At 60.3% G+C, this 93296-nt stretch carries 89 protein-coding genes, 6 tRNA genes and 2 pseudogenes; 40 read left to right on the top strand and 57 right to left on the bottom strand.

Going from position 1 to position 93296, the window contains the following annotated elements:
• The 6 genes and pseudogenes from AB5Y90_RS05480 to AB5Y90_RS05455 all read right to left on the bottom strand — a co-directional run.
• Positions 1-137, bottom strand: a pseudogene (locus AB5Y90_RS05480) (IS5/IS1182 family transposase); the annotation flags it as partial.
• 410 nt (positions 138-547) lie between these two features.
• The gene (locus tag AB5Y90_RS05475) at positions 548-805 is read right to left on the bottom strand and encodes a hypothetical protein (RefSeq protein ID WP_017779600.1); all 258 of its coding nucleotides are present in this window, start codon (positions 803-805) and stop codon (positions 548-550) included.
• Positions 798-1208, bottom strand: coding sequence for a hypothetical protein (locus AB5Y90_RS05470; RefSeq protein ID WP_257124512.1), 411 nt, complete (start codon positions 1206-1208; stop codon positions 798-800). Before AB5Y90_RS05470 ends, AB5Y90_RS05475 begins: the two co-directional genes overlap by 8 nt.
• Before the next feature lie 9 nt (positions 1209-1217).
• Positions 1218-1643 carry a DUF2787 domain-containing protein gene (locus AB5Y90_RS05465; protein ID WP_257124513.1) on the bottom strand — a complete coding sequence of 142 codons (426 nt, stop codon included), beginning with the start codon at positions 1641-1643 and terminating at the stop codon, positions 1218-1220.
• A gap of 19 nt (positions 1644-1662) precedes the next feature.
• Entirely contained in the window at positions 1663-2010 is a 348-nt protein-coding gene (locus AB5Y90_RS05460; protein WP_011705009.1) for a YkvA family protein, read from the bottom strand.
• Positions 2011-2093: 83 nt separating this feature from the next.
• Entirely contained in the window at positions 2094-2453 is a 360-nt protein-coding gene (locus tag AB5Y90_RS05455) for a hypothetical protein (protein WP_368166639.1), read from the bottom strand.
• Positions 2454-2512: 59 nt separating this feature from the next.
• Between AB5Y90_RS05455 and AB5Y90_RS05450 the strand changes: the two genes are divergently transcribed.
• On the top strand, positions 2513-3727 hold the full coding sequence (locus AB5Y90_RS05450; protein WP_368166640.1) for an IS256 family transposase: 1215 nt from the start codon (positions 2513-2515) through the stop codon (positions 3725-3727).
• A gap of 22 nt (positions 3728-3749) precedes the next feature.
• Here AB5Y90_RS05450 and AB5Y90_RS05445 read toward each other — a convergent pair whose 3' ends face one another.
• Together AB5Y90_RS05445 and AB5Y90_RS05440 are read right to left on the bottom strand one after the other, a co-directional pair.
• The gene (locus AB5Y90_RS05445) at positions 3750-3878 is read right to left on the bottom strand and encodes a hypothetical protein (RefSeq protein WP_368166638.1); all 129 of its coding nucleotides are present in this window, start codon (positions 3876-3878) and stop codon (positions 3750-3752) included.
• Positions 3879-3890: 12 nt separating this feature from the next.
• On the bottom strand, positions 3891-4214 hold the full coding sequence (locus AB5Y90_RS05440) for a hypothetical protein (RefSeq protein ID WP_011705011.1): 324 nt from the start codon (positions 4212-4214) through the stop codon (positions 3891-3893).
• A gap of 246 nt (positions 4215-4460) precedes the next feature.
• Here AB5Y90_RS05440 and AB5Y90_RS05435 point away from each other — a divergent pair, with 246 nt between their 5' ends.
• Positions 4461-4811: a helix-turn-helix domain-containing protein gene (locus AB5Y90_RS05435; protein WP_025202117.1), complete on the top strand. Its 351-nt coding sequence runs from the start codon at positions 4461-4463 to the stop codon at positions 4809-4811.
• Between the two features lie 260 nt (positions 4812-5071).
• On the opposite strand, the gene AB5Y90_RS05430 is transcribed toward AB5Y90_RS05435, so the two are convergent.
• The 10 genes from AB5Y90_RS05430 to lolB form a co-directional block, all read right to left on the bottom strand.
• Complete coding sequence (locus AB5Y90_RS05430; protein WP_368166637.1) at positions 5072-5803, bottom strand: hypothetical protein; 732 nt, start codon at positions 5801-5803, stop codon at positions 5072-5074.
• Positions 5800-6789: a YqaJ viral recombinase family protein gene (locus AB5Y90_RS05425; protein WP_368166636.1), complete on the bottom strand. Its 990-nt coding sequence runs from the start codon at positions 6787-6789 to the stop codon at positions 5800-5802. The genes AB5Y90_RS05430 and AB5Y90_RS05425 overlap by 4 nt, the downstream gene beginning before the upstream one ends.
• Before the next feature lie 94 nt (positions 6790-6883).
• Entirely contained in the window at positions 6884-7834 is a 951-nt protein-coding gene (locus AB5Y90_RS05420; protein WP_257124516.1) for a DUF932 domain-containing protein, read from the bottom strand.
• 333 nt (positions 7835-8167) lie between these two features.
• Positions 8168-9259, bottom strand: coding sequence for a redox-regulated ATPase YchF (gene ychF / locus AB5Y90_RS05415; protein ID WP_005334961.1), 1092 nt, complete (start codon positions 9257-9259; stop codon positions 8168-8170).
• A gap of 116 nt (positions 9260-9375) precedes the next feature.
• Positions 9376-9972 (bottom strand): aminoacyl-tRNA hydrolase, encoded by a 597-nt coding sequence (pth, locus tag AB5Y90_RS05410; RefSeq protein WP_058059203.1) that lies wholly within the window; start codon positions 9970-9972, stop codon positions 9376-9378.
• A gap of 218 nt (positions 9973-10190) precedes the next feature.
• Positions 10191-12179 (bottom strand): bifunctional UDP-sugar hydrolase/5'-nucleotidase, encoded by a 1989-nt coding sequence (locus AB5Y90_RS05405; protein ID WP_257124517.1) that lies wholly within the window; start codon positions 12177-12179, stop codon positions 10191-10193.
• A gap of 116 nt (positions 12180-12295) precedes the next feature.
• On the bottom strand, positions 12296-13243 hold the full coding sequence (locus AB5Y90_RS05400; RefSeq protein WP_005343846.1) for a ribose-phosphate pyrophosphokinase: 948 nt from the start codon (positions 13241-13243) through the stop codon (positions 12296-12298).
• 195 nt (positions 13244-13438) lie between these two features.
• Positions 13439-13513 (bottom strand) — tRNA-Gln (locus tag AB5Y90_RS05395).
• A gap of 1 nt (position 13514) precedes the next feature.
• The gene (gene ispE / locus AB5Y90_RS05390; protein WP_257124518.1) at positions 13515-14363 is read right to left on the bottom strand and encodes a 4-(cytidine 5'-diphospho)-2-C-methyl-D-erythritol kinase; all 849 of its coding nucleotides are present in this window, start codon (positions 14361-14363) and stop codon (positions 13515-13517) included.
• Positions 14363-14941, bottom strand: a complete 579-nt coding sequence (lolB, locus tag AB5Y90_RS05385; RefSeq protein WP_005353907.1) for a lipoprotein insertase outer membrane protein LolB — start codon at positions 14939-14941, stop codon at positions 14363-14365. The genes ispE and lolB overlap by 1 nt, the downstream gene beginning before the upstream one ends.
• Positions 14942-15067: 126 nt before the next feature.
• Between lolB and hemA the strand changes: the two genes are divergently transcribed.
• The 6 genes from hemA (at position 15068) to kdsA (ending at position 20585) form a co-directional block, all read left to right on the top strand.
• Entirely contained in the window at positions 15068-16327 is a 1260-nt protein-coding gene (gene hemA / locus AB5Y90_RS05380) for a glutamyl-tRNA reductase (RefSeq protein WP_005362209.1), read from the top strand.
• A gap of 51 nt (positions 16328-16378) precedes the next feature.
• Positions 16379-17467 (top strand): peptide chain release factor 1, encoded by a 1089-nt coding sequence (prfA, locus tag AB5Y90_RS05375; RefSeq protein ID WP_005353897.1) that lies wholly within the window; start codon positions 16379-16381, stop codon positions 17465-17467.
• A gap of 61 nt (positions 17468-17528) precedes the next feature.
• Positions 17529-18380 (top strand): peptide chain release factor N(5)-glutamine methyltransferase, encoded by an 852-nt coding sequence (prmC, locus tag AB5Y90_RS05370; protein WP_257124519.1) that lies wholly within the window; start codon positions 17529-17531, stop codon positions 18378-18380.
• A 56-nt stretch (positions 18381-18436) separates the two neighbouring features.
• The gene (locus AB5Y90_RS05365) at positions 18437-18820 is read left to right on the top strand and encodes a SirB2 family protein (RefSeq protein ID WP_005334939.1); all 384 of its coding nucleotides are present in this window, start codon (positions 18437-18439) and stop codon (positions 18818-18820) included.
• A 12-nt stretch (positions 18821-18832) separates the two neighbouring features.
• Entirely contained in the window at positions 18833-19633 is an 801-nt protein-coding gene (locus AB5Y90_RS05360; RefSeq protein ID WP_005362204.1) for a SirB1 family protein, read from the top strand.
• 97 nt (positions 19634-19730) lie between these two features.
• Positions 19731-20585 carry a 3-deoxy-8-phosphooctulonate synthase gene (gene kdsA, locus AB5Y90_RS05355; protein ID WP_257124520.1) on the top strand — a complete coding sequence of 285 codons (855 nt, stop codon included), beginning with the start codon at positions 19731-19733 and terminating at the stop codon, positions 20583-20585.
• Positions 20586-20729: 144 nt separating this feature from the next.
• Here the strand turns inward: kdsA and grcA are convergent, their stop codons facing one another.
• Positions 20730-21110, bottom strand: a complete 381-nt coding sequence (gene grcA / locus AB5Y90_RS05350; RefSeq protein WP_005334936.1) for an autonomous glycyl radical cofactor GrcA — start codon at positions 21108-21110, stop codon at positions 20730-20732.
• A 368-nt stretch (positions 21111-21478) separates the two neighbouring features.
• Between grcA and AB5Y90_RS05345 the strand changes: the two genes are divergently transcribed.
• The 3 genes from AB5Y90_RS05345 to AB5Y90_RS05335 all read left to right on the top strand — a co-directional run bounded on the left by AB5Y90_RS05345 (position 21479) and on the right by AB5Y90_RS05335 (position 23588).
• Positions 21479-22219, top strand: a complete 741-nt coding sequence (locus tag AB5Y90_RS05345; RefSeq protein WP_257124521.1) for an ABC transporter substrate-binding protein — start codon at positions 21479-21481, stop codon at positions 22217-22219.
• A 69-nt stretch (positions 22220-22288) separates the two neighbouring features.
• Complete coding sequence (gene ung, locus AB5Y90_RS05340; protein WP_005353881.1) at positions 22289-22966, top strand: uracil-DNA glycosylase; 678 nt, start codon at positions 22289-22291, stop codon at positions 22964-22966.
• 70 nt (positions 22967-23036) lie between these two features.
• A complete protein-coding gene (locus AB5Y90_RS05335; protein ID WP_005362195.1) occupies positions 23037-23588 on the top strand; it encodes a hemerythrin domain-containing protein in 552 nt (183 codons plus the stop codon).
• Positions 23589-23756: 168 nt separating this feature from the next.
• Here the strand turns inward: AB5Y90_RS05335 and AB5Y90_RS05330 are convergent, their stop codons facing one another.
• From AB5Y90_RS05330 to AB5Y90_RS05320, 3 genes are all read right to left on the bottom strand, one after another.
• Positions 23757-24557 carry an AraC family transcriptional regulator gene (locus AB5Y90_RS05330; RefSeq protein ID WP_019445688.1) on the bottom strand — a complete coding sequence of 267 codons (801 nt, stop codon included), beginning with the start codon at positions 24555-24557 and terminating at the stop codon, positions 23757-23759.
• 11 nt (positions 24558-24568) lie between these two features.
• Entirely contained in the window at positions 24569-25105 is a 537-nt protein-coding gene (locus AB5Y90_RS05325) for a YbhB/YbcL family Raf kinase inhibitor-like protein (RefSeq protein WP_368166635.1), read from the bottom strand.
• A gap of 197 nt (positions 25106-25302) precedes the next feature.
• On the bottom strand, positions 25303-26559 hold the full coding sequence (locus AB5Y90_RS05320) for an adenylosuccinate synthetase (RefSeq protein WP_005347796.1): 1257 nt from the start codon (positions 26557-26559) through the stop codon (positions 25303-25305).
• A 170-nt stretch (positions 26560-26729) separates the two neighbouring features.
• Here AB5Y90_RS05320 and AB5Y90_RS05315 point away from each other — a divergent pair, with 170 nt between their 5' ends.
• The gene (locus tag AB5Y90_RS05315; protein ID WP_257124522.1) at positions 26730-27644 is read left to right on the top strand and encodes a LysR family transcriptional regulator; all 915 of its coding nucleotides are present in this window, start codon (positions 26730-26732) and stop codon (positions 27642-27644) included.
• Between the two features lie 104 nt (positions 27645-27748).
• Here AB5Y90_RS05315 and AB5Y90_RS05310 read toward each other — a convergent pair whose 3' ends face one another.
• Together AB5Y90_RS05310 and AB5Y90_RS05305 are read right to left on the bottom strand one after the other, a co-directional pair.
• Entirely contained in the window at positions 27749-29173 is a 1425-nt protein-coding gene (locus tag AB5Y90_RS05310; RefSeq protein ID WP_257124523.1) for a TAXI family TRAP transporter solute-binding subunit, read from the bottom strand.
• 81 nt (positions 29174-29254) lie between these two features.
• On the bottom strand, positions 29255-30400 hold the full coding sequence (locus tag AB5Y90_RS05305; protein WP_257124524.1) for a MalY/PatB family protein: 1146 nt from the start codon (positions 30398-30400) through the stop codon (positions 29255-29257).
• Positions 30401-30581: 181 nt separating this feature from the next.
• On the opposite strand from AB5Y90_RS05305, the gene AB5Y90_RS05300 reads away from it, so the two are divergent.
• The gene (locus tag AB5Y90_RS05300) at positions 30582-31754 is read left to right on the top strand and encodes an MFS transporter (protein ID WP_257124525.1); all 1173 of its coding nucleotides are present in this window, start codon (positions 30582-30584) and stop codon (positions 31752-31754) included.
• A gap of 13 nt (positions 31755-31767) precedes the next feature.
• Here AB5Y90_RS05300 and AB5Y90_RS05295 read toward each other — a convergent pair whose 3' ends face one another.
• Positions 31768-32682, bottom strand: coding sequence for a LysR family transcriptional regulator (locus AB5Y90_RS05295; RefSeq protein WP_257124526.1), 915 nt, complete (start codon positions 32680-32682; stop codon positions 31768-31770).
• A gap of 132 nt (positions 32683-32814) precedes the next feature.
• Positions 32815-33570, bottom strand: coding sequence for a YciK family oxidoreductase (locus tag AB5Y90_RS05290; RefSeq protein ID WP_005334909.1), 756 nt, complete (start codon positions 33568-33570; stop codon positions 32815-32817).
• Between the two features lie 222 nt (positions 33571-33792).
• Between AB5Y90_RS05290 and sohB the strand changes: the two genes are divergently transcribed.
• Both sohB and AB5Y90_RS05280 read left to right on the top strand, forming a co-directional pair.
• Positions 33793-34800, top strand: coding sequence for a protease SohB (gene sohB / locus AB5Y90_RS05285; RefSeq protein ID WP_139438835.1), 1008 nt, complete (start codon positions 33793-33795; stop codon positions 34798-34800).
• Positions 34801-35000: 200 nt separating this feature from the next.
• A complete protein-coding gene (locus AB5Y90_RS05280) occupies positions 35001-36224 on the top strand; it encodes an MFS transporter (RefSeq protein ID WP_307896365.1) in 1224 nt (407 codons plus the stop codon).
• A gap of 34 nt (positions 36225-36258) precedes the next feature.
• On the opposite strand, the gene AB5Y90_RS05275 is transcribed toward AB5Y90_RS05280, so the two are convergent.
• Both AB5Y90_RS05275 and AB5Y90_RS05270 read right to left on the bottom strand, forming a co-directional pair.
• Complete coding sequence (locus tag AB5Y90_RS05275; RefSeq protein WP_257124528.1) at positions 36259-37320, bottom strand: GGDEF domain-containing protein; 1062 nt, start codon at positions 37318-37320, stop codon at positions 36259-36261.
• 175 nt (positions 37321-37495) lie between these two features.
• Positions 37496-37849 (bottom strand): DsrE/DsrF/TusD sulfur relay family protein, encoded by a 354-nt coding sequence (locus tag AB5Y90_RS05270; RefSeq protein WP_257124529.1) that lies wholly within the window; start codon positions 37847-37849, stop codon positions 37496-37498.
• 158 nt (positions 37850-38007) lie between these two features.
• Between AB5Y90_RS05270 and AB5Y90_RS05265 the strand changes: the two genes are divergently transcribed.
• Entirely contained in the window at positions 38008-38400 is a 393-nt protein-coding gene (locus AB5Y90_RS05265; RefSeq protein ID WP_005334898.1) for a DUF1090 domain-containing protein, read from the top strand.
• A gap of 57 nt (positions 38401-38457) precedes the next feature.
• Here AB5Y90_RS05265 and AB5Y90_RS05260 read toward each other — a convergent pair whose 3' ends face one another.
• The 7 genes from AB5Y90_RS05260 to astB form a co-directional block, all read right to left on the bottom strand.
• Positions 38458-38706, bottom strand: a complete 249-nt coding sequence (locus AB5Y90_RS05260; protein ID WP_075114823.1) for a YfhL family 4Fe-4S dicluster ferredoxin — start codon at positions 38704-38706, stop codon at positions 38458-38460.
• Between the two features lies 1 nt (position 38707).
• The gene (gene yegQ, locus AB5Y90_RS05255) at positions 38708-40069 is read right to left on the bottom strand and encodes a tRNA 5-hydroxyuridine modification protein YegQ (RefSeq protein ID WP_106842767.1); all 1362 of its coding nucleotides are present in this window, start codon (positions 40067-40069) and stop codon (positions 38708-38710) included.
• A gap of 277 nt (positions 40070-40346) precedes the next feature.
• Positions 40347-40637, bottom strand: a complete 291-nt coding sequence (locus tag AB5Y90_RS05250) for a hypothetical protein (protein WP_040069073.1) — start codon at positions 40635-40637, stop codon at positions 40347-40349.
• A 142-nt stretch (positions 40638-40779) separates the two neighbouring features.
• Positions 40780-40864, bottom strand: a tRNA-Tyr gene (locus AB5Y90_RS05245).
• A gap of 44 nt (positions 40865-40908) precedes the next feature.
• Positions 40909-40993: transfer RNA gene (locus AB5Y90_RS05240), tRNA-Tyr, on the bottom strand.
• A gap of 39 nt (positions 40994-41032) precedes the next feature.
• Positions 41033-41117: transfer RNA gene (locus AB5Y90_RS05235), tRNA-Tyr, on the bottom strand.
• Positions 41118-41358: 241 nt separating this feature from the next.
• The gene (astB, locus tag AB5Y90_RS05230) at positions 41359-42696 is read right to left on the bottom strand and encodes an N-succinylarginine dihydrolase (RefSeq protein WP_257124540.1); all 1338 of its coding nucleotides are present in this window, start codon (positions 42694-42696) and stop codon (positions 41359-41361) included.
• Between the two features lie 355 nt (positions 42697-43051).
• On the opposite strand from astB, the gene topA reads away from it, so the two are divergent.
• Positions 43052-45673 (top strand): type I DNA topoisomerase, encoded by a 2622-nt coding sequence (gene topA, locus AB5Y90_RS05225; protein ID WP_005362158.1) that lies wholly within the window; start codon positions 43052-43054, stop codon positions 45671-45673.
• A gap of 108 nt (positions 45674-45781) precedes the next feature.
• Complete coding sequence (locus AB5Y90_RS05220; RefSeq protein ID WP_005334891.1) at positions 45782-45946, top strand: hypothetical protein; 165 nt, start codon at positions 45782-45784, stop codon at positions 45944-45946.
• 16 nt (positions 45947-45962) lie between these two features.
• Here AB5Y90_RS05220 and AB5Y90_RS05215 read toward each other — a convergent pair whose 3' ends face one another.
• The 11 genes from AB5Y90_RS05215 to AB5Y90_RS05165 form a co-directional block, all read right to left on the bottom strand.
• The gene (locus AB5Y90_RS05215) at positions 45963-46319 is read right to left on the bottom strand and encodes an MGMT family protein (RefSeq protein ID WP_139460466.1); all 357 of its coding nucleotides are present in this window, start codon (positions 46317-46319) and stop codon (positions 45963-45965) included.
• A 66-nt stretch (positions 46320-46385) separates the two neighbouring features.
• Positions 46386-47939 carry a PAS domain-containing methyl-accepting chemotaxis protein gene (locus AB5Y90_RS05210; protein WP_257124541.1) on the bottom strand — a complete coding sequence of 518 codons (1554 nt, stop codon included), beginning with the start codon at positions 47937-47939 and terminating at the stop codon, positions 46386-46388.
• Positions 47940-48151: 212 nt separating this feature from the next.
• Positions 48152-50017 carry a beta-N-acetylhexosaminidase gene (locus tag AB5Y90_RS05205; protein ID WP_368166634.1) on the bottom strand — a complete coding sequence of 622 codons (1866 nt, stop codon included), beginning with the start codon at positions 50015-50017 and terminating at the stop codon, positions 48152-48154.
• Entirely contained in the window at positions 50002-50874 is an 873-nt protein-coding gene (locus AB5Y90_RS05200; RefSeq protein WP_257124543.1) for a BadF/BadG/BcrA/BcrD ATPase family protein, read from the bottom strand. Before AB5Y90_RS05200 ends, AB5Y90_RS05205 begins: the two co-directional genes overlap by 16 nt.
• Complete coding sequence (locus AB5Y90_RS05195; RefSeq protein WP_257124971.1) at positions 50867-52588, bottom strand: glycoside hydrolase family 9 protein; 1722 nt, start codon at positions 52586-52588, stop codon at positions 50867-50869. Before AB5Y90_RS05195 ends, AB5Y90_RS05200 begins: the two co-directional genes overlap by 8 nt.
• Before the next feature lie 114 nt (positions 52589-52702).
• Positions 52703-53695, bottom strand: a complete 993-nt coding sequence (locus AB5Y90_RS05190; protein WP_005353824.1) for an ABC transporter ATP-binding protein — start codon at positions 53693-53695, stop codon at positions 52703-52705.
• An 11-nt stretch (positions 53696-53706) separates the two neighbouring features.
• Positions 53707-54726 carry an ABC transporter ATP-binding protein gene (locus AB5Y90_RS05185; protein WP_019446723.1) on the bottom strand — a complete coding sequence of 340 codons (1020 nt, stop codon included), beginning with the start codon at positions 54724-54726 and terminating at the stop codon, positions 53707-53709.
• The gene (locus AB5Y90_RS05180) at positions 54723-55643 is read right to left on the bottom strand and encodes an ABC transporter permease (protein ID WP_257124544.1); all 921 of its coding nucleotides are present in this window, start codon (positions 55641-55643) and stop codon (positions 54723-54725) included. The genes AB5Y90_RS05185 and AB5Y90_RS05180 overlap by 4 nt, the downstream gene beginning before the upstream one ends.
• Position 55644: 1 nt before the next feature.
• A complete protein-coding gene (locus AB5Y90_RS05175; protein WP_005334871.1) occupies positions 55645-56628 on the bottom strand; it encodes an ABC transporter permease in 984 nt (327 codons plus the stop codon).
• Positions 56629-56746: 118 nt separating this feature from the next.
• Entirely contained in the window at positions 56747-58432 is a 1686-nt protein-coding gene (locus AB5Y90_RS05170) for an ABC transporter substrate-binding protein (RefSeq protein WP_005353816.1), read from the bottom strand.
• 415 nt (positions 58433-58847) lie between these two features.
• On the bottom strand, positions 58848-62285 hold the full coding sequence (locus AB5Y90_RS05165; protein ID WP_257124545.1) for an ATP-binding protein: 3438 nt from the start codon (positions 62283-62285) through the stop codon (positions 58848-58850).
• A 249-nt stretch (positions 62286-62534) separates the two neighbouring features.
• Between AB5Y90_RS05165 and AB5Y90_RS05160 the strand changes: the two genes are divergently transcribed.
• A tRNA-Gly gene (locus tag AB5Y90_RS05160) sits at positions 62535-62610 on the top strand.
• Between the two features lie 57 nt (positions 62611-62667).
• Positions 62668-62741, top strand: a tRNA-Cys gene (locus AB5Y90_RS05155).
• Positions 62742-62793: 52 nt separating this feature from the next.
• On the opposite strand, the gene AB5Y90_RS05150 is transcribed toward AB5Y90_RS05155, so the two are convergent.
• On the bottom strand, positions 62794-63087 hold the full coding sequence (locus AB5Y90_RS05150; protein ID WP_005347702.1) for a hypothetical protein: 294 nt from the start codon (positions 63085-63087) through the stop codon (positions 62794-62796).
• Between the two features lie 212 nt (positions 63088-63299).
• Here AB5Y90_RS05150 and AB5Y90_RS05145 point away from each other — a divergent pair, with 212 nt between their 5' ends.
• The 8 genes from AB5Y90_RS05145 to AB5Y90_RS05110 all read left to right on the top strand — a co-directional run bounded on the left by AB5Y90_RS05145 (position 63300) and on the right by AB5Y90_RS05110 (position 69008).
• Positions 63300-63500 (top strand): YbfA family protein, encoded by a 201-nt coding sequence (locus tag AB5Y90_RS05145; protein WP_005334863.1) that lies wholly within the window; start codon positions 63300-63302, stop codon positions 63498-63500.
• Positions 63501-63933: 433 nt separating this feature from the next.
• Entirely contained in the window at positions 63934-64197 is a 264-nt protein-coding gene (locus tag AB5Y90_RS05140) for a DUF2282 domain-containing protein (RefSeq protein ID WP_005334862.1), read from the top strand.
• 72 nt (positions 64198-64269) lie between these two features.
• A complete protein-coding gene (locus tag AB5Y90_RS05135) occupies positions 64270-65118 on the top strand; it encodes a DUF692 domain-containing protein (RefSeq protein ID WP_257124546.1) in 849 nt (282 codons plus the stop codon).
• A complete protein-coding gene (locus AB5Y90_RS05130) occupies positions 65111-65863 on the top strand; it encodes a DNA-binding domain-containing protein (protein WP_257124547.1) in 753 nt (250 codons plus the stop codon). Before AB5Y90_RS05135 ends, AB5Y90_RS05130 begins: the two co-directional genes overlap by 8 nt.
• The gene (locus tag AB5Y90_RS05125) at positions 65860-66303 is read left to right on the top strand and encodes a DoxX family protein (RefSeq protein ID WP_257124548.1); all 444 of its coding nucleotides are present in this window, start codon (positions 65860-65862) and stop codon (positions 66301-66303) included. The genes AB5Y90_RS05130 and AB5Y90_RS05125 overlap by 4 nt, the downstream gene beginning before the upstream one ends.
• Positions 66304-66400: 97 nt before the next feature.
• Positions 66401-66880 (top strand): GNAT family N-acetyltransferase, encoded by a 480-nt coding sequence (locus AB5Y90_RS05120; protein ID WP_257124549.1) that lies wholly within the window; start codon positions 66401-66403, stop codon positions 66878-66880.
• A gap of 91 nt (positions 66881-66971) precedes the next feature.
• On the top strand, positions 66972-68273 hold the full coding sequence (locus tag AB5Y90_RS05115) for a methyl-accepting chemotaxis protein (RefSeq protein ID WP_306459274.1): 1302 nt from the start codon (positions 66972-66974) through the stop codon (positions 68271-68273).
• A 180-nt stretch (positions 68274-68453) separates the two neighbouring features.
• The gene (locus AB5Y90_RS05110; protein ID WP_005353791.1) at positions 68454-69008 is read left to right on the top strand and encodes a DUF3332 domain-containing protein; all 555 of its coding nucleotides are present in this window, start codon (positions 68454-68456) and stop codon (positions 69006-69008) included.
• A gap of 58 nt (positions 69009-69066) precedes the next feature.
• Here the strand turns inward: AB5Y90_RS05110 and AB5Y90_RS05105 are convergent, their stop codons facing one another.
• The 6 genes from AB5Y90_RS05105 to AB5Y90_RS05080 form a co-directional block, all read right to left on the bottom strand.
• Entirely contained in the window at positions 69067-70125 is a 1059-nt protein-coding gene (locus tag AB5Y90_RS05105) for an FUSC family protein (RefSeq protein WP_042054492.1), read from the bottom strand.
• Positions 70126-70187: 62 nt separating this feature from the next.
• Complete coding sequence (locus tag AB5Y90_RS05100; protein WP_257124551.1) at positions 70188-71951, bottom strand: bifunctional molybdopterin-guanine dinucleotide biosynthesis adaptor protein MobB/molybdopterin molybdotransferase MoeA; 1764 nt, start codon at positions 71949-71951, stop codon at positions 70188-70190.
• Complete coding sequence (gene mobA / locus AB5Y90_RS05095) at positions 71948-72592, bottom strand: molybdenum cofactor guanylyltransferase MobA (RefSeq protein ID WP_257124552.1); 645 nt, start codon at positions 72590-72592, stop codon at positions 71948-71950. The genes AB5Y90_RS05100 and mobA overlap by 4 nt, the downstream gene beginning before the upstream one ends.
• Positions 72564-73259, bottom strand: a complete 696-nt coding sequence (locus tag AB5Y90_RS05090) for an energy-coupling factor ABC transporter ATP-binding protein (protein ID WP_005362120.1) — start codon at positions 73257-73259, stop codon at positions 72564-72566. The genes mobA and AB5Y90_RS05090 overlap by 29 nt, the downstream gene beginning before the upstream one ends.
• A gap of 34 nt (positions 73260-73293) precedes the next feature.
• Positions 73294-73995 (bottom strand): ABC transporter permease, encoded by a 702-nt coding sequence (locus AB5Y90_RS05085; protein ID WP_005347674.1) that lies wholly within the window; start codon positions 73993-73995, stop codon positions 73294-73296.
• Between the two features lie 64 nt (positions 73996-74059).
• The gene (locus AB5Y90_RS05080) at positions 74060-74890 is read right to left on the bottom strand and encodes a substrate-binding domain-containing protein (RefSeq protein WP_005353779.1); all 831 of its coding nucleotides are present in this window, start codon (positions 74888-74890) and stop codon (positions 74060-74062) included.
• A 255-nt stretch (positions 74891-75145) separates the two neighbouring features.
• Between AB5Y90_RS05080 and AB5Y90_RS05075 the strand changes: the two genes are divergently transcribed.
• Complete coding sequence (locus AB5Y90_RS05075) at positions 75146-76501, top strand: sigma-54 dependent transcriptional regulator (protein WP_005362118.1); 1356 nt, start codon at positions 75146-75148, stop codon at positions 76499-76501.
• A 25-nt stretch (positions 76502-76526) separates the two neighbouring features.
• Positions 76527-78629 carry a cache domain-containing protein gene (locus AB5Y90_RS05070; RefSeq protein ID WP_257124553.1) on the top strand — a complete coding sequence of 701 codons (2103 nt, stop codon included), beginning with the start codon at positions 76527-76529 and terminating at the stop codon, positions 78627-78629.
• Between the two features lie 80 nt (positions 78630-78709).
• Here AB5Y90_RS05070 and AB5Y90_RS05065 read toward each other — a convergent pair whose 3' ends face one another.
• Both AB5Y90_RS05065 and AB5Y90_RS05060 read right to left on the bottom strand, forming a co-directional pair.
• Complete coding sequence (locus tag AB5Y90_RS05065) at positions 78710-79576, bottom strand: helix-turn-helix transcriptional regulator (protein WP_005312265.1); 867 nt, start codon at positions 79574-79576, stop codon at positions 78710-78712.
• 15 nt (positions 79577-79591) lie between these two features.
• Positions 79592-80449 (bottom strand): formate dehydrogenase accessory sulfurtransferase FdhD, encoded by an 858-nt coding sequence (locus AB5Y90_RS05060; protein ID WP_368166633.1) that lies wholly within the window; start codon positions 80447-80449, stop codon positions 79592-79594.
• A gap of 702 nt (positions 80450-81151) precedes the next feature.
• On the opposite strand from AB5Y90_RS05060, the gene AB5Y90_RS05055 reads away from it, so the two are divergent.
• The 9 genes from AB5Y90_RS05055 to AB5Y90_RS05015 all read left to right on the top strand — a co-directional run bounded on the left by AB5Y90_RS05055 (position 81152) and on the right by AB5Y90_RS05015 (position 90210).
• Positions 81152-81730, top strand: a complete 579-nt coding sequence (locus AB5Y90_RS05055; RefSeq protein ID WP_201943357.1) for a DUF3305 domain-containing protein — start codon at positions 81152-81154, stop codon at positions 81728-81730.
• On the top strand, positions 81723-82316 hold the full coding sequence (locus AB5Y90_RS05050; protein ID WP_201943355.1) for a DUF3306 domain-containing protein: 594 nt from the start codon (positions 81723-81725) through the stop codon (positions 82314-82316). The genes AB5Y90_RS05055 and AB5Y90_RS05050 overlap by 8 nt, the downstream gene beginning before the upstream one ends.
• A 103-nt stretch (positions 82317-82419) precedes the next feature.
• Positions 82420-84159 (top strand): 4Fe-4S binding protein, encoded by a 1740-nt coding sequence (locus AB5Y90_RS05045; RefSeq protein ID WP_368166632.1) that lies wholly within the window; start codon positions 82420-82422, stop codon positions 84157-84159.
• A gap of 10 nt (positions 84160-84169) precedes the next feature.
• Positions 84170-84787 carry a molecular chaperone gene (locus AB5Y90_RS05040; RefSeq protein ID WP_201933156.1) on the top strand — a complete coding sequence of 206 codons (618 nt, stop codon included), beginning with the start codon at positions 84170-84172 and terminating at the stop codon, positions 84785-84787.
• A 117-nt stretch (positions 84788-84904) separates the two neighbouring features.
• The gene (locus AB5Y90_RS05035) at positions 84905-85108 is read left to right on the top strand and encodes a transcriptional initiation protein Tat (protein WP_005303194.1); all 204 of its coding nucleotides are present in this window, start codon (positions 84905-84907) and stop codon (positions 85106-85108) included.
• 23 nt (positions 85109-85131) lie between these two features.
• Positions 85132-88008: a formate dehydrogenase subunit alpha gene (locus AB5Y90_RS05030; protein ID WP_368166631.1), complete on the top strand. Its 2877-nt coding sequence runs from the start codon at positions 85132-85134 to the stop codon at positions 88006-88008.
• A gap of 4 nt (positions 88009-88012) precedes the next feature.
• Complete coding sequence (gene fdh3B, locus AB5Y90_RS05025) at positions 88013-88672, top strand: formate dehydrogenase FDH3 subunit beta (protein ID WP_005353752.1); 660 nt, start codon at positions 88013-88015, stop codon at positions 88670-88672.
• Positions 88669-89640 carry a formate dehydrogenase subunit gamma gene (locus AB5Y90_RS05020; RefSeq protein ID WP_005353740.1) on the top strand — a complete coding sequence of 324 codons (972 nt, stop codon included), beginning with the start codon at positions 88669-88671 and terminating at the stop codon, positions 89638-89640. The genes fdh3B and AB5Y90_RS05020 overlap by 4 nt, the downstream gene beginning before the upstream one ends.
• Positions 89641-89799: 159 nt before the next feature.
• Positions 89800-90210, top strand: coding sequence for a DNA breaking-rejoining protein (locus AB5Y90_RS05015; RefSeq protein WP_279461776.1), 411 nt, complete (start codon positions 89800-89802; stop codon positions 90208-90210).
• A gap of 87 nt (positions 90211-90297) precedes the next feature.
• Here AB5Y90_RS05015 and AB5Y90_RS05010 read toward each other — a convergent pair whose 3' ends face one another.
• Positions 90298-91161 carry a substrate-binding periplasmic protein gene (locus tag AB5Y90_RS05010; RefSeq protein WP_368166630.1) on the bottom strand — a complete coding sequence of 288 codons (864 nt, stop codon included), beginning with the start codon at positions 91159-91161 and terminating at the stop codon, positions 90298-90300.
• A gap of 175 nt (positions 91162-91336) precedes the next feature.
• On the opposite strand from AB5Y90_RS05010, the gene AB5Y90_RS05005 reads away from it, so the two are divergent.
• Positions 91337-93052 (top strand): NAD-dependent malic enzyme, encoded by a 1716-nt coding sequence (locus AB5Y90_RS05005; protein ID WP_058055721.1) that lies wholly within the window; start codon positions 91337-91339, stop codon positions 93050-93052.
• A gap of 74 nt (positions 93053-93126) precedes the next feature.
• Here the strand turns inward: AB5Y90_RS05005 and AB5Y90_RS05000 are convergent.
• Positions 93127-93296, bottom strand: a pseudogene (locus AB5Y90_RS05000) (IS1595 family transposase); the annotation flags it as partial.

The raw sequence follows: 93296 nt of genomic DNA, 5'->3' as shown, positions 1-93296 counted from the left end.
GGGTAAAACGGCTCGATGACTTCCACCATGTTTTGCCATGGTAGAATCTGCTCCATGCGGGACAAGAAAATCTCTTTTCTGGTCTGACGGCGCTTACTGCTGAATTCACTGTCGGCGAAGGTGAGCTGATGACTCATGATGAACCCTTTTTCATGGCTCCAGATGACAAACATGATCTCATATCAGGGACTTGTTCGCACCTTCCTTAACTTATACTTTAATATGTTTAATCCGTAATGAAGGCGAAAAAGGGTTATGACCTCTATCGCACTTACAATTCCTACTGTAACAAATATTCATCGATAATAACCGTACTCTTTGCCTATGTCTGGAGATCAGTCTGGCTGGCGATCGTCAACAGCCCATCTTCGTTAACCAGCGCGGTGAGGAGATAGGTGCCGGGGGTCTCCCCGGCGATCAGTTTGTGATGCAACATGATTAGGCTCCATACGCCATCGCCCCACCGCGTTGGATGCAGCAGGGTAGGCGAGCTATTTGGTTAATGGGTTACTGAATGGGGTGTGATCGCAGGCTTGGTTGGCAGTGTTCAGGCCGCCAAGGTGTGCGGGGTGTAGTCGTGCAACGGAACGTGGTAACTGGTCGCCAGCAGGGTGCCGAACTGGATTAGCCAGCGGTGATCCGGGTGGTCGCACAGCCATTGTGCCAGGGCGTCGCCCCGTTCGTTTTCATAGCGCAGGTAGAGGGCATAACCGTTCACCGGCTGGCCTTGGTCATGCACCACTTCAATTTGGCCATTGTGCTCAAGGTAAGCCTCCAGCTCGATAGCGATCACGGCGTTAATCATCTTCGGTCTCCTTGTCAGGGATGGGGTCACTCTCCACGGCATAGCCGCGATGGATGCAGATGCGTTGCAGGTCAGCCAAGAAGCTTGCCAGCACGCGGGGTTGCTCGGTGAGCGGCACCGGCCCTGCTTGGCAATGCCAGAAGCAATTGCGTTTGGGGTCGATGCAGATCTCATCTCTCGGCTGGCTCATGGTGTGCCAGTCCTCAGCATTAGTGAGAGAGAGCAGTTGCCACTGCACGCCAGACCAACGCACTTGTAAGGTGACTGTGCGGGCTGGTGGGCTATCCGGTGTCAGGTGCAGCAGCCAACGCTGACCACTGCGAGTGGGGGTTAGCTTGGCGCTGGTGGCGACTTGTCCCAGCCACTGGCGTGAGTAGTGGGAGAGCGCTAATTCTTGGATCATCGTGACCTCCTAATCTCCTGCGACCGTGACGCTGAAGCATTCCAACCGGCAGTAGGCAATGAAGTTGCTTTGCCAGATGTCGAACAATTCCCGCGCTTCGGCCAGCCGCAGCGGTCCCCAGCCCAACATGGTGTGTTCCCCATCGAGGAAGTTGAAATCGAGCTCCTTGCCGAGCTCCGTATCTTGGCCCTGCCCCTGGTAGCTGAAGTCGGTGACGTAATCGAACAGCCAGCCATCGAGCCCACGGATCAGGCGGATCTCGACTGGGTGCACACCACCTTGTTCGACGCTGTAGCCGGGGTTACGAAAGTTGAAGGTCAGTTGGGTTAAGCGATCGATATTGAGCTCGGTTTTAGCGACTTCCTGGTCGAGCAGAACCAGCAATGCTTGGGCTACGGGCAGGGCAAAGCCGCCCCGGAAAAAGGGAATAGTCATGATGTACTCCTTGTAGGGGTTAATCTTGGCCGAACAGATCGCGCATTTTTCTGGCCGCACGGGCACGGATCTGGGTGTCAATAAAGGCGGTAATACTGGCGAGTGCCGCACTTAGCACCGCGATGTCATCGGTGAGCCCCATAGGCAGCACATCCGGGATCGCATCGATGGGCGAGATAAAGTAGGCCAACGCGCTGTAGATCAGCAGCTTGGCCCAGAGCGGCAGGTCATCCTTCTGGCTGGTGTAGTAGAGCAACAGGCAGGTTTCAATAAAGGGCCGACCGGCACGCTTGGCAAAGGCGCAGAGCTTGCGCCAAAAGCCTTGCTGGTCGAACGGCTCGCATTCGGGAGGAATACAGGGGGGCATAGTGTGTCTCCTTCACAGGTGGGTGAATGGCAGAAATGAAAAGAGGAGGCAAATGCCTCCTCTTGGATGGGAATGGGTGTGAACTATTGGTCCCACATCAAGCAGTCAAACTCGGGGGTATTGGTGGCGGGCAGTACAGCGGCGACCTCTTTGGTTGGCAGTGCGAGTTGCTTGCCGTCAGCCGTCAAAATGCGGATCGACTTGGCCTTGCGTAGCTTGTCCCACATGTCGAAGAAATTGTTCTCACCGACACGGGACTCGGTCTCATAGGGCGCATCGTATTGGCTGCCATCGACGATGATGGTGAAAGCTTGCCCAGCATAAGAGCCGTACTCCTTGCCCTGCACGGTAGCCGTCATGCTGACCTTGCGGGTGTCATTACAGGCGATATAGAGGTTGTTTTGCTCGTTGACCACCGCCGTGTATTGAGCCTGTAAATCCAATTGTGTAACCGCCCACGAATAAGTAACTTTTTCAAAAGGATACCTTCGTGGGTAAGCAAATGGACCAAGACACACTCAAAGCACTGGCCGCTGAGCTGGCCAAAGACATCAAGTCTGAAAAAGATCTCGGCACCCTCACCCAACAGCTGATCAAGCTCACCGTCGAGACCGCGCTCAATGCCGAGATGGACGAACATCTGGGCTACGAGAAACACGCCCCACAAGGCCGCGGGACCGGCAACAATCGCAATGGCTATTCCGCCAAACGCCTAAAAGGGCAGCACGGAGAGGTCACTATCCAGGCGCCTCGTGACCGTAACTCGTCCTTCGAACCTCAGTTCGTCCGCAAGGGCCAGTCCCGCCTGACCCAGATGGACGACCAGATCCTCGCCCTCTACGCCAAGGGCTTGAGCACGCGGGATATCGTTGACGCATTCAAAGAGATGTATGACGCCGACATCTCGGCGGGGCTGGTATCGAAGGTGACCGAACGTGTCATCGAGCAGGTCCACGAATGGCAAAACCGGCCGCTGGATCCGCTCTATCCCATCGTTTATCTGGACTGCATTGTGCTGAAGATCCGCGCGAACCAGAGGGTGATCAACAAGTCGCTCTATCTGGCACTGGGCATCAATATGGAGGGGCACAAGGAGCTGCTGGGCCTGTGGCTGGCCGAGACCGAAGGGGCAAAGTTCTGGCTGTCGGTCCTGACCGAGCTGAAGAATCGCGGCTTGGAAGACATCCTGATTGCGTGTGTGGACGGTCTCAAGGGCTTCCCTGATGCGATTGCTGTGGAGTATCCCCAGACCAAGGTGCAACTGTGTATCGTCCACATGGTGCGCAACTCGCTGCGCTATGTCTCCTGGAAGGACTACAAAGCGGTGACGGCGGATCTGAAGCAGATCTACCAGTCTGCGACGGAACGTGAGGCTCAGCAGGCGCTGGCGGCCTTCGGCGAGCGCTGGGATAGCCAGTACCCGCAGATAACGCGCTCCTGGCAGGGCAACTGGGATAATCTGATCACACTGTTCGAGTATCCCCCCGCCATCCGGAAGGTGATCTACACCACCAATGCTATCGAGTCGCTGAACAGCGTGCTGCGCAAGGCGACCAAGCAAAGGAAGCTTTTCCCGACCGACGACTCGGCGCTAAAAGTGGCGTACCTCGCGATACAGCAGGCTTCAAAGAAATGGACCATGCCAATCCAGAATTGGAAGCTTGCCCTGAATCGCTTTATTATCGAGTTCGGTGATCGTCTGAACGGTCACCTGTAATGGAGTGGGCAGTTACACAGAATTATTTACAGGCTCCCGTGTATTCGCTGGTCCCCTGTCCCCAGCCACTGCTCCAGCGTCCGGCCTCGCCATAGGCCAAGGCGTTGTTGCATAGCAGGATGGCCGTCAACGTGATCCAACATTTGTTCATGGTTAACTCTCCTTATCCAACGTAGTAACCCAACACATTTTGTAAAAAGCCACCTGCCGCGATGTAGCCCACCACGCCCCCGATGAGCTGGGGACCAACTTTCCAAAACAGCTTCTTCTTGAACATCTCCTGTGCGCCGTCAGCAAACAGCATGTTTGGTTGGGTGAAGCGGCGGAACAATTCCCCTCCCATCAGGCCAAGTGAGGTAAACAGAGAGCCAAAGACAAAGTGCCAGATATGGCCCCAGAACCCGAGCTGCGGGGAGCTACCGGTCCAGAGTGAGTAAATGGTGATGACGAGAAAAAAGAGGGTGGCAATAACGGGATAACGAGCCATGTACTTTTCCTTATGTAACAGAGTAATAGTAACAATGGCAGTCGCCCTAACCGCTCGCGTAAAAGCGCTTTACCCGAGATGGGAGGGGATGCCACAAACGAGGATTGATGTTTGTTGTCGGTGAGTCGGTCAGCGTAGCGATCATCGATTTACGGCCAATTACAACCAACTTAGTTGATACTCGCCTTTTTGAGTCCTTGTCGTCAATGAGTCCATGGTCAACCATACAGGTTGGCTGGAGGAACCATGACAGATATCAACCTTGAGCTGTTAGCCAAGAGCGTTGGCAAGGCGATTAGCCACAAGCGCACTCAAGCCGGATTCACGCAAGAGCAGGTGGCTGAACACCTCAGTATCGGGATGGAAGCCGTCTCTCGAATGGAGCGAGGAATTGTGGTGCCGACCGTGGTGCGGCTGGCGGAGCTCGCTCAACTGTTCGGCTGTGAGCTGGCGGATTTCCTGCGCGAAACCAGTAACCGCCCGACCGAGCAGGGCATTGTGCTGAGCCAGCAACTGGCCCGGCTTGATGATGCTGACCGAACTCTGTTGCTGGAAACGGTAGAGCGGTTGGTGGAGCGGTTGGCGCGTCCCCGCTGATCATCCACCATTCACTGGGGAGGGGATGGGTCCCCTTTCCCCAATTTGTTGGTGAGCGGACTCCTTCTTGGTTGTGGCCTCTGCGGTGTTCTGGTTGCTTGGCTTTGCGGTGCGGCATGCGAAGTAGTCGCCTCCACACCAGTGTTACCATTCGCCGTCTCGTCGCTGTTGGTTTCGGGATAGAACTCCTCCAACAGCATCGGCACCTCCTCATCTATATCTTCAAACTGGCCGTTACGCAGCAACTCGCGAGCAGCCTGCTACATCTGCTCGATTGCCAAGCCTGCTTCTTGGTCACGCTGGGCCGCCTCCTGTGCCAGCCTGACTGCCTCAGTCAGGTTGGTTTCTTCCCGCAAGGTTAAATCCACGTAGTAGACCGGTGTGCGGTAGGACTGGGTGGTGCTCTTGGCTCGCAACCGCAGGGTGAGCGGCAGATAGCGGGTATGGCCCCCGCTCACTGCCTCCAGGTACTTCAGTCGCGCCGCCAGGGTGCGTACCGAGTTGTAGCCGGTGGTGCGGAAGATAAAGCTACCCAACTCATCCCCTTGCCCCTCCACAAACAGGTTCAGTCGTCCGTACAGCTTGCAACCCTGTTGGCCTGCAAAGGCGCAGCGCTCAGGTCCAGGGCAGCTGACCTCCTCCATGCCTTGTGCCCCTACACGTCTTGCCACCTCCCCATTCCCGACACAGAGCGGCCTGCCGGTTTGCCGGTCAAACGCGCTGTATTCCGCCCGTAGATTCAAGTCGCTATCGTTGAACAGCACCCGCACCGGAATGGCGCGGATCTTGGTCTGCTCCTGCCCTTGGTTATTCTTTTGCGATGAGTAGTGTTGATGCAGGGGATGGAGTAACCATCCCCCTTTTTGTTGTACCTGGGTGGTGAGGGTGAAGCTGTCGTCCTTCTCCGGTACCCATTTATCCTGTTTTTGCACCAGCTTGCCGATGCAGATCCGCCCGATCACGGGCGGGGTGATCGCCAGTCCTTTGATCATGGAGTTTGCCTCAAGGGTTGAATGGTGAAACGGCGCACGCCGGGCACCGGTTTGACGTAACGGGTGAGCAGGTCGGGATGATCCTGACCGAGCTTATCCAGATCCGGCGCCAGCCGGTCTTTGCTGCGCTTCCAGGTGATCTTGCCATCGGCAAACAGCCCGGCTGTCGCTTCACCCAAGGTGGCTTGCAGCCGCTGCTTGAGCTGCGACTCCTGCAGCTCGACAGCTTCCTTCTGCTGACGCAATCGCAGCAGCTCCCCAAACAGCTGGTTGAACTCGGGAGAATCGGAGAGATCTACCGTCTGGCCATCGTCACGCGGAAACAGCCAGCTCAGGGCATTGGCGGCATCATTGGAGCCGTCAGGCTCGGGCTGCTGGTCTTGTTGCACCATCTGCCAGAACTGCGCTTCCCGCTCGGTGAGATCCTGGATCTTCTCTTCGTCACGCTCGATGCGGTAAATCCGAAAATCCTGGCCGCCGATCAGCACTGCCACCTCAGCCCAGGCATGGCCGGTAACCGCCAATTGATGCAGTACCTGACACTGATAAGCCACCGGCACTCCTTCCTCCCACTGGGGAGCGCTGTGATAGCTGGCGGTCTTGATCTCCAGAATGCCCGGCCCATCGGGATGGCCGACTACCTCCCGATCGAGGTTGGTGAGCATGAAAGGATGCTCGGGGTGTTGCAGTACCGCATTGACCCGTCGAACCTTGTAGCCAGTGCGTTTGGCATAGACCTGCGCCAACACCGGCTCCAGCTCAATGCCCCACAGCACCGCGTCCTTGTGGGAGATATCCTCTGGCTCCTTGCGACCGGTCTTTTCCAGCCACAGGCTTAGCGGGCATTTGTAGGGGGATAGCCCCACTGCCACGGCCGCATCGGAAGATCCAATACCGAGTTTGCGGATAGCAAGCCACTGCTCGCGGGTTAATTGGGTAGTGGAGGCCAGCCGCAGGGCTTGGCCATATTTGGCTTTTGATTTCATGACTATTCCTTGTTGACGGCATAAATGACTACGCCCGGATTGGCTTGCGCCAGTCCGGGTGAGGTCGTTATGCGGTTTGAATAGGGAAGAGGAATTACTGCAGCAGGGTAAGGGCTTGGTTCAGGGCTTGGGATTTGAGTTGGGCTCCCTGACCGAACCAGGCGGAATCGAGTCGATGGTCCTGACTGCGAGCACGGCGGTGGTGATCGACATATTCCGTGACAGCATTAACCAGCCCCCAGGCGGTATTGCGGGAGCTGACAAGTTCTGAGCCCATGCCTGCGCCCTGATAGAGCTCATGCAGCCGTTGTACCGGCTTGGTGAGAATGATGTTCTCCTCATCCAGCGGTTGCGCCAACAGGTCGCTGAAAAAGCGCAGCGCCTCTTCGGGGGACACGGGCCGTTGTGCCAGCGCCTTGGTCTGTGCCTTGAACTCATCCCAATGAGAGAGCCCGAGCCCAAGCGACTCTTTGACTGCAGCGGCATCGAACTGAGTGGAGTGGGGCACCTTGATGGCTCCGGTAGCACCGCGCAGTGCCATCTGCAGGGTGTTATTGCAGACCACCCGCAGCGAGGTGAACTGCGCCGTGGTGCAGAGTGTGCCGTCGCAACTGGTCGCCAGCAGCAGATAGGACTTTACCAAGTCATTGCCTTTGAGTTTGAGGTCCTGACCGGTTTTAGCCAGTGCCCACAGCTTGCGGCCGCCTTTGAGCGAGCCTGCTGTTTCCAGCTCAAAGCCACCGGCTTCCACTAGGTCTTGATAGAAGTGCAGCACCTCGTGAGGCTGTACCACGTTGTAGCGGCTTGAGACCACCGACAGAGGGGTGAGGGTATCGGAGCGATACAGCACCTTGCTATCGCTGTAGGGACGGATATGCAGTGCATCGGAGGCGACGTTAAACATCACGTCGCTCTGCTCGATGGTCCAATCCATCCCGGCTGCCTTCAGCCAGATATCGAGAGATTGTTGCGGGGGCAAGACATTGCCAAGGCCATGCCAAGGGGTTTGGCCGGTGTAGGCCATGGTGTCGATCATGTGAGCCATATCTCCTCCAGGAATAGTGAAATGCAGACATTCAGCCTGCTAACTCATGGGGGTGATATAGGTTTGAAAGTTTATTGAATAGGATTCTTTTCGATAGTGTTTCGTATTTGGTGTGAAGTGCGTTCTTTTGGGTTCGGAGTATGGAAGAAATTGATAAGGCATTTGGAGGGGGAGCATAGGGATGGAGAAAGGCCCATCTGACAACAGATGGGCCTTTTTATGAGAGCAATGATTTAACCTAGCACTGCGCAGTGTGTACGCAAATGTGTACTCGGTTCATTTATTGCTGCACCAATAATACACAAGCATTTGATTTGTAAGAAAAAAATTTAATTACACGTTGAACAGGAAGTTCATGATATCGCCATCTTTGACGATGTAATCTTTCCCTTCAGCGCGCATCTTGCCCGCTTCCTTGGCGCCTTGCTCACCCTTGTAGTTGATAAAGTCTTCAAAGGCGATGGTTTGGGCGCGAATAAAGCCTTTTTCAAAGTCAGTGTGGATCTTGCCAGCCGCTTGCGGGGCAGTGGCACCGACCGGAATAGTCCAGGCGCGTACCTCTTTCACACCGGCGGTGAAGTAGGTTTGCAGGTTGAGCAGCTGGTAGCCGGAGCGGATAACGCGGTTCAGGCCCGGCTCTTCGATGCCAAGGTCAGCCATGAACTCTGCGCGATCTTCGTCGTCCAGTTCGGCGATGTCGGCTTCGATGGCGCAGCAGACCACGACCACGACAGCGTTCTCGGCGGCAGCGATTTCACGCACCTTGTCCAGATAGGGGTTGTTCTCGAAGCCATCTTCCGCCACGTTGGCGATATACATGGTGGGTTTCAGGGTCAGGAAGTTGAGGTGGCTCACGGCGGCCAGCTCTTCCTTATCCAGCTTCATGCCGCGGATCATCTGGCCGTTTTCCAGCGCGACCTTGATCTTCTCCAGGGTTTCGACTTCCAGCTTGGCATCCTTGTCGCCGCCTTTGGCGCGCTTGGACTGACGGTGAATGGCGCGCTCGCAGGCGTCCAGATCCGACAGGGCCAGCTCGGTGTTGATCACTTCGATATCGTCAGCGGGAGAGACCTTGCCGGCAACGTGAATGATGTTCTCGTCATCGAAGCAGCGCACTACGTGGCCGATCGCTTCGGTTTCACGGATGTTAGCCAGGAACTGGTTACCCAGACCTTCACCCTTGGAGGCACCGGCAACCAGACCGGCGATGTCGACGAATTCCATGGTGGTCGGCACAACGCGCTGCGGATTGATGATGGCCGCCAGCTGATCGAGGCGGGGATCCGGCATCGGCACCACACCTGTGTTCGGCTCGATGGTGCAGAACGGGAAGTTGGCGGCTTCGATACCGGCCTTGGTCAGCGCGTTGAACAGGGTGGATTTGCCTACATTGGGCAGGCCCACGATACCGCATTTAAAACCCATGGATTGTTACCTTACTTGATGGATGCTGTTGGGGGTCGCCCGCAGGCGGCCCATGTCATGCTTGTTCTGGTCGTTGCTCATGTACCGGCACAATGCCCGTACAGGGTCAAACCGACCTAACCCTTTTCCGCCTTGAAGCTGTGCAAGCGATTCATGGCCTTGGTCATGTCTTGTTTGAACAGGATGTCGGTGGCGCGCAGAGACTCGTCCAGCGCGGCGTCGATCAGGTTCTGTTCACTGCTGGGGGCCTTGGTCAGGACGAAGCCCGCCACCTGCTCTTTGCTGCCGGGATGGCCGATCCCGAGACGCAGCCGGAAGAAGTTATTGTTGTTGCCCATCTTGGCGATGATGTCCTTGAGGCCGTTATGGCCACCATGACCACCACCCTGCTTGAACTTGGCAATGCCTGGTGGCAGATCCAGTTCGTCATGGGCCACCAGAATCGCTTCCGGCTCAATCTGATAAAAACGCGCCAGTGCGGCCACCGCCTTGCCAGAGAGGTTCATATAGGTGTTCGGGATGAGCAGCCGCACATCCTGCCCCTCGACCAGGATGCGGGCAGTATGACCGAAGAACTTGGGTTCTTCACGCAGGCTGACATTGTGCCAGCGGGCCAGTTGCTCCACATACCAGGCGCCCGCATTGTGGCGGGTCTTGGCATATTCCGGGCCGGGGTTGCCCAGTCCGACGATCAGTTTGATTTCGCTTGTCACGCTTGATGTCTTCACTCGCAGCTGCCGTGGGCACACTACCCAGGGCAATAGGACGCAATATTCTAGCCGCCGAGTGGCGATCACTCAACCAATGCGCATGTTATGGCGGGATTTGCAGCATTATTGCGGCCAATGGGTGGCTAACGGTGGGCAAACGGGCCTCTTGCAAGAGGCCCGTTTCAGCTTACCGATGGATTGTGCCCGGTTGACTACCGTCGTTATTTGGCACGCAGCAAGGTGACGGTCTCTTCATCCAGTGCGGTCAGGGTGGGACGGGCATCGCGCACATACTCCACGAAAGACGCTGCATCGGTGCCACAATCCACGCCGCTGGCCTTGCAATCGAGGGCCTGGTCCGGGGCATAGACGGCGCTCAGCAGTTCGCCGTTTTGTGCCACTTTCAACACCGGGAAGGCGGTCAACTTGCCATTGACGCTGGCGATATCGACCCGCTCGCTCTTCTGACGCTGGGCATTGGCCAGTGCCTGCCAGCCATCGTTGCCGTTGGCGCTGTAGGCGTTCATCACCACCCGATAGCGCTGGCTATCCACCAGATCCTGCCACTCGCCGTTTGCGGTCTTGCGCTGCAATTGGGTCAGGGTGCCCGCCTTGCCTGCGTCGGTCTCCTGGAAGGTGTAACGCAGGTGGCCGCCATAGGGGAACTTGCCAGCATGGGCGCTGGCGGGCAGGGTCGCGGTGATGGTTTCGGTCAGCAGGGCACGCACCTCGGCGCCAGTCAGGGTCAGCACCGCGAGCTGGTTCTTGAATGGCAACAGGGTGAGGGAGCTGTCTCCCTCACGCCATTCGCCGGCCGGCAGTTCGGCGCGCACGCCACCCACCGCCACCAGAGCGAAGTCGACCGGGCCGCCGGTCAGGGCTTGCACTGCTGGGGTATTGGCCCAGTAGAACTCCCCTTCGGCAACCAGCGGCGCTACATCTGAGCCGTGGCTGTCGCTGCCGTTGTCGCCGGGGCGACGGGCATTTTGCAGCTGCTCGGGGATGGTGCCGATCACCGGGCCGTAGGCTTTCTCCAGCGCCGGTTTGTAGTGGCTGTCGATGATGCCGCGCAGGCGTGGATCTTCATCCACGGTCACCAGATTTGGCTGGTTGTCGACAAACTGGTTCGCCTCTTTGCTGCGGGCGTCGTCGAGCGCTTGCTTGCGCGCCGCATCGGCGAAGAAGTCGCGGCTGGCCAGCAGGCTGTTGTGGCCCTGGCAGTCGGTCACCTGACCCTGGCTGTCAAAGGTCACCTGTGCCAGACCGATGGCCTGGGCGTAGGAGCCTGCCTGCACCACGCAGGTTTTGCCGATGCCATCCGGATTGGTCACCAGCTTGGCGTAATCGCCGGTCTTGCCCCAGCCAATGTTGCGAAAATCGCCGAGCAGGCTGTGGGAGTGGCCACCGACGATGGCATCGAGGCCGTTTACCTTGGCGGCCAGCGCCAGATCCCGCTCGTTGCCGATGTGGGTGAGCGCCACGATCTGGTGGATCCCCTTGGCTTGCAGCATGTCGACCGTGGCCTGAGCCGAGGCGACCTCCTTGCCAAAGCGCAGTTTGCCGACGTTGGGGGCGATATTGCCCATGTCTTCCAGCACCAGACCGATGACGGCGACCAGCTGTTTGCCTTGCGGCAGGTTGTCGAGATCGGTGACCGGGCTCTTCTGGTTGCCGTCAAAGGCGTAGACCACGAAGGGCTTGAGGTTGTCAGCCTTGCTGAGGGCCGGATCGGCCTTGGTGTCGAGGTTGGCGGCCAGGACCGGGAAGTTGACCCCCTCGATGAAGCGGGCCAGCTTCTGGTTATCCAGATCGAACTCGTGGTTGCCAAGGGCCATGGCATCGAGGCCGAACTGGCTCAGCAACTCGGCGTTGGCCATCCCCTCGTTGAGTTTGAAGTAGCCGCTGCCCTGCCAAGCATCGCCGCCGTGCAGCAGCAGCAAGGCGTGGTTCTGGGCCAGCGCATCGGCCTGATAGGCTTTCGCCATGGTCAGCAGGCGCGGATAACCGCCAAAGCGGGTATAGAGGGTGTCCGTCTCCCCCTGCTGGGCAAAAATCTGCCCTTTGATCTCGGCATTGACCGGATCAAACTGGGAGTGGGTGTCGTTCATGTGAGCCAGGGTCAGCACGAAGGGCGGGTTTTCTTTGACGGGCTGACAGGCGAACAGGGCGCAGGTGAGGGTCGCGAGCAGGAGGGGACGCAAGCAATTCATGGGTAAATCCTTAAGCCTGCCGGGGGCAGGGTCGTACCAGATAGCAGAAAGTTGGAAAGAGAAGGTCCAGAAAGACGAAAACCGCCTGATGGCGGTTTTCGTTATTGCTGAATCTATCAATGCTCAAACATGGCAGAGATGGACTCTTCGTTGCTGATGCGACGAATGGCTTCGGCCAGTACAGTTGACAGCGTCAGCTGCTTGACCTTGCCGACCGCTTTCATCTCCGCAGTGAGCGGGATGGAGTCGGTGATGATCAGTTCATCGATCACTGAGTTCTTGATGTTCTCGACGGCGGAACCGGAGAAGACCGGGTGAGTGGCGTAAGCGAATACACGCTTGGCACCGCGCTCTTTCAGGGCCTCTGCGGCTTTGCACAGGGTGCCGCCGGTGTCGATCATGTCATCAACGATGATGCAGTCGCGGCCGGCAACGTCACCGATCAGGTGCATGACCTGGGAGACGTTCGGGCGGGGACGGCGCTTGTCGATGATGGCGATGTCAGTGTCATCCAGCAGCTTGGCGATGGCGCGGGCACGCACGACGCCACCGATGTCCGGGGAGACAACGACAGGAGACTCGAGGTTCTTGGACTTCATGTCTTCCAGCAGCACCGGGCTACCGAACACGTTGTCTACCGGAACGTCGAAGAAACCTTGAATTTGCTCGGCATGCAGGTCAACGGTCAGCACGCGATCCACACCGACGCTGGAGAGGAAGTCAGCGACAACCTTGGCGGTGATGGGTACACGGGCGGAGCGGACGCGGCGGTCCTGACGGGCATAACCAAAGTAGGGGATAACGGCAGTGATACGGCCAGCTGAAGCACGACGCAGAGCATCCACCATGACGATCAATTCCATCAAATTGTCGTTGGTCGGGGCACAGGTGGATTGAATGATGAAGATATCGCCACCACGTACATTCTCATTGATCTGTACGCTGATCTCGCCGTCGCTAAAGCGACCTACGGCAGCATTGCCGAGTTTGATAAACAGGCGATCTGCGATCTTCTGGGCTAGTTCCGGCGTTGCGTTACCAGCAAACAGCTTCATGTCAGGCACGGTTTGAAACCTCGGGGTTGCATCCAGTATGTGGGGGAGTCTGAAATCAGACCCTATCGTTTTGGGGCAAACGATTTATCAAGATAACGTACAAGGTGTCTGCTGCCCAATGAATGTGATGATACCGGTAACCCGAATCCGTGGCCGAGTGCAAAACCGGCCACGTTAATCATCATCAATACCGTTCGGTAAAATTGGCTGGGGTACTAGGATTCGAACCTAGGAATGGCGAGATCAAAACCCGCTGCCTTACCGCTTGGCGATACCCCAATCATTTGAACTGTTGCAATGTGGAGAAGAGAGGTGATATGTTCTCGCCCTTGGCGACAAACCCATCAAGTCCCTTCGGCACGCAGGCCAACACTTCCCGAGCAGTCACTTCGTCTTCAAATTGAGCAAAGACGCAGGCTCCTGTGCCCGTCATTCTTGACGGCGCGTATTCTAGCAACCAGCCGAGCGCATTGGCAACCTCGGGGTGGCGCTTTTTCACCAGTGATTCGCAATCGTTTTTCCACTCGCCTTCCAGCAGGTTGTCCAGCGCCATTTTAGGCGTGGCTCTCGGCAGGTCCGGATCCTGGAATACGGCCGCGGTCGCTACATGGCAATCGGGCTTGAGCACCAGATACCAGGCATCGGGCAGTTCGACCGGTTGCAGCCGCTCGCCCACCCCTTCGGCAAAGGCCGCCCGGCCACGGACAAAGACCGGCACATCGGCCCCCAGCTGGACGCCAAGCGCTGCCAGTTCATCTTCACTCAAACCCGCTTGCCAGAGGTGGTTAAGCGCCACCAGCGTGGTTGCTGCATCGGACGAACCGCCGCCAATACCGCCCCCCATGGGAAGCACTTTCTCTAGTCGGATATGGGCACCTTGCGGGCTCGGCAGGGTTGCCTGCAGCAGGCGTGCCGCCCGAATAATCAGATTCTGCTCATCCGGCACCCCGGGAATAGCCGGCGTCAGGGTGAGTGTGTCGCTATTTGATATCACCTCAAACTCGAGCCAGTCGCTGTGGTTGAGGAAGATAAACAGGGTCTGCAGCTCGTGATAGCCATCGGGACGACGGCCATTGACGTGTAAAAACAGGTTGAGTTTGGCCGGTGCCGGCCAGCGTGTGGAAGCCATTAACGTGCAAGAGTCCATTGGTTGATCTGAAGCTTGAGGCGGCTGTTCTGGCCGGTCATGGTCAGCTGGTGTGGCAGGCGGTAGCCATCCTGATCCCGATAATCGCCATAGACGATCTGCCACTGGCCGTCGCGCACGCTGGCCAGACTGCTGTCGGGGTTGAGTTCAAACTCCGCCTGACCCGGCAGCCCCTTGATCCATTCTGGCAATCCCGCAACCGGAATATTCCAGCCGGTCAGTTGATAGATGAGCGCTTCGGCATCCTGGCTCTGGTGGCGATTGCCGTCGCTGTCGAGCAGGGTGATCTCGCCTTTGCTGCGGGAGAGCTCCAGAATGCTGGTGCCGATCAGGCTGGTGAGGTTGAGGCGATAATCCTCCCCATCCTGCTGCCAGTTGAGACGGGCGCTGCCCTTTTGCTGGGGGGTGATGATGGCCATCTTGCCGGATAGCTGCCAGTGGGTCAGTTGCTCGAGACGGGTCCGCTCCTGGTTCCAGTTCACCTGGTCACGCTGGGGCTGGGTGGTGGCACAACCGGCCAGCAACAGCAGGCAGGTGAGGGTAAAAATACGTAGCAGCAAGGGACGGCTCCAGAGAGAGGAATTTGCCACAGTATACGGGGCGGCCGTATTGCTTTTAAAGACTTACCCTTTCTCGTACAATTGGCAGCCTTTGCACCCAGCGTATGAAATGATCGTCGCCCACTCATGAGTTTGCTTGCCCTCGGAATCAACCACAACACCGCCAGTGTCGCCTTGCGGGAACGGGTCGCCTTTGGCCCGGACTGCATCGATCGCGCCTTGCGTGAGCTGGTGAGCCAACCCGGTGTCAGCGAGGCGGTGATCGTCTCCACCTGCAACCGGACCGAACTCTATTGCAATCTGGAGGAGGAGCGGCAGGAGCAAGTGCTGCGCTGGCTGCAGCAGTTCCATGGGCTGGACGCGGCCGAACTGGTCACTGCCATCTATCAGCATCACGATGAAGAGGCGGTGCGCCACCTGATGCGGGTGGCGTGCGGGCTCGACTCGCTGGTGTTGGGGGAGCCGCAGATCCTGGGGCAGATCAAGCAATCCTACGCTCATGCCCAGCAGGCGGAGTCGGTGAAGGGGGCGCTGGAGCGGCTGTTCCAGAAATCCTTCTCGGTGGCGAAAAGAGTGCGCACAGATACCGAGATTGGCGCCAGTGCCGTGTCGGTGGCCTTTGCCGCCGTCAGTCTGGGTCGGCGGATCTTCTCCGATCTCTCCCAGACCAAGGTATTGCTGGTCGGGGCGGGGGAGACCATCGAACTGGTGGCCCGTCATCTGCGCGAGCAGAACGTCACCAAGATGATGGTGGCCAACCGCACCCTGCAGCGTGCCCAGACCCTGGCGGCCGAATTCGGTGCCCAGGTGATGACGCTCGAAGAGATCCCCGACTATCTGCACGAGGCGGATATTGTCATCAGCTCGACCGCCAGCCCACTGCCCATCATCGGCAAGGGGATGGTGGAGCGCGCGCTGAAGGCCCGCCGCTTCAAACCCATGTTTCTGGTGGATATTGCCGTGCCGCGCGACATCGAAGCCGAAGTCGATGAGCTCTCCGATGCCTATCTCTACACGGTGGATGATTTGCAGGGGATCATCGAGCAGAACCTCGAAACCCGTAAACGGGCTGCCGCACAGGCGGAAGTGATCGTGCAGGAAGAGCGCGACGAGTTTATGGGCTGGTATCGCGGCCAGAGCTCGGTCGACCTCATTCGCGATTACCGCCATCAGTCACAGCAAGTGGCTGATGAAGAGTTGCAACGGGCCCTGCTGGCATTGGCGCAGGGCGAGAGTGCCGAACAGGCGCTCAAGGCGATGGCCCATCGCCTCACCAACAAATTGATCCACGCGCCGACCCAGGCGTTGCGCCAGGCTGCCTCCCAGGGGGATCAGAGCGAGCTCTCCCGCTTGCGGCAGGCGCTGGGGTTGTCACAAGAGCCATAATTTTCGGGCAAACTGCCGGTTGTCCCGTCCTCCATTGAGAATGCAAGAGTTATGAATCCGTCACTGATCAGAAAGCTGGAAGGCCTCATCGAGCGCCACGAAGAAGTACAGGCCATGCTCGGCGAGCCAGACGTGGTCTCGGATCAGGATCGCTACCGCGCCCTGACCCGCGAATATGCCCAGCTGGAAGATATCGTTCACGCCTTCCAGCGTTACCGTCAGGCGCAGGATGATCTGGAGACCACCCAGATGATGCTGGAGGAGGACGATGCTGACCTGCGCGAGATGGCGCAGGAGGAGCTGCCGCTCGCCAAGGCCAATCTGGAGGCGCTGGAGCAGGAGCTGCAACTGATGTTGCTGCCCAAGGATCCCAAGGATGACAATAACTGCTATCTGGAGATCCGCGCCGGTGCCGGTGGCGACGAGGCGGCCATCTTTGCCGGTGACCTGTTCCGCATGTATTCACGGTTTGCCGAGCGTCAGGGCTGGCGCGTCTCCATCGTCAGCTGCAATGACGGTGAGTACGGTGGCTACAAGGAGGTGATCGCCAAGATCGACGGCGAGCGCGTCTATGGCCGCCTCAAGTTTGAATCCGGTGGTCACCGGGTACAGCGGGTACCGGAGACCGAATCTCAGGGGCGGGTGCACACCTCCGCCTGTACCGTCGCCGTGTTGCCGGAAGTGCCGGAAGCCGAGCAGATCGAGATCAACCCTTCCGACTTGAAGATCGATACCTTCCGCGCCTCCGGTGCCGGTGGTCAGCACGTCAACAAGACCGACTCGGCCATCCGCATCACCCACCTGCCGACCGGTCTGGTGGTGGAGTGTCAGGACGAGCGCTCCCAGCACAAGAACCGCGCCAAGGCGATGTCGGTGCTCTCAGCCCGCCTGCAAGCGGCCGAGGATGAGCGCCACCGCGCTGCCGAGCAGAGCACCCGCCGCAATCTGGTGGGCTCCGGTGATCGCTCCGAGCGCATTCGTACCTACAACTACCCGCAGGGTCGCCTCTCCGAGCATCGCATCAACCTGACCCTCTATCGCCTCTCCGAAATTTTGGAAGGGGATCTGGACTGCGTCATCACCCCGTTGGTGCAAGAGTATCAGGCCGATCAGCTCGCCTCGCTGGCCGAGAACAACTGATGCAAATGGTGATCCGGCAAGCTCGCATTAAGTGTTCTGCCCATAAGGTGGAGTGGCACTGATGCAGATCCAGCAGGCCCGCGCCCATATCATGACCGTGCTGGCTGGGGGAGAATCCCCCCGCGCCGACGCCGATGTACTGCTCTGCCATCTGCTCGGGTGTCGTCGCAGCTATCTGATGACCTGGCCCGAGCGTGAGCTGGATGCCGCCCAGCAGGGCACTCTGCAGGGGTGGCTGGCTCGTCGTCTCAACGGCGAACCCATCGCCCATCTCGTTGGCGAGCGGGAGTTTTGGTCGCTGCCGCTGAAAGTGAGCCCGGCGACCCTGATCCCGCGCCCCGATACCGAGGTGCTGGTCGAGCAGGCGCTGACCAGAATCCCGCAAGGTCCTTGCGTCGTGCTGGATCTCGGCACCGGCACCGGCGCCATCGCGCTGGCGCTCAAGTCCGAGCGGCCCGAAATCGATGTGTGGGCGGTGGATCGGATGGCGGATGCTGCGGCGCTGGCTCGCGAGAACAGCGCCGCGCTGGGGTTACCCATCGAGGTGCGCGATGGCAGCTGGTTCGAGCCCCTTGGCGAGCCGGATCGCGACGAAACGCCACGTTTTGCGGTGATTGTCTCCAATCCCCCCTATATTGATGGCGCCGATCCCCATCTCGAGCAGGGTGACGTGCGCTTTGAGCCCCGCTCGGCGCTGGTTGCCGATGACGCCGGGCTGGCTGATATCCGCCACATCGTGGCCCATGCCCCCGCTTATCTGTTGGCCGATGGCTGGTTGCTGCTGGAGCATGGCTGGGATCAGGGGGAGGCGGTGCGTCAGTTGCTGCGCGATGGCGGTTACCGCGAGGTAGCCACGGTGCGCGATTACGGGGATAACGACAGGGTGACGCTGGGCCTCTGCCCGCTGCGCTGACAGCCCCTTACTGTTACACGGCGGGTTGCCTGTGCGCCCCCATGCAAGGATTGAATATGGTTTTTGTGCTCAAACACCTGCACCTCACCCTGATAGCCGGGGCCGTGCTGATGTTTATGCTCCGCTTCTACTGGGTACAGACCGCCACTGGCCGAGCCTATAGCGCGCCGGTGATGAAGGTCAGCGGTTGGCTCAACGGTCTGGTGGTGCTCTCCGGCGTATTGCTCTGTATGGTGCTGGATCTCAACCCGCTCAATAACGGAACGCCCTGGCTCAGCGAGAAGCTGATGGCCATTCTGGTGCTGGTATTTCTGGCGGCGATGGCGCTGCGGTTGGCCAAAAGCAATCTGGTGCGCTGGTGCTCCTTTCTGGGGGCGCTCGGCTGGATCTACTTTATTGCCAAGTTGGCAGTGCTCAAACAGACGAGTGTGTTCGGCTAAGGCATGAAGAGAATGTTACACATAGACGAATGGACCGATTTCGAAGCCCACGACATCACCGAGCTGGCGTTGTCAGTCAGTGACGAAATTTATGGCTCGGTCGAGGAGGGGATCCGCGAGTTGAACCTGCTGGACGAGTGGCTGGATGAGCAGATCGAAGAGGGCACCTGCGACGAGGTGCGCCAGCAGTTGCTGCAGGGCTTCTACCACAGCCTCGGTTTTCATGGCGACTGGCAGGACTATTTCTCTGCCAACAACTGTGACCTCAATCAGGTGCTGGTGCAGCGCAAGGGGATCCCGGTCAGCCTCGGCATTCTCATCATCCAGCTGGGGCGCAAGCTTGGGCTCGATGTGGAGGGGATCTGCTTCCCCGGCCACTTCCTGGTGAGCTTTGCCGGTGGCGAGGGGGAGGTCTATGTCGACCCCTTTACCGGCGACGAGCTGAGTCTGGCCCGCATCGAGCTGCTGCTGCGCGGTGCGTTGGGGGACTTGGCGACCCTGACCCCCGACTACCTGCAGCCCTCCGGCCAGTGGGAGATCATCGAACGGCTGCTCAATGTCAGCAAGGGGGCCTTGCTGCGGGAAGACCGCATGCCCGAGGCACTGCGTTGCAGCGAGCTGTTGCTGCGGATGAAGCCCGGCGATCCGCTGGAGACGCGGGATCGCGGCTTTATCTACGAGCAGCTCGATTGCCCGCGCCAGGCCGCCGACGATTTTGAATATTTTATTGAACAATGCCCGGACGATCCGGTCGCCGATGTGCTGAAAGTACAGCTGGCCGCGCTGGATCTGAGCCCCAAGCCCCTCCATTAAGGGCGGCTTGAAACTTAAACAGAAGAATATCAAGGCCGCAGCGCTCGGCTGCAACGGAGTAACTTGGCTTCAGGCCCCTTCATTAAGGAAGTCTTAGATGGAACAGAAGAATATCAAGATCAACCAGATCGACGTTGCCAATGACAAACCGTTCGTGCTGTTTGGTGGCATGAACGTGCTGGAATCCCGCGACATGGCGATGGCAGTGTGCGAGAAGTACGTGGAAGTGACTAGCAAGCTGGGCATCCCGTTTGTCTTCAAGGCGAGCTGGGACAAGGCCAACCGCTCCTCCATCCACTCCTACCGCGGTCCGGGTCTGGAAGAGGGGATGAAGATTTTCCAGGAGCTGAAAGCGACCTTCGGCATGCCGGTCATCTCCGATCTGCACGAACCCCATCAGGCCAAGCCGGTCGCCGAGGTGGTTGACGTTATCCAGCTGCCCGCTTTCCTGGCACGCCAGACCGATCTGGTGGAAGCCATGGCCCGCACCGGCAACGTCATCAACATCAAGAAGCCGCAGTTCCTGAGCCCAAGCCAGATGAAGAACATCACCGACAAGTTCGAGGAGTGCGGCAACGAACAGCTGATCCTGTGCGAGCGCGGTGCCAACTTCGGCTACGACAACCTGGTGGTGGACATGCTGGGTCTGGGCGTGATGAAGAAGAGCACCGGTGGCTATCCGGTGATCTTCGACGTGACCCACTCCCTGCAGTGCCGTGATCCGCTGGGTGCCGCCTCCGGTGGCCGTCGCGAGCAAGTGACCGAGCTGGCGCGCGCCGGCATGGCGGTCGGTCTGGCCGGTCTCTTTATCGAATCACACCCGGATCCGAAAATTGCCCGCTGTGATGGCCCGAGCGCCCTGCCGCTCGACAAGCTGGAAGGCTTCCTCAAACAGATGAAGGCCATCGATGACCTGATCAAGGGTTTTGAGCCCCTGGATACCTCTGCTTGATGGGACAAGCACTTATCACAAGGCCTCGCAATGCGAGGCCTTGTTTTTTGCGCTTGCCCAGTGAAAGCACGTATAAAAAAACGGCCGACAGGCCGTTTTTTGTGCTGATACCGCAAGTATCAGCTCTTCACTGCAGGGCGCTGATTACAGGCTCTGGGTGAAAGTACGGGTAACCACGTCACGCTGCTGTTCCGGGGTCAGGGCGTTGAAACGCACTGCGTAGCCAGATACACGGATGGTCAGCTGCGGGTACTTCTCCGGGTTTTCGATAGCATCTTCCAGAGTTTCGCGACGCAGCACGTTGACGTTCAGGTGCTGGCCACCTTCAACAGCAGGCTCAGCCTGAACCGGCAGTTCGCGGTATTCGAACTGACCCAGGTCAGCCAGTTGCACTTCTTGATCAGCAGCGAAAGCATCGCCTTTGACGCAGATGCAGCGAGCTTGTTGCTTCTCTTCGTCCAGCAGCCAGAAAGAGTTCAGCAGAGCGGTGTTGGCGGCCTGGGTGATTTGAATGCCTTTGATCATGGTATGACTCCTCAATGGGAACGCGAATCCAACTGTAAGGAAATTACCCTGATGTATTTAAGCTACCGTTAATTGCGGTGGCTTAAAGGGCCCTTGCCTTACACCTTTGCTTTGATGGGGTCATATATACCATGTTGGTAATATTACTAAAATTGATCTAGATCAATAAAAATCAATAAAGCGCCATTTAAATGGGATTAAATTCTTGAGTTGAATCAAAAATAGGTCATTTTTCTGATTTTGTAAGATATCAAAATTATGCATCTTTTATCTCGTTAATCTAGTAATTTAACTACATCTTTTCGGCTTTTTCTGAGGTTAATTGAGGGGATGGCTACACTCAGCAAAAAAAGCGAGGAGAGTGCCGGGTGAATAATGGGTGGCGAAAGTGGGCATGGCTGGCCCTGTTCTGTTGCTGGGCAAGCAGTGTTGCGGTGCGGGCCGAGACGGTGCGTATTGCTGTGGGCGAGTGGCCACCTTATATCAGTAAGGCGCTGTCCAATCAGGGCTTTCTCTGTGAGGTGGTGCGCCAGGCCTTTGCCGAAGAGGGGCTCGATGTCAGCTTTCACTTCTATTCCTGGGCCCAGGCTTACCGACTGACTCTGGAGGGGCGCTATGTGGTCACCATGCCCTGGTTTCGCTCCCGCGAACGGGAGCAGCTTTTCTATCTCTCCGCCTCGCTCGGCCATTTCACTACTCGCCTGATGACGCTTACCGGTACGCCCGCGGTCAATCTGGGTGAGCTGAAACACGAGCCGGTCGGGGTGACCCGTGGCTACTTCTATGGCGATGGTTTTGCCGCTCGCCAAGCCGGGCTCACCCTCGAGTGGTCAGATTCCGATGAGGAGAGCATGGGCAAGCTGCTCGACGGGCGAGTCCACTATCTGGTGATGGATGAGCAGGTGGCACAGACTCTGTTCCAGCAGGCGCTCGTTCGTCATCCCCAATCGCTGTCACTGACCGGTGCCGCCGACCCCATCTGGTCGCAACCGGGATACCTGCTGATGCGCAAAGCCGATCCCGAGGCGCGCCGTCTGATGCTGTTGTTCAATAGCGGCCTGCGCAAGCTGGAGCGCTCGGGGCGCCTCGCCAGGCTCTGGAAAGCGTGAGCCACGGTTGCGTCTTGCGGGCTGGCCCCCTATCCTGAGCCCTTCGCCGTATCAAGTGAGGAGGCCGGGGTGCTGACCTGGAGTGATGTGATTGGCTCTGAGAAAGAGCAGGACTATTTCAAGAGTACGCTGGCAACTGTCAGAGCCGAGCGGGAAGCGGGCAAGGTGATCTACCCGCCAGCTACCGATGTGTTCAATGCCTTCAAGCTGACCGAGCTGGATCAGGTCAAGGTGGTGATCCTGGGGCAGGATCCCTACCACGGCCCCAATCAGGCGCACGGGCTCTGCTTCTCCGTTCTGCCCGGCGTGCGTACGCCTCCCTCACTGGTCAACATCTATAAAGAGATGCAGCGTGACCTGCCAGGTTTCGTCACACCCAATCACGGCTTTCTCGAATCCTGGGCCAAACAAGGAGTCTTGCTGCTCAACACTGTGCTGACGGTGCAGGCCGGTCAGGCCCATTCCCACGCCCATCTGGGATGGGAGACCTTTACCGATCGGGTCATCGAGCAGATCAATGCCAGTTGTCAGGGTGTGGTGTTCCTGCTGTGGGGTGCCCACGCCCAGAAGAAGGGACGTTTCATCGACCGCCAGCGCCACTATGTGCTGACCGCGCCGCACCCGAGCCCCCTCTCTGCCCACCGCGGTTTCATCGGTTGCGGTCACTTTAGCGAGACCAATCGCTTGCTGGAACAACAGGGTAAGAGTCCGATAGAGTGGAAATCTGTCTGCATCCCACTTGATTGAGTGCAAAGTTCGGGCGACAAATGACCGTATACTCAGGGACATAAGATTAATTCAGAGCCAAGGAGTGCCCATGTTATCCAGTCTGCACAAGGACCATCTCAACATCGCCCGACTTTTGGAGCTGCTCAAGCACAAGCTGGCAGCCATCCGTGCCGAAGAGCCCATCAGCTATTTTCTGGTGCGCGATGTCATCGACTACCTGCGGGAGGTCTCTGACAAGTACCACCATCCCAAGGAAGACCTCATCTATGACTACTACCTGAAATATCGGGTGGTGGAGGGTGAGGTCGCCAACCGCCTGCAGGAGGAGCACGTCAAGCTGCTGGAGGCCGGGGCCGATCTCAAGGAGATGGTGGAGATGATCCTGATGGATGCGGTGATCCCCCTCGATCAGTTCACTACCAAGCTGGAGCGCTTCGTGGAGTTGCAAGAGGCGCACATGAACTATGAAGAGGGGGTGATCTTCCCCCATCTGCGTGACTCCCTGACCGAGGATGACTGGCGTCATCTGGAGCAAAACTGGCAAAACCGCGCCATTGGCGACCCCCTGTTCGGGGCTGAGGTGAGCCAGCACTTCCAGGCACTGGCCAAACGGCTCTCTCTGCCGCTCACGAACGGCTAAGACGAGCCCGTACCCGCAGCGTGGCAGGTATTGTATGAGTGCAACTTGAGTGAAAACAGAAAGGCCTCCATCCGGAGGCCTTTTGCATTATGGATGTTGCCATCCATTGCGCAGCCCAAGGATACACAACTGCTGGCAGTCACTCTCTTCAGAGAAGTTACTTATCGACTATCTGGCGTGACTGAGCAGGGTGGATGGGCAGGTGTGTAGGTATTGGTGGGGCGTCAGGCCGAACTCCTGTTTGAAGCGGGCGGCAAAGCGGCTGGGGGAGTCATAACCGCAGGCGAGTGCGACCTCCAGCGGGGTCAGGCCCTGTTGCAACAGGTTGAGGGCGTGACTCATCCGCACCTGAGCCAGCAACTGGCGAAAGCTGCGACCTTCGGCGGCCAGCTTGCGCACCATGGAGGCGCGGCTCATGGAGAAGTGGGGGGCCACCGCCTCCAGGGTGTGGTCGATGCCGGGTTCCACCGCCAGGTAGCGTGCCAGCCGCTCTGCGAGAGTCATGGTGCTGGCGGGAAAGAGTAACCCGAGGGCGTTGGCGGCCCGCAGCTCGGCATAGAAGCCGCGCAGCAGTTCGGCCTGTGTTGCTTCGCTCAGTCCCCGTTCGGCCATGGTGCTGATGAGTTCAAAGCAGAAGGCGAGCCCGGGGGTGACCTTGACGGCGGGTTCCTCCAAATCGGCGTGGGAAGGGGCTGACTCGGCCAGCCATTCTGGTGGCGGCGGAGTGAGCAGCGTGATGGCGTGGGAGCGAAATTTGCCCTGCTCCGGCTGATTGACGAAGGTGAGCTGGTGGCCTGCCGGGATCAGCAGCCAGCGCTCCCTGTCAAACGACAGACGTCGCTCGCGCCACCATAGTTGCTTGCTCCCCTGGGTGACCCAGATAAGGGTCGGGGCATAGATGAGCACCCGGTGCAGGGGCTGCTGGCGGATCCCGAGATAGTGGCTCTGTTGCAGCAGGGGAGTGCTCATCCGGTTGGCTCCTAGTGGGTGACGAAGGTGGTGGTCAGGGTGGCTTTGCCGAGCGCCATGCTGTTGAGCATGTAGCCTACCATAGCCGGCGGGGTATCAGCCTTTACCTCGAGATCATGGGGCAGGGCCCAGGCGGTGAACTGATAGCGGTGCATGCCGTGACCAGCGGGCGGGCAGGGGCCGCCGTAACCCTGGCTGCCAAAGTCGGTGCGGATCTCCAACCCCTGCTTGAGCTTGCCGGAGGCATTGCTGGCCAGCTCGCTCTGGGTGGCAGGCAGGTTCACCACCAGCCAGTGCCACCAACCGCTGCCGGTGGGGGCATCGGGGTCATAGGCGGTGATGGCAACACTCTTGGTGCCTGCCGGCAGATCTTGCCAACTCAGCTGGGGCGAGTGGTTGTCGCCGCTGCAGCCAAAGCCGTTGAAGCTGAACTGTTTGTCCATCAACTGGCCTTCGTGAATGTCCGTGCTCTTCAGGGTCATGGCAAAGGCTGGCATGGCCGTCAGGCAGAGCAGTGGCAACAGGGCACTCTGTTTGAGCAATTTCATCGGGTGACTCCTCGTGTGGTAACGGGTTCACTTTAGCGAGGGTGGCGCAGGATGTTGTTGCAGAACGACTCAATGTGCTGTCGATTAGTGAGTTAATTGAGCCTTTTAGTTGTTTTTATGGCGAGAGGGTAAATCGCAGCCATAAAAAAACCGGCATCATGGATGCCGGTTTTTTGTTTGACGATGAGAAATGCGGCTTAGCGCAGGATCATCTCGTCACGGCCCGGGCCGACGGAAACCATCGGAACCGGTACGCCGAGCAGCTCTTCGATACGCAGCACGTACTGCTGGGCAGCGCGCGGCAGCTCTTCAAAGGTGCGGCAGCCGGTGATGTCTTCGCTCCAGCTTTCCATCTGCTCGTAAACCGGCTTCAGGGCAGCGGTTTGCGGCCAAATCGGGTTCTCGGTGTGGGCACCTTCGTAGGCCACGCAGATCTTCAGATCCGGCAGACCGGTCAGGCAGTCCAGCTTGGTCAGGGCCACTTCGGTGGCGGCTTGCAGCTCGACACCGTTCTTGGTGGCGACGGCGTCGAAGTAACCGACATCACGGGGACGGCCGGTGGTAGCGCCGAACTCATTGGTGATCTTGCGGAACTCGTCCTGGTTCTCCATGGCGGTCAGCAGGGTGCCGGTACCGACAGAGGAGCTGAATGCCTTGGCCACAGCGATGACGCGCTCCGGGCGCAGACCTGGCAGACCGCCACCGATACCGGCGTAGGCGCCAGATACGTGGGAGGAGGTGACCCAGGGGTATTCGCCGTAGATCAGGTCACGGCCAGCGCCCAGCTGGGCTTCGAACAGCAGGGTCTTGCCTTCGGCCTGCAGCGCTTTGAGCGGCATGCTGACGTTGCACACGGCGTCGATCCACGGTGCAGAGACTTCCAGCAGCCAGTCAGCCATCTCCTGGGCAGTCTGGGTGAATTCGAAGGAGGGGTAGATAGCCTTCATCTGCGGCAGTTTCCAGTCCAGCATGAACTGGATGCGCTCGACCAGTACGTCCGGCTGTTTCAGCCAGCCGACCAGGATCGCTTTTTTCATGACGCGATCGCCGTAGGCAGGGGCGATGCCCTGACGGGTGGAGCCATAGGCGCCGTCACCCAGACGTTGCTCTTCAAGGGTATCTTCCAGTGCGTGCAGCGGCAGGCAGAGGGTTGCGCGGTCAGAGATGGCCAGCTTCGGAGTCACGCCGGAGGCTTTGACTTCCTCGAGCTCGACGGTCAGTTTCTCGGGGCTGATCACCATGCCCGGGCCGAGGACAACCAGGCAATCCGGGTTGAATACGCCACTCGGAACCTGGTGCAGCTTGAAGGTGCCAAGGTCGTTGACCACGGTGTGGCCAGCGTTGTTGCCGCCCTGGAAGCGAATGCTGGCGCCAGCTTGACCTGCCAGATAATCCACGATGCGGCCTTTGCCTTCATCACCCCAGTTAGCACCTACGACTACGATAGACGACATGACTCTTTCTCCTAAGACGTTAGGCGTCCATCCTAGGAGCCTGATGCGGATTAGAAAAATTAATTATCTTTATAATTCCGATAAGAGAACCATATAATCATGGCTAATTAAGCGGCAAACTGCTCGATTTTGCCTGACAAGCCCCGCACCTCGCGGGTTGAGGGACTCTTATGCTGGATATTCACTGGCTGCAAACCTTTGTCACCCTGGCCCGGTTGCAACATTTTGGCCAGACCGCCACCGAACTGCACATGACCCAGCCCAATGTCAGCCTACATATCAAGCGGCTGGAGCAGGCGACCCGGGTGCGGCTGATCGAGCGCAGTCCGTTTCGCCTGACGCAGGCGGGGGAGCGGCTGCTGCAAAGCGCCGAGCGCACCATTGCCGAGTTGCAGCTCTGCCAGTCCGATCTCAATGCCCTCAACCAGCTCAGCCAGGGGACGCTGGCCATCGCCGCCAGCGACATCATCTCCCGCCTGCTGCTGATCCAGCCGTTCCAGCGCTTCAAGCGGGAGTTCCCCGGCATCGACCTTACCCTGTTCAACACCACTTCGGATCAGGCGGCCGAGCTGGTCAAGGCGGGCAAGGCGGATCTGGGCTTCGTGATGGCGCAAAAGCGCAGTGAGCCACTCTTCTATACCGAGCTGCAACAGGTGACCTGGTGCGCGCTGGGTCACGGCCTTGCCCGCTGGCAGGCACGGGCGCTGGCGGGAGAGAGCGACCCCCTCGACGAGCCGACCCTGATCCTGCTCGGTCACGACACCCGCACCCGGGCGTTGATCGACCCGTCCCTGCCGCTGCTGGCCTTGCCCCCCTGCCGCATCATGGAGGTGGGCAGCGTGGACGCCCAGCTCGATTGGGCCGAGGCGGGCTTTGGTGTCGCCATCGTGCCGGACTTCTCCCTGCATCCGCGCCTCAACCTCACCGCGCCGGTCACCAGCCTTGGCGACTTTCCCGGTACCAGTCTGGGCTACGTGGTGCGCCAGAATCAGGTGTTATCAAGGGCCATCAAGCAGTTGCTGCACTGGGTGGAGGAGGAGATCCAGAAGCCCAACCCCTATCTGACCCGGGTGATGGAGCCGTAGCGGGGCGGCAAGGTGAGCAGGCCAATCGACTTCGCTACTGTCGAGCGCATATCAATAATCAGGGCAGCCGAGGCTGCCCTGATGCATTTGTGGGCGCTGACCATTCAGGGTTGCAGCGGTGTGGCTGCGCTGGTAGCAGGGGAGGGAAGTGTATCGGTTTTATCCTGCGGTGGGGTTTCGCCAGTCACTGCGCTGGTGGCAGGCTGGGTTGCCTGCTCTTGCGGCGCAGTGGCAGCAGAGACGCTCTGTGGCAACTGAGTCGAAGCGGCAGCCGATGGTGATGGAACCGTTGACGCTGCGGCCGAAGGGGCCATGCTCTCACCCTCGGTGGTCGGCGTAGCAGTGAGCTCGGGGGTGATCTCGAGCGCCTCCTCGGGCAAGGGATTAACCTCTGTGGCTTCTGTCGCCATTGCGGCACTGCTGGTGGCGGTCGCGTCGGAGGGGGCTTCAAGGGGAACAGTCGTCCCGTCGGCGGCACTCACCTGCTCTGCCGTGGGCGCAGCCTCCGAGGCCGATGGCGCTGGTGTTAACGGCTCCGGCGTCAGCTGTTCCGCGGTTAACTGCTCGGGGGTCAGTGACAAGGGAGCTGGCGGTTGATCCGACATCCCCGCATGGAGGGGCAGCTCGGTTTGCGCCTGCAACTGCTCGGGGGTCACCTTGCTCAGGGCAGGATGCAGCCGGCTGAACTGTTTGACCCGGGCCAGCAGGGTATCGCGCACGGTTCGGACGATTGGGTCCGGCAGGCTGGCCAGCGCCACCAGTTCGGCACTCATTCCGATATTGTTGATGGCGGTGGTCTGCCCCGGATAGAGGTTGGCAGCGATGCGGCTGCGCTGGTAGTAGGGGTGTTGTTTGAGCAGCGTGTCGATCTGCTCCCCTTCGATGGGGATGAGGCGCACCTTGCAGCGGCTGATCAGGTCGCCGACCGCCAGACTGGGGTGACCGGCAACCACAAACGCGGCATCCAGCGAGCCATCGCACAGCCCTTCCAGCGGTTCGCTGTCCGACTTGAGTTGATAGGCAGCAAACTGCCCGGGTTGCCATCCCATGGCCGCCATCAGGGCCTGGCTGGTGATCTGCTCACCGGCGCCGTTGTTGCCCGGATAAACCCGCTTCCCTTCGATATCTGCCAGGGTGGTGATGCCGCTATTGGGGGCAGCCAGCAGGGTCAGCGACTCCTGATAGAGGCGAAACAGGCTGCGCAGCTCATTGTTGGCCCCCTGCCCGCTGAAGGGGCCGGTGCCGTGCAGGGCGTGGTGCAACACATCGGACTGCACCAGCGCCAGCTGTACGTCCCCCTTGTCGAGTGCCTTGAGGTTGGCCATCGAGCCACGGGTGCTCTGCACGGTGCAGCTGTCCCCATGCAGGGCATGGCCGGCATTGAGCACCCGGCAGATGGCGCCACCGGTCGGGTAGTAGACCCCGTTGAGCGGGCCCGTTCCGATAGTCAGCGCCTGGCTGCCAAAGGGGAGCAGCGCAGAGAGTGCACAGAGGGGGAGCAGAAGGTGATGCAAGATCCGTAGAGACATAATTGACCGTTGACTGAGTTGACCGCTGGCTGATGACACAGGGTAAAAGGGATGGGGCTTGCCCATCCCGTTGCTGGCTGATCAGGGCTTGTTGTGGTTGAGGATTGCCCGCTCCATCCGCGCCAGCGCGTCGGTCAGCCGTGCCCTGGTGCAGCCGAAGTTGAGCCGCACGAACTGACCGTCGCCAAACTGGGCGCCGGGGGAGAGACCAACGCCGGCCTGCTCGAAGAAGGCGATGGGATCGGCAAGGCCAAGTGCGCTCACATCGATCCAGGCCAGATACGTCGCCTGATGACTGGCCAGCTTGACGCCGGGCCAGCGGGCAACCGCCTGCTGGATCAGGGCCAGATTGGCCGCCAGATAGTCGAGTTGCTCGGTCAGCCACTGTTCGCCACCCTCATAGGCCGCTTCGGCGGCGACAAAGCCCAGCAGGTTGACGTCGGCGCTGATGCCGCGCATCGCCTGTTGCAGCCTGAAGCGCAGACGGGCGTTGGGGATAATGGCGAAGGAGCAACAGAGACCAGCGATATTGAAGGTCTTGCTCGGGGCCATCATCACCGCGCAGCGCTCGGCCGCTTGCGCACTGATGGCGCCGTAGGGAATGTGGCGGGCGTTTTTATCCAGCAGCAGATCGCAGTGGATTTCATCGGAGCAGATCACCAGATTGTGGCGCGCGGCGATGGCATCGATGGCCAGCAGCTCGTCACGGGTGAAGATGGTGCCGCCCGGGTTGTGGGGGTTGCAGAGCAGCAGTAGATCTGCGGCGGGGGCCTGACGCTCAAGCTCTGCCAGGTCCAGCACCCAACGACCCGCCTCTTCAATCATCGGCACGGTGAGCAGGGGACGATCATTGAAGCCCGGCGCCTGCAGGAAGGGGTAGTAGACCGGCTTGGGGGTGATGATACCGCGGCCATGCTGGCTCCACGCCTTGCAGGCAAGGTTGAGCCCCGGCACCACGCCCGGCAGGAATACCAGCCATTCGGGCTCGATAGCCCAGCCATAGCGGGTCGCCATCCGTTCGATAATGAGTTCGATCAGGCGTGGCGAGGGGCGTGAATAGCCGAAAATGCCGTGGGCGACCCGTTTGGTCAACGCCTCGATCACGGACGGGGGGGAGACAAAGTCGGTATCGGCAACCCACATGGGCAGCACATCCTGACCCTTGTACTTGTCCCATTTCAGGCTCATGGTGCCACTGCGGTCTACTTCCTGATCAAAATCAAACATGCGAACTCCTTGTGCTGGCAGGATGGGCTTTCACTCTACGGGGTCGCGGCCTCCCTCGCAAGGCGCACACCTGCTTATGCATCCTTGAGCCCGCTCTTGATAGTGACATAAGATAGGCGCCGAATTTTCATACGGCTGCCGCCCGTTAGCCCGTATCGTCCCTCCAATCAGTGGTAACCCTATGAGCTTGTCGATAGCGGCGGTCAAACGCCCGGACCCCGTCTCTCTTTCATTTCTTGCCGTGACCTTTATGACCGGCGTCGCGGTGGCACTGCAGGTGCCTACCTTAAGTCTGTTTCTGGCCGAAGAGGTGCAGGTGCGCCCCTTTCTGGTCGGGCTCTTCTATACCATCAATGCGGTGGTGGGCATTCTGGTCAGCCAGTGGCTGGGCCATCGCTCCGACAACAAGGGGGATCGCAAGCAACTGATCCTGCGCTGCTGTTTTGCCGGGGTGGCGCTCTCCTTGCTGTTTGCCTGGAACCGCAACTACTGGCTACTGGCGAGTCTGGGGGTGATGCTGGCGGCGCTGGCGGCCACAGCCAGTCCCCAGCTGTTTGCGCTGGCGCGGGAGTATTCCGACAGCCGCAACCGGCGGGCTGACATGTTCAGCTCGGTGATGCGAGCCCAATTTTCGCTGGCCTGGGTCATAGGCCCGCCCATCGCCTTCGCGCTGGCCATCGGCTACGGCTTCGAGCTGATGTACTTGGCCTCTGCACTGGCCTACCTGCTCTGCGCCCTGGTGGTGTGGCGCTGGCTGCCCTCGCTGCCTTTGCCCAAGATGGCTGAAGAGAGCGAGCAGGTCAGCAGCTGGCGGGATCCGGCGGTGCGGGCACTCTTTATCGCCTCAACCCTGATGTGGACCTGCAACAGCATGTACCTCATCAATATGCCGCTTTACATCACCCGAGAGCTCGGGATGGATGAGAAGCTTGCCGGTATCCTGATGGGCACGGCGGCGGCGCTGGAGATCCCCTTCATGCTGCTGGCGGGTTACTACACGGCGCGCTTTGGCAAGCGCCCCATGATGTTGCTGGCGGTGCTGGCTGGCGCGGCCTTTTACACAGGTCTGGTGACCCTCACCGACCAATACGCCCTGATCGCCTTGCAGCTGTTCAACGCCATCTTCATCGGTATCGTGGCGGGGATCGGCATGTCTTATTTTCAGGATCTGATGCCGGGGAGAGCCGGGGTGGCGACTACCCTGTTTGCCAACAGTATCCGCACCGGCTCCATCATGGCAGGGGCCATCGCCGGTGTGGTGGCGGAGGTGTGGAGTTTCCACGGGGTCTTTATGGTGGCGCTGGGATTGGCACTGGTGGCACTGGCCGCCAGCTGGCGGGTGCCGAACGTCTGACGGGGGCTGGCTGTTATTTGTCGTGTTGGGGCTGGGGGTGCGGGAGCGGCGATGACTCGCCCTGATACTCGTTACGCAGGCAGCGCAGCAGCAGCTCGGTCGCAGGGCCGAGGGATTCGGGGGAGAGGGTCAGCAGATAGGTGTAGAGGTGGCGCTCGTTGCCGCTCTCCAGATCCAGCTGTATGAGCGACCCTTCCGCCAGCTCTCGCTCAACCAGATGGCGTGGCAGCCAGGCATAGCCGAGGCCAAGGCGCAGCATGGCGAGCACTTCGTGGTAGTGGGTCGCCTTCCAGCCGGTGTCATCCGCATCGTTCCAGTCCACCGAGCGGTGAATGGGGGGATGCAGGCTGATCTGGTTGTGGCCGGTCAGCACATCGCTGCGGATGGCCCCCTCCTCTTGTGCCAGCGGATGGCTGGCGGCGCAGAGGGGCAGCAGGCACACCTCGTCCAGCAGCAGGCCGGTGCGATCGCCGGGCAGGTGCTCGGAGAGCATCAGATCCCCCGGTTGCAAAGCGTTGAAGTGGCAGTGAATGCGTTCGTGCAGGTTGACCCGGCAACCCCGGCTGCGAGGATAGAAGCTGGCCAGCGCCCGATAGAGGCGATCCCTTGGTTGCAACGCCGAGACATAGAGGTTGATCTGCGGCTCCCACTGCCGCTCCAGGTTGTTGGCCAGATTCTCCAGCTCCTCCACCTGCTGGCTCAACTGACGGGCCCGCTTGAGGAAGATCTCGCCCGCCGGTGTCAGCACCGCCTTGCGGCCGCGCACCTCCAGCAAGGGCACCCCCAGACTCTGCTGCAACTTTGCAACCGCATGATTGAGGGAGGACTGGCTCTTGTTCAGCGCCTCGGCCGCCTGGGCGTAGCCGCCGCAGTCGACCACCGCCTGAAAGATCCGCCATTGCTCAAACGTGCTCTTGGGACGAAACATAGTTCAACCTGATTGGAGATAGGATGGTCAGTGGTTCGAACAGGGAGCCTGTGCCCCCTATTCAATTTAACCTCTGCCGCACAACACTCTGGGTATTTTATTGATTTATTTGGGCTGGGCCACGCAACTTGTTTATTTTGGCTGAGCTACAAAGGTCTGGCCGGTTTTGCCGCGGCTGTCCGACCCCATCAGGTAGAGGTAGAGCGGCATCAGGTCGGCCGGAGTCTTGAGGTTCATGGGATCTTCCGCCGGGAAGGCGCTGGCGCGCATCTTGGTACGGGTACCGCCCGGATTGAGGGTATTGACCCGCACACCGGTGTTCTCAAGCTCGTCGGCCAGCACTTCCATCATCCCCTCGATGGCAAATTTGGAGATGGCATAGGTGCCCCAGTAGGCGCGCCCCTTGCGTCCCACACTGGAGGAGGTATAGACGATGGAGGCATCGCCCTGCGCCTTGGCAGTCTGGCGCAGCAGCGGCAGCAGCGCCTGGGTCAGCAGGAATTCCGATTTGACGTTGACCTGCATCACTTCGTCCCACTCCTTCTCCTGAATATGTTCAAACGGGGAGAGGGTGCCGAGCAGACCGGCATTGAATAGCACGCCATCGAGGCGGCCAAACTGCTGGGCGAAGGTTTCGGCCATGCCGCGGTAGTGGGCGGCGGTGGCCCCTTTCAGATCCACCGGCACGATGGCGGGCAGCGGATAACCGGCCGCTTCAATCTGGTCATACACGGCTTCGAGTTTGGCGCTGGTGCGGCCGAGCAGGATCACGGTGGCACCGTGAGCGGCGTAGGTGAGGGCGGCTTCGCGGCCGATCCCGTCGCCGGCACCTGTGACCAGAATGACTTTATCCTTGAGCAGATCGCGGGGTGCCTGATAATCGAGCATGACAACTCCTGTTAACAAATTCCGGCCATAAGTGCATGGCAATCGGCGCCAAGTGTACTGATCCGCGCGCCTGTTTGACCAGCCAGCGGCAAGAAAAATGTGAAGAAAATAGAGAGGTTGTGATGCTCGGGTTGGTTTTTCCGGGCACTGGCTGCGATTTTTTGCGCGCCTCCATCAAACTCCCTAGAATGTGACGAAAACCGATCCATTCTGGAGTCCATCGTGACATTTCTGACCGAGTATGGCCTGTTTCTGGCCAAGACAGTGACCTTCCTGCTGGCCATCGGCGCCATCATCCTGATGATTGTGAGCACTCGCCAGCCGAAAGCGCGCAAGGGTGAGCTGGTGGTGACCGATCTCTCGAGCGAGCTGGAGCAGGGGCAATTTGCGCTCAAGAGCGCGCTTGCCAGCAAGGCCGAGCGCAAGGTGCTGGAAAAGCAGCAGAAAGAGGAGCAGAAAAAGCGCGCCAAGGCGGGGGATGAGCGCAGTCGCCTGTTCGTGCTCGATTTCAACGGCAGCATGGATGCCAAAGAGGTAGCCTCCCTGCGCGAGGAGGTGAGCGCGGTGATCGGCGTCGCCCAGCCCGGCGACGAGGTGCTGCTGCGGCTCGAATCCGGTGGCGGCGTGGTGCATGGCTATGGCTTGGCCGCTTCCCAGTTGCAGCGGCTGCGCGATCGTGACATCAAGCTCACCGTGGCGATTGACAAGGTGGCGGCGAGCGGCGGCTACATGATGGCCTGCGTGGCGGACAAGATCCTGGCTGCCCCCTTTGCCATCGTCGGCTCCATCGGGGTGATCGCCCAATTGCCGAACTTCAACAAGTTGCTGAAAAAGCACGACATCGAATTCGAGATGCACACCGCAGGTCAATACAAGCGCACCATCACCATGTTCGGTGAGAACGACGATCTGGGGCGCGAGAAGTTTCGCGAGGAGCTGGCGGCGATCCACGAGCGCTTCAAGGCCTTTGTGGCCGAGCACCGCCCGCAACTCGATATCGATCAGGTCACGACCGGTGAGCACTGGCTGGCGAGTCAGGCCAAGGGGCTGGGGCTGGTGGATACCCTCTGCACCAGTGATGATTACCTGCTGGCGCAGGCCAGCCACCACAAGGTGATCGGCATCAGCTATCGCAAGCCAAAAAGCCTGACCCAGAAGCTGGGGCAGCAGGGCGCACAGGCGCTGGAGGCGGGATTGGGCCGTTTGTGGCAGCAGAGCCCCTGGCGCTAAGCCCGGCCCTCTGGCGTTAGCCCGAGGGACATTCCGTGATAAAAAAGCCAGCCGATGCCCACCGGCTGGCCTTTTTGCATCCGGTTGCACCTTGCTGGTGAGCGAGGGTTGTTTCTATTGAGGCCCTCTGTTACAACTGAATGCTTTCCCCGTTTATGACAGGATCTTGTGGTAAGAGCTGCGGGGCATGGAGCATAGCGATGTCATGGAGCATCTTCAGGCAATTTACCCCGCTGGTCTGGATCGTCATTCTGGGTACCTTCATGGTACGCACCAGCTACTACATGGTGTGGCCCTTCCTCTCCATTCTGCTCTATCGGGAGTATGACCTTTCGGCCACCTTGATCGGCCTGTTGCTGGGGGGCTCGATGGCCCTCTCTACCCTGGTCAGTTTCTACGGCGGCTGGCTCTCTGATCGCTTCGGGCGGCGCAGCATACTGCTGGCCGGTTGTCTGGTGGCGATGATCTGTTTCGGCCTGCTCGGTTTCTCCCATGCGGTGTTCTGGCTCGGGGTCGGGGTGATGGGCAGCGGCCTCTCGTCGGGGCTCATCGATGCCCCCGGCAAGGCGCTGATGGCTGACAGTCTGGCCTCTGCCAAGGCGCGGGAGCTGGCACTGCACCTGCGCTATTTTCTGCTCAACCTGGGAGCCGCGTTGGGGCCGCTGCTCGGGGTGACCCTCGGGATCAACGCCCAGCAGGAGACCTTCCTGTTTCTGGTGGTGAGCTATCTGCTGCTGGCGCTGGCCTTTGGCTGGGGATTTCGCCGGGCTGGCTGCACAGGCAAGCCGGGTGCTGCTGGCCCCGGACTGCGGGATGCCATCAAGGTGTTGCTGGCGGATCGCGCCTTCCTGCTACTGGTGATGGCCAATCTCCTGATGGTGCTGGTCTACTCCCAGTTTCACTCGCCGCTGGTGCAATACCTGACCCGGGCCGGTATGCCGCAGGTGGCCGAGCTGGTTGCCCTGCTGGTGGCGACCAATGCCCTGACCGTGGTGCTGCTGCAGTTTCCGCTGCTGCGGTTGTTGTCACGCTGGCCGGTGCGGGTACGGCTTCATATCGGCATGGTGCTCTTTCTGGCAGCCCAACTGCTCTTCGCACTGGGGGACCCGACGGTGCGCAGTCACTGGTTTGGCGCCGTGCTGCTGCTCAGCATCGGCGAGACCATCCTCTTCCCCCTGCTCAACGTGCTGATCGACCAGATGGCTCCTACCCACCTCAAGGGGAGCTACTTTGGTGCCAGCGCACTGGCCGGGTTGGGAGGGGCCGCCGGCGCCCTGCTGGGAGGCTGGATCCTCGAGCAATGGAGCGGTCAGTGGCTCTATGCGCTGATGGCGCTGCTTTGTGTGGCGATTTTTGCGCTTTACGAGTGGGGCGCCAGAGTACAGCGTCCCGCTGTGGCCACGTCTGTGGTTGAGCGGAGCTGACCCGGTTAATGCGGGGATCTGTGATGCTGAATGTTCAGTGCGTGCTACCCGGCGTCTTCTCTTTGAGCGCCTTCTTGGCTGCGTACATCCTCTCGTCGGCGAGCCGGATCAGGTTTAGCCCGTCGTCGTAGTGCTCCGGCCCGGTCTGTACTATGCCGATACTGAGGGTGAGATCGCCCAACTGCTCCTTGACGGTGTTGATCAATCGTTTGAGATAGATATCCCGCGCCTGACTCTCGTTGCAGTTGGGCAGGATCAGGCAGAACTCATCTCCGCCATAACGAAAGCAGCTGTCTTCGGCGCGAAAGACCTGACGGATGCAGTTGCCGACGATGCGCAGGATCTCGTCTCCGCGCTGGTGACCTTCGGTATCGTTGATTTTCTTGAAGTTGTCGATATCGAGATAGGCGATGGCCATGGGTTCGGCACGGCGCTGACAGGTGCGCAGGCTCAGCAGCAACAGCTCGTTGAGGTGGCGAACGTTGAGCAATCCGGTCAGGGCATCGGTGCGGTTCAGTTCCTCCAGTTGTTTGGTACGCTCGCGTACTTTCTGCTCCAGACTCTTGGCATAGTTCTCCGATTTCTCTCTGGATGACTCTATTTCCGACACCAGACTGCGAATGTAGGTTTCGAAGACCAGAGTGATGTCGAACAGAAAGAGTTTGTCCAGTGCGGCCAGCATGACGAGGCGCTCCGGTTCATCGCGGATCTGCTCGAACATATCCTCGATCAGCAGGGCTTTGAGGGTGTTGATGGCGGCCAGATAGAGCTTGGGTTCGACCCCGATCCGCAGCCGGTTGTTGACGTACTCCAGATCGTAATGGCCGCTGAAGAGATCGAGCACATAGCGCCGTTGTGCGGTGCGCAACCGTATGAGGGTATCAGCATCCCCGATCAACAGGGCGATTTCGGTGATGGCCGTCTGCTGCTGGTAGAAGCGATCCACCAGGGCGTCGATCCGTGGTTCTATCTTGCTGCAATAACTTGCCAGCCGCGCCACATCCTGCTCATTGAGCAGCAATAACTCCTTGCGATGGGCAATATCGAAGTCGGTGATCCTCATCTGCTCAAGCAGGGTCTGTTCGGTCGGATTCATCGTCGTCCTCGGTTTATTACTGGGCGTTACGCTGTCCGTGAGGTGGGACAAACAAGCTGGCGTGGCAACTGATAGTGTAGTCAGTGAGACTGGCGGCGCGTGCAATGCCCCCGTATAGCGGGGGCCATGGAGGGTCAGATGAGGGCTAAAGGGGCAAGAGATCCGGAGGGGGAGATCAGAACGTCAGCACCTTGTCGGCCGCCAGGGTCCATTGGGCCAGCATCGGCAGGGTGCCGACCTCAATGCCCTCGATCAGCGGCAGGGCGGTGATGCCACGGGCATCGGTGCAGGTCTTGCACAGGCGAATGGTGACGCCTTGTGCCAGCAGGATCTCCAGCATCTGGCGCAGGTTGTACCCTTCGGCCGGAGCCTGACCGGCCAGTGCTGCACTCACCGCATCTGACATCAGGAACAGCTTCAGGATGGCACCACCCTGTTCGTTGAGGGCGATAGCGAGACGCAGGGCGTTGAACAGGGATTCGCTGCCATAGGGGGCACCGTTGGCAATGACCACAATTTGTTGATTCATAACAGACTCCCGATTGGAAAGAGCGTCATTGTAGAACCAACAGGGTGGCAATTGCGTGATGTTGCACAACTTCTGTCGCACCTTTTTCCCGCTTGCTTGACCCTGCTGCCGATCGAGGTTTTTATGGTCAGCTCGCAAACAAGACCGGATGAATCGAGATGTGGAAAGTATTGGGAGCCGGCTTGCTGCTGTTGGCGGGTCAGGCCTTTGGCAGTGAGGCGGTCGGTTGCAAGGCCCGTCTGCAGGCCGTCAACGACCAGCTGGTGTTTGCCAAAGCACACAACAATGCCGGGCAGATTGCCGGGCTCGAACAGGCAGCGCGCAATATCAAGGCCAACTGTACTGATGAAGGTCTGCTCAAGGAGCAGAAAGAGCGGGTTAACAAACTACGCGGCGAGGTGGACGAGCGCCTGCTCGAGTTGCAGGAGGCGAGAGTCAGTGGCAAACCGGAGAAGATTGCCAAGCGGCAGGCCAGGCTGGAGGAGTCCCAGACCCGAATGCTGGAGGCCCAGCGGGAGCTGGACAAACTGATCCGGCTGGTCGGCAAGTGATGCCCAGCCGCTGCACGCAGGATCAAAAAAGGCCGATTGCTCGGCCTTTTTTTCGTTTTACGGTCTGTGCATCCGCACAAACTTCTCCATCAGCTGATCTTCGGTCTCCACATAAGCGGGATCCCAGATGATGCAGTCGATAGGGCAGACACTGATGCAGGTCGGCTTCTCATAGTGACCGACGCACTCGGTGCAGCGACTGGGGTCGATCTCGTAGATCTCCTCACCCAGGCTGATAGCCTGGTTGGGGCACTCGGGATCGCACATGTCACAGTTGATGCACTTGTCGGTGATGAGCAGCGCCATCTCAGGCCGCCGTGTGCGGGTTGCGGGTATCCTGGCTGTCGCCCAGATTGCGCAGCAGGATGCCGTAGTTCACATCCAGATCTTTCGGGACCGGCACATAGACCACGTGACCGTTGCCCGGCGCGGTATCGATAAGCTCCCCTTTGCGGTTCTCCATCTGCTCCAGATTGAAACGGACGTTGCCCTGCGGGGTCATCAGCTCCAGATTGTTGCCCACCAGGAACTTGTTCTTCACTTCGACCTCGACCATGTCACCTTTGCGACCGGTGATCTCGCCGACAAACTGCTGGGTGTCGGAGACAGAGTAGCCGTAGTCGTAGTTCTGGTATTCGCTGTGGTTGTGACGGCGCAGGAAGCCCTCGGTATAGCCGCGGTGGGCCAGATTTTCGAGGGTACCCATCAGGCTGCGGTCGAACGGACGACCCGCTACCGCATCGTCGATGGCCTTGCGGTAAACCTGAGCGGTACGGGCACAGTAGTAGAAGGATTTGGTGCGCCCTTCGATTTTCAGGGAATGAACGCCCATCTTGGTCAGTCGCTCGACGTGCTCGACGGCGCGCAAGTCCTTGGAGTTCATGATGTAGGTGCCGTGTTCGTCTTCGAACGCGCTCATGTACTCGCCCGGGCGGTTGGACTCTTCCAGCAGCACCAGGGCATCGGTCGGCTTGCCAAGGCCCAGGGTGTTGTCCGGGCGGATGGCGATGGGCTCCTGACGGTGGACGATCTGGCCCACGTCATCTTCTTTACCCTCGTGCACCTTGTACTCCCAGCGGCAGGAGTTGGTGCAGGTGCCCTGGTTGGGGTCTCGCTTGTTGATATAGCCGGAGAGCAGGCAGCGGCCGGAGTAGGCCATGCACAGCGCGCCGTGAACGAACACTTCCAGCTCCATCTCCGGCACCTGCATGCGGATCTCCTCGATCTCGTCCAGCGACAGCTCGCGGGAGAGAATGGCGCGGGTCAGGCCCATCTGATGCCAGAATTTCACAGTGGCCCAGTTGACCGCGTTGGCCTGCACCGAGAGGTGAATGGGCATATCAGGAAAGGCTTCACGCATCATCATGATGAGACCTGGGTCAGACATGATCAGCGCATCCGGCTTCATCTCCACCACAGGGCGCATGTCGCGGATAAAGGTCTTGAGCTTGGAGTTGTGGGGCTGGATGTTGGCCACCACATAGAACTGCTTGCCCAGCGCATGGGCTTCGTTGATGCCCAGCTGCAGGTTTTCGTGATCGAATTCGTTGTTGCGCACCCGCAGGCTGTAGCGGGGCTGACCGGCATAGACGGCATCGGCGCCATAGGCGTAGGCGTAACGCATGTTCTTGAGGGAACCTGCGGGGGAGAGCAATTCTGGTTTAAACATGGCGGACTCTTTATATCTGATTGCAAATCAGGACGATGCCACCTGATGGCATCGTAGTGGTTGAGCTGCGGTGCAAGATGCCCTCCGAGAGGAGGCTCAATGCAGCGCGACCCGATGACGGCATATCCGGGGCTATCTAAAGAAGATGCGCCGGATATTCGGGGTGCGAGATTGTACTCGCCCCCACGTCATCATGCAATTTGGCAGGAATATCATGCGAATGGAAAATCAGCTTTTGGGGAATCTTTGATGGTGGGTTAGCGATAGTTGCTGATGTTCAATTATCCAGTGCGAGTTGAAAATCGGGAAACTGTTCGCTCATAAAATTGCGGGGGCTGTGGCCATTGCCTGCGGTGGCCAGCCATTCCCAATCCAGTTTTGGCGAGCCCGCTTTGAAGCGTTGATAGGCAACGCCCTGATGAATGGTCAGAAAGAGGGTCGTGGGGAGTCCCAGCTTGTTGCTGTAGCGCACCATCAGATCGCCCTGATAGTCGTTGCTGATTCTGACTTTGAGCGCCTGCAGTGTCAGACCGGTGGCGTGACCATGCTCGTCCCAGACTTCAAACATGATGTGAACACTCTGATGTCTATGATGCCACGATGAGCAAGATGGGATGCAATTGCAACTGTCAGATCTGACAATGCCGAAAAAGTGTGAGGGGGATAGCAGAAAGCGAAAACCCGGCGCGAGGCCGGGTTTTCTTGAATGATGGTGGAGGGAGAAGGATTCGAACCTTCGAAGGCAGAGCCGTCAGATTTACAGTCTGATCCCTTTGGCCGCTCGGGAACCCCTCCACAGGGGCAAAGCAAATTGTATTCAGCCATTGCAATCAGGGAAATGGTGGAGGGAGAAGGATTCGAACCTTCGAAGGCAGAGCCGTCAGATTTACAGTCTGATCCCTTTGGCCGCTCGGGAACCCCTCCACGGGGTATTTCCTGATTGTCACTACTTTTGCACTTGAATGGTGGAGGGAGAAGGATTCGAACCTTCGAAGGCAGAGCCGTCAGATTTACAGTCTGATCCCTTTGGCCGCTCGGGAACCCCTCCCCAAGTGCGAGGCGCATACTATCAGATCCAGAGGCTTTGTGAACCCCTTGATGAAGCATCTGGCAGTAAAAAGTGACTGTTCGTCGATTTTTTGATACGTCCAGCTCAAAATTCAAGCTTATCAGCAAGTTGTGCGCTGCTTTTCTGCACAAAACAGCATCCGTGCAAGTTGGCCATCGCGCTGAAGAGAAGGCAGATAGCAGAAGACCGCCTGCGTCGGCGGTCTTCCCGGGCATCATATCTAGCGCTGGAACGGGTAGACCGAACCCAGTTTCAGGAGCTGGGTCAGCTCGTCCAGCGCGCTGCGGGACTCCTGCACCAGTGCCGGATCCCGCAGGTCATCGAGGGTCAGGCGGTCACGGTAGTGGCGATCTACCCAGCCATCGAGGCGGGCAAACTGGCTGTCGTTGATGAGGCAGGCCGGATTGACCGCGGCGAGTTCCTGATCGTTCATGGCAACCCGCAGTCGCAGGCAGGCCGGGCCGCCGCCATTGCGCATGCTCTGTTTCACATCCATGTAGTGGACCGCCTTGATCGGGGTCTCCAGCGTCAGCAGCTTGCCAAGATAGGCCGACACCGCCGGATTATCGCGGCACTCGGTGGGGGCGATGATGGCCATCTCACCGCTCGGCAGGGTGAGGATCTGGGTGTTGAACAGATAGGATTTCACCGCATCCAGCACGGAAACTTCTGCAGTCGGCACTTCGATAAAGTGCAGGTCCCCTTCGCCAAACTTGGTACGTACCTCGGCCAGCGCCGACTCGGTATTGAGGAACGCCTGCTGGTGGAAGAAGAGCACGTTCTGGTTGCCCACCGCGATCACGTCGTTGTGGAACACCCCCTGATCGATCACCTCCGGGTTTTGCTGAATAAACACCACGCTCTCCTCGCCAAGGCCATGCAGGCGGGCGATGGCCTGGCTTGCCTCCAGAGTCTGGCGGGCCGGATAGCGCTTCGGCGCCGGGCGGGAGTAGTCAAAGGCGCTGCGGCCATAGACAAACAGCTCGACCCCCGCCTCGCCATAGGCGCGGCAGAGCCGGGTGTGGTTGGCTGCCCCCTCGTCGCCGAAGTGGTCATTTTCCGGCAGATGGAGGTGGTGGCTGAAGTGGCGATCATTGTTGAACACGGCGCGCAGGATACGGCCCGTGACGTCGGGCTCCAGAGAGCGGTGAAACTTGTTAGTCAGGTTGGCGGGGGTGAAGTGAATGCGGCCATCCTGAGTATCGGCACTGGGAGAAACGGTGGCGGCGTTGGCAGTCCACATGCTGGAAGCCGAATAGCAGGCAGCCAGTACGGCGGGAGCCTGCTTGGCTGCCTGTTCCAGCACCCGGGCATCGTTGCCGGTGAAGCCTAGGCGGCGCAGGGTCGCGAGGTCGGGACGCTCTTGCGGCGCCAGCACCCCCTGGGTCATGCCAAGCTCGGTCAGCGCCTTCATCTTGCGCAGCCCCTGTTTGGCGGCCTCTTTCGGATTGGAAGCCTCCTGGGCATTGCTCTGGGAGGCAACATTGCCGTAGGAGAGGCCGGCATAGTTATGAGTCGGGCCGACCAGACCGTCGAAATTGACCTCGAAGTGCTTCATTGAGTACATCCTTTCGATTTTTATGATGGGTAGCGGTTCCTTCCGCGCACAATGCGTCGGGGTTGGGCCATTATAAAGAGATTTTATGTTTTTGTAACAAGCCGGTAACCAGCAGACGTTTTTATGTCGTTTCAGATATAAAAAGAGGGGCGGTATGGCAGAAAATTGAAAAAGCGGTTGCGTCCGGCCTGTTGCCTTCGCATTAATAAATAAAGAAGCAATAAAAGAAGCAGTGTGGTTCGGGCTGGTCAGGCAAATTTGCTCACAAGATTGCTTTTTCGCGCCAAATCTCTTATACAGCCCCACAAAACCGCACACCAACCCCGTCGGGTGCAATGAGGATAATAGTTACAGCATGGGCAAATCACTGGTCATAGTGGAGTCTCCGGCCAAGGCCAAGACGATCAACAAATATCTGGGCAAGGACTACGTGGTGAAATCCAGCGTTGGTCATGTTCGCGATCTGCCCACCAGCGGCAGCGCCAGCACTGAGCCCAAGAAACCTGTCATTCGCGGCATCAAGTTGAGCGAATCCGAGAAGGCTGCCAAGGATCGCAAGGCCCTGTTTGCCCGGATGGGTATCAATCCGACCGCTGGCTGGCAGGCTAACTACCAGATTTTGCCCGGCAAGGAGAAGGTGGTCAGCGAGTTGCAAAGTCTGGCCGAGAAAGCCGACACCATCTATCTCGCAACCGACTTGGATAGAGAAGGAGAGGCGATCGCCTGGCACCTGCGCGAGATCATCGGTGGCGACGACAGCCGCTACAAGCGCGTGGTGTTCAACGAGATCACCAAGAGCGCCATCAAGGAGGCGTTTGCCCAGCCGTCCGAACTCAATATTGACCGCGTCAATGCCCAGCAGGCCCGTCGTTTCCTCGACCGCGTGGTGGGTTACATGGTTTCCCCGCTGCTGTGGAAAAAGCTGGCCCGCGGTCTCTCCGCCGGTCGGGTGCAATCCGTTGCGGTGCGTCTCATCGTCGATAAAGAGCGCGAAATCAAGGCGTTCGTACCGGTCGAGTTCTGGGATCTCAATGCCGACCTGCTGACCGCCGACAAGAGCGATCTGCGGATGGAAGTGGTCAGCCGCAACGGGGCCGACTTCAAGCCGGTGACCCAGGCCGAGACCTTTGCCGCCGTGGCGGCCCTGGAAGGGGTCGACTACAAGGTGGTGAACCGGGAAGACAAGCCGACCGGCTCCAAGCCGTCCGCGCCGTTTATCACCTCTACCCTGCAGCAGGCGGCCTCTACCCGGCTGAGCTTCGGGGTCAAGAAGACCATGATGATGGCCCAGCGTCTCTATGAAGCGGGTTACATCACCTATATGCGTACCGACTCCACCAACCTCAGCAAAGAGGCGGTTGAGGCGGTGCGTGAATATATCGGCGAGCAGTATGGCGCTGCCTATCTGCCAGCCGAGCCGAATCTGTATGGCGCCAAGGCCAATGCCCAGGAAGCGCACGAGGCGATCCGTCCCTCCAACGTACAGGTGACTGCCGAGATGCTGGAAGGGATGGAGCCGGATGCCATGCGTCTGTACGATCTCATCTGGCGTCAGTTCGTTGCCTGCCAGATGACCCCGGCTCAGTACGACTCCTCCACCCTGACCGTCAAGGCGGGTGAGTTCGAGCTCAAGGCTCGTGGCCGTACCCTGCGCTTCGCCGGTTGGACCAAGGCCCTGCCGCCGATGGGTCGCAAGGGCGAAGATAGTCAGCTGCCGGCGGTGACCGTCGGCGAGGTGCTGAAACTGGTCAAGCTGGATCCGCGCCAGCACTTCACCAAGCCGCCGGCCCGTTTCACCGAAGCGGCGCTGGTGCGCGAGCTGGAAAAACGCGGCATCGGCCGTCCGTCAACCTACGCCTCCATCATCTCCACCATCGTTGATCGCGGATATGTGCGGGTCGAGAGCCGCCGTTTCTTCGCCGAGAAGATGGGCGAGATTGTCACCGATCGTCTGGTGGAGAACTTCGTCGAGCTGATGAACTACGAGTTCACCGCCAAGATGGAAGACAAGCTCGATGGCATCGCCGAAGGGAGCCTTGAGTGGAAGAAGGTGCTGGACGCCTTCTACGCCGAGTTTACCCAGGAGCTGGAGAAGGCTGACAAGGCGCCCGAAGAGGGCGGCATGCGTGCCAACCAGATGGTGATGACCGACATCGACTGCCCGGATTGCGGCCGCAAAATGGGGATTCGTACTGCCACCACCGGCGTGTTCCTCGGCTGCTCCGGCTATGCCCTGCCGCCCAAAGAGCGCTGCAAGAAGACCATCAACCTGGTCTCTGCCGACGAGTTTGTCTCCGCCACTGACGGCGAAGAGGCGGAAACCGAAGCGCTGCGCGCCAAGCACCGCTGCGGCGTCTGTGGTACAGCGATGGATGCCTACATCATCGATGACAGCCGCAAGCTGCACGTCTGTGGTCGCAACCCGGACTGCGATGGCTACGAGATCGAGAAGGGCCAGTTCAAGCTCAAGGGCTACGAAGGGCCGAGCATCGAGTGCGACCGTTGCGGAGCCGAGATGCAGCTCAAGAACGGCCGTTTCGGCAAGTACATGGGCTGCACCAACGAGACCTGCAAGAACACTCGCAAGATCCTGAAAAACGGTGACATCGCGCCGCCGAAGGAGGATCCGGTGCCGCTGCCGGAGCTCAAGTGCACCCAGTCCGATGCCCACTTTGTACTGCGTGACGGTGCTGCCGGTCTGTTCCTGGCGGCCAGCAACTTCCCCAAATCCCGCGAGACCCGCGCGCCGCTGGTGGAAGAGCTCAAGCGCTTCAAGGATCGCATCTCCGCCAAGCACAAGTATCTGGCCGGTGCCCCGCTCACCGATCCGGACGGCAACCCCGCCATCGTACGCTTCAGTCGCAAGACCAAGGAGCAGTACGTGATGAGCGAGGTCAACGGCAAGGCGACCGGTTGGACCGCTCACTACGACAACGGTACCTGGCAAGAGAGTTTGCCAAAGGCTAAAAAAGCCTGATGAAAAGAGGCCCCGACAAGGGGCCTCTTTGCTTATGGATAGCGGTATACTGAGACAGCTGCAAGGAGTGCAGCTGTCATCAATCGCGAAGTAGACAAGGAGGTTGAGATGGAGATAAACGAGATCCGGCCGGGCATGAGCTGCATGACCCGTGAAGGGGCGGCCTATGTGCTGGAGGTTGACCGGCAGAGCCTGCTGGTGCTGCTGCAGCGCGCGGATGAGACCATACCGGTGCAGGTGCGCAGCGACGAGATCCTGGCGCCGCTGGAGTGATCCGGCTGTGCCCCCCTCAAAACGGCAGTAGAAAAAGCAGCTCGGCCAGATCGGGCTGCCATTGCCACTCCTTCATTCTGACCCGCCCACCGATCACCACGACCCCTTCTTGCTGCAGGCGTCCCGTCTGTTCGGCAAAGCCTGGCGATCCTTTCGGTAACGAGATAGTGCCCGCTGCGCCCAGCACCCGATGCCACGGCAGTACCTTGTCGGTTTCCCGCAGCACCTTGCCCACCAGTCTTGCCCGTCCGGGCAGCCCGGCCAGATCGGCCACCTGACCATAGCTGACCACCCGGCCTGCCGGGATCAGGGCGATGATCGCTTCGATACGGGCCGTTTTGTTCAATGGGGATGGTCTTGGTTCAATGCTCATAAACCCGATTCGTCAAAAACAACAGAAGCGCCATTGTGGCGCTTCTGTCATGGGGCTGGCAATGATTCAGCCGAAGGTCTGGCTAAGCCCCTTCAGTTGCTTGGCCCGTTCCAGCAGAGCCTGACTGGAGTGATCGACATCCAGCATCTTCTGACTGTTGGCGTGGGAGTATGCGGATATCTGGTGGATGCTGCGGCTGATCTCCTCCACGACCGCTTGTTGCTGCTCTGCAGCGGTGGCGATCTGGGTGGAGTGTTCGGTGACCAGCTCTATCTCTGCCAGCACGGTATGGAGGCTGCTGGCGCCCTGGCGGGTCATCTCGGCACATGCGCGGGTCTGTTGCAGGTTCTCCTGCATCATCCCCTTCCAACGTCCCAGCGTGTGCTGGATCTGCTTGATGCTGCCCTGGATCTGCTCGGTCGCCTTGTGGGTGCGGGTCGATAGAGTACGCACCTCGTCTGCGACCACCGCAAAACCACGGCCCTGCTCCCCGGCGCGAGCGGCTTCGATGGCAGCGTTGAGGGCCAGCAGGTTAGTCTGCTCGGCGATGCCCTGGATCTCGCCCATGACACTGCCAATCCGTTCGGATTCACTGGCGAGCTCTACCGCCGAGTTGAACGCCAGCTCTGCCTGTTTGGCGAGCAGTTCGATCTGTTGCTCGGTCTGGTTCAACTGCTGGTTGGTTTGTTCACAACGATTGCGAGCTTCGTTGACCTGACCGTTGGAATCTTGAATGTTGCGGGCGATCTCGTGAGCTGTGTTGGCCATTTGAGTCATAGCCGTAGCCATCTGCTGGGTCTGGGCATCTTGCTCGTTGATATCGAGACAGGCCTGATGAGAGGCCTGCTTCAAATTGATGGCCAGGGTTTGCAGAGGTGCCGTGGCATCGTTGATCCGCCCCAAAACGGTTCGGATGCGGGCCTGCAGCATCTTGATATGAAAATCGGCAATGGCGCCGGGGTTGTCACCGGAGTAGACCAGCCGGGTCAGACTGTCATATTCACGGCCCAGTTTCTGCAGATAGTGGGGCAGGGCAAAGAGCTCGCGCCAGTAGGCTCCGCCAATAAGCAACAGGGGCAGCAGCATCAGCAGGACGGTCATGGCCCCTTGACTGGCGAAGGTCCAGCCCATCAGGCCGAGCAGCAGCAGGGTAATGGCCGGGGTGCGTACTTTGGCAAGAGAGGGGAGGTTGCTGCTGTTGCCGCGCTCGGCCTTGAGCAGTGCCTGGTAGGTCTGAGCGGCGATGCGCTTGAATTGGGGCTCGGGCTTGCAGCGTACCGACTGGTAGCCGCTGATCCTGTTGCCTTCATAGATGGGGGTCACATAGGCATCTACCCAGTAGTAACGGCCATCCTTGCAGCGGTTTTTTACCATACCGCGCCAGGGTTTGCCCTCCTTGAGGCGGGCCCAGAGATCGGCGAAGGCGGCCTTGGGCATGTCGGGGTGGCGTACCAGATTGTGGTTGTGTCCCACCAGTTCATCGACCGTGTAGCCTGCGATTTCGCAAAAGGCCGGGTTGGCGTAGGTGATCACCCCGCGCAGGTCAGTGGTGGAGACCAGTTGTACGTCGGCAGGAAACTCCACTTCGCTATCCAGGGTATGGACGTCTCTGCGGGCCATAGGAATACGCTCCGATGTTCTTGTTGATAATGTTGTCGTTGTTATTGTGGCAGATCTGGAGGTGGCCGCAGGCTCGCGCCAGCAGGAGGCAGACCAGCTTCATTGGGGGCTGGATTTTGCCAATAATGGCGGATGAATGGTAGGGGGAAGTTGATGTTTTGTTGGCTAATCGTAAAAAAGGCGGCCGATTGGCCGCCAAAGTAGAGACAACATTACCTCTGTGGCATCCGGTAGCGCACCTGCAACTGATCGAGGATCTGCAGCTGACCCGACAGGCGGGCGGCGAAGTGCTCCCAGCCCTTGTGGGCGGGATCGCTCCAGGCCACCTCGGCCGTGGCCAGCATACGCGGGAACAACATGTAGTCGAGACGATCACGGCTGGTGATCAATTCTGACCACAAGGGGCTCAGCACCCCGAGGATGTTATCGTTGGCATGGAAATCGGCTGGGGCAGGGTCACACGAGTAGATCTGCTCCAGATTGAGGGTCCCCGCCCAGTAGAGGCCGGGTTCATGAATATCGGCGCTCCAGGCCAGATCCAGATAGAGGAACTGGGCGGGCGCCATCACCACCGGATAACCGGCCGCGGCAGCGTCCAGCCCTGCCTGAAAGCTGGTCCAGGCACAGATGGCCGCTTTGCGGCTCACCTTGTCGCCATGCAGGATCTCCTCCCAGCCGATCATCTGTTTGCCTCTGGCGGCCAGATAGCGCTGACAGTGCCGCAGTAGATGGCCCTGCAGTTCACGGCAGTCGGAGTAGCCCTGCTCGGTCATCAGCTGCTGGCAGGCGGGGCTGTCGGTCCAGACCCCGGTCGGCACCTCGTCACCCCCCATGTGGATCTGCGGGCCGGGGAAGAGCTCGCATACCTCGTCCAGCACCGCCTCCAGGAAGCGGTAGGTGCCGGGCAGGGCAGGATTGAGCACGTTGTCATCGAAATGCTGGACCGAGCGGTAGCGGGAGTGATCCGCCGTTTCGATCAGCAGCTCGGGCAGCGCCTTGATGGCGGCGTGGCAGTGGCCCGGAATGTCGATCTCGGGAATGATGGTGATGCCGAGCTCACTGGCATAGCTCACCAGCTCCTTCACCTCGCTCTGGGTGTAGTAGCCGCCATAGGGTTCGGCGCCGCCGCTGAGCTGGGGGGCGATCGCCAGATCGTGGCCGCGCCAGGCACCCACGTCGGTCAATGCCGGGAAGGCCTTGATCTCGAGCCGCCACCCCTCGTCATCGGTCAGGTGCCAGTGGAAGCGGTTGAACTTGTAGAGGCTCATCAGCTTGAGCAGGCGCTTGATGGTGGCCGGAGTGTGGAAGTGGCGGGCGCAGTCGAGAAAAATGCCGCGAAAGCCAAAGCGCGGGGCATCCTCCAGCGTGATGCAGGGCAGGCTCTCCCCATGTTGCAGATACCACTGGGCCAAAGTCACCAGCCCGTGGCGCCAACCCGTTTCGTCGGCGGCGGCAATTACCACCTCCTGCGGCATGATGGTGAGTTGGTAGGCTTCGGGGGCCAGCTTGGCCTCGGTCAGCCGGATTTCAGCGTCATGATCCTGCTCCAGCGCTAGCGATGTGAGTTCGTTGAAGTGGGCCAGCAGCTTCGGCACATCACGGGGAGCGCTGACATGAGCCCGCTCGGCCAGCCGGAAGTTCCCCTCCAGCAGTACCAGATGGGCCGGTTGCGGCACTATACCGGGCAGAGGCTCGACATCCGGCAGGTCGGGGCGGGCTAACGGCGGGTTTTCCAGTCCGAGATCCTCAGCCGCCAGCGTCACCGGCAGCAGCTGGGCACCTGTGGTCGCCTCCGGCAAGCTGAGGAAAAAGCCCTGCGGCATGTCGGAGAGCTTCTTGATGGGGGTCTGGCGGCAGCAAAAGCGCAGCTTGCAGCTGCCAGCGTTCGGGACAATCACCTTGTAGCTGCCGCTCTGGCGCTCCAGCTCGCCCCCTTGCAAGGAGTCGGGGTCGATATGGCGAGCCAGACAGAAGTGCAGCTTCCACTTGGTATCCGGCATGCGGGAGAGGGTGAAGGTGAACCAGACATCCTCGCCGTCACGTCGGGCGACCTGGGTGTGGATCAGGGGTGTAGACATGGAAAATCCTCTGATTGGGCAAACAGGATGGCGCCATCGAGCGCATCTGCCTGGGGGGGGATCAGGTTGAGCTGGCCGAGACGGGGAGCGAGGCGGGTGCCAATCCCCCCCAGCAGGGCGATCTGTCTGGCACCGAGCTGGGTCATTCCCTCCAGCAGGATCCGCAGCTGTTCGCAGGTTTCGTCCAGCAGATGATTGGCGAGCTCGTCGCCATCGCTGGCGGCATCGAATACCCAGTGGGCAAAGTGGCCATAGTCCGCCGGAATGGCGCGGGCGGCCCAGCGAACCACCTCGGCCTGATCCCGCTTGAAGCGATCCATCAAGCGGATGGCGAGGGTGCTGGGGGGCAGAATGCCATCGTGGCAGAGCAGGGATTGCTGGATGGCGCGCAGCCCCAGCCAGGCGCCGCTGCCTATGTCTGAAATGGGGAAGCCGCGGCCGGAACAGGTGCGAATTTGACCTGCGTGATAGATCAGCCCCACCGAGCCGGTACCTGCGATCAGAATGGCCCCCTCACGGCCGCCAAAGGCGCCGAGGCAGGCACCGAAGGCATCGGAGGTGAGCCTGACGCTAGCAAAGGGGAAGGGCATCTCGAGCAGGGCGTGATAGCAGTCGGCCAGCTCGGCGGAGGCGAGCGCCAGCCCGACCCCCATCTGTTGTTCGCACTCGATTCCGAGTCCGGCCGTAAGGCGGGCGCTGGCGATGGCGGCCAGCACATTGGCGTGGGCATGGGGGATGCCCAGCTCCAGATTGGATCCGGCTGCGCGCCCCTCTCCGAGCAGCTTGCCCGCCCGATCCCGAATGCGGGCGCGGGTGTGGGTGCCCCCGCCATCGACGCCGACCCAGAACTCAATCATGGCGACCTCCATTTCCCTGCGCATTTTGCCAGCTGATAGCCAAAGCAAACCAGGCAGCGTGGGGGATCCACTGCTCGCCCCAGCGCCAGTTCTGATCCAGCCGATCTTTGTACTCCTCCGGAATAAAGGCCACGTCGTTTTCGTCATCAAACCCGGCGGTGATGCCGTTGCAGATGCCCCCCTGCGCATTGGGATACCCTGCGGTATAGGTGGGGTTGTTGATGCCGTGGCCCGCCAGCATGCAGGCGTTGAAGGGGTTCTGCCCGAGGATCCAGTCGAGCTGGCGCTGGCCATAAGTGATGAGCGGCTGGCTCTGGCGGGGGAAGTGGCGGGCGCCAGCAAAGGCCATGGTCGCCAGAGACGCGAGGCGGGCGTTCTCCCCCTGCCACCAGTAACCGGATTCGTTGTTGTGGGGCATAAAGAAGCTGACGCGCGGCGCTTCATCCACCCCTTTGACATATTGGCGGGCGAGGGAGAAGGGGTTGCCCGCGCGGGCGCACAGCGCCAGCTCGGCGGCCAGCGCCTGCTCCACTACGGTTTGTGCTCGGGCCTTGTGCTCCTGCTCCGGCTCTACGCCCAGATATTCCAGCAGCGCCAGCACCGGCAGGCCTGCCTCGGTGGCGTGGTAGTAAGGGCGCGAGCCATCCTCGTTGGCCGACCAGTAGTGACCCAGCTCAGGATGAGGGCGCTGGCGGGCACAGAGCTTGCTGGCACGGGCTCTCGCCTCATTCAGCCACTCGTTGCCGAAGGTGCGGGTCAGCTCCACCGCTGCCAGCAGGGCGCAGTAATCGTCGATGATGTTCTCGACCCCGTCATCAAGGTAGGCAAGGTTGTGTTCGCACAGATGCAGGTAGCCGCGTTTGGCGGCCTCGGCGTAGCGGCTGGCATCGAAGTCACCACTGACGCTCTCGCGGGCGGCGCGGGCCAGCGCGGCGATGGCCATGCCGCCCCCTTGGCGAAAACCCGCCTGCCAGTTGGCGGATTTGAGCCCCTGCTGGGTGGCATAGGCGCACAGCTCGCGCTGGGCGGGATCCTTGCTCCACTTGTCGAACAGGGTCATGAAGAAGAAGCCCGACTCATCCTGCATCCGGCAGAGGAAATCGGCGCCGTGCAGCGCCTCGTCATTGAGCCGCTTGCAGAGGTTCACCCCGTCGATATCGCGGCGTGGGGCCAGCAGTTCCCGGCACTTGAGCAGTGACCACACCACCATGGGGGTCTGCTGGGGGTTGAGGTAGTTGGCGTAGGAGAGGTGGCTCAGGTACTTGCTCATGTCGCCGCTGGCATCGAACCAGCCGCCGTGCACATCTTTGTGCTGGTCGGTGCCAAACAGGCGGGCGTTGCGGTCGGCCCGATCGAAGGTGCCGCTGGTGCGCTGGCCCTTGAAGTAGTGGATGACATCGGAGAGACAGTGGCTGGCCAGCAGATCCTGGCCGATGGCAAAGCGGGTCGAGCGGACAATGCCTTGGGCAGTGATCGCCTCCAGCCGATAGTGGCCGGGCTCCTTGAAGGCGGAGAAGTCGGCACGCCAGTAAGCGCGGCCTTGCCAGCCAGAGACGCTGCCAGCCGGTTGCAGCGGGGTTTCAAACAGGATCTGGCCATCGTCGAGGCGTTGCAGCCTGACATAGCCGCCGAGATCAGGGGCGGGGGAGGTTTGCAACAGGGCGACTTTGTGTCCGTCGCACTCGTAGCCCACCTGATTGATCAAGAGTTCCATCAAGGTATTACTCCTGTGGTTCACCGCCGGGCGGTGAGGCACATCACGGGGCTGTGGCCGCCCCGTATCGAGGCATGGCCGGACAGGGTTGTCCGGCCGGTCTAAGGCTCACCCTCACTCGTAGAGGTAGCAACGCACGAAGTGGTTGTCGGCAAGCTTGGTGATGGGGGGCAGCGCCTCCTTGCAGCGGGGCATTGCCTGATTGCAGCGCCCGGCAAACGGGCAACCGCAGGACTCCGGCGTCCAGAGCGGGATCTCCCCCTTGCGGCCTCCCTCCAGCTCGGCGTGGATGCTCTTCTCGGGGTCGGGCACCGCCGAGATGAGCAGCTGGGTGTAGGGGTGCTGCGGGTGGTGCAGGATTTCGTCCACCTCGCCCCACTCCACCATGTGCCCCACATACATCACCGCCAGATCTTCCGCCACATAGCGGGCGGTGGCGATGTCGTGGGTGATGTAGAGCATGGAGACACCGAGCTCGTTCTTCATCTGCTCCATCAGGTTGAGGATGCCGATGCGAATGGAGACGTCGAGCATGGAGGTGGGCTCGTCCGCCAGCACAACCTCCGCCTCCACTGCCAGATTGCGGGCGATGTTGACCCGCTGGCGCTGGCCGCCGGAGAGCTGGTGCGGATACTTGGCCGCCGTTGCTTTGGCGGGGGTGAGCCCCACCTTCTCCAGCAGGGCGTAGACCATGTCGGGCAGCTCTTTCTTGTCGATCACCTTGCTGTGCAGCAGCAGGGGGCGGGCGATGTGGTGATAGATTGTGTGGGTCGGGTTGAGCGAACCGAACGGATCTTGCCACACCATCTGCACGCTCTGGCGATAGTCCAGCAGGGCGGTGCCCTTGTTGAACTCCTCCAGATCGTGGCCGCGATAGAGAATGCGCCCGGCACTGAGCTTGTACATCTTGGCGATGATCTTGGCGATGGTGCTCTTGCCGGAGCCCGACTCCCCGACCACCGCCAGGGCGCGGCCCCGGTGCAGGTTGAAGGTGATGTCGGAGAGCGCCCGCATCTTGCCACTCTTGATGGCATTGGAGTTGATGGGGAAGTCCTTGTAGAGGTGCTGGACTTCGATGATGGGTGCATCGGTTTTGGCGATTTGCATGACAGACATCCTTAACAGCCAGCGGCCTTGTCCAGATAGATCACGGAATCTTGTTGCAGTCCCTGCTCCTCATAGAGGTGGCAGGCGGTCTGTTGCCCAGGGCGGATCTCGGCCAATTTGGTGTACTCCTGACGGCAGCGATCGTGCACCTTGCCGCAGCGGGCCTGAAAGCGGCAGCCGACCGGCACCTCCAGCAGGTTGAGCGGGGTGCCCGGGATCCCTTCCAGCACCTTCTTCGGCCCGTGCAGGGGCGGGAAGGAGTTGCCGAGCCCTCTGGTATAGGGGTGCAGCGGTGCGGTCAGGATCGCCTTGGAAGGGGCGACCTCCACCAGTTCACCGGCATACATGATGCCGATGCGATCGCAGAACTCCACCATCAGGGAGAGGTCGTGGGTGATGAACAGAATGGAGAAGTTGAACTTCTCTTTCAGGGCATAGACCTTCTGCAGGATCTCCCGCTGTACCACCACATCGAGCGCCGTGGTTGGCTCATCCATGATGAGCAGCTCGGGGTTGAGCGCCATGGCGATGGCAATCACCAGCCGCTGGCGCATGCCGCCGGAAAACTGGTGCGGGTAATCCTTGAGCCGGCTCGGGTGGATATCGACTATGGTGAGCAGCTCCTGGGCGCGCTTGATCGCCTCGTAACGGGTCATGCCGGGGTTGTGGGCCAGCAGCACGTCGCAGAACTGCTCCTCCATCCGCAGCACAGGGTTCAGGGCGTTCATGGCGGACTGGAACACCACCGACACCTGTTGCCAGCGGTAGGAGCGCAGCCGCTCGTCGTTGTAATGGAGGATGTTCTCCCCCTTGAACAGGATCTCGCCACCGCTGATGTAGGCGGGCGGCTTGTGCAGCCGGGCCACCGAGAAGGCGACGGTGGATTTGCCGCAGCCCGACTCACCGGCGAGACCGAAGATCTCGCCCTGTCTGATATCGAAGCTCACCGAGTTGACGGCGCGCACGTCGCCATTTTCGGTGATGTAGTCGACGCAAAGATTGCGTACTGACAGCAGGGGATGCTTGTTCATGCTGTCTTCTCCTGTGCTGTGGCAACCGGAGTGGTGACCGGCGCCGCGAGTTTCTTCCAGCGGCTCAGCCCTTTGTGGGAGCGCAGCTGCGGGTTGGCAATTTCGTCGATGGCGAAGTTGAGCAGGGCCAGACCGGCACCCAGGGTGGCGATGGCAAAGCAGGGAGCCAGGATCTCCCACCAGGCGCCGACCAAAATGGCACTGGAGGTCTGGGCGTTGTAGAGCATGATGCCCCAGCTCACCACGGTCGGGTCGCCAAGCCCCAGGAACTCCAGGGTCGCTTCGGTGACGATGGCGTAGATGATGGAGCCGATGAAGCTCACCCCGATGATGGAGATGAGGTTGGGCAGGATCTCCACCAGAATGATGCGCCAGGCCGGCTCGCCCAGCACTTCGGCGGCGATGACGAACTCCTTCTCGCGCAGGGCCAGGGTCTGGGCGCGGATCACCCGCGCGCCATAGGCCCACGATGTCAACCCTATTATCACGGCAATCACCGCCGGTGACGCCTCCCCGATAAAGCTCGCCAGCACCAGTAGCAAGGGAAGGTTGGGGATCACCAGCACCACGTTCATCAGGAAGGTGAGGCACTCATCAATCAGGCCGCCGAAGTAACCGGCAGTGATGCCGATGGCGACGGCGAGGGTGCAGACCAGCAGGCCAGCGCTGAAGCCCACCAGCAGCGAGATACGGGCGCCGTTGGTGAACTGGGCCCAGATGTCGTGGCCCATGCGGGTTGAACCCATCACGAACTCGGCACTGGGCGGCTGGTGCGGGCGAGCCACCCGTTTGGTCGGCTCGTTGCTGGCCAGAATGGGGGCAAAGAGGGCCATCAGTACGAAGGTAACCACGATGGCGAGGCCACAGGTAGCCTTCTTGTTGCCCAGCAGGATCTTGAGAATGGTCGGCATACGCATCTTATTTGCCTCCTGTACGCAGACGGGGATCCAGGAAGACGTAGAGCACGTCGGCCAGGAAGTTGAAGCTGAGCATGGTGATGGTCATGATGAGCAGCTGCCCCTGAATGAGCGGGTAGTCGCGGGCCAGAATGCCCTGATAAAGGGTCAGGCCCAGGCCGGGATAGTTGAAGATAACTTCGGTGATGAGGGAGCCACCGATAACGAAGCCGAGCGCCATGGAGAGGGCGGTGACGCTGGGCAGAATGGCGTTGCGGGCGCCGTAGTTGAAGATCACCCGGTTGCTGGAGAGCCCCTTGGCCTTGGCCATGGTGATGTAATCCTCGCCCAGCAGGTTGATCATGTTGTTGCGCATGGTGATAAGAAAGCCCCCCACCTGTACCACGGCCAGGGTCAGCACCGGCATGATGGCGTGAGTCATGATGCTCTTGATGTGCTCCCAGCCCCAGTCAGCCTTGATCTCCGGGCTGTAGGCGTAGCCGATGGGCAGCCACTCGAGGCTGACCCCGAACAGGAACAGGGCGAGCAGGGAGACCACCACCGGCGGAATGGCCTGCATCACCAGGGTGAGCGGGGAGAGAATGCTGTCCATCCGGCCGCCGCGATACCAGGCGGCGAAGATGCCGACGATGGAACCGAGGGAGAAGCTCAGGATGGTGGAGGTGCCGACCAGAAACAGGGTCCAGCCGATGGCACGGCCCAGCACGTCAGAGACCTGCTGCGGGTAGAAGCGCACCGAGGTGCCGAGATCCCAGGTGAAGACACTCTTCACATAGGTGAGAAACTGGGTGCCGATGGGGCCGTCGACAAAGCCGAAGGTGGCTTTGAGGGCTTCCAGGGCGGCGGGTTCCATCATGGCGCCAGCGCGGGCAAACATCACGGAGACAGGATCCCCAGGCATGGCACGGGGTAACAGGAAGTTGATGGTGGCGGCTACCAGAAAGGCAACCAGATAGAAGGAAAAGCGTCTCAGTATGAATCCCATGATAGTACCTTTTACTGCAAGTCTGCCCCGCGTCGGGTATAGCTACCCCAACCCCGGCGGTGCCGGGCAAGAAAGGGGTTAACGGGGAAGATGGCCCCCCGCAGGGGGCCGGGATTGTTTAGCTGTTTGGCTTGAGGGACAACACGTGCAGCAGACGCTCAGGGGTGTCCGGGTGGAGCTGAGGTTTGGCTACCGGGTTATCAGCACTGAACCAGCCGTTGAAGCGCTTGGTGCTGTACTCATACCAGGTCGGGTTGTTGAAGACCGGAATGATGGTCTGGTTGGCACCAACACGATCCTGGATGGCGAACATGATCTCCTTCTGCTTGGCCGCATCGGCGGTCTGGGTGAAGTCATCGATCAGCTTGTCGAGCTCGGGGTCCTTGTAACGGGGCGCGGCGAAGCGGTTGCCACGGTCGCCCATGTTGCGGGAGTGGAACGCGGTCTCGAAGTACTTGTGCGGGTTGGCACCGGCAAAGTAACCCTGCAGGGCGACATCGAAGTCACCGGTGATCAGGTTCTCGGTCCAGACGGTTGCTTCCGGGGTGGCGGTCTTGGCGTTCAGGCCCAGCGCCTGCAGCCCTTCTACACCAATCTGAACTGTGTTGACCCAGTCGGTCCAGCCGTTCGGTACCAGTACCTTGAACTCGATCTTTTTGCAGCTCGGGGTGTCGAGGAACTTGTCGCCGTCACAATCCTTGTAGCCTGCCTCTTTCAGCAGGGCCTTGGCCCCTTCCAGATCGAACTTGTTGTACTTGCCGTACTTCTTGTCCACTTCCGGGTTGTTCCAGGAGTCAAAGGCTTTGCCCAGACCTGACGGGTACTCGTTGACGGTGGGGTAGCCGTAGCCCGCGATATCCACCATGGACTGGCGGTCCATCGCCATGGAGAAGGCGCGGCGGAAGTTGATGTCGTTGAAGGCTTCGTTATTGCCCGGGTTCTTGGTCTGGAAGTTGACGTTGAACGCCACGGTACCGGAGGCCGGGAACCAGTATTTGTTGTTCTTCGGATCGTTGCCGACGTAGAGGCGCTCGATATCCGGCACGAAGGAGCCGAACCAGTCGATGTCACCCTTCATGACAGCCGCCAGCACCTGGTCGTTGGTGGCCATCTGCGGCATGCGGATACAGTCGATAGCGAGGTTGGCGTTATCCCAATAGTGCGGGTTGCGGCACTGGGTGTAGAGCTGGGCGGAGAAGTTGTCCACTTCGGTGAAGGGGCCAGTACCAACCGGCTTGTCGTTGGTGAAGGCAACCGGATCTTTCACCGATTTCCACTGATGCTCCGGCACTATGGGTACCAGCACCAGATCATTCACCACGTTGGTGTTGACCTCGGTCAGGTCGAATTTGACCTTGTTGGGGGCCAGCTTCTCGACGCTCTTGATCTGGGTCCAGATTGAGCGCTCATCCAGCGCCTTGTTGGCCTTGACCAGATTGAAAGAGAAGATGATGTCATCGGCATCAAAGGCTTCGCCGTCAGACCACTTCACGCCGTCACGCAGATCGAAGGTGACGGATTTCAGGTCATCGCTGAACGCATAGTTGGTGGCCAGACGATAGACGGGTTTGCCCCCTTGCATATCGTTGAAGATCACCAGCGGCTCATAGATGAAGTGACGGGTGGTGTGCAGCAAGCCCGCTTGCAGGAAGGGGTTGAAGTTCTTGACCCAGGCGGTTTCCTGCTGTGCGACCATGGTCAACACGGTTTTGTTTTCTGCGGCCATGGCGTTACCGGCGGCACCGGCAAGCATCATGGTTCCCAGCATTACAGCGGTAGAGATTTTGGATACTTTGGCAAGCATATGTTTTCCTTTCTTATTTTTTGGCATTCCCGAGGGTTCGCCTTGTTTTGTGTGAGCACCGGTTTCGCATGCTGATGAAATCGGCCCTCTGTGTTGGTCAGGTGTCTAACCTTTGTCGTTCTGTTTTCCAACGCCCTAAGCAAACCAGAATTAACAGGAAAACAACAACTATTGATTTCGTTGTTTTCGTAAAAATTGACGGTGTTACGTCAATCTCGTCAAAATCGTTTTTTATATGTTTAAAATCATTGCTTTGTGTTATTTGCTTTCGCGTAAAAAGTGGCTGTGAAAATGGCGTATATGACAAATTTGTGAATTGGATCTGCTCTCGGTTTCGGGGTCGGGCGAGGCTTTGTTTTGCATAAAAAGAAACCAGATTGCCAATTGTGATCCGGCGCCCGTTTAGGGCGCCGTGTCACGGCTTGCGGTTGGCGAGTTGACGCAGGGTCTGGGCGCTGTGCTGCAACTGCTGGCGCTGGTGGTCATTGAGCGGGCAGTGGCCCAGCACATACTCGGTGGTGGCCACGACCGTCTTCCAGCGTGGCGACTTGGGCAGGGTGTCCAGACTCAGGTATTTGTCGAGGGTGCGGGTCTGCGGGCTGGATCTGTCCATATAGACGCGCCACAGCTTGCTCTTCTCCGCCAGCACGATTTTGCCCTTGCCGGTCCCCTGCTGCCAGGAATCCAGGGTGAGCTGCATGGTCTCTACCAGCGCCCGGCGCAGCGGCTCGTCATCCTGCTGGCGAATGAGGTCGTCGGCCAGCGAACGGAACTCGCCACCCAGGCGGCTCAGCTCGCCCAGCAGCTGTTCATCTTCGATGATAGCTTGCCGCGAGAGGTTCTTGAGGGCGTTTTCCAGCGCCATTACCCGGTTCTCATCCTGACGCAGCTCGGTACTCAGAGTGAGGGCGAAAGCGGCCTGTCCTCCGAGCGTGATAGGCAGAGCGCGGGCGTTGAGTACATCTTTTTGCCCGGCCACCAGAAATTCCAGATTGTGTTCCCGCTCGCTGGCTAGATCGGGCCACTGCTGTTGCAGCGGAGTGGCGAGCCACTCATTGAGGGGCTGCCCCTCCATGGCTTCCGGCTCCTGCCCCAGCAGGCGCGCCAGCACCCGGGAGGCAAACAGCACTGTGCCCTGCTCGTCGATAAAGATCATGGGGTCGGCCCCTTCGCCGAGCAGGGCCAGCAGCCGCTGCTGATCCTGATGCAGTCGATCCTGCAGGGTGAGACGGTGCTCGATCTCCTGCTTCAACAGCCGGTTTTCTACCAGCGAGGCGCGTCCGGCCTTGGCTTCCAGCAGTGCCTTGACCCTGGCAAACAGCTCCTCCTTGCAGAAGGGTTTGACCAGATAGTCGTTGGCACCGGCCCCGAAGCCCTCCTCGATATCCTTGGGCTGGTTGAGGGCGGTGAGCAGCAGCACCGGCAGCATATCTTTCGGGTGCTGCTGGCGCAGGCGACGGCAGACGTCAAAACCGGAAAGGGTCGGCATCATCACATCGAGCAGGATGAGGTCCACCGGCTCCTCAGCCAACTTGGCCAGCGCATCGTGGCCGTCACTGCTGGGCAGAATGCGGTAGCCGCAGGGCTGCAGCAGATGGCGCAGGATGTGCAGGTTGATGGGCTCGTCATCCACCACCAGAATGAGCGGCGCATCCTCGGGGGGAGGGGGCAGATCGTCGCTCTCCCAGTCCGGCAGGATCAGCGGTTGCTGGCGCACCAGCTGATGCTCGATCTGGCGGCTGTCGAGAGTCAGATTGGCCGCTTTGCCGGTGGCAAGGGGCAGGGTAAAGGCGAAGGTAGAGCCAACGCTCGGCTCGCTCTCGACAAACAGTTCGCCCCCCATCAGGTGCACCAGCTGGCGGGTGATGGAGAGGCCAAGGCCGGCTCCCTGCTTGCTCACCTCCGGGCTCATCTGTACCAGCGGCTCGAAGATATGTTCCAGATGGTCGGGGGCGATGCCGATGCCGGTATCCGTGACATTGATGCGCAGGAAGTTGCTCTCGACGATGGCACTGAGCACCACCTTGCCCTGCGGCGTGTACTTGATGGCGTTACCCACCAGGTTGTAGAGCACCTGTTCGAGCCGCTGCTCGTCGGCCAGCACCGGCGGCAGTTCGGTCGGGCTGATATCCACCAGAGTGAGGGGTTTGGCCTGCACAAGATGCTGGCAGAGATCCAGCACCAGCCGGATAACCCCTTTTGATGAGACGGGTTGTGAGTGGATCTCCAGCTGGCCGTAGCGCATCTGGTGGTAGTCCAGCAGATCGTCAACCAGACGGGCCAGACCGTCGGCGCTCTTGATGATGAGGCCGAGCTGCTTTTGCTGCCCTTCGGTCAAATCCTGCTGGCTGGCGAGCATCGACTCGGCCATCCCCTTGATGCCGTGAATGGGGGTACGCAGCTCGTGGGAAGTGTTGGCCAGCAGTTCATCCTTGAGCTTGTCCGCCTGCTGCAGGCTGAGGTTCTGCTTGTGGGTCAGCTTGACCTGCTGTTGCAGCTCCTGGGTCTGCTGTTCGATCAGTTCGATCTTGTCCTTCACCGAGCGCTGCATATGGCGAAACGCTTCGGCCAGCCGGTCGATATCATCGCCGGTGCGCTCGATGGCGATGGGGTGATCCAACGCGCCGTCGGCCACCTGCTCGGCTGCTTCGGTCAGGGATCGCAGCGGCGCCGTGATGGAGTGGGAGAGCCAGCGGGAGAAGAGGATCAGCAGCAGCACCGAGCCTGCACCCAGCACAATCACCAGAGTTTCCAGCTGGCGGATCGGGGCATAGGCTTCCCGAGTGGAGATCTCGGCGATAAAGGCCCACTCGGTATCGAACACCTTCACCTGGGTGTAGGCGGCCAGCACCTCGTCATCCTGATAGGAGTGGAACAGCCCGACCCCCTGCTCGCCGGAGAGCGTCTTGGTGATGAGGGGCGTTTGCAGTGGACGGAAGTTGGGGCTGAAGCTGTTCTCGACGCTGAACTCCGGTGCCAGCCAGGCATCGGCGCGCATCCGCTTGTCAGGGCCGATGAGGATGGTCTCGCCGGTCTCGCCCAGCCCCTCCCGCTCCGCCATGATCTGGTTGAGCTTGTCCGGCAGCAGCTCGAAAATCACCACCCCGCGCACATAGTCGTATTGCATCACGGGGGCCGCCATGTAGGCGACCACCTGCCCGGTCAGCTCGTTGCGGCCAAAATCGGTGAATTCGAAGATCTGCTGCGGCTTCTGGCCGCCATCAAGGCGGCGTTTGATCTTGGCGAAGGTCTGGCCCAAGCCACTGCCCTGGTAGGGGCCGGAGAGCAGATTGGTGGCAAAGTTAGGGTGCTTGGTGACCGAATAGACCACATCACCGTTGAGGTCCACCAGAAAGATGTCGCTGTAGTTGGACTTGCGCACCATGTCGGCATAGCCGCGATGAAAGCGCTGGTGCACCCGGCCATACATCTCGTCGGCGAGGATAAGTGCCGTGATGGAGGGTTCGATCTCCACCTGACTGTCCGGTTTGCGCAGTTGATCCCAGGAGCCGGGCAGATAGCGGGCCTGGGCGCGGCTGCGGGCCTCCTGCGGTGTGGTGCCCAACTTCTCGAAGGCGCCGGTAAAGCCATAGAAACGGCCGATACTGTTGCCGGCAAAATCCTGCTGGGAGAAGTTGATGATCTGCTCTTTGAGGTTGTTGAAGTAATCCTCGAGCTGACTCTTCTTGATATTACGAACGGAGACCAGATGGTTGGAGGTCTGGGTGGTGAGATCCTTGCCGTGGCTGTATAGGAAGAAGAGGGTGATGACCAAAAAGGGCACCATGCCCAACATGAAAAAAGCCAGCATTAACTGCGGCCTGAGCCCACGAAGCGTGAAGATCCATTTCATCTTGTGATTTTCAATTGAGAATCCGGTTATTAAGCCGCTCAAGTCTCGAACGAAAGCGTAATCATTTCAACGACTTTATCCCAAATTCGCTTGGTGGGTCACAGCTGGCTGGAGAAAAATGCAGCAAGGCGTTTAAACCCTGAGCAAACAGTCTGCATCAGGGCTTAAATTGCGAAAAAGGGGTTGTGCTGGCGCTCGTGGTACGTATAATGCGCCTCGTTGTCAGGCAACTGGCACGAAAGCAGTAACGCGGGAATAGCTCAGTTGGTAGAGCACGACCTTGCCAAGGTCGGGGTCGCGAGTTCGAGTCTCGTTTCCCGCTCCAATTTTCCATCGCACCAACGATGGAATTCACTTTCAAGACAATCAGTCTTGTCAGCATGGCGCGTTAGCAAAGCGGTTATGCAGCGGATTGCAAATCCGTTTAGTCCGGTTCGACTCCGGAACGTGCCTCCATATTCTCTCTCTTTTTTCCCTGATTTATCACTCTTCGAGCCGTGAAGCTTGGTCAGTATCCTTGCTGCACCAGTAACTGTTCGCAGCCAGCCTGTTTCCACTCGCGCTCGAGATAGTGGCTCACATCCGCCATGTTTTGCCCCCGATATTGAAACTGCACCTCGGCGCTGTGCTGGTTGAGATCCGCAATCCGTTGCTTCAGTGTGCCGCATTGCCACAGGCTGACGGTGGGCACGCCCCGTTCGGCCAGCACGATGGCATCTTCCCGATTCAGTTGCCACTCCTCCAGTTGTGCCCGTGTCAGGGCAACCATCAGCACCAGCAGTGCCACTTCCGGCAGTTTCATGCGTGTCTCCCTACTGCATGTTTTTCCCCTGATAACTGTGGCAAAGCGCACGATTTTCGCAAGTTTGTTAACTGTTGGTTAATGACGTAACCCGTTTTCAGTATTTCCCGTTTTTCACTATTTTTTTATAAAAAAATGCGTTGGTGATGTAGTAATCCTACATGGAGTGGGGTAATCTTTGTTCAGTGGTCTTACCAGTAAGGAGTTACATCATGTTTCATCCCTTTTCCCTGACTCAGATTATTCTTCGTCGCATTTATGTATTGCTGGTGGGCATTCTGGCTTTCCCCGTGATGCTGTTTCGCAGCGATCGTGCCCGCTTCTACAGCTATCTGCACCGGATCTGGAATAAAACCAGCACCAAACCGGTGTGGCTCAAAATGAGCGAGCGTGGCGAGCGGATCTTCTACTAAACCCCATTCGCACCATGTGCAAAAAGAGACAGCCAAAGCTGTCTCTTTTTCTATCTGCTTGCCGCAACTCCTGGCTCCCAATACCACTCCGATTGTTTATTTATTGTTTCTTTAAAGTTGCATCCAGCCCTGCCTGTTGGCGGGGTTTTTTTATGTCTGACGCATCTTTTTTGATGGAAGCTGTGAAGAAGATTAACGGGATGAAAGCACCATATGGCACTTTACTCGTTCATTAATGGGTGGTCGTCGAGAAATTTTCAATGATGAAATAGCTGTTTAAAATCAATTCATTGAGTGTTTATATTGGGTTTTTTAACTCTTTTTGTGTTTTTTTTGAAAGGGAATATCCCGTTTGCCGGTTCTATTGCAGGTACCCGGTTGCGACAAATCGGGGATATCAGCAACATCCAACGACATCAAAAGGAACATGAACATGAATGTTAAAAAAAGCACTGCTATCGCCTCCGCCATGACCGGTCTGCTGGCGCTGGGCGCCCAATTTATCGCGGCACCAGCAATGGCTGCCGATGAAAAGGAGAAGTGCTACGGCGTGGTCAAGGCCAGCAAAAATGACTGTGCGACCAAGAGCAGCTCCTGCGCCGGTACTGCCAAGGAAGATGCTCAGGGTGATGCCTTTGTGGTGATGCCCAAAGGGCTGTGCGAGAAGCTGGTCGGCGGTTCGCTGCAACCCAAGTAAGAGACATCGGGCAGGGGATGGCCAATGTGTCGCCCCCTGCATCTTCTCTGGTTGGCGAAAGCGAGTCTTGCGATGAACCCTTTGATTGGTATCGGATTACGCACTCCCCATTACGACGAGATCCGGCAAACCCTGCCGGCAGTCGGTTGGCTGGAGGTGCACAGTGAAAATTACTTCGAACGGCACAGTCACGGTTTTCAGGTGCTCGCCGAACTGGCGCAGCACTACCCCGTCAGTCTTCACGGCGTTGGCATGTCCCTTGGTTCTGCCGACCCGCTCGATCCGCACCATCTGCAGCAGTTGTCGACACTGGCCGCGGCGATCAATCCGGTACGGATCTCCGAACATCTCAGCTGGGGCAGCATTGGTGGGCGTTACTTCAACGATCTGCTGCCGGTGCCCTATACCCGCGCCTCCCTGCGCAACATGAGCGACAAGATCCAGCAGGTACAACAGACCCTGGGTTGCCGCATGTTGATTGAAAATCCCTCCTCCTATCTGCAACTGCCTGGGGAGATGAGCGAGTGGGAATTTCTGGCCGAGCTACAGCAGCGCAGCGAGTGCGGCATCCTGCTCGACCTCAACAATCTCTATGTCAGTGCCTTCAATCACGGTTTCTCTTGCGATGAGTATCTGGCGGCGATCGATCTCGCCACCGTTGGGGAGATCCATCTGGCCGGTTATACCGAGAAGCAACTGCCGGAAGGCTCCCTCTATATCGATACCCACAGCGCCCCTGTGGTGGAGCCGGTCTGGGAACTCTATCGCCAGATCTGCCGCAAGCAGGCCATTCCGACCCTGATTGAGTGGGACCTCGAGATCCCGCCGCTGCCGGTCTTGCTGGCAGAGGCGGCGCAGGCCAGCGCCATTCTGGATGAGGCGTGCGCCATGAGTGCACCACGGGAGGTGGCCCATGGCTGAACTGGCACAACTGCAACAGCACTTTGCTGACGGTCTGCTGGGGGAGCCTGACGCCATTGCCCCTCACATCAGCTCCCGGCTCTTTCCTGCCGAATCTGTGCTGCAGGTCTATCGCAACTACTTCATCCTGAGCCTTGGCGAGGTGCTGGCGAGCAGTTATCCCGCCGTCAAGGCCATGGTCGGGGATGACTTTTTTGCAGCGGCGGCCCGTGGCTTCGTATTGGCCGAGCCCCTCAGGGAAGGGAGCGTCATGCACTATGGCGCCGGATTTGGCCAATGGTTGGCCCGCTTGCCAACTACAACCGGGCTGCCTTGGCTGGAGGCGCTGGCGCAGTTCGAATGGCAGCTTGAGCGTGCCAGTCTGCTGCCGCTGGAATCACGCTGCTGGCCAGCCGAGCGTCTGGCCGCATTATCGCCGCAACAATGGGAGCGGCTGCGGCTGTTGCCAGCCACGGATCTGCTGCTGGTTGCCAGCGATTATCCGGTGCTGGCCCTGTGGCAGATGGCGCTGCACGGTGGTGAAGCGGTGGAGGTGCTTTATGCCCCCGTCTGGTTGGCATTGAAGAAACAGCCGGATTGCCGGGTTGCCCCCTTGCCCCTGACGGCGGGTGAATGGGCGCTGCTACAGGGATGTCTCGCTGGTACGGCGCTGGTCGATCTGCTGGCGGCCGCCCCTGCGGCTAGTGAACATCTCACTCGCCTGATAACCCTTGGTCTGCTGGTGGATATGGAGGTAATGCCATGATGGCAAACAAATGGCTGGCGCTGGCCAGCTCGAGTGGTGATTTGCCGCGCTGGAGCAGTGCCGGTGTGCTGTTGCTGGCGCGGCTGTGGGTCGCGTCGGTCTTTGTCACCTCAGGCTGGCTCAAATTGACGGCGTGGGATTCAACCCTCTATCTGTTTGAATCCGAGTATCAGGTTCCCCTGTTGCCCTGGTTGTGGGCTGCCTATCTGGGTACGGCGACCGAGCTGCTGCTGCCGCTTTTCCTGCTGGCGGGGCTTTTTACTCGCCCGGCCGCCTTGCTGCTGTTTGGCTTCAATATCATGGCGGTGATCTCCTACCCGACCCTCTGGGCGGGTGGCTTTTACGATCACCAGCTGTGGGGCTGGATGCTGCTGACCCTGATCATCTGGGGCGGCGGTGTGCTGAGCCTGGATTATTGGCTGACACGTCGCAACCATTGATTTATCAGTGATTTTCCCAATGACAAAGAGCGCCACAAGGCGCTCTTTGTCATAATGACGGCCGGCGAAATTTCCCATGAGAGAAAAGGAGCAGCCAATGATCATTCGTCAGGCAAGGGCCGCAGATATACCAGCACTGGTGGCGCTGCGCATGGAGCTGTTTTGTGAGGTCGGTGAGCTGGTGACGCCGCAGGCAGACCCGGCCTTGTGGCAGGCCACCCTTGACTACTTTACCCGGGCGATGAGTGAAGAGAGTGCTTTATCCTGGCTGGCTGAGGCCGATACGCAGGAGGGCGGCAAACAGATCGTGGCGGCAGGGACGCTGGCATTGTTTGAACGGCCACCCTATCCCGGCAATCTGGCGGGGGTGGAGGGGTATCTGCTCAATATGTATACGCGGCCACAATGGCGCCAGCAGGGGATCGCCACGGCGCTGCTCGATGCCATTACAGCTTTCGCCTGCGCGCGCCAGCTGGGCAAGGTGTGGCTCCATGCCAGCGAGCAGGGGCGCCCTCTCTATGAGCGGATCGGCTTTGTCGCCAATTCGGCCTATCTGGAGTGGGGTCTGGCACCTTAATCGATGGGACCCCGTTATCCCTCTGGTTTCTCGTCTAAAGTTCATGCAGATGTGATGTAGTTGTAAACGGGTAACAGAGGGGCAGGGCAAGATGTTCAACTTCAAACTCAAAGCGGAATTACAAGCGTGTCAAATGCAGTTGGCCCAGGCCCAGGCATTTATTGATGCAGTAAAAGTCGGTGTCGCTACCATCAGTTTCACACCAGGTGGCGAGATCCTCGAGGCGAACCCGCTGTTTCTGAGTGTGGTGGGCTATAGCGAGCAGGAGGTGATTGGTAAACACCACCGGATCTTTTGTGATGCCCACTACGCCCAGTCATCCTCCTATGCCCAGTTTTGGGAACAGTTGCGTCAGGGGCATTCCCACAGTGGCATCTACCAGCGCATTGACAAACATGGCAGGGAGTTGTGGCTGGAGGCTACCTACTTCCCGGTCAAGGTTGAGGGCAAGGTGGTCAGGGTCGTCAAGATAGCCTCCGATATCACCGAGAGTTATCAGCAGTTGAGTCGTCAGAAAGCGATCATCTCGGCACTCGATCGGGCGCTCGCCATTATCGAGTTCACCCCCATGGGGGAGATTGTGACGGCCAATCAGAATTTCCTCTCCTGCGTCGGTTACTCCCTTTCGCAGCTCAAGGGGCAGCATCACAGGCTGTTTTGCGATGAGAGCTTCTATCGCGAGCAACCCCACTTCTGGGACGATCTGGCCCACGGCCAGCTCAAGTCTGGGCTGTTCAGTCGCCGTGACAGCCACGGCAACGAGATCTGGCTGGAGGCTACCTACAACCCCATCAAGGATGAGAGCGGCAAGGTGGTCAAGGTGATCAAGTTTGCCAGTGAGGTGACAGAGCGGATCAAGCGCGCCCAGGCAGTGAGCGAGGCGGCCAACATAGCCCAGACCATTTCGCAGGAGACCACCCGCTTTGCCGAAACCGGGTCTGAGCTGCTGGCGGCATCGGTTGCCATCTCCAGCGCCATTTCCGAACAGGTGAGTCGCACTTCCGGCCTGATTGGTCAGCTCAATGAGCAGTCGAAAAGTATTGAAGCCATTGTCTCGACCATCAGCAGTATTGCCGAGCAGACCAATCTGCTGGCCCTTAACGCCGCCATCGAGGCAGCTCGGGCCGGCGATCAGGGGCGCGGCTTTGCGGTGGTGGCCGACGAGGTACGTCAGCTGGCTGCGCGCACCTCCCTCTCGACCGGCGAGATCGCCAGCGTGGTTCAGAAAAACCGCGAACTGACGGCCCAGATCACCGGCAACATCAATGAGGTGGCCACCAGCGCCCAGCGTGGCAAGGAGCAGATCGGCGAGGTGAGTGGCGTGATGGCACAGATCGAGCAGGGTGCCATCAATGTGACCGAGACAGTCTCCAATCTGGCCATCGGCTCCTGACGGTTATTGATTGTTGAACGAGGCACCGATCGGATGATAATCCCATCGGTGCTTATTTATTGCGCACTTGATATGCCAATCTGAACCCCTCCTGTATCGTCCCGCCATTGTGAATTGTCCTCTTCTGGCCCCTTGATTAGGCTTGCCGCCTCATTCATTTCAGAGCAGGAACAGAACACGATGGCATTACAACAGAAGGGGCGGGCAATGGCCCTGCTGGTTATGGTCGCGAGCATGGGTCTGGGCGGCTGTATGGGGCAGATGGGGCTTTCCGGCATGGTCACCAAGGGCAACCTGAGCGTGGTGGATAACCGCTACGCTCGTGCCGGGGTCTTTATGCTGCTCTCCCCTGTCTACGGTCTGGCCGCGACCGCTGACCTGTTCGTCTTCAATACCATCGAGTTCTGGTCTGGCAAGAACCCTATCACCGGCAAATCTCCGGCGGTGGTGGACATGAAAGCCAATCCGGTGATCAAGGTGAACCAGCATCTGGATCCGGCCCTCAAGAAGGTGCCGCTGGCCATGCTGCCACAAGGGGTGCGCGAGGTGGAGATCAGCTACCCGGACGAGCATACCGCCCAGATGGAGGTGCACTATCTGGATGGCCGCCGCAGCATGATGCGTGGCGAGAAGCGTGGCGAGCTGATGGATATCTACTTCGATGGCCGCTTTGTCTCTACCCTGAGCCGTGCGGAGCTGGAGCAGATGAGCGAGAACGCCCGCACGGCGGCCTGATCATCAGTGCCTATGCCGACAAGAACGCCCCGCCACTGCGGGGCGTTTTGCATTGGGCCTAGTCGGGCTGCTTGCGATGGGGCGGGGTGAGGATCAGACCCAGCAGGCGGCGCAGGTGGGTGAGCTGCTCGGTCAGCTGGACGTTGAGCCAGAGGTAGCCATTGATGGCTGCCTCTGCGTTGGGCGGGAGCGATACCTGGGTCGCCACCTCGTGCAGGCGGGCGATGGCGGCATCCGCGCCACGCCCGTCACCGGTTTGCATCATCAGGGCAAGCTGGTTGATCGCCTCCTCGGTGGCCAGATGGCAGGCTTGCAGCGCAGCCGTGCTCTGCATCAGGAAGTGGCTCTCCCGATCGTTCCAGTAGGTGTTGGCCAGCATCTCAAGAGTGCAGAGGGTGTTGCGCATGGTGACCTGCACCGCATCAAACAGGGCGACGCTGTGGCGCGTCTCCTTGGCCGCCGGGGCCAGCAGGGCCCGCAGTTTGCCGGTCTGTGCCAGCAACTGGGAGAGATTGTGCTTGAGGCGAGGGCGCTCCAGCACATTGGGGGAGAGGTGGGTGTGATAGAGCCGCCCCGACTGCTGCAGGATCTGGTGCAGTTGCAGCCGCCAGTGGCTGTAGGCCCGCTGGGGGTAGATGCTGCAAAAGAGCAGCGCCAGCAGGGAGCCCAGGATCACGTCGGCACTGCGCCACAGCGCCGTCTCTATATCCCCCGGCATGGCCCCCATGGTGACTCCCAGGGTGATGCCGATCAGCAGCCCCACATAGGGGCGCTTGCCGAGGGCCAGATAGCCGCAGAGGAACATGATGCACCCGCACCAGATCAGGGTGAGTGGCAGGGAGTAGATCTCGAGATAGAGCGCCACCACCCCGCAACTGGCGCCGAAGATGGTGCCCACCACCCGCTGCAGGGCGCGGGAGAGCACATTGCCCCAAAACGAGATGGGGCCCATCACCACCACCAAGGTTATCAGCGGCCAGGTGCTCTCCGGCAGTTTCAGCTCGCGGGTCAGCAGAAAGGTGAGCATAAAGGCGAGCGCAATGCGCAGGCCATGGACGATCCGGTAGCGGCCATAGACCAGCAGATCGAGTCGGGAGAGGGGGGCATCAAGACGCACAGTCTGCCTCCTGTCAGGTGGGTGACGGGGCGCCGTGCATCCGGCCGACGCCCCGTCGGGATTTAGGCCAGTCGTCCCTGCAGGGGGTGGATCCAGACCCGCTCGCCAACGGCGATCCCGGGTTGATCCGGTACGATTTCAATCAGACAGTTGGCATCGGCCATGGAGCTGAGAATGCCGGAGCCCTGTGGCCCTGTGGTGCGCACCCGCAGCTGTCCGTTACGATCCTGATGGAAGATGCCGCGCAGAAACTCGGTGCGCCCCGGGCGGCTCTTCATCTTCTCGTCCGCCAGTGCCGAGAGGCGCAGCGGCTGCCACCGCTTGCCTTGCAAGCGGGCGATGGCGGGCTCGACAAACTGCAGCACGCAGATCATCGCCGCCACCGGATTACCCGGCAGGCCGAAGAAGGGGGTCTGCCCCAGCTTGCCAAAGGCGAGCGGGCGACCCGGCCGCATCTGGATGCGCCAGAAATCGATCTGGCCGAGCTCCGCCAGCACCAGCTTGATAAAGTCGGCATTGCCCACCGAGACTCCGCCCGAGCTCAACACCAGATCGGCGCTGGCGGCGGCCTGCTCCAGCTGCTGGCGCAGAATGGTTTTGTCATCGGGAATGATGCCAAGGTCTATCACCTCGCAACCAGCGGCGCGGATAAGGGCCATCAGGGTGAAGCGGTTGCTGTCGAAGATATGGCCGGGGGCGAGCTGCTCGCCCGGCGCCTGCACCTCGTCACCGGTACTGAACAGCGCCACTTTCAGCGGGGTGCGCACCGTGAGACTGGCTTGACCGAGTGATGCCGCCAGCCCCAGCTGGGGGGCACCAAGCCAGGTGCCGGCCGGGATGGCGACCGCGCCTTTGGCGAGATCTTCCCCGGCCAGGCGCACATTCTGCCCTGCGCGAATGGGGGCGGTGACCGTGACCCATTCACCTTCAATCAGCGTCTCTTCCCGCATCACCACGGTATCCACACCGGGGGGCAGCGGGGCGCCGGTCATGATCTGCACCGCCTGACCGGCCAGCACGGGCTCGTGGCGCTGCTGGCCCGCCAGCACTTCCCCCACCAGCTGCCAGCGACCGGTGGCGAGATCGTCGCTACGAAGGCCAATGCCGTCCATCGCCGAGTTGGCGTGGGGTGGCACATTGATGGGGCTTATCAGATCTGCGGCCAGCACAGCGCCGTGGCACTGGGCCAGCGGTTTATCGATGCAGGCCGTGCTCGGGGTGAGGGCCGCCAGAATGGCGTTGCGGGCCGCCTCGACCGAGAGAAAGCCCTTGCCCGCCTCAGGCTCCTTGCTCTGGCAGCCATCAAGCCAGCGGCAGACGAAGTCGGCAATGGCCGCCAGATCGTTGATATCGAGGCGGGGCAGGCTTGTCTGCTGTTGTTCGCCACTCTGTTGGGGCTGATCGCTGGCCAGCGCGATGATGTCGCTGTCTTCGGGGAAGAGCAGCGGCTTGCCAATCTCGGCGCGGTGCAGCTCGATTTTCGGGAAGTGTTCGTGCTTGAACCCCTCGACCAGCAGCAGATCGAGCTCTGTTTGATCGAAGCTGGCCAGCAGTTGGCGAAAATCGGCTTCGGCCAGTTCCGTCTCAATGATACGAGCATGACGACAGCGGGAAGCCACCATCATCTGCTGGGCACCCGCCTTGCGCAGGCGGTAGCTGTCCTTGCCCGGCTGGTCGATATCAAAGTCGTGGTGGGCGTGCTTGAGCACCCCGATGCGCAGGCCGCGATCCACCAGCAGGGGGATCAACTGCTCCAGCAAGGTGGTCTTGCCGGTGCCGCTCCAGGCGGCGAAGCCGAGCAGGGGAAGAGTGGGGGCCGGGGTCATGAGGTGACTCCTTGTTGGGGGTCGATAGCCGGGGCAAGCAGACGGGCCTCGTAGGCGGCCAGCTCGGCAGGGCTATTGAGATTGATAAAGGCATCCGGCTGATCGGCAAAGCTCACCACCGCCATATTGTGGCGGGCAAACCAGATATCGATTTTGCGCTCCCCCTCTACCAGTGCGGCGGTGAGGGAGGGGAGCAGGGATTTGTGCAGCAGGGCCACCACGGGTTGCAGCCAGTCGCCGTCGTGGGCCACTACCAGCTCGGTATCCGGGGTCAGGGCGGCGCGAAAGCGGCTCATCAGATCCAGCGGCAGGGCGGGGCCATCGCAGGGAACGAACAGCACCCAGTCGTGACGGGCGGCGGCAAGACCTGCCTGCATGCCCGCCAGCGGACCGAGATAGTCGTTGTTGTCATCGCTGATGACCGGGGCCAGCGCTTGATAGCGGGCCTGACTGCGGTTGGCGTTGATCAGTACCTCATCCACCTGGGGGTGCAGGCGCGCCAAAACATGGTCGATAAGAGGGCGTCCCGCCAGTGCTACCCATCCCTTGTCTTCGCCCCCCATCCGGGTGGCGCGGCCTCCTGCCAGGATCACAGCTGATACGGCAACGGGATCAGAGTGGCTGTCGCTTTTTGAAGTCATGTCGCTCGATGATTTTTAAAGGGGTCGTCTCTTGCAGCTGGCCACGTGCGAGGGTCCATTGCCGCTCGCACAGGTCGGTCAGGGCATTGCTCTGGTGGCTGATGACGACCAGGCCGCTGCCATGTTCCCGCAGATCTTGCGCCAATGCGGCCATCAGGGCAACCGAATGTGTGTCCAGATTGGCGGTGGGCTCATCCATCAGCAGAAAGGCCGGTTGCAGCGCCCAGGCGCGTGCCATCGCCAGCCGTTGCCGTTCGCCACCGGAGAGAATGCTGATGTGCTCCCGCGCCAGCCCCTCCAGCTCGACCCGGCGCAGCGCCTCGAACACCCGGATCTCGCTGCCGAGCTGTTTATCGAGCGCCCAAGCGACGTTGTCGTGCACCGTGCGATCGAACAGATAGGGGGTCTGGTGCAGATAGGTAACCCTACCCGGCCCCAGATCCCGTTTGAGCAGCCGGTTTAGCCGCTGCTGCCAGCGCCCCGGCAGATTGGTGTGGCCGCGGGTGGGTGCCAGCAGCCCCGCCAGAATTTTGAGCAGAGTGGTCTTGCCCACCCCGTTGGCTCCATGCAGCCAGATGGCATCCCCCGGTGCGATGGCGAGCCGGTCAATCTCGAACAGCTGGCGCTCGCCAAAGCGCATCGTCAGCTGGTGGGCGGTCAGGGCCATGGGGTACTCCTGTTGGTACACAGTGGGGGCATGGTCAGTTCTTCAGATAGCTGTGGCCGCGACACGCCGTCAGCAGCAGGTTGAGCAAGAGGGCGAGGGTGAGCAGCACTATGCCGAGCGCCACCCCCTGGGTGAAGGCCCCTTTCTGGGTCTCCAGCGCGATGGCGGTGGGGATATTGCGGGTAAAGTGCAGGATATTGCCCCCCACCATCATGGAGCAGCCCACCTCGGTGACGATGCGGCTGAAGGCGCCGATGATGGCGGCCAGCAGGCCAAAGCGGCACTCGTGCATCAGGCCGATCAGCGCCTTGGGCCAGGAGACCCCCAGGGTCAGGGCGGTTTCCCAGGCGCGCCGATCGCTCTGAACAAATGCCGCGTGGGCCATGGTGGCGATCACCGGGAAGGCGATCAGCATCTGCCCCACCACCATCGCCTGCTGGGTAAAGAGCAGCTTCCAGTCGCCAAAGGGGCCGGCCCGCGACAGCAGCATATAGAGCAAGAGGCCAATCACCACGGTCGGCACCGATTGCAGGGTATTGATGCAGGAGAGCCAGAGCCAGCGGCCGGGCAGCGGCAGATAGGCCAGGGCAAAGCCCAGCAGCAAGGCGGGCAGCAGCACCAGCAGTAGGGCGATGCAGGAGACGGAGAAGGAGACCCCCACCACCTGCCACAGTTCGGTGTCACCACTGAACAGCAGGGCGAGGGCCGCCAACGTAGTGTCGAGCAGGGTCGGCATCAGGCGCCTCCCTCAGCGAATCGGGGGAGGGCCATCAACCTCATCGCAGGGGTCAGGGTTGCCATTATTTCCCGTTGGCATCCGCTACAAACAGCGCTTGACCCGCCACCTTGAAGTCGCCGATCAGCTTCTGGCCATGCTCGGAGACCAACCAGTTCTTCAGGGTGCGTGCCCCTTCGGTGTTGAGATCCGGGTAGCGCTTGGGGTTGACCAGGATCACCTGATAGGGGTTGAACAGGCGCTTGTCACCCTCCAGCAGTACGGCGAGATCCAGCTTGCTCTGGTAGGCGAGCCAGGTGCCGCGGTCGGTCAGGGTGTAGGCACCGAGCTCGGAGGCCATGGTCAGGGTCGGGCCCATCCCCTGGCCGATGGATTTGTAACCGGCAAACTCGGGTTTGACGTCAGCGGCTTGCCACAGGGTCTTCTCCTTGATGTGGGTACCGGACTCGTCACCGCGGGAGATAAAGGTCTGGCCCTGCTCCTTGATGGCTTGCAGCCCCTTGGCTGCGTCGTGCAGTTTGCCGAGACCCGCCGGATCTTTGGCCGGGCCGACGATGACGAAGTCGTTGTACATCAGGTGCACCGGCTCGATACCAAAGCCCGCATCGACGAACTTCTTCTCGGCAGAGGGGGCGTGGGTCATCACCAGATCCGCGTCGCCGTTTTCGCCCATCTTCAGGCTCTGGCCGGTACCGGCCGCCATCACCTGCACCGGATAACCGGTCTCCTTGGTGAACTGGGGCAGCAGCCAGCCCAGCAGACCGGACTGTTCGGTACTGGTGGTGGTGGCGAGGCGGATTGGCGCCTTGGTAGTGTCAGCATGGGCCGCGCCGGCGATCAGCAGGCTGGCGGCGAGGGAGAGGGCAAAACGTTTGAGGTTGGTTTTTATCGTCATCGTGATGCAACTTTTTTCAGGGTGGATGAGGAGAGGGCAAGAGTAAGCAAGCAGGGTGCCAAACTGTTCCTTTGCCGCTGCATTCACGGTTTGCCGTTTAAAAACAGAAGCTTATTAGAATCAATTAGGTGAGCTTGTTATCGCTTTTAATAATTGGTGTTGGTGCTTTTGATACGGTAAGGACAAAATGTCCCACTAAGGTTCCGGTTATCGGGACATTCACCGACCGTACGTGCATCCGAGGTACTTTTTTCCATGACACTCCCTCCCAGCCGCTGGTCTGCCCTCTCCCTGCTTATCGTTGACGATGAGCCCGGCATGCGCAGCTTTCTGGCCAAGGCGCTGGCCAAGCGTTTTGCCCAGATTGAGACTGCCGCCAGCGTGGAGGAGGCGGAAGCCCTGCGCTGCCGCCTTCACTTCGACCTTATCATCGCCGACATCCGGCTGCCTGGGCGCTCCGGCATCGAGTGGCACGAAGCCATAGACCCGGCCACTCGCCGCAGCGACATCATCTTCATGACCGGTTTTGGCGATATGGAAACCGCCCTCAAGGCGCTGCGCCTAGGCGCCAGCGACTTTATCCTCAAGCCCTTCAACCTCGATCAGATGGTGCAGGCGGTGGACAGAGTCATCGAGCGCCGCCAGATGGAGCGGGAGAACCTGCTGCTGCGCCGGGAGGTGAGCAAGCTGTTCCCGCCCACCCTGATTGGCGACAGTGCCAAGACCCGCGAGCTCAAGACGCTCATCGCCAGAGTGGCGCCCTCCAACGCCGCCGTGTTGGTGGAGGGGGAGTCCGGCACCGGCAAGGAGCTGGTGGCCCGCGCCCTGCATCAACTCTCTGGCCGGATGGGGGCCTTTGTGCCCCTCAACTGCGCCTCCATCGCGCCGGAGCTGCTGGAAAGCGAGCTGTTCGGCCATGTGCAGGGGGCCTTTACCGGCGCCCGCAAGGGGCGCGACGGCCTGTTTCGGGTCGCCCATCAGGGCACCCTGTTTCTCGACGAGATCGGCGAAATGCCGCTCGCCATGCAGGCCTCCCTGCTGCGAGCACTGGAGCAGAAGGCCATCCGCCCGGTGGGGGCCGAGCGCGAATTGGCGGTGGATGTGCGCATCGTCGCTGCCACCAACCGCAACCTCAAGGCCGAGGTGGAGGCGGGCCGCTTTCGCGAAGATCTCTTCTATCGCCTCAACGTGGTGGCGCTGCCGGTGGCGCCGCTGCGGGATCGGATCGACGATATTCCCGCGCTGGTTCACCACTTCACCCGCCAGCTCACCGCCGAGATGGGGATGGGCTCCTTGAGCTGGACCCACGAGGATGTGGTAGCGATGCAGGCCTATCCCTGGCCCGGCAACGTACGGGAGCTGCGCAATCTCATCGAGCGCTGCCTGCTGCTGGGCAAGCCCCCGGCGGATTACTGGCAGAGCAGCAAGCCGGCCGAACAGGGGGCGAGCGAGGAGGGTTATCCGCTGGCGTGGCCGCTGGCGGAGGTAGAAAAAGCCCACATCCTGCAAGTGGTGGCCAGCCATGATGGCAACAAGTCGGCCGCCTCCCGGGTGCTCGGGGTGGCGCGCAAGACGCTGGATCGCAAGTTCAAGGAGTGGGCCATCGAATGAGGAAGGCTGATCGGATGGGGTGGCGATGAAACTGACCCTGCTCTCCCGCTGCATGCGCGCCCTGTTGCCCCGTTGCGTGCGCACCAAAGTGCGCTGGCGCCTGCTGCTGCTCACCTCGGTACCCATCATGCTCACTCTGGTGGGCATGATTGCGCTCACCCTCTACTGGACCCTCACCTACAGCTGGCAGAACCTGCTCACCACGGTGCGCAGCGATCTCGGGGTGGCCCACCACGCCATCACGGTGCAGCAGCAGCGCCAGACCGAGCATCTGGAGCATCTGCGCGATGCCTGGGCCTTTCAGCTTCGGCTGCGGGAATCGCCGGATCAGCTGCATGACTGGGTGATGCCGCTGGCGGCCAACTATGGTCTCGATTTTCTGCGCTTGCGCCGCGGCCCCGAGCTGGATCAGCTGACGGCGCAAGAGCGCGCCGCCCTCACGGCCGGACGCAGCGTCAGCCACTTCGTGGTCTGGTCGCAGCAAGAGATGCTTGCCCTCTCACCGCAACTGGCCAAGCGGGCCGTGCTGTGGCAGCGGGATGGCACCAGGGTGGTGGAGAACAGGGGACTGATCAGCCTCTCGCTGACCCCTGTGATGGGCCGTGACGGCTCCCTTTGGGCCGTGCTGGAGGGGGGCGAGCTTGTCAACGGCAGCACCCGGCTGGTGGATGAGCTCAAGGGGCAGGTGTTTGCCAAAAACACCCTGCCGGATGGCAGTGTCGGCACTGTCACTCTGTTTCTCGACGATCTGCGGGTGAGCACCAACGTACCGGTCAGCAGCAGCCGTCAGGTGGGGCGGGCGGTGGGCACCCGGGTCTCGCCGCCGGTGCGCGAACAGGTGCTGGGGCGGGGGGAGATGTGGGTTGACCGCGCCTTCGTCCATGACGCCTGGTATGTCTCTGGCTACGAGCCGCTCTTGGGCGCCAAGGGCGAGCGGCTCGGCATGCTCTATGTCGGCTTTCTCGAGTGGCCCATTATCCGCACCTACCTCACCAATCTGGTGGAGCTGGGCTCCGGCGTGGTGCTGCTGTTGCTGCTCTCCGGCCTGCTGGTCTATCGCGGCGCGCGGGATCTCTTCTCCCCCATCGAGCGGATGCACAAGGTAGTGCGGCAGGTGCAGGCCGGGGAGTCCGCTCGCATCGGCCCGCTGGCCCTCGACCCTGACCACGAGCTGGCCCAGCTCGGTCGCCAGTTTGACGCCATGCTGGACAGGCAGGAGGCGCATCAGCAGCAGATGGCCCGCAGCGCCGACGAGCTGGAGCAGAAGGTGGCCGAGCGTACCCAAAGCCTCGAGCTCAAGACTGCCGAGCTGGAAGATCATATTCATATGCTGACCGAGGCGCGCCAGCAGCTGCTGATCAGCGAGAAGCTGGCGGCCCTTGGCGAGCTCTGTGCCGGGGTGGCCCACGAGATCAACAACCCGCTAGCTGTGATCCTCGGCAATGTGGAGCTGATGAAGCTGGAGCTGGGGGAGGCGGCCGAGCCGGTCAGCGAGGAGCTGGCACTGGTGCTGGCCCAGATCGAGCGCATTCGTGCCATCACCCGCAGCCTGCTGCAATACTCTCGCCCTGGCGATTACGAGACGGCGCCGGTGTGGCAGCACCTCAATCCCATCATCGAGGAGAGCCTGACGCTGGTGCGCTCCGCCCTGCGTCAGCAGCAGGTGGAGCTGGTGGCCGATCTCAGGGCCCAGCAGCCCATCGAGGCGGATCGTCAGCAGCTGCTGCAGGTGCTGATAAACCTCTTGGTCAACGCCAGCCACGCGCTGGGAGAGCAGGGGGAGATCCGGGTCGAGAGCCGCGACTGGGTCGATGAACTGGGTCAGTTGCGCGGGGCCGAGGTGCGGGTCATCGACAACGGCAGCGGCATCGAGGCGGCCATTATCGACAAGATCTTCGACCCCTTCTTCACCACCCGCGCCACCGGCACCGGGCTGGGGCTGGCCCTGAGCCACCGCATCATCAGCCGCTGGGGCGGGGAGCTCTTGGTGGACTCCACCCCGGGGCAGGGGAGCTGCTTTACCGTGCGGCTGTGCAGCCACGCCCTGCTGCCCAGCGGTAGCGAGCCTGCGAAACTGGAAGGGTGGCGCATCGCCCTCAATGCCGAGGGGCGTGAGACAAGCGATTGATGCTGTTATAAAAAGGCCCGTGATAAAAACAGCCCGTCAACATGGTTGACGGGCTGTTTTGTCGGTGGGTGAGTGGTTATTTACTGCGGACTCCACACCAGCTTGCCGCTTTGGGTCAGGTCATAGCCGCCGAGGCGTGCCGCCAGCTCGCGCCCCTCGGGGGATTGCAGCCAGCCGATCAGCTGTTGCAGCAGGGTGCGAAAGAAGACCCCCTGCGGCATCACCAGATCGAAGCACTCCTGCGACAGCGGCATAAAGCCGAGGCCAAACTCGGTGGCGGTGCTCTGGGCGCCGGGCCCGACATCGGCATCGCCGCGGCTGATGGCGGCAGCCAGTTCCCGCTCGCTGTTGACCTCAATGGTGCGCTCCAGCCGGGTCAGCGACTCCCCCTGGGTTTGCAGCCACTCCTGCAGGGCGCGCTGGCTGCCAGCCCCTTCTTGGCGCATGGCCCAGCGCCAGTCGAGCGCCTCTTTCGCCTCCTTGGGTTGCAGCCCTTGCCGCAGCACCAGCCCCTGCACCCGCCTAAATCCATGAACGATCACCCATTGCCGGTGGCCCTGATACTGCTGCACCAGCGCCGGGTGGCGCAGGTGCGCCTCTTCGGCCTGCCCCCAGTGGATGGCGCAGAGATCCACATGGCCGCGCGCCAGCATCGCCAGCCCCTGACGGGTGCCGCACGGGGTGTAGCCCACCAGTGCCTGGGTGCCGAGCTGCTGGGCCAAGCGGCTGCTGGCGTAGTGGAGCAGCACATCGTCGGATCCCGCCAGCAGCAGCCGGTCGTTCATCACCCCCTCGTGGCAGCTGCCGAGCAGCCAGCGATCGAGCAGGGAGCGGGGAAACAGCCACTTGCCGGTCGCCTTGGTGGCGGGGATGCGCGCCTCGTTGGCGAGCTGGTAGACCTTCTTCTCGTTGAGATCGAGGTATTCCGCCACCTGCTTCACGTTCATAAACTCATTCATGGCTTAGTCCCGCATCCCGCGACCGGCCGGACTGGGCGCCAACACCGGCGGCTTTTCGTCCAGCACCATATGGTCGTGGCCGCTAAAGACCTCGAAATGGCGCCCCTTGGCGCGGGCAATCATGGTGATGCCGAGCTGGCGGGCGAGATCCAGCCCCATCTGGGTGACGCCGGAGCGCGACAACAGCACCGGAATCCCCATCTGTGCCACCTTGATCACCATCTCCGAAGTGAGTCGCCCGGTGGTGTAGAAGATCTTGTCGTGGCCACTCTCGCCGCGCATCCAGAGCTCGCCCGCCAGCGTATCCACCGCATTGTGGCGTCCCACATCCTCGACAAAGGAGAGGATTTCGCTACCGCGACAGATGGCGCAGCCATGGACGGCGCCCGCCATCTTGTAGGTTTCGTTATGGGCCGACAGCGCCTTGAGCAGGGCGTAGAGGGTGCTCTGTTTAAGCTCGGGCGCCGCCAATACCACCCCTTCGAGCTTCTTCATCACGCTGCCATACATGGTGCCCTGACCGCAGCCAGAGGTGACCGTCTTCTTCTCCAGCGACTTGTCGAGATCGGCTGCCTGCTGGCTGCTCACCACGGCGGCGGCCTCGCTCTCCCAGTCGACAATCACCGACTCGATGGCCGAGATATCCTCGATAAAGCCCTGATTTTTCAGATAACCCAGCACCAGCGCCTCGGGGCGGGCCCCCAGCGTCATCAGGGTTACTATCTCCTTCCAGTTGAGGTAGACCGTCAGTGGCCGCTCACAGGCGATTTGGCGGGTGTTCATTGTGCCCTGTTCATCCATCACCTCGACGGCCATGGTGAGCTGGGCGGCAGCATTGCTTTTGATAAAGGTCGGTGTCATGGGCCCCTCGCGACCGGTTGCCGGGATCTAAGGGGAGGGATACAGCAAGTTTTGTTCCAGATTGTTTAACGATATTTGCAGAAAAGCATGAAAACTATTTTCCACTTAAAATGATTTAAATCAAAAGTTCCGATTTTAATGTGTAATTATCTTTAGCAATTTTATCTGGACAACAGGAGCATATTTCATAACTATGATGACTCATTTGGGTTTAGATGGCTCTAGCTAGGGAAGGTGCGAATAAGTCACCAAACATAAAAATGCGCCCTTGTAAGCATTTGAATTTAATAAACTAAATTTTTCAGTTTCGTTGTGGAGGGTGCTTATTCGCACCCTCCATAGTAGGTTGGTGCTGAACGAAGTGAAGCCCAACGTTTACCGTGAACAGCCTTATTAAGGCAATAATCGGATAATTCGGAGTTATTCGATTATTGCCATCCCTGCTGGTTAGGTTCTGGCGGATTGGTCTTACTCCGTATGTTGGGCTTCGCTGCGCTCTGCACCAACCTACGCCCGCGCCAACCTATGTCCCGCACGACATGCCAACCCGTATCAAAGCCCCCATCAGCCATCAAACCGGCCTTGGCCCCACTCTTGCTAAGTCTTATCCCATTGATGGCCGTGGCCGCCATGAATCTCCTGCCGTGAGCCGCCCCGAACAGGGTGGATCACGGGGGAGGGCGGCTCGGCAGAGACCTTCTAATGGGAGCCGTGACAGTGCAAGAGACAACCAATACCTTGCCCCCGCAGCGCTGGCTGCAACTGGAGTTAAAGGCCATCGACAGCCAGGTTGGCCGCTGGCAGAGTCGCCGTTTCGAGATTGCGGCGCTCCACCCCGCCGAGCCCGAGGCTGCCGGTGCCTTGCCCCTTACCCTGTTTCGCGATGAACGAGGGGATTATCGCTTCAATTTGAGCTCCGGCTCGCCCCGCCTCTTTGTCACCGGAAGCCGCGTGGACAGTGGCTTTGTGGCCGACGGCCTGACCCTGAGCCAGACCGTGGCCGCCGCCTATATGGATGGCGAGCGGCAGGTGCTCTCCTGCCCGCTGCCCGAAGCGCTGCAAGCCTGGGTGGAGGCCTTTATCGGCCGCCACGGCGAGCTGCTGGAGGCCCGTCGCAAGGGCAAGAAGGGCAAGGGGCGGGCCCAGGATCAGCTGGGAGTCGATAGCCAGGATCAAGCCAGCTGCGGCGCCGTGAAACCCACCGGCCCCGATGGCCGCGAGCGTGGCAGCGACGCCGGAACCTGTGCCGTAAACAAGGCCGGAAACAGCGCCCATGAGTGAGTTCCTCAAGCGCTGGTTATCTCGCAAGAGTGAGGCGCGCAAGCATCAGGTATTGCAGCCACGGGAAGAGGTTAGCCCCGAGGCGGTTTCCGCCCTCATCGAAGGCTGTGGCGAAGCTGAAACTCCAGATACTGCGCTGGATAGCCCCGTAGTCAGCACTGACAAGGGGAGTAGTGAACCCCTTGCCGTTGAGGGGGCCGAGAGTGGCGAACCGCCGCTAACAACAGCCCAGCCGGGCAAGGCCAAACTCCCCGACAAGGAGACGCTGCGGGCCATGTTTCGCAGCCACAAGCCGGATGGGCTCGACGACTACACCCAGGATTTCAGCCAGCCCGAATTGCTGCCTGCGGCCCTGACCGCCGGGCTGCGCAACTGGCTGGTAGATCAGGTGACCGCCCCGGAGAGCGAATCGGCCAATCCGGCCAGCGGATCCGCTGAACCGGTGGCGGTTGTCAGCGCACCTGCCGCCGACGAGCTGGCTGATAACCATTCTCAAACCCACACCGACGATCGGGACATTTTGGTTTCCTATGGTGGACAAAATGTCCCAACCAAAGGTGGGGGAATGGAACCCTCAGGATCCTGACTCCCTGTCAGTCACTTTTTTTCCGGGGGAGTTGGCTCGCCTCTTGCTCTCTCGGCTTACCAACAAGCGCCCATCCCATGAGGTGGCGCGCACAGGAGCGTATGTGAGCACTGAACAAACATTGCCAAATCTGGCCCCAAATCTGGCCTCCAATCTTGCCCATGGGGCGGGGGCGGCCGAGCATAACGCGCGCGCTCGCGCCTATGCCCTGCAGCATACGGTCAAGACCGACAACCTGATCCCGGCCACTGTCTCTTACCAGAGTCAGGGGCGCCTGCTGCTGGTCGGCCCGGAAGATCGCATTCGCCGCGCTGCCAGCCTGCTGCCCGCCGGGGTGAAGCCCACCCTGCTGGTGACCGAAGCGGTCCGTGATGCCGAGGCGGCCGATCTCGAAACCATTTTTGATGCCACCGCATCCCTCGCGGCCCTGACCCTGCGCGAGCCGAGCCTGACAGGGTATCTCGGCCAGTTCCAGCTTACCGGCCTCAATGGGCAGGGTGAGCGGGTTAACCTGGCTGCGCTCTGTTTTCCACAACAAGCGACGGTGGGGAACGAACCGCGCTTTGATCTGGTGGCTGATCTGGGCCGCGCCCCGCTCTTTGCGCTGGAGCGCCCGCCGGTCGGTTATCTGCATCTTGCCGATGATCAAGGGCTGGCCGAACGGCTTGCCGAGCTCTGTGCGCTGACCGGTATCTTCGACAAGCCGCGCTATTTTCGCCTAGACCCCGAGGCCTGCGCCTTTACCGCCCGCGGCGTGCCCGGTTGCAGCCGCTGCCTCGATGTCTGTCCGACCGATGCCCTCAAGCCCATCAATGGTCGTATCCAGATCGATCCCCATCTCTGTCAGGGCTTTGGTAGCTGTGCCTCTGCCTGTCCGACCGGGGCGATTGCCTATCACCAGCCCGATGCCAACACCAGCGGCGACTACCTGCTGCGATTGCTCAAGCACTACCGCGAGGCGGGGGGCGACGCTCCGCAGCTGCTGATCGCCGGTGAAAACGAGCGCAAATGGGTGGAGGCCGAACTTACCCGCCTGCCTGCCAACTGGCTGCCGGTCTGGGTGGAGGAGAGCGCGAGTTTAGGCATCGAGAGCTGGTTCGCCGCCCTTGCCTATGGCGCCAGCGCAGTGCGCATTGCGCTGGGTGACGATGCCCCCGAAAGCGTGCGGGCATTGGTTGAGCGGGAACTGGCCAGCGCCGCCGTGCTGTTGGCGGGCGCGGGTCTTGCTGCCGATCGCATCGCTCTGTTTGACGCAGATGCTGGTGAGCCTGTTTCCGGCCAGCCAACCGTTGCACTGCTGGATAAACCGCTCAAAGGGGACAAACGGGAGAACCTGTTTGCCGCCTTCGATGCCCTCTGGCAGGCCAACGAAGGGAGCCGTGAGCCGCTGGCGGTGCCTCACGGCGCCCCTTACGGCAGCGTGGAATTGAAAGAAACTGACTGCACCCTCTGCATGGGCTGCGTGGCGGTCTGCCCGAGCCGCGCCCTGCATGCTGTTGGGCACACGCCCGGCCTCAACTTTATTGAGCAGGACTGCATCCAGTGCGGCATGTGCGAAAAGGCGTGCCCCGAGCAGGCCATCGTGCTCACGCCCCGTCTGCAGCCGGTGCCCGAAGCGCGCCGCGCCGTGCAGAGCCTGAAAGCCGAAGAGGCCGCCTGCTGCATTCGCTGCTCCAAGCCGTTCGCGCCGGCCTCCCTTATCCGCCGCATCCAGCAAAAACTGGCCGGTCACTCCCACTTTCAGAACGAGGCCGCCCAGCGGCTGCTGATGTGTGAGGACTGTCGGGTCAAGGATGTGTTTGCGGCGCTGGCGGCGGATCCCGTCTCCCAGCTCAAGGTATGAGGGGCCAGTGATGAGTGAACAACATAACGAAAAGGCTGGCGAACTGACCATGACCGAACTGGAACAGAGCAGCGCCGATCTCTACGCCCTGCTGGCAAGCCTCTGGCGAGCCGCCCCCCGTGGTGAACAACTCGCCTGGCTGCAAGGGTTGCAGCCGATGCCGGGCCCCTTTGCCAGAGGGCTGGGGCTGGTGCAGCTGGCAGCCAGTAGCCACCACGAAAACGAGCTTGCCGAGGAGTATCAGGATCTCTTTATCGGGCTGGGGCGCGGGGAGATTGTGCCGTTTGCCTCCTGGTATCTCACCGGCTCATTGATGGAGCTGCCGCTGGCGGTACTGCGCGCTGATCTGCAGTCCCTCGGTTTTGAGCGCCAGAGCGGAGTGTGCGAGCCGGAAGATCATCTGGCCGCCCTCTGTGAGGTGATGGCGGTGTTGATTGCCGAGCAGCACCCGGAGCGCAACCGCTTCTATGAACGCCACCTTGCCCCCTGGGTACTCGCCTGCTGCCGCGATCAGCAACAGGCGAAAGGGGGCAGCTTCTACCGGGCGGTCGGCGCCCTTGCCGAAGATTTCTTCAAGCTGGAAAACGAATTGCGCCTGCCGTTTGGCGCCTGCGTGGTGAAGGGTTGATCGCCCTTATCTGTGCATTACAAGAGCTGCGCATAACAAAACGAGCAGACGAGATATCCCATTGGACGCGAAGCTGGCGCGCAGGCGCCAGAAAGAACAACAACAGAGGTCACAAGAATGAGCGATGAACAGCTGAAAGACCCGTCCCGCCGCAATCTGATCAAGGGAGTTGGCGTGGTCGCCACCATAGGCGTACTGGCCGGAGCCACCGGTCGGGTGGTGGGCAAAGAGGTGCTGACCCACGACACCGAGCCTGACAAGGGCTATCGGGAGACCCCCCATGTTCACGACTTTTATCGCACCCTGCGCGGCACCGACTGAGCCGGATCAGTGAAGGAGAACTCATGAAACTGACAAAACGTGCCGAGCAGCCCCAAGTGGGCGAGCAGGGCAATGAGGCCATTCGCGGTCAGGGGCTGACCCGCCGCGCCTTTATGGTCAACTCGGGTCTGGTGGCCGGTGGCGCCGTGGCCGCCGGTTGGCTGGCGCCAGCAATGATGCAGCGGGCCGAAGCCAAAACTGTGGCGGCCGGGGTACCGGTCGAGGTGAAGCGTACCATCTGTTCCCACTGCTCGGTGGGTTGCGGCGTTTATGCCGAGGTGCAGAATGGCGTCTGGACCGGTCAGGAGCCGGCGTTTGATCACCCCTTCAACCTTGGCGGTCATTGTGCCAAGGGGGCGGCCCTGCGCGAGCATGGTCACGGTGAGCGTCGCCTCAAGTACCCGATGAAGCTGGTGGGCGGCAAGTGGCAGCGCATCAGCTGGGAGCTGGCCATCGAAGAGGTAGGCAATGAAGTGCTGCGCCTTCGCAAGGAGTCCGGCCCCGACAGCGTCTACTGGCTCGGCTCCGCCAAGCACTCCAACGAGCAGGCCTACCTGTTTCGCAAGATGGCGTCCCTGTGGGGCACCAACAACGTGGATCATCAGGCGCGGATCTGCCACTCCACCACGGTCGCCGGGGTTGCCAACACCTGGGGCTACGGCGCCATGACCAACAGCCTGAACGACATGCACAACAGCAAGTCGATCATGTTCATCGGCTCCAACCCGGCGGAGGCACACCCGGTCGCCATGCAGCACATCCTGCTGGCGAAAGAGCGCAACGGCTGCAAGATCCTGGTAGTTGACCCGCGCCGTACCCGCACCGCCGCCAAGGCGGACATGTACCTCTCATTGCGCCCGGGCACCGACGTCGCCTTTATCTGGGGCATGCTGTGGCACATCTTCAAGAACGGTTGGGAAGATAAAGAGTTCATCCGCACCCGCGTCTACGGCATGGACGAGGTGCAAAAAGAGGTGGCGCGCTGGACCCCGGCCGAAGTGGAGCGGGTGACCGGCCTCAACGAACAGCAGGTCTATGGCGCCGCCAAACTGCTGGCCGACAACCGCCCCGGCTGCGTGGTCTGGTGCATGGGCGGCACCCAGCACACCACCGGCAACAACAACACCCGCGCTTACTGCATCCTCGAACTGGCCCTCGGCAACGTGGGCAAGAGCGGGGCGGGCACCAACATCTTCCGTGGCCACGACAACGTGCAGGGGGCCACCGACTTTGGCGTCACCTCCGACTCCCTGCCCGGCTACTACGGGCTGGAAGAGGGCTCCTGGAAGCACTGGGCCCGGGTGTGGGATGTCGATTACGAGTGGATCAAGGCGCGCTTTGACAACAAGGCCTACAACGGCAAGTTGCCGATGAACAATAACGGCATTCCGGTCTCCCGCTGGGTGGACGGGGTGCTGGAGAATGCCGATCTCATCGAGCAGGGTTCCAACATCCGCGCCATGTTCTACTGGGGCCATGCGGTCAACTCCCAGACCCGCGGCCCGGAAATGAAGAAGGCGATGCAAAAGCTCGACATGATGGTGATTGTCGACCCGTATCCCACAGTCGCTGCCGTCATGAACGACCGTACCGACGGCGTCTACCTGCTGCCGGCCACCACCCAGTTCGAGACCTATGGTTCCGTCACCGCCACCAACCGCTCCATGCAGTGGCGCGACAAGGTGATAGAACCCCTGTTCGAATCCAAGGTCGACCACGAGATCATGTATCTCCTGAGCAAGAAGCTCGGTTTTGCCGAGCAGCTGTTCAAGCACATCAAGGTAGAGAACAACCAGCCGCTCTTGGAAGACATCACCCGCGAGTACAACCGCGGTATGTGGAGTGTGGGCTACACCGGCCAGAGCCCGGAGCGGCTCAAGGCGCACCAGCAGAACTGGCACACCTTCCACAAGACCAACCTCAAGGCCGAAGGTGGCCCGGTCAGTGGCGAAGTGTACGGTCTGCCGTGGCCCTGCTGGGGCACCCCTGAGATGAAACACCCCGGCAGCCACATCCTCTATGACACCAGCATTCCGGTGTCGGAAGGGGGCGGCGGTTTCCGTGCCCGTTTCGGCATCGAGTATCAGGGCGTTTCGCTGCTGGCCGAAGACTCCTGGCCGAAGGGGAGTGAGGTGGAGGATGGCTATCCCGAGATCACTGCCGACCTGATGAAACAGCTTGGCTGGTGGGATGAACTGACCGAGGCCGAGAAGAAAGAGGCCGAGGGCAAGAACTGGAAGACCGATCTCTCCGGCGGTATCCAGCGGGTCGCCATCAAGCATGGCTTCGTCCCCTACGGCAACGCCAAGGCGCGCTGCGTGGTGTGGACCTTCCCGGATCAGGTGCCCAAGCACCGCGAGCCGCTCTACACCCCGCGCCGCGACTTGCTGGCCGACTACGCCACCTGGCCTGATTCGAAGAGCCTGTGGCGCCTGCCGACCCAGTACGCCTCGGTGCAGGAGAAGGATGTCAGCAAGGAGTTCCCCATCATCCTCACCTCCGGCCGTCTGGTGGAGTACGAGGGGGGCGGCGACGAGACCCGCTCCAACCCCTGGCTGGCTGAACTGCAGCAGGAGATGTTCGTCGAGATGAACCCGGCGGATGCCAACGATGTCGGCGTGCGCGACGGTCAGGACGTGTGGGTCGAGGGGCCGGAAGGGGGCCGGGTCAAGGTGAAGGCGCTGGTGACCCCGCGGGTCAAGCCGGGGCTCGCCTTTATGCCGTTCCACTTCGGCGGCCACTTCGAGGGCAAGGATCTGCGATCCAAATATCCGGAAGGGTCTGACCCCTATGTGCTGGGGGAGTCGGTCAACATAGTCACCACCTATGGTTATGACCCGGTCACCCAGATGCAGGAGACCAAGGTCACCCTGTGCCGTTTTCGCAAAGTAGGAGCCTGATCCCATGGCCAGAATGAAATTCATGTGTGACACCAAGCGCTGCATCGAGTGCAACGGCTGTGTGACGGCGTGCAAGAACGAGAACGACGATGCCCTCGAGTGGGGCATCCAGCGCCGCCGGGTGGTAACCCTCAACGACGGCCTGCCGGGTGAGACCTCCATCTCGGTCGCCTGCATGCATTGCACCGATGCCCCCTGCATGGCGGTCTGCCCGGCCGACTGCTTCTATCACACCGACGATGGCATAGTGCTGCACAACAAGGATCTCTGCATCGGTTGCGGCTACTGCCTGTTTGCCTGCCCGTTCGGGGCGCCCCAGTTCCCGAAGACCGCCGCCTTTGGCGATCGGGGCAAGATGGACAAGTGCACCTTCTGCGCCGGCGGCCCGGAAGAGGATCACAGCGAGGCGGAGCGCCAGAAGTACGGTGCCAACCGCATCGCCGAGGGCAAGCTGCCCATGTGTGCCGAGCTCTGCTCCACCAAGGCACTGCTGGCGGGGGATGCGCAGGTGATCTCCGATATCTTCCGCGAGCGGGTTGCCTATCGTGGTGCTCCTCACGCAGCTTGGGGGGCTGATGAACAGGCGCTCTATCGCGACGCCAGCAAACCTCACGATGGCAGAGGCAAGGGGCTCAAGCTTGGCAAGCAGGAGGATGGCCAATGAGACACTGGCTGACAGCGCTGCTGACGGCCTTGCTGCTGTTCAGCGCGCCCGGCTTCGCTGATGCGCAGAAAGAGGCGGTCGGCTTTGCCGGCGCCGATTACTGGCGGGCGGTGAAGGATGGGCAGGAGGGGGTGACCACCTCCCGCTCGCCGGAGCACGGGGTGCTGATCTCGGTGCCGGGCCAGCTCTGGTTCGAGGTGAAGACCAAGTGGGTGTCGCCGCTCGGCGCCATCGCCATCTTCGGGTCGCTCGCCATGTGTGGCCTGATGTATCTGGTGGTGGGGCAGACCAAGCTCTCCAAACCGCGCACCGGGCGCAAGCTCAAGCGCTGGAGCAGGCTGGATCGGGCGCTGCACTGGACCACGGCGGCCATGTTCCTGACCCTCTCCGGGTCGGGGCTGGCCATCATCTACGGCAAGTACTTCATCAAGCCGGTGGTGAGCCTCGGAGTGTGGGAGAACTGGATCTGGTTTGCCAAGGTGTTCCACAACTATGTGGGGCCGCTCTTCTTCCTCTGCCTGATGGGGGTACTCATCAAGTGGTTCCGCCACAACATCGTCAACATGGTGGATGTGCAGTGGTTCATGAAGTTTGGCGGCATGCTCGGTAAGCACAAGGGAAGTCACCCCTCGGCGGGCTTCTCCAACGGCGGCGAGAAAGCGATCTTCTGGCTGCTGATCTGGTTTGGCGGCATTGTGGTGGCGACCGGGTTGTTCCTCGACTTCCCCATCTTCGGCCAGCTGCGCCGCCAGATGGAGTGGGCCAGTTTTATCCATATCGTAGGCGCCTTGATCCTTATTTGCGGTTTTATCTTCCATATCTACATGGGCCTGTTCCAGTTGGAAGGGGCGCTGGAGGGGATGGTGACCGGCGAGGTGGACGAGACCTGGGCCAAGGAGCACCACGACCTCTGGTATGAAGAGGTGAAGCACACCCTCGATGAGCCCAAGGCGGGCAAATCAAGCTGATGGTCGACAAAGAGTAAAGAGAAGGGGCGCTGCGGCGCCCCTTTTGATGGCGGGTCTATCGTGATGGCAAATTGATTGAGCGATGCCGCAAACGGCGATGGTTTTTTGGGCCACCTTGAGCAACAGTAACAGGGGTTCCATTCACACAAGGGATGACAAATGATGAGAAAAACATGGCTGGCAGCGGTATGTGCATCTGCGCTCTTCGGTGGTATTGCGGGCGTGGCGCAGGCGGCTGACGGGATCAAGACCCAGCAGGTACAGTTCAAAAAAGGGGAGTCAGGGGCAACCATCAACGGCACCATTCAGGGTAGCCAGACCCTCGATTACAAGCTGACGGCCAACAAGGGCCAGAGCATGGTGGTGATCCTGACCGGCAAGCCCTACTTCAATATTTTGCCGCCGGGCAGCAAGGGGGAAGCGATTTTTGTTGGCTCTCGTGACGGGAACAACTTTGAGGCAACCCTGCCCGCCAAGGGCACTTATACCATTCGGGTCTACCAGATGGGGGCTGCCGAGAGCAGCAAGGCCAAGACGTCGTTCAAGCTGGAGGTGGGCATCAGCGGCTAATGCCGGCCGCTGACAAGCATCACAGAGGTGGTGGCCACAAAGGGCCGCCACCGTTGTTTTATCCCCTCTGTTTTTACCTCGCCAAGGTCAATATTCCCCCCGGGCCAGTCGCTCGAAGTAGCGCTGATAACGTCCGCTGGCGATGGCCTGCTGCAACTGCTGATTGAACTGATCCCGCAGTTTGGCTGAATCCGGCATCTTGCGCGGGAACATCACGAAGCTGTCGTTGCGCAGAAAAGGGGTCTGACTGTGGGTGATGAGTGCCGCGCTGGCGGGGTCGAGCTGGCTCTGCAACTCGGCCAGACCGACTCGCAGCTCTTGTGGATAGAGGTCGATCCGCCCGCGCAGCAGCTTGCCGAAATTCTGCTTCACATCGGTGACTTTCTGTTGGGTTACCTTGCCATCGGCCACCATTTTGTCCAGCTCGGGCCCGTAGCTATAGGCGATATCGCCCCCCAACCGCATGCCGATGATCTGCTCAAGGCGCTCGGCTTGCAGCTGCCGTGATTTGAGGGAGAAGAAGACAAACTGCTCCTGCAGCACCGCTTCGCTAAACAGAAAATCCTGCTCCCGCTCCGGTTTGTGCATCCAGACGGCGGTGGCATCGTAGAGCTGGCTATTGGCCGCCAGCGAATAGACCCGACCCCAGGGGGCGAAGTGGAACTTCACCTCATAGCCCGCCTCCTTGAACAGATCGCTGATGAGGTGGGCCACGGGACCGTGCTGTTTTGATTGCTCGGAGACGAAAGGGGGCCATTCACCCACGATGATGTTGAGCACCCGGCCCGGTGCGGCGAGAGCCGACTGGCAGGCCAGAAACAACCACAGAGCAAGCAGCGGGATCAGGCGCATGGCAGAAAGAAGGGGACGCAGGCTGGCAGAGGCGAGGGCATCAGATCGCTCCCGGCTGTGATGCGGTGAAAGGGGCTGGGTTGTCCGCAATGCTAACATGAGTCTCATTCCTTGCCGTGGATATTTGTCTCGTCGGGGTCGCCGGGCGCCTATTTTGGCCGCAGGGTATGCCCAAGCTCACAAAACCAATCGAGTAAACGTCATATGATTGATTTCATTATGAGTCTTGCTCTCCTGCCGAACGGCAATTTCACGTAAATCAAAGAGAATGACTATGGCTACCGGACAATATCTGCTGTGGAAAGATGCACAGGGACAGGATTTTCGCCCCGTTGCACTGACCGGCACTGATCTGCTTAACAATCGATACCTCAACAAGGGCACGGCCTTCACCGAACAGGAGCGGGCCGATTTTGATCTCGATGGTTTGCTGCCGCCTCAGGTGCAAACTTTTGAAGCCCAGCTCGAGCGAGTGTATGAGGGGTTCAAGAGCGCTTGCAGCGATATCGAGAAGTACCAGAACCTGCGTGCCCTGCAGGATCGCAACGAAACCCTGTTTTATGCCCTGTTGTCACGCCATGTGGAGGAGATGACTCCCTACATCTATACCCCGACCGTGGGCAAGGCGTGTCAGGAGTTCAGCCACCGCTTCCAGAAGCCGCGCGGCCTCTACATCACCCCGGACAACGTGGATGACATGGGCAGTCAGGCCCGTCACTTCGATGCCAAATCGATCCGCATCATAGTCGTCACCGACAGCCAGGGCATTCTGGGGATCGGCGACCAGGGGGTCGGCGGCATGGGCATCCCCATCGGCAAGCTGGCGCTCTATACCCTGGGTGCCGGTATTCACCCCGCCTGCTGCATGCCCATCGCGCTGGATGTGGGCACCGACAATCAGAAACTGCTCGATGACCCCATGTATCTGGGCCGCCCCCACAAACGGATTCGCGGCAAGGAGTATGAAGAGTTCATCGACAAGTTCGTGCAGGGGGTCAAGCGCCACTTCCCCAACGCCGTGCTGCAGTGGGAAGACTTTAGCAAATCCAATGCCTTCAACAATCTGGCCCGCTACCAGCAGTCACTGCCGTCATTCAACGATGATATTCAGGGCACCGGTGCCGTGGTGCTGGCCGGTATCATCGGCGCGGTCAAGGTCAAGGGGGAGACCCTGGGCCAGCAGAACTATCTGGTCTATGGCGCTGGCGCCGGTGGGGTTGGCGTCGCGGATCAGATCTGCGCGGGGATGATCCGCGAGGGGATGGATCCGCAGGCGGCCCGCGATCGCATCTACATTCTGGATACCCAGGGGCTGGTGTGCGACAACCGGGACGGGCTCGACGAGTACAAGCGTCGTTACGCCAAACCTGGGCTGTTGTTGGCGGGTTGGGATACCGAGGTGCCCGGCAAGGCCAATCTGGCCGATGTGCTGCGTCATGTGCCCATTACCGTGTTGCTGGGTACCAGTGGCTCGGGCGGGGCCTTCCAGGAAGAGCACATCCAGCTGATGCTGCAGCATTGCGAGCGCCCCATGGTATTCCCGCTCTCCAACCCCACCGCCAACTGTGAAGCGCTGCCGGAGGATATCTACCGCTGGAGCAAGGGCAAAGCCATCGTTGCAACCGGCAGTCCGTTCAAGGATGTGAGCTACGAGGGGCAGGAGTTCCGGGTCGGGCAGGGCAACAACGTCTTTATCTTCCCCGGTGTAGGTCTGGCGGCCATCGTTAGCCAGATCCGCGAGATCACACCCGATGTCTTCACTACCGCCGCCTTTGCGCTGGCCGAGTGCGTGAGTGAGGTGGACCTGGCTAAAGGGGCCGTTTATCCCCGCATTCGCGAGCTGCGCAGCATCTCGGTGCATGTGGCCACCGCCGTGCTCAAGGATATCGTGCGTCGGGATCCCTCCCACCCGCTGATCGGTCAGGATCTGCAGCAGCATATCCTCAACCACATGTGGGAGCCGGTTTACCTGCCCTATCGTCGGGTATAACCGCGTATTCACCGCCCGGATAAAGGATCGGTAAAGATGACAAGGGGGTAGCGCTGCTACCCCCTTTCGTTTGGCTATGTCCCAATTACGTGTTGCATGGGGCGCCCCAGCGCCTCATGCAAACATGCTTTGATATTTACGCCTTTTCTGTAACGCTCCAACATCCGGCGCCAACCCAGGTAGTTCTTCAGGTAGTGCGTCGCCACGCCATGGAACCGCTCCATCCACTCTTTCAACCGATGGT

The sequence above is a fragment of the Aeromonas sp. R4-1 genome (assembly GCF_040908325.1).
Taxonomy (GTDB): domain Bacteria; phylum Pseudomonadota; class Gammaproteobacteria; order Enterobacterales; family Aeromonadaceae; genus Aeromonas; species Aeromonas veronii.
This window is presented reverse-complemented; position numbering and strand designations above follow the sequence as displayed.

Bases quoted from the DNA above. Each gene is read 5' to 3' on its own strand.
- AB5Y90_RS05475 (WP_017779600.1), bottom strand. From the start codon at position 805: ATGATTAACGCCGTGATCGCTATCGAGCTGGAGGCTTACCTTGAGCAC.
- AB5Y90_RS05470 (WP_257124512.1), bottom strand. From the start codon at position 1,208: ATGATCCAAGAATTAGCGCTCTCCCACTACTCACGCCAGTGGCTGGGA.
- AB5Y90_RS05465 (WP_257124513.1), bottom strand. From the start codon at position 1,643: ATGACTATTCCCTTTTTCCGGGGCGGCTTTGCCCTGCCCGTAGCCCAA.
- AB5Y90_RS05460 (WP_011705009.1), bottom strand. From the start codon at position 2,010: ATGCCCCCCTGTATTCCTCCCGAATGCGAGCCGTTCGACCAGCAAGGC.
- AB5Y90_RS05450 (WP_368166640.1), top strand. From the start codon at position 2,513: ATGGACCAAGACACACTCAAAGCACTGGCCGCTGAGCTGGCCAAAGAC.
- AB5Y90_RS05445 (WP_368166638.1), bottom strand. From the start codon at position 3,878: ATGAACAAATGTTGGATCACGTTGACGGCCATCCTGCTATGCAACAAC.
- AB5Y90_RS05440 (WP_011705011.1), bottom strand. From the start codon at position 4,214: ATGGCTCGTTATCCCGTTATTGCCACCCTCTTTTTTCTCGTCATCACC.
- AB5Y90_RS05435 (WP_025202117.1), top strand. From the start codon at position 4,461: ATGACAGATATCAACCTTGAGCTGTTAGCCAAGAGCGTTGGCAAGGCG.
- AB5Y90_RS05430 (WP_368166637.1), bottom strand. From the start codon at position 5,803: ATGATCAAAGGACTGGCGATCACCCCGCCCGTGATCGGGCGGATCTGC.
- AB5Y90_RS05425 (WP_368166636.1), bottom strand. From the start codon at position 6,789: ATGAAATCAAAAGCCAAATATGGCCAAGCCCTGCGGCTGGCCTCCACT.
- AB5Y90_RS05420 (WP_257124516.1), bottom strand. From the start codon at position 7,834: ATGGCTCACATGATCGACACCATGGCCTACACCGGCCAAACCCCTTGG.
- ychF (WP_005334961.1), bottom strand. From the start codon at position 9,259: ATGGGTTTTAAATGCGGTATCGTGGGCCTGCCCAATGTAGGCAAATCC.
- AB5Y90_RS05405 (WP_257124517.1), bottom strand. From the start codon at position 12,179: ATGAATTGCTTGCGTCCCCTCCTGCTCGCGACCCTCACCTGCGCCCTG.
- ispE (WP_257124518.1), bottom strand. From the start codon at position 14,363: ATGGCTTCCACACGCTGGCCGGCACCGGCCAAACTCAACCTGTTTTTA.
- hemA (WP_005362209.1), top strand. From the start codon at position 15,068: ATGAGTTTGCTTGCCCTCGGAATCAACCACAACACCGCCAGTGTCGCC.
- prfA (WP_005353897.1), top strand. From the start codon at position 16,379: ATGAATCCGTCACTGATCAGAAAGCTGGAAGGCCTCATCGAGCGCCAC.
- prmC (WP_257124519.1), top strand. From the start codon at position 17,529: ATGCAGATCCAGCAGGCCCGCGCCCATATCATGACCGTGCTGGCTGGG.
- AB5Y90_RS05365 (WP_005334939.1), top strand. From the start codon at position 18,437: ATGGTTTTTGTGCTCAAACACCTGCACCTCACCCTGATAGCCGGGGCC.
- AB5Y90_RS05360 (WP_005362204.1), top strand. From the start codon at position 18,833: ATGTTACACATAGACGAATGGACCGATTTCGAAGCCCACGACATCACC.
- kdsA (WP_257124520.1), top strand. From the start codon at position 19,731: ATGGAACAGAAGAATATCAAGATCAACCAGATCGACGTTGCCAATGAC.
- grcA (WP_005334936.1), bottom strand. From the start codon at position 21,110: ATGATCAAAGGCATTCAAATCACCCAGGCCGCCAACACCGCTCTGCTG.
- AB5Y90_RS05335 (WP_005362195.1), top strand. From the start codon at position 23,037: ATGTTATCCAGTCTGCACAAGGACCATCTCAACATCGCCCGACTTTTG.
- AB5Y90_RS05330 (WP_019445688.1), bottom strand. From the start codon at position 24,557: ATGAGCACTCCCCTGCTGCAACAGAGCCACTATCTCGGGATCCGCCAG.
- AB5Y90_RS05325 (WP_368166635.1), bottom strand. From the start codon at position 25,105: ATGAAATTGCTCAAACAGAGTGCCCTGTTGCCACTGCTCTGCCTGACG.
- AB5Y90_RS05320 (WP_005347796.1), bottom strand. From the start codon at position 26,559: ATGTCGTCTATCGTAGTCGTAGGTGCTAACTGGGGTGATGAAGGCAAA.
- AB5Y90_RS05315 (WP_257124522.1), top strand. From the start codon at position 26,730: ATGCTGGATATTCACTGGCTGCAAACCTTTGTCACCCTGGCCCGGTTG.
- AB5Y90_RS05310 (WP_257124523.1), bottom strand. From the start codon at position 29,173: ATGTCTCTACGGATCTTGCATCACCTTCTGCTCCCCCTCTGTGCACTC.
- AB5Y90_RS05305 (WP_257124524.1), bottom strand. From the start codon at position 30,400: ATGTTTGATTTTGATCAGGAAGTAGACCGCAGTGGCACCATGAGCCTG.
- AB5Y90_RS05300 (WP_257124525.1), top strand. From the start codon at position 30,582: ATGAGCTTGTCGATAGCGGCGGTCAAACGCCCGGACCCCGTCTCTCTT.
- AB5Y90_RS05295 (WP_257124526.1), bottom strand. From the start codon at position 32,682: ATGTTTCGTCCCAAGAGCACGTTTGAGCAATGGCGGATCTTTCAGGCG.
- AB5Y90_RS05290 (WP_005334909.1), bottom strand. From the start codon at position 33,570: ATGCTCGATTATCAGGCACCCCGCGATCTGCTCAAGGATAAAGTCATT.
- AB5Y90_RS05280 (WP_307896365.1), top strand. From the start codon at position 35,001: ATGTCATGGAGCATCTTCAGGCAATTTACCCCGCTGGTCTGGATCGTC.
- AB5Y90_RS05275 (WP_257124528.1), bottom strand. From the start codon at position 37,320: ATGAATCCGACCGAACAGACCCTGCTTGAGCAGATGAGGATCACCGAC.
- AB5Y90_RS05270 (WP_257124529.1), bottom strand. From the start codon at position 37,849: ATGAATCAACAAATTGTGGTCATTGCCAACGGTGCCCCCTATGGCAGC.
- AB5Y90_RS05265 (WP_005334898.1), top strand. From the start codon at position 38,008: ATGTGGAAAGTATTGGGAGCCGGCTTGCTGCTGTTGGCGGGTCAGGCC.
- AB5Y90_RS05260 (WP_075114823.1), bottom strand. From the start codon at position 38,706: ATGGCGCTGCTCATCACCGACAAGTGCATCAACTGTGACATGTGCGAT.
- yegQ (WP_106842767.1), bottom strand. From the start codon at position 40,069: ATGTTTAAACCAGAATTGCTCTCCCCCGCAGGTTCCCTCAAGAACATG.
- AB5Y90_RS05250 (WP_040069073.1), bottom strand. From the start codon at position 40,637: ATGTTTGAAGTCTGGGACGAGCATGGTCACGCCACCGGTCTGACACTG.
- astB (WP_257124540.1), bottom strand. From the start codon at position 42,696: ATGAAGCACTTCGAGGTCAATTTCGACGGTCTGGTCGGCCCGACTCAT.
- topA (WP_005362158.1), top strand. From the start codon at position 43,052: ATGGGCAAATCACTGGTCATAGTGGAGTCTCCGGCCAAGGCCAAGACG.
- AB5Y90_RS05220 (WP_005334891.1), top strand. From the start codon at position 45,782: ATGGAGATAAACGAGATCCGGCCGGGCATGAGCTGCATGACCCGTGAA.
- AB5Y90_RS05215 (WP_139460466.1), bottom strand. From the start codon at position 46,319: ATGAGCATTGAACCAAGACCATCCCCATTGAACAAAACGGCCCGTATC.
- AB5Y90_RS05210 (WP_257124541.1), bottom strand. From the start codon at position 47,939: ATGGCCCGCAGAGACGTCCATACCCTGGATAGCGAAGTGGAGTTTCCT.
- AB5Y90_RS05205 (WP_368166634.1), bottom strand. From the start codon at position 50,017: ATGTCTACACCCCTGATCCACACCCAGGTCGCCCGACGTGACGGCGAG.
- AB5Y90_RS05200 (WP_257124543.1), bottom strand. From the start codon at position 50,874: ATGATTGAGTTCTGGGTCGGCGTCGATGGCGGGGGCACCCACACCCGC.
- AB5Y90_RS05195 (WP_257124971.1), bottom strand. From the start codon at position 52,588: ATGGAACTCTTGATCAATCAGGTGGGCTACGAGTGCGACGGACACAAA.
- AB5Y90_RS05190 (WP_005353824.1), bottom strand. From the start codon at position 53,695: ATGCAAATCGCCAAAACCGATGCACCCATCATCGAAGTCCAGCACCTC.
- AB5Y90_RS05185 (WP_019446723.1), bottom strand. From the start codon at position 54,726: ATGAACAAGCATCCCCTGCTGTCAGTACGCAATCTTTGCGTCGACTAC.
- AB5Y90_RS05180 (WP_257124544.1), bottom strand. From the start codon at position 55,643: ATGCGTATGCCGACCATTCTCAAGATCCTGCTGGGCAACAAGAAGGCT.
- AB5Y90_RS05175 (WP_005334871.1), bottom strand. From the start codon at position 56,628: ATGGGATTCATACTGAGACGCTTTTCCTTCTATCTGGTTGCCTTTCTG.
- AB5Y90_RS05170 (WP_005353816.1), bottom strand. From the start codon at position 58,432: ATGCTTGCCAAAGTATCCAAAATCTCTACCGCTGTAATGCTGGGAACC.
- AB5Y90_RS05165 (WP_257124545.1), bottom strand. From the start codon at position 62,285: ATGAAATGGATCTTCACGCTTCGTGGGCTCAGGCCGCAGTTAATGCTG.
- AB5Y90_RS05150 (WP_005347702.1), bottom strand. From the start codon at position 63,087: ATGAAACTGCCGGAAGTGGCACTGCTGGTGCTGATGGTTGCCCTGACA.
- AB5Y90_RS05145 (WP_005334863.1), top strand. From the start codon at position 63,300: ATGTTTCATCCCTTTTCCCTGACTCAGATTATTCTTCGTCGCATTTAT.
- AB5Y90_RS05140 (WP_005334862.1), top strand. From the start codon at position 63,934: ATGAATGTTAAAAAAAGCACTGCTATCGCCTCCGCCATGACCGGTCTG.
- AB5Y90_RS05135 (WP_257124546.1), top strand. From the start codon at position 64,270: ATGAACCCTTTGATTGGTATCGGATTACGCACTCCCCATTACGACGAG.
- AB5Y90_RS05130 (WP_257124547.1), top strand. From the start codon at position 65,111: ATGGCTGAACTGGCACAACTGCAACAGCACTTTGCTGACGGTCTGCTG.
- AB5Y90_RS05125 (WP_257124548.1), top strand. From the start codon at position 65,860: ATGATGGCAAACAAATGGCTGGCGCTGGCCAGCTCGAGTGGTGATTTG.
- AB5Y90_RS05120 (WP_257124549.1), top strand. From the start codon at position 66,401: ATGATCATTCGTCAGGCAAGGGCCGCAGATATACCAGCACTGGTGGCG.
- AB5Y90_RS05115 (WP_306459274.1), top strand. From the start codon at position 66,972: ATGTTCAACTTCAAACTCAAAGCGGAATTACAAGCGTGTCAAATGCAG.
- AB5Y90_RS05110 (WP_005353791.1), top strand. From the start codon at position 68,454: ATGGCATTACAACAGAAGGGGCGGGCAATGGCCCTGCTGGTTATGGTC.
- AB5Y90_RS05100 (WP_257124551.1), bottom strand. From the start codon at position 71,951: ATGACCCCGGCCCCCACTCTTCCCCTGCTCGGCTTCGCCGCCTGGAGC.
- mobA (WP_257124552.1), bottom strand. From the start codon at position 72,592: ATGACTTCAAAAAGCGACAGCCACTCTGATCCCGTTGCCGTATCAGCT.
- AB5Y90_RS05090 (WP_005362120.1), bottom strand. From the start codon at position 73,259: ATGGCCCTGACCGCCCACCAGCTGACGATGCGCTTTGGCGAGCGCCAG.
- AB5Y90_RS05085 (WP_005347674.1), bottom strand. From the start codon at position 73,995: ATGCCGACCCTGCTCGACACTACGTTGGCGGCCCTCGCCCTGCTGTTC.
- AB5Y90_RS05080 (WP_005353779.1), bottom strand. From the start codon at position 74,890: ATGACGATAAAAACCAACCTCAAACGTTTTGCCCTCTCCCTCGCCGCC.
- AB5Y90_RS05075 (WP_005362118.1), top strand. From the start codon at position 75,146: ATGACACTCCCTCCCAGCCGCTGGTCTGCCCTCTCCCTGCTTATCGTT.
- AB5Y90_RS05070 (WP_257124553.1), top strand. From the start codon at position 76,527: ATGAAACTGACCCTGCTCTCCCGCTGCATGCGCGCCCTGTTGCCCCGT.
- AB5Y90_RS05065 (WP_005312265.1), bottom strand. From the start codon at position 79,576: ATGAACGTGAAGCAGGTGGCGGAATACCTCGATCTCAACGAGAAGAAG.
- AB5Y90_RS05060 (WP_368166633.1), bottom strand. From the start codon at position 80,449: ATGACACCGACCTTTATCAAAAGCAATGCTGCCGCCCAGCTCACCATG.
- AB5Y90_RS05055 (WP_201943357.1), top strand. From the start codon at position 81,152: ATGGGAGCCGTGACAGTGCAAGAGACAACCAATACCTTGCCCCCGCAG.
- AB5Y90_RS05050 (WP_201943355.1), top strand. From the start codon at position 81,723: ATGAGTGAGTTCCTCAAGCGCTGGTTATCTCGCAAGAGTGAGGCGCGC.
- AB5Y90_RS05040 (WP_201933156.1), top strand. From the start codon at position 84,170: ATGAGTGAACAACATAACGAAAAGGCTGGCGAACTGACCATGACCGAA.
- AB5Y90_RS05035 (WP_005303194.1), top strand. From the start codon at position 84,905: ATGAGCGATGAACAGCTGAAAGACCCGTCCCGCCGCAATCTGATCAAG.
- AB5Y90_RS05030 (WP_368166631.1), top strand. From the start codon at position 85,132: ATGAAACTGACAAAACGTGCCGAGCAGCCCCAAGTGGGCGAGCAGGGC.
- fdh3B (WP_005353752.1), top strand. From the start codon at position 88,013: ATGGCCAGAATGAAATTCATGTGTGACACCAAGCGCTGCATCGAGTGC.
- AB5Y90_RS05020 (WP_005353740.1), top strand. From the start codon at position 88,669: ATGAGACACTGGCTGACAGCGCTGCTGACGGCCTTGCTGCTGTTCAGC.
- AB5Y90_RS05015 (WP_279461776.1), top strand. From the start codon at position 89,800: ATGATGAGAAAAACATGGCTGGCAGCGGTATGTGCATCTGCGCTCTTC.
- AB5Y90_RS05010 (WP_368166630.1), bottom strand. From the start codon at position 91,161: ATGTTAGCATTGCGGACAACCCAGCCCCTTTCACCGCATCACAGCCGG.
- AB5Y90_RS05005 (WP_058055721.1), top strand. From the start codon at position 91,337: ATGGCTACCGGACAATATCTGCTGTGGAAAGATGCACAGGGACAGGAT.